At 28.5% G+C, this 115,343-nt stretch carries 115 protein-coding genes, 3 tRNA genes, 2 pseudogenes and 1 riboswitch (2 of these 121 cut by a window edge); of the genes and pseudogenes, 28 read left to right on the top strand and 92 right to left on the bottom strand.

Annotation, left to right across the window (positions count from 1 at the left end):
- From der to FMAG_RS02800, 6 genes are all read right to left on the bottom strand, one after another.
- Nucleotides 1-262, bottom strand: the 5' end (the start) of a protein-coding gene (gene der, locus FMAG_RS02825; protein WP_005883839.1) for a ribosome biogenesis GTPase Der. The gene continues 1,061 nt to the left of window position 1, outside the view; the window shows 262 of its 1,323 coding nt (coding positions 1-262); it begins with the start codon at nt 260-262; the stop codon falls past the left edge of the window.
- 11 nt (nt 263-273) lie between these two features.
- Nucleotides 274-2,067, bottom strand: coding sequence for a YgiQ family radical SAM protein (locus tag FMAG_RS02820; protein WP_005883838.1), 1,794 nt, complete (start codon nt 2,065-2,067; stop codon nt 274-276).
- Nucleotides 2,068-2,197: 130 nt separating this feature from the next.
- Entirely contained in the window at nt 2,198-3,217 is a 1,020-nt protein-coding gene (mglC, locus tag FMAG_RS02815) for a galactose/methyl galactoside ABC transporter permease MglC (RefSeq protein ID WP_005883836.1), read from the bottom strand.
- Between the two features lie 33 nt (nt 3,218-3,250).
- The gene (gene mglA / locus FMAG_RS02810; RefSeq protein WP_005883834.1) at nt 3,251-4,762 is read right to left on the bottom strand and encodes a galactose/methyl galactoside ABC transporter ATP-binding protein MglA; all 1,512 of its coding nucleotides are present in this window, start codon (nt 4,760-4,762) and stop codon (nt 3,251-3,253) included.
- A gap of 77 nt (nt 4,763-4,839) precedes the next feature.
- A complete protein-coding gene (gene mglB / locus FMAG_RS02805) occupies nt 4,840-5,859 on the bottom strand; it encodes a galactose/glucose ABC transporter substrate-binding protein MglB (RefSeq protein WP_040493563.1) in 1,020 nt (339 codons plus the stop codon).
- A 178-nt stretch (nt 5,860-6,037) separates the two neighbouring features.
- On the bottom strand, nt 6,038-6,985 hold the full coding sequence (locus tag FMAG_RS02800; protein WP_005883831.1) for an ROK family protein: 948 nt from the start codon (nt 6,983-6,985) through the stop codon (nt 6,038-6,040).
- A 387-nt stretch (nt 6,986-7,372) separates the two neighbouring features.
- On the opposite strand from FMAG_RS02800, the gene FMAG_RS02795 reads away from it, so the two are divergent.
- The gene (locus tag FMAG_RS02795; protein ID WP_005883829.1) at nt 7,373-8,509 is read left to right on the top strand and encodes an ABC transporter substrate-binding protein; all 1,137 of its coding nucleotides are present in this window, start codon (nt 7,373-7,375) and stop codon (nt 8,507-8,509) included.
- A gap of 52 nt (nt 8,510-8,561) precedes the next feature.
- Nucleotides 8,562-9,554 (top strand): tryptophan--tRNA ligase, encoded by a 993-nt coding sequence (gene trpS / locus FMAG_RS02790; RefSeq protein WP_005883827.1) that lies wholly within the window; start codon nt 8,562-8,564, stop codon nt 9,552-9,554.
- A 56-nt stretch (nt 9,555-9,610) separates the two neighbouring features.
- On the opposite strand, the gene adhE is transcribed toward trpS, so the two are convergent.
- On the bottom strand, nt 9,611-12,265 hold the full coding sequence (adhE, locus tag FMAG_RS02785; RefSeq protein WP_005883825.1) for a bifunctional acetaldehyde-CoA/alcohol dehydrogenase: 2,655 nt from the start codon (nt 12,263-12,265) through the stop codon (nt 9,611-9,613).
- 399 nt (nt 12,266-12,664) lie between these two features.
- Here adhE and thyA point away from each other — a divergent pair, with 399 nt between their 5' ends.
- Together thyA and FMAG_RS02775 are read left to right on the top strand one after the other, a co-directional pair.
- Complete coding sequence (gene thyA, locus FMAG_RS02780) at nt 12,665-13,489, top strand: thymidylate synthase (RefSeq protein ID WP_005883823.1); 825 nt, start codon at nt 12,665-12,667, stop codon at nt 13,487-13,489.
- Nucleotides 13,489-13,974, top strand: a complete 486-nt coding sequence (locus tag FMAG_RS02775; RefSeq protein ID WP_005883821.1) for a dihydrofolate reductase — start codon at nt 13,489-13,491, stop codon at nt 13,972-13,974. The genes thyA and FMAG_RS02775 overlap by 1 nt, the downstream gene beginning before the upstream one ends.
- Nucleotides 13,975-13,981: 7 nt before the next feature.
- Here the strand turns inward: FMAG_RS02775 and FMAG_RS02770 are convergent, their stop codons facing one another.
- The 18 genes and pseudogenes from FMAG_RS02770 to FMAG_RS02690 form a co-directional block, all read right to left on the bottom strand.
- Nucleotides 13,982-14,932, bottom strand: coding sequence for a toxin-antitoxin system YwqK family antitoxin (locus FMAG_RS02770; protein WP_050795418.1), 951 nt, complete (start codon nt 14,930-14,932; stop codon nt 13,982-13,984).
- 144 nt (nt 14,933-15,076) lie between these two features.
- Nucleotides 15,077-15,211, bottom strand: a pseudogene (locus tag FMAG_RS14245) (toxin-antitoxin system YwqK family antitoxin); the annotation flags it as partial.
- 152 nt (nt 15,212-15,363) lie between these two features.
- Nucleotides 15,364-15,600, bottom strand: coding sequence for an NUDIX hydrolase (locus FMAG_RS02765; protein WP_040493554.1), 237 nt, complete (start codon nt 15,598-15,600; stop codon nt 15,364-15,366).
- 117 nt (nt 15,601-15,717) lie between these two features.
- Complete coding sequence (locus FMAG_RS02760; protein WP_005883819.1) at nt 15,718-16,014, bottom strand: hypothetical protein; 297 nt, start codon at nt 16,012-16,014, stop codon at nt 15,718-15,720.
- Nucleotides 16,015-16,028: 14 nt separating this feature from the next.
- A complete protein-coding gene (locus tag FMAG_RS02755) occupies nt 16,029-16,784 on the bottom strand; it encodes a hypothetical protein (protein ID WP_005883817.1) in 756 nt (251 codons plus the stop codon).
- 10 nt (nt 16,785-16,794) lie between these two features.
- Nucleotides 16,795-18,990 carry a heavy metal translocating P-type ATPase gene (locus FMAG_RS02750; protein ID WP_005883815.1) on the bottom strand — a complete coding sequence of 732 codons (2,196 nt, stop codon included), beginning with the start codon at nt 18,988-18,990 and terminating at the stop codon, nt 16,795-16,797.
- Nucleotide 18,991: 1 nt separating this feature from the next.
- Nucleotides 18,992-19,375 (bottom strand): HMA2 domain-containing protein, encoded by a 384-nt coding sequence (locus tag FMAG_RS02745; protein WP_005883813.1) that lies wholly within the window; start codon nt 19,373-19,375, stop codon nt 18,992-18,994.
- A complete protein-coding gene (locus tag FMAG_RS02740) occupies nt 19,375-19,869 on the bottom strand; it encodes an HMA2 domain-containing protein (protein WP_005883810.1) in 495 nt (164 codons plus the stop codon). The genes FMAG_RS02745 and FMAG_RS02740 overlap by 1 nt, the downstream gene beginning before the upstream one ends.
- Nucleotides 19,870-20,058: 189 nt before the next feature.
- Nucleotides 20,059-20,403: a DUF2023 family protein gene (locus tag FMAG_RS02735; RefSeq protein ID WP_005883808.1), complete on the bottom strand. Its 345-nt coding sequence runs from the start codon at nt 20,401-20,403 to the stop codon at nt 20,059-20,061.
- Between the two features lies 1 nt (nt 20,404).
- Nucleotides 20,405-20,881 (bottom strand): flavodoxin, encoded by a 477-nt coding sequence (locus tag FMAG_RS02730; protein ID WP_005883807.1) that lies wholly within the window; start codon nt 20,879-20,881, stop codon nt 20,405-20,407.
- 124 nt (nt 20,882-21,005) lie between these two features.
- Nucleotides 21,006-21,410 (bottom strand): acyltransferase, encoded by a 405-nt coding sequence (locus tag FMAG_RS14295; RefSeq protein ID WP_005883805.1) that lies wholly within the window; start codon nt 21,408-21,410, stop codon nt 21,006-21,008.
- A 14-nt stretch (nt 21,411-21,424) separates the two neighbouring features.
- Nucleotides 21,425-21,778: a cyclophilin-like fold protein gene (locus FMAG_RS02720; protein ID WP_040493687.1), complete on the bottom strand. Its 354-nt coding sequence runs from the start codon at nt 21,776-21,778 to the stop codon at nt 21,425-21,427.
- A gap of 70 nt (nt 21,779-21,848) precedes the next feature.
- Nucleotides 21,849-22,391, bottom strand: coding sequence for a flavodoxin family protein (locus tag FMAG_RS02715; protein ID WP_005883801.1), 543 nt, complete (start codon nt 22,389-22,391; stop codon nt 21,849-21,851).
- A gap of 2 nt (nt 22,392-22,393) precedes the next feature.
- Nucleotides 22,394-23,476 carry a metallophosphoesterase gene (locus tag FMAG_RS02710; protein ID WP_005883800.1) on the bottom strand — a complete coding sequence of 361 codons (1,083 nt, stop codon included), beginning with the start codon at nt 23,474-23,476 and terminating at the stop codon, nt 22,394-22,396.
- Complete coding sequence (locus FMAG_RS02705) at nt 23,464-23,853, bottom strand: MerR family transcriptional regulator (RefSeq protein WP_005883799.1); 390 nt, start codon at nt 23,851-23,853, stop codon at nt 23,464-23,466. The genes FMAG_RS02710 and FMAG_RS02705 overlap by 13 nt, the downstream gene beginning before the upstream one ends.
- A 115-nt stretch (nt 23,854-23,968) precedes the next feature.
- Nucleotides 23,969-25,213 carry a dicarboxylate/amino acid:cation symporter gene (locus tag FMAG_RS02700; protein WP_005883797.1) on the bottom strand — a complete coding sequence of 415 codons (1,245 nt, stop codon included), beginning with the start codon at nt 25,211-25,213 and terminating at the stop codon, nt 23,969-23,971.
- A 128-nt stretch (nt 25,214-25,341) separates the two neighbouring features.
- The gene (locus FMAG_RS02695) at nt 25,342-26,736 is read right to left on the bottom strand and encodes a potassium/proton antiporter (protein ID WP_005883794.1); all 1,395 of its coding nucleotides are present in this window, start codon (nt 26,734-26,736) and stop codon (nt 25,342-25,344) included.
- Between the two features lie 49 nt (nt 26,737-26,785).
- The gene (locus FMAG_RS02690) at nt 26,786-27,676 is read right to left on the bottom strand and encodes a LysR family transcriptional regulator (protein WP_005883792.1); all 891 of its coding nucleotides are present in this window, start codon (nt 27,674-27,676) and stop codon (nt 26,786-26,788) included.
- 125 nt (nt 27,677-27,801) lie between these two features.
- Between FMAG_RS02690 and FMAG_RS02685 the strand changes: the two genes are divergently transcribed.
- Entirely contained in the window at nt 27,802-28,923 is a 1,122-nt protein-coding gene (locus tag FMAG_RS02685; protein ID WP_005883790.1) for an acyl-CoA dehydrogenase family protein, read from the top strand.
- Nucleotides 28,924-29,120: 197 nt separating this feature from the next.
- Here the strand turns inward: FMAG_RS02685 and FMAG_RS02680 are convergent, their stop codons facing one another.
- The 4 genes from FMAG_RS02680 to FMAG_RS02665 all read right to left on the bottom strand — a co-directional run bounded on the left by FMAG_RS02680 (nt 29,121) and on the right by FMAG_RS02665 (nt 34,921).
- Complete coding sequence (locus FMAG_RS02680; RefSeq protein ID WP_005883788.1) at nt 29,121-30,881, bottom strand: hypothetical protein; 1,761 nt, start codon at nt 30,879-30,881, stop codon at nt 29,121-29,123.
- A gap of 18 nt (nt 30,882-30,899) precedes the next feature.
- The gene (locus FMAG_RS02675; protein ID WP_005883786.1) at nt 30,900-33,641 is read right to left on the bottom strand and encodes a DEAD/DEAH box helicase; all 2,742 of its coding nucleotides are present in this window, start codon (nt 33,639-33,641) and stop codon (nt 30,900-30,902) included.
- A gap of 76 nt (nt 33,642-33,717) precedes the next feature.
- On the bottom strand, nt 33,718-34,212 hold the full coding sequence (locus FMAG_RS02670; protein ID WP_005883784.1) for a GNAT family N-acetyltransferase: 495 nt from the start codon (nt 34,210-34,212) through the stop codon (nt 33,718-33,720).
- 13 nt (nt 34,213-34,225) lie between these two features.
- Nucleotides 34,226-34,921: an MBL fold metallo-hydrolase gene (locus FMAG_RS02665; RefSeq protein WP_005883782.1), complete on the bottom strand. Its 696-nt coding sequence runs from the start codon at nt 34,919-34,921 to the stop codon at nt 34,226-34,228.
- A 112-nt stretch (nt 34,922-35,033) separates the two neighbouring features.
- Here FMAG_RS02665 and FMAG_RS02660 point away from each other — a divergent pair, with 112 nt between their 5' ends.
- From FMAG_RS02660 to FMAG_RS02650, 3 genes are all read left to right on the top strand, one after another.
- Nucleotides 35,034-35,402, top strand: coding sequence for a VOC family protein (locus FMAG_RS02660; protein WP_005883780.1), 369 nt, complete (start codon nt 35,034-35,036; stop codon nt 35,400-35,402).
- A gap of 169 nt (nt 35,403-35,571) precedes the next feature.
- Nucleotides 35,572-36,492, top strand: coding sequence for a glutaminase A (gene glsA, locus FMAG_RS02655; protein ID WP_005883778.1), 921 nt, complete (start codon nt 35,572-35,574; stop codon nt 36,490-36,492).
- Nucleotides 36,493-36,565: 73 nt separating this feature from the next.
- Nucleotides 36,566-37,927 carry an MATE family efflux transporter gene (locus tag FMAG_RS02650; protein WP_005883776.1) on the top strand — a complete coding sequence of 454 codons (1,362 nt, stop codon included), beginning with the start codon at nt 36,566-36,568 and terminating at the stop codon, nt 37,925-37,927.
- Nucleotides 37,928-37,973: 46 nt separating this feature from the next.
- On the opposite strand, the gene FMAG_RS02645 is transcribed toward FMAG_RS02650, so the two are convergent.
- Nucleotides 37,974-39,308, bottom strand: a complete 1,335-nt coding sequence (locus FMAG_RS02645) for an MATE family efflux transporter (protein ID WP_005883774.1) — start codon at nt 39,306-39,308, stop codon at nt 37,974-37,976.
- Nucleotides 39,309-39,361: 53 nt separating this feature from the next.
- Nucleotides 39,362-39,808, bottom strand: a complete 447-nt coding sequence (locus FMAG_RS02640; RefSeq protein WP_005883772.1) for a MarR family winged helix-turn-helix transcriptional regulator — start codon at nt 39,806-39,808, stop codon at nt 39,362-39,364.
- A gap of 140 nt (nt 39,809-39,948) precedes the next feature.
- On the opposite strand from FMAG_RS02640, the gene FMAG_RS02635 reads away from it, so the two are divergent.
- The 8 genes from FMAG_RS02635 (at nt 39,949) to yqeC (ending at nt 47,231) form a co-directional block, all read left to right on the top strand.
- Nucleotides 39,949-40,383 carry a MarR family winged helix-turn-helix transcriptional regulator gene (locus tag FMAG_RS02635; RefSeq protein WP_005883770.1) on the top strand — a complete coding sequence of 145 codons (435 nt, stop codon included), beginning with the start codon at nt 39,949-39,951 and terminating at the stop codon, nt 40,381-40,383.
- Between the two features lie 58 nt (nt 40,384-40,441).
- Entirely contained in the window at nt 40,442-41,326 is an 885-nt protein-coding gene (locus FMAG_RS02630; protein WP_005883768.1) for a hypothetical protein, read from the top strand.
- A 49-nt stretch (nt 41,327-41,375) separates the two neighbouring features.
- A complete protein-coding gene (locus FMAG_RS02625) occupies nt 41,376-42,308 on the top strand; it encodes a flavodoxin family protein (RefSeq protein WP_005883767.1) in 933 nt (310 codons plus the stop codon).
- A gap of 82 nt (nt 42,309-42,390) precedes the next feature.
- Nucleotides 42,391-42,478: riboswitch (SAM riboswitch) on the top strand.
- 83 nt (nt 42,479-42,561) lie between these two features.
- Nucleotides 42,562-43,572 (top strand): methionine ABC transporter ATP-binding protein, encoded by a 1,011-nt coding sequence (locus FMAG_RS02620; protein WP_005883765.1) that lies wholly within the window; start codon nt 42,562-42,564, stop codon nt 43,570-43,572.
- Nucleotides 43,562-44,209, top strand: coding sequence for a methionine ABC transporter permease (locus FMAG_RS02615; RefSeq protein WP_005883763.1), 648 nt, complete (start codon nt 43,562-43,564; stop codon nt 44,207-44,209). The genes FMAG_RS02620 and FMAG_RS02615 overlap by 11 nt, the downstream gene beginning before the upstream one ends.
- A 39-nt stretch (nt 44,210-44,248) precedes the next feature.
- Entirely contained in the window at nt 44,249-45,031 is a 783-nt protein-coding gene (locus FMAG_RS02610) for a MetQ/NlpA family ABC transporter substrate-binding protein (RefSeq protein WP_005883762.1), read from the top strand.
- 27 nt (nt 45,032-45,058) lie between these two features.
- Complete coding sequence (locus FMAG_RS02605; RefSeq protein WP_005883761.1) at nt 45,059-45,832, top strand: MetQ/NlpA family ABC transporter substrate-binding protein; 774 nt, start codon at nt 45,059-45,061, stop codon at nt 45,830-45,832.
- A gap of 118 nt (nt 45,833-45,950) precedes the next feature.
- Entirely contained in the window at nt 45,951-47,231 is a 1,281-nt protein-coding gene (gene yqeC, locus FMAG_RS02600; protein WP_005883760.1) for a selenium cofactor biosynthesis protein YqeC, read from the top strand.
- A gap of 354 nt (nt 47,232-47,585) precedes the next feature.
- Here the strand turns inward: yqeC and FMAG_RS02595 are convergent, their stop codons facing one another.
- The 6 genes from FMAG_RS02595 to FMAG_RS02570 are packed head-to-tail and all read right to left on the bottom strand — an operon-like array spanning nt 47,586 to nt 54,052.
- A complete protein-coding gene (locus FMAG_RS02595; protein WP_005883759.1) occupies nt 47,586-49,055 on the bottom strand; it encodes an ArnT family glycosyltransferase in 1,470 nt (489 codons plus the stop codon).
- Nucleotides 49,056-49,068: 13 nt separating this feature from the next.
- Nucleotides 49,069-50,391 (bottom strand): UDP-glucose dehydrogenase family protein, encoded by a 1,323-nt coding sequence (locus tag FMAG_RS02590; protein ID WP_005883758.1) that lies wholly within the window; start codon nt 50,389-50,391, stop codon nt 49,069-49,071.
- Between the two features lie 3 nt (nt 50,392-50,394).
- Nucleotides 50,395-51,444 (bottom strand): GDP-mannose 4,6-dehydratase, encoded by a 1,050-nt coding sequence (locus tag FMAG_RS02585; protein WP_005883757.1) that lies wholly within the window; start codon nt 51,442-51,444, stop codon nt 50,395-50,397.
- Between the two features lies 1 nt (nt 51,445).
- Nucleotides 51,446-53,044 (bottom strand): ArnT family glycosyltransferase, encoded by a 1,599-nt coding sequence (locus tag FMAG_RS02580; protein ID WP_005883756.1) that lies wholly within the window; start codon nt 53,042-53,044, stop codon nt 51,446-51,448.
- Nucleotides 53,045-53,054: 10 nt separating this feature from the next.
- On the bottom strand, nt 53,055-53,336 hold the full coding sequence (locus FMAG_RS02575) for a lipid-A-disaccharide synthase N-terminal domain-containing protein (RefSeq protein WP_005883755.1): 282 nt from the start codon (nt 53,334-53,336) through the stop codon (nt 53,055-53,057).
- A complete protein-coding gene (locus FMAG_RS02570) occupies nt 53,333-54,052 on the bottom strand; it encodes a glycosyltransferase family 2 protein (RefSeq protein WP_005883754.1) in 720 nt (239 codons plus the stop codon). Before FMAG_RS02570 ends, FMAG_RS02575 begins: the two co-directional genes overlap by 4 nt.
- A gap of 149 nt (nt 54,053-54,201) precedes the next feature.
- On the opposite strand from FMAG_RS02570, the gene FMAG_RS02565 reads away from it, so the two are divergent.
- Nucleotides 54,202-54,897, top strand: coding sequence for a response regulator transcription factor (locus FMAG_RS02565; protein WP_005883753.1), 696 nt, complete (start codon nt 54,202-54,204; stop codon nt 54,895-54,897).
- Nucleotides 54,894-56,246, top strand: coding sequence for a sensor histidine kinase (locus tag FMAG_RS02560; protein WP_005883752.1), 1,353 nt, complete (start codon nt 54,894-54,896; stop codon nt 56,244-56,246). Before FMAG_RS02565 ends, FMAG_RS02560 begins: the two co-directional genes overlap by 4 nt.
- An 85-nt stretch (nt 56,247-56,331) precedes the next feature.
- Here the strand turns inward: FMAG_RS02560 and FMAG_RS02555 are convergent, their stop codons facing one another.
- From FMAG_RS02555 to ptsP, 4 genes are read right to left on the bottom strand one after another with little or no spacing between them, the layout of a single operon-like run.
- Nucleotides 56,332-57,954 carry a 30S ribosomal protein S1 gene (locus FMAG_RS02555; protein WP_040493552.1) on the bottom strand — a complete coding sequence of 541 codons (1,623 nt, stop codon included), beginning with the start codon at nt 57,952-57,954 and terminating at the stop codon, nt 56,332-56,334.
- A complete protein-coding gene (gene ispH, locus FMAG_RS13715; RefSeq protein ID WP_040493550.1) occupies nt 57,954-58,823 on the bottom strand; it encodes a 4-hydroxy-3-methylbut-2-enyl diphosphate reductase in 870 nt (289 codons plus the stop codon). Before ispH ends, FMAG_RS02555 begins: the two co-directional genes overlap by 1 nt.
- A 2-nt stretch (nt 58,824-58,825) precedes the next feature.
- On the bottom strand, nt 58,826-59,095 hold the full coding sequence (locus FMAG_RS02545) for an HPr family phosphocarrier protein (RefSeq protein ID WP_005883750.1): 270 nt from the start codon (nt 59,093-59,095) through the stop codon (nt 58,826-58,828).
- Nucleotides 59,096-59,113: 18 nt separating this feature from the next.
- On the bottom strand, nt 59,114-60,847 hold the full coding sequence (gene ptsP / locus FMAG_RS02540) for a phosphoenolpyruvate--protein phosphotransferase (RefSeq protein ID WP_005883749.1): 1,734 nt from the start codon (nt 60,845-60,847) through the stop codon (nt 59,114-59,116).
- Between the two features lie 251 nt (nt 60,848-61,098).
- Here ptsP and FMAG_RS02535 point away from each other — a divergent pair, with 251 nt between their 5' ends.
- The 3 genes from FMAG_RS02535 (at nt 61,099) to glyA (ending at nt 65,045) form a co-directional block, all read left to right on the top strand.
- Nucleotides 61,099-63,213, top strand: coding sequence for a glutamine synthetase III family protein (locus tag FMAG_RS02535; protein WP_005883748.1), 2,115 nt, complete (start codon nt 61,099-61,101; stop codon nt 63,211-63,213).
- Between the two features lie 224 nt (nt 63,214-63,437).
- A complete protein-coding gene (locus tag FMAG_RS02530) occupies nt 63,438-63,794 on the top strand; it encodes an arsenate reductase family protein (protein ID WP_005883747.1) in 357 nt (118 codons plus the stop codon).
- Between the two features lie 12 nt (nt 63,795-63,806).
- Nucleotides 63,807-65,045, top strand: coding sequence for a serine hydroxymethyltransferase (gene glyA / locus FMAG_RS02525; RefSeq protein WP_005883746.1), 1,239 nt, complete (start codon nt 63,807-63,809; stop codon nt 65,043-65,045).
- 53 nt (nt 65,046-65,098) lie between these two features.
- On the opposite strand, the gene rplT is transcribed toward glyA, so the two are convergent.
- The 10 genes and pseudogenes from rplT to FMAG_RS02475 form a co-directional block, all read right to left on the bottom strand.
- Nucleotides 65,099-65,449: a 50S ribosomal protein L20 gene (rplT, locus tag FMAG_RS02520; protein ID WP_005883745.1), complete on the bottom strand. Its 351-nt coding sequence runs from the start codon at nt 65,447-65,449 to the stop codon at nt 65,099-65,101.
- 50 nt (nt 65,450-65,499) lie between these two features.
- Entirely contained in the window at nt 65,500-65,706 is a 207-nt protein-coding gene (rpmI, locus tag FMAG_RS02515; RefSeq protein ID WP_005883744.1) for a 50S ribosomal protein L35, read from the bottom strand.
- Between the two features lie 44 nt (nt 65,707-65,750).
- A pseudogene (gene infC / locus FMAG_RS02510) lies at nt 65,751-66,271 on the bottom strand (translation initiation factor IF-3); the annotation flags it as partial.
- Nucleotides 66,272-66,490: 219 nt separating this feature from the next.
- A complete protein-coding gene (locus tag FMAG_RS02505) occupies nt 66,491-67,126 on the bottom strand; it encodes a LysE family translocator (RefSeq protein ID WP_005883741.1) in 636 nt (211 codons plus the stop codon).
- 111 nt (nt 67,127-67,237) lie between these two features.
- Nucleotides 67,238-67,314: transfer RNA gene (locus FMAG_RS02500), tRNA-Arg, on the bottom strand.
- 45 nt (nt 67,315-67,359) lie between these two features.
- Nucleotides 67,360-67,450, bottom strand: a tRNA-Ser gene (locus FMAG_RS02495).
- Between the two features lie 5 nt (nt 67,451-67,455).
- Nucleotides 67,456-67,539 (bottom strand) — tRNA-Ser (locus FMAG_RS02490).
- A gap of 48 nt (nt 67,540-67,587) precedes the next feature.
- The gene (gene proC, locus FMAG_RS02485; protein ID WP_005883738.1) at nt 67,588-68,400 is read right to left on the bottom strand and encodes a pyrroline-5-carboxylate reductase; all 813 of its coding nucleotides are present in this window, start codon (nt 68,398-68,400) and stop codon (nt 67,588-67,590) included.
- Nucleotides 68,401-68,410: 10 nt separating this feature from the next.
- Nucleotides 68,411-69,262, bottom strand: coding sequence for a MurR/RpiR family transcriptional regulator (locus FMAG_RS02480; protein ID WP_005883737.1), 852 nt, complete (start codon nt 69,260-69,262; stop codon nt 68,411-68,413).
- Between the two features lie 95 nt (nt 69,263-69,357).
- Complete coding sequence (locus FMAG_RS02475) at nt 69,358-69,585, bottom strand: hypothetical protein (RefSeq protein ID WP_005883736.1); 228 nt, start codon at nt 69,583-69,585, stop codon at nt 69,358-69,360.
- A gap of 176 nt (nt 69,586-69,761) precedes the next feature.
- Between FMAG_RS02475 and FMAG_RS02470 the strand changes: the two genes are divergently transcribed.
- Entirely contained in the window at nt 69,762-70,451 is a 690-nt protein-coding gene (locus FMAG_RS02470; protein WP_005883735.1) for a LexA family transcriptional regulator, read from the top strand.
- Nucleotides 70,452-70,808: 357 nt separating this feature from the next.
- Here FMAG_RS02470 and FMAG_RS02465 read toward each other — a convergent pair whose 3' ends face one another.
- From FMAG_RS02465 to FMAG_RS02380, 19 genes are all read right to left on the bottom strand, one after another.
- Complete coding sequence (locus tag FMAG_RS02465; RefSeq protein ID WP_005883734.1) at nt 70,809-71,696, bottom strand: polyprenyl synthetase family protein; 888 nt, start codon at nt 71,694-71,696, stop codon at nt 70,809-70,811.
- Between the two features lies 1 nt (nt 71,697).
- The gene (gene xseB, locus FMAG_RS02460; RefSeq protein WP_005883733.1) at nt 71,698-71,901 is read right to left on the bottom strand and encodes an exodeoxyribonuclease VII small subunit; all 204 of its coding nucleotides are present in this window, start codon (nt 71,899-71,901) and stop codon (nt 71,698-71,700) included.
- Nucleotides 71,902-71,909: 8 nt separating this feature from the next.
- Nucleotides 71,910-72,491: a 16S rRNA (guanine(966)-N(2))-methyltransferase RsmD gene (gene rsmD / locus FMAG_RS02455; protein ID WP_372460068.1), complete on the bottom strand. Its 582-nt coding sequence runs from the start codon at nt 72,489-72,491 to the stop codon at nt 71,910-71,912.
- On the bottom strand, nt 72,472-73,503 hold the full coding sequence (gene queA / locus FMAG_RS02450) for a tRNA preQ1(34) S-adenosylmethionine ribosyltransferase-isomerase QueA (protein WP_005883731.1): 1,032 nt from the start codon (nt 73,501-73,503) through the stop codon (nt 72,472-72,474). The genes rsmD and queA overlap by 20 nt, the downstream gene beginning before the upstream one ends.
- On the bottom strand, nt 73,503-74,357 hold the full coding sequence (prmC, locus tag FMAG_RS02445) for a peptide chain release factor N(5)-glutamine methyltransferase (protein WP_261660690.1): 855 nt from the start codon (nt 74,355-74,357) through the stop codon (nt 73,503-73,505). Before prmC ends, queA begins: the two co-directional genes overlap by 1 nt.
- 38 nt (nt 74,358-74,395) lie before the next feature.
- The gene (locus FMAG_RS13975) at nt 74,396-74,638 is read right to left on the bottom strand and encodes a hypothetical protein (RefSeq protein ID WP_261660689.1); all 243 of its coding nucleotides are present in this window, start codon (nt 74,636-74,638) and stop codon (nt 74,396-74,398) included.
- Nucleotide 74,639: 1 nt separating this feature from the next.
- Nucleotides 74,640-75,716, bottom strand: a complete 1,077-nt coding sequence (gene prfA / locus FMAG_RS02440) for a peptide chain release factor 1 (RefSeq protein ID WP_005883730.1) — start codon at nt 75,714-75,716, stop codon at nt 74,640-74,642.
- A 171-nt stretch (nt 75,717-75,887) separates the two neighbouring features.
- A complete protein-coding gene (locus FMAG_RS02435; RefSeq protein ID WP_005883729.1) occupies nt 75,888-76,640 on the bottom strand; it encodes a creatininase family protein in 753 nt (250 codons plus the stop codon).
- Between the two features lie 9 nt (nt 76,641-76,649).
- Nucleotides 76,650-78,170 (bottom strand): glutathione ABC transporter substrate-binding protein, encoded by a 1,521-nt coding sequence (locus FMAG_RS02430; RefSeq protein ID WP_005883728.1) that lies wholly within the window; start codon nt 78,168-78,170, stop codon nt 76,650-76,652.
- A gap of 107 nt (nt 78,171-78,277) precedes the next feature.
- Nucleotides 78,278-78,826, bottom strand: coding sequence for a polysaccharide deacetylase family protein (locus FMAG_RS02425; protein ID WP_261660743.1), 549 nt, complete (start codon nt 78,824-78,826; stop codon nt 78,278-78,280).
- A gap of 159 nt (nt 78,827-78,985) precedes the next feature.
- Entirely contained in the window at nt 78,986-79,870 is an 885-nt protein-coding gene (locus FMAG_RS02420) for a VirK/YbjX family protein (protein ID WP_005883724.1), read from the bottom strand.
- Between the two features lie 128 nt (nt 79,871-79,998).
- Nucleotides 79,999-80,868 carry a glucose-1-phosphate thymidylyltransferase RfbA gene (gene rfbA / locus FMAG_RS02415; RefSeq protein WP_005883723.1) on the bottom strand — a complete coding sequence of 290 codons (870 nt, stop codon included), beginning with the start codon at nt 80,866-80,868 and terminating at the stop codon, nt 79,999-80,001.
- A 64-nt stretch (nt 80,869-80,932) separates the two neighbouring features.
- On the bottom strand, nt 80,933-81,940 hold the full coding sequence (locus tag FMAG_RS02410; protein WP_005883721.1) for a glycosyltransferase family 2 protein: 1,008 nt from the start codon (nt 81,938-81,940) through the stop codon (nt 80,933-80,935).
- On the bottom strand, nt 81,941-83,137 hold the full coding sequence (locus tag FMAG_RS02405; RefSeq protein WP_040493547.1) for an O-antigen ligase family protein: 1,197 nt from the start codon (nt 83,135-83,137) through the stop codon (nt 81,941-81,943).
- Nucleotides 83,130-84,197 (bottom strand): glycosyltransferase family 9 protein, encoded by a 1,068-nt coding sequence (locus FMAG_RS02400; RefSeq protein WP_005883718.1) that lies wholly within the window; start codon nt 84,195-84,197, stop codon nt 83,130-83,132. The genes FMAG_RS02405 and FMAG_RS02400 overlap by 8 nt, the downstream gene beginning before the upstream one ends.
- 11 nt (nt 84,198-84,208) lie before the next feature.
- The gene (locus tag FMAG_RS02395) at nt 84,209-84,961 is read right to left on the bottom strand and encodes a lipopolysaccharide core heptose(II) kinase RfaY (RefSeq protein ID WP_005883716.1); all 753 of its coding nucleotides are present in this window, start codon (nt 84,959-84,961) and stop codon (nt 84,209-84,211) included.
- A gap of 12 nt (nt 84,962-84,973) precedes the next feature.
- Nucleotides 84,974-86,164: a glycosyltransferase gene (locus FMAG_RS02390; RefSeq protein ID WP_005883714.1), complete on the bottom strand. Its 1,191-nt coding sequence runs from the start codon at nt 86,162-86,164 to the stop codon at nt 84,974-84,976.
- The gene (locus FMAG_RS02385) at nt 86,161-87,351 is read right to left on the bottom strand and encodes a glycosyltransferase (RefSeq protein WP_005883712.1); all 1,191 of its coding nucleotides are present in this window, start codon (nt 87,349-87,351) and stop codon (nt 86,161-86,163) included. The genes FMAG_RS02390 and FMAG_RS02385 overlap by 4 nt, the downstream gene beginning before the upstream one ends.
- An 11-nt stretch (nt 87,352-87,362) precedes the next feature.
- Nucleotides 87,363-88,463, bottom strand: a complete 1,101-nt coding sequence (locus FMAG_RS02380) for a glycosyltransferase family 9 protein (protein WP_005883710.1) — start codon at nt 88,461-88,463, stop codon at nt 87,363-87,365.
- Nucleotides 88,464-88,621: 158 nt separating this feature from the next.
- Between FMAG_RS02380 and FMAG_RS02375 the strand changes: the two genes are divergently transcribed.
- The 6 genes from FMAG_RS02375 to FMAG_RS02350 all read left to right on the top strand — a co-directional run bounded on the left by FMAG_RS02375 (nt 88,622) and on the right by FMAG_RS02350 (nt 94,522).
- Nucleotides 88,622-89,500 (top strand): YegS/Rv2252/BmrU family lipid kinase, encoded by an 879-nt coding sequence (locus FMAG_RS02375; RefSeq protein WP_005883708.1) that lies wholly within the window; start codon nt 88,622-88,624, stop codon nt 89,498-89,500.
- Between the two features lie 356 nt (nt 89,501-89,856).
- Nucleotides 89,857-91,050: a sodium/glutamate symporter gene (gltS, locus tag FMAG_RS02370; RefSeq protein ID WP_005883706.1), complete on the top strand. Its 1,194-nt coding sequence runs from the start codon at nt 89,857-89,859 to the stop codon at nt 91,048-91,050.
- Between the two features lie 27 nt (nt 91,051-91,077).
- Nucleotides 91,078-91,866, top strand: coding sequence for a glutamate racemase (murI, locus tag FMAG_RS02365; protein ID WP_005883704.1), 789 nt, complete (start codon nt 91,078-91,080; stop codon nt 91,864-91,866).
- Nucleotides 91,867-92,310: 444 nt separating this feature from the next.
- Entirely contained in the window at nt 92,311-93,105 is a 795-nt protein-coding gene (locus FMAG_RS02360; protein WP_005883703.1) for an enoyl-CoA hydratase/isomerase family protein, read from the top strand.
- Nucleotides 93,106-93,140: 35 nt separating this feature from the next.
- Complete coding sequence (locus FMAG_RS02355) at nt 93,141-93,860, top strand: CoA transferase subunit A (protein ID WP_005883700.1); 720 nt, start codon at nt 93,141-93,143, stop codon at nt 93,858-93,860.
- Nucleotides 93,861-93,862: 2 nt separating this feature from the next.
- Nucleotides 93,863-94,522: a 3-oxoacid CoA-transferase subunit B gene (locus FMAG_RS02350; protein ID WP_005883699.1), complete on the top strand. Its 660-nt coding sequence runs from the start codon at nt 93,863-93,865 to the stop codon at nt 94,520-94,522.
- A gap of 71 nt (nt 94,523-94,593) precedes the next feature.
- Here FMAG_RS02350 and FMAG_RS02345 read toward each other — a convergent pair whose 3' ends face one another.
- The 22 genes from FMAG_RS02345 to FMAG_RS02240 all read right to left on the bottom strand — a co-directional run.
- A complete protein-coding gene (locus FMAG_RS02345) occupies nt 94,594-95,625 on the bottom strand; it encodes a glycosyltransferase family 9 protein (protein WP_005883696.1) in 1,032 nt (343 codons plus the stop codon).
- A 13-nt stretch (nt 95,626-95,638) separates the two neighbouring features.
- Complete coding sequence (locus tag FMAG_RS02340; protein ID WP_005883694.1) at nt 95,639-96,223, bottom strand: hypothetical protein; 585 nt, start codon at nt 96,221-96,223, stop codon at nt 95,639-95,641.
- A complete protein-coding gene (locus FMAG_RS02335; RefSeq protein ID WP_005883692.1) occupies nt 96,223-97,599 on the bottom strand; it encodes an AAA family ATPase in 1,377 nt (458 codons plus the stop codon). Before FMAG_RS02335 ends, FMAG_RS02340 begins: the two co-directional genes overlap by 1 nt.
- 106 nt (nt 97,600-97,705) lie before the next feature.
- On the bottom strand, nt 97,706-99,208 hold the full coding sequence (locus FMAG_RS02330; RefSeq protein ID WP_005883690.1) for a DUF1846 domain-containing protein: 1,503 nt from the start codon (nt 99,206-99,208) through the stop codon (nt 97,706-97,708).
- A 139-nt stretch (nt 99,209-99,347) separates the two neighbouring features.
- The gene (gene yfcC, locus FMAG_RS02325; protein WP_005883688.1) at nt 99,348-100,850 is read right to left on the bottom strand and encodes a putative basic amino acid antiporter YfcC; all 1,503 of its coding nucleotides are present in this window, start codon (nt 100,848-100,850) and stop codon (nt 99,348-99,350) included.
- Between the two features lie 176 nt (nt 100,851-101,026).
- Nucleotides 101,027-101,584: a ferritin family protein gene (locus tag FMAG_RS02320; RefSeq protein WP_005883686.1), complete on the bottom strand. Its 558-nt coding sequence runs from the start codon at nt 101,582-101,584 to the stop codon at nt 101,027-101,029.
- A gap of 129 nt (nt 101,585-101,713) precedes the next feature.
- Nucleotides 101,714-102,400: an SDR family oxidoreductase gene (locus FMAG_RS02315; RefSeq protein ID WP_005883684.1), complete on the bottom strand. Its 687-nt coding sequence runs from the start codon at nt 102,398-102,400 to the stop codon at nt 101,714-101,716.
- Between the two features lie 10 nt (nt 102,401-102,410).
- Nucleotides 102,411-103,406 carry an SPL family radical SAM protein gene (locus FMAG_RS02310; protein WP_005883682.1) on the bottom strand — a complete coding sequence of 332 codons (996 nt, stop codon included), beginning with the start codon at nt 103,404-103,406 and terminating at the stop codon, nt 102,411-102,413.
- A gap of 18 nt (nt 103,407-103,424) precedes the next feature.
- Nucleotides 103,425-104,081: a suppressor of fused domain protein gene (locus FMAG_RS02305; protein ID WP_005883679.1), complete on the bottom strand. Its 657-nt coding sequence runs from the start codon at nt 104,079-104,081 to the stop codon at nt 103,425-103,427.
- The gene (locus FMAG_RS02300) at nt 104,078-104,893 is read right to left on the bottom strand and encodes a 5'-methylthioadenosine/S-adenosylhomocysteine nucleosidase family protein (protein ID WP_005883677.1); all 816 of its coding nucleotides are present in this window, start codon (nt 104,891-104,893) and stop codon (nt 104,078-104,080) included. The genes FMAG_RS02305 and FMAG_RS02300 overlap by 4 nt, the downstream gene beginning before the upstream one ends.
- A 123-nt stretch (nt 104,894-105,016) precedes the next feature.
- Nucleotides 105,017-105,364 (bottom strand): Hpt domain-containing protein, encoded by a 348-nt coding sequence (locus FMAG_RS02295; protein WP_005883675.1) that lies wholly within the window; start codon nt 105,362-105,364, stop codon nt 105,017-105,019.
- Nucleotides 105,365-105,499: 135 nt separating this feature from the next.
- Entirely contained in the window at nt 105,500-105,859 is a 360-nt protein-coding gene (locus FMAG_RS02290; protein ID WP_005883673.1) for a hypothetical protein, read from the bottom strand.
- Between the two features lie 41 nt (nt 105,860-105,900).
- Nucleotides 105,901-106,722 carry an NAD+ synthase gene (locus FMAG_RS02285; protein WP_005883671.1) on the bottom strand — a complete coding sequence of 274 codons (822 nt, stop codon included), beginning with the start codon at nt 106,720-106,722 and terminating at the stop codon, nt 105,901-105,903.
- A gap of 13 nt (nt 106,723-106,735) precedes the next feature.
- On the bottom strand, nt 106,736-107,599 hold the full coding sequence (gene ylqF, locus FMAG_RS02280; protein ID WP_005883670.1) for a ribosome biogenesis GTPase YlqF: 864 nt from the start codon (nt 107,597-107,599) through the stop codon (nt 106,736-106,738).
- A gap of 15 nt (nt 107,600-107,614) precedes the next feature.
- On the bottom strand, nt 107,615-108,280 hold the full coding sequence (rsmI, locus tag FMAG_RS02275) for a 16S rRNA (cytidine(1402)-2'-O)-methyltransferase (RefSeq protein WP_005883668.1): 666 nt from the start codon (nt 108,278-108,280) through the stop codon (nt 107,615-107,617).
- A 12-nt stretch (nt 108,281-108,292) separates the two neighbouring features.
- Nucleotides 108,293-109,603 (bottom strand): S41 family peptidase, encoded by a 1,311-nt coding sequence (locus tag FMAG_RS02270; protein WP_005883666.1) that lies wholly within the window; start codon nt 109,601-109,603, stop codon nt 108,293-108,295.
- Entirely contained in the window at nt 109,600-110,409 is an 810-nt protein-coding gene (locus tag FMAG_RS02265; protein ID WP_005883664.1) for a TlyA family RNA methyltransferase, read from the bottom strand. Before FMAG_RS02265 ends, FMAG_RS02270 begins: the two co-directional genes overlap by 4 nt.
- An 8-nt stretch (nt 110,410-110,417) precedes the next feature.
- Entirely contained in the window at nt 110,418-111,242 is an 825-nt protein-coding gene (locus FMAG_RS02260; protein WP_005883662.1) for an HD domain-containing protein, read from the bottom strand.
- Nucleotides 111,226-113,049 carry a 1-deoxy-D-xylulose-5-phosphate synthase gene (gene dxs / locus FMAG_RS02255; protein WP_005883660.1) on the bottom strand — a complete coding sequence of 608 codons (1,824 nt, stop codon included), beginning with the start codon at nt 113,047-113,049 and terminating at the stop codon, nt 111,226-111,228. The genes FMAG_RS02260 and dxs overlap by 17 nt, the downstream gene beginning before the upstream one ends.
- Before the next feature lie 5 nt (nt 113,050-113,054).
- Complete coding sequence (locus tag FMAG_RS02250; protein WP_005883658.1) at nt 113,055-113,540, bottom strand: divergent PAP2 family protein; 486 nt, start codon at nt 113,538-113,540, stop codon at nt 113,055-113,057.
- A 22-nt stretch (nt 113,541-113,562) separates the two neighbouring features.
- On the bottom strand, nt 113,563-113,868 hold the full coding sequence (gene yhbY, locus FMAG_RS02245) for a ribosome assembly RNA-binding protein YhbY (protein WP_005883656.1): 306 nt from the start codon (nt 113,866-113,868) through the stop codon (nt 113,563-113,565).
- A gap of 29 nt (nt 113,869-113,897) precedes the next feature.
- Nucleotides 113,898-115,343, bottom strand: the 3' portion of a protein-coding gene (locus tag FMAG_RS02240; protein WP_005883654.1) for a ribonuclease J. 453 nt of this gene lie beyond the right edge of the window; only the last 1,446 of its 1,899 coding nucleotides appear in the window; the start codon falls outside the window, past its right edge; the stop codon is at nt 113,898-113,900.

The raw sequence follows: 115,343 nt of genomic DNA, 5'->3' as shown, positions 1-115,343 counted from the left end.
ATAGGATTACATCTGCTTCATTCATAGCAACCTCTGCTTGTTGTTTTATTTTAGTCATCATAAAGTCATTGTTTCTTGGTTCTAGTCCTCCAGTATCTACTACTACAAACTCAGTTCCATTCCACTCAGTCTCTCTATAAAGTCTATCTCTTGTAACTCCTGGCATATCATCAACGATAGCCACTCTATCTCCTACTAGGTTATTAAATAGTGTTGATTTACCTACATTTGGTCTTCCAACTATTGCAACAATAGGCTTCATTTTTTACCTCCCTATCTTCTTTTCTCTTTATTATTAAAATTTTTCTTTACTTGTTTAAAATTTGATTGTTTTTCATTTCCTATATTTTTATTTCCAACTTTACTTTTTATACTTTTCTCCTGTGGAATAACAATATCTTTTTGTCTTTGCTTTCTTCTGTTATCTTTTTCTACAAACATCTTCTTTCTAGTGAAAGGATTTATCTCTGTATAATACATAAGTGTCGAGTATGTAGATGGTGTTGGTGTAAATATTTGTACCTGTTCTGGATTGACTTTTAACTCTGCTGAAGCAAATCTTTTCAAATCTAGCATATCTTTTTCATCACATCCAGGATGAGCAGCTATAAGATAATATGTTAAAAACTGTTTTAATCCATATTTTTCATTTATCTTGTAGAATCTATCTTTAAACTCCTTTAGTGGTGCTTTTCCTTGTTTACCCATAAGAGCTAAAACTTTATCTTCAGTATGCTCTGGTGCTATTTTCATCTGTCCAGATACATGGTCTTTTACTATCTCTTCTAAATAAAGTTGTCCACACTTACTATCATCTAAAATCATATCATATCTTATTCCAGATGCAATAAATATTTTTTTAATTTTATCTATTTTTTTCAATCTTTTTAAAAGTTCTATCTGTTTATTGTGATTTATCTTCAAAGCTGGACATTTTTGAGGATATAGACATCTTCTATCTTGACAAGCTCCTAATTTTAATTTTTTTGTACACTCCACTTGATACATATTAGCAGTAGGACCACCTACATCTGATATATATCCTTTAAATTTGGGAGCTGATGCTATCTCTTCTATCTCTTCTACTATTGAATCTTCACTTCTAGATATTACTGTACGTCCTTGATGTATAGCTATTGCACAGAAATTACACTCTCCATAACAACCTCTATGTGTAGTTACAGAGTTTCTAATTGTATCAAGTGCTCTTACCTCTCCCATCTTTTTATAATATGGGTGTACCTCTCTTTCAAAATCCATAGAGTATATCTCATCTAATTCCTCAGTTGTAAAATTTTCACTAGGTGGATTTTGTATCAAATATCTATCTCCACATTTTTGGCATAGACCTTTAGCAGTAATTGGGTCGCAATTTATATAAAAACTATTAAAAGCATCTATAAATTTAAATTTATCAGCTACACACTCTTCATAGGAAGGAAGCTCTACATAGTTTTCATTTTTATCCTTAGAAATATAACAAAGTCCTCTTATACCTCTCCACTCTCTTCCACCTTTTAAAGCTCTAGCTAGTGCTAACATAGATTTCTCACCCATACCATATGATAAAATATCCGCCTTAGCATCAAAAATTATAGGTCTTCTAAGAGAGTTACTCCAATAATCATAGTGAGTAATTCTTCTAAGACTTGATTCTATTCCACTGATTACTATTGGTATATTATAGTTTTTAAAATATCTCTTTATAAGGTTAGTATAAGCTATTATAGCTCTATCTGGTCTTTTTGTATTCTCCCCGCCTGGAGTAAAATCATCTTGCTTTCTCTTCTTTTTTGTAGCTGTATAGTTAGCTACCATAGAATCTACACATCCTCCAGATATTGCCCAGTAAAGTCTAGGTACTCCCAGTCTTTTTATATCAACATCACTATTTATATCTGGCTGAGCTATTATTCCTACTCTAAATCCATGCTTTAATAACCATTTTCCTATGACAGCACTACCGTTATATGAACTATCTATATATGTGTCTCCAGATACCAAAATTATATCTAAATCATCCCAACCTAATTTTCTTACCTCTTCCATTGTAGTAGGTAAAAACATAACATCACCTAATCCTTTATAATTTACCCTTTATTGTATCATATTTTATGAAATTTTACGAATTATTTTTTATAAAAAAAGAGAGTGTAAACTACACTCTCAGATTTAAATATAGATTTTTATTTAAATATTATTTTTTCTTAGCATATTTAATAGAGTCAAATGCAACTGCTACTATTATGATAAGTCCTTTGATAATATATTGCCAGTAAGGATTTACTCCAATATATGTAAGTCCATAGTTAATAACTGTAAGTAAAATAACTCCTGTTACAACTCCAGAAATTTTTCCAACTCCTCCATAGAATGAAACTCCTCCAATTACACATGCTGCAATTGCATCCATCTCATACATATTTCCTAAGTTGTTAGTAGCTGAACCAATACGTCCTGCCTCTAAGAAACCTCCAAAAGCATAGAAGATACCAGATAGTGCATAAAGTTTTATTAATGTCCAGTGAACGTTTACCCCTGATACTTTAGCTGCTTCTATATTTCCTCCAACAGCAAATACATTTTTACCAAATTTTGTTTTATTCCATAATATCCACATAATTACTGTAGCTATTAAAGCATAGAAGATTAAATAAGAGATTGTAAATCCACCAATATTAATATACCCTTGAGCAAAAGAAGTATATTTTTCAGCAAAACCAGCTATTGGAGATCCACCAGCAAAGTCATAATAAAGTGAGTTAATACCATAAACTATTGTCATACTACCCATTGTAACAATGAATGGGTGTAAATTTAGTTTTGCTACTGCAAGTCCATTTAGAGCACCAATTATCATACCAACTAACATTACAATAGCTATTGCACCAAAAAGTGGGAAGTCTTGCATATCTGGATATACTTTATGAGCAGTTGTTGCTGCTTGTAAAAGTGTAGCTGAAATTACTGCTGAAAATCCAACTTGTCTTCCTACTGAAAGGTCAGTACCTGTTGTAACAATAAGCCCTGCAACCCCTAAAGCTATAATAAGTCTTACTGATGATTGTGTTAAGATATTTTTAAAGTTTCTTATACTTAAGAATGAAGGCTCTTTTATAATAATAAGAACTAACATTATTAATAATACAAGATAAAGTCCACTTTGAATTAAAAGTTTTTTATAGTCAATATTTCCATCTTTTGTACGTATACTCATTTTCTTCTCCTCTTTCTCTTTAAATATTTCAAATTATAGATATTTAGCTGATAATGTCATTATTTCTTCTTGAGTTGTCTCAGAAGTTTTTACTATTCCAGCTACTCTTCCATTACTCATTACCAATATTCTATCTGTTACTCCTAGTAACTCTGGCATCTCTGAAGATATCATTATAATTCCCTTATCTTTTTTAGCAAGTTCTATCATAAGTTGATAAATCTCATATTTTGCTAATACATCTATACCTCTTGTAGGCTCATCAAGCATTAATACATCTGGCTCAGTTAATAGCCATCTTCCTAATATAACTTTTTGCTGATTTCCTCCAGATAAAGAACCTATTGAAGTATTTTGTGAAGGTGTTTTTACATGCATACTATCTATTACCCATTGAGTATCTTCCTTCATACCCTTATCATTTAATAATGCTAATAATGGATGTTTTCCTTTATATCTATCTAAATTTGAAATAGTAGAGTTAAAGTTTATATCTAACATTCCATATATTCCTGTTGCTCTACGTTCCTCTGTTACAAGAGCAAATCCATTAGCTATTGCTTCATTTGGATTATGATTTTTTACTTCTTTCCCTTTAATAGTTATTTTCCCACTTGCTTTTTCTCTCATTCCAAATATTGTTTCAACAATTTCTGTTCTTTTTGAACCAACTAGTCCGGCTATTCCAAGTATCTCTCCTTTATGTAACTCAAATGTTACATCTTGAATTGAAGGTTGGTGCAGTGCTGTTAGTCCCTCTACTTTTAATATTTCTTCTTTTACTATATTATCTTTTGGTGGGAAACGATTTGTTAGGTCTCTTCCTACCATCATATTGATAATTTGTTCAGTAGTCAAATCTTTTACTGACTCAGTTGCAATCCATTTTCCATCTCTCATTATTGTAATATCATCTGATATTGCCTTTATCTCTTCCATCTTATGTGAAATATATACTATTCCACAACCTCTTTCTCTCAATTTATTAATAATTTTAAATAGATGTTCTACTTCTTTTTCAGTTAATGATGATGTAGGCTCATCCATTACTATTATTTTTGAATTATATGAAACAGCTTTTGCTATTTCTACCATCTGTCTTTCAGATACTGCTAAATCTCCCATTTTAGCACGAGGATCTACACTGATATCTAAATCTTCAAATATCTTCTTAGTATCTTCATACATTTTTTTCTCATCAATAAAAAATCCTTTTTTAGGATATCTTCCTAACCAAATATTGTCTAAAATATTTCTTTGTAAAACTTGGTTTAACTCTTGGTGTACCATTGAAACTCCATTATCTAGAGCTTCTTTTGCAGATTTAAAATTTATCTCTTTTCCTTCAAATATGATACTCCCTGAATCTTTTTCATAAATTCCAAATAAGCATTTCATCAAAGTTGATTTTCCAGCCCCATTTTCTCCCATTAGAGCATGTACTGAATGAGGTCTTACTTTCAAGTTAGCACCATCTAGTGCTTTTACCCCAGGAAACTCTTTAGTTATATTGCTCATTTCCAATAAGTATTTAGTGTTTTCCATAATGTTCTCCTTCTCTTATAAAAAAGGGGAAATTGTAATACAATTCCCCTTGTTAACATTAACCTTACTAATTAATCCTATTTGAATTGTGCTGCATTTTCTTTATCTATTCCAATACTTGGAATTAATAATTCTTTTTCTACTAATTGATATGAAGTTCCTTCTGTTGCTGCTTTACCTTGAGATAAGTTTACAACCATATCCCAAGTTCCCTTTCCTTGTCCTTGAGCATCATTAAGAACTGTTCCTGCCATTTCTCCAGCTTCAATCTTAACTATTGCTTCTGGTAATGCGTCTACACCATATACTGGTAACATTTTTCCAGTTGCTTTTAATGATTCGATAGCTCCTAAAGCCATTCCATCATTATTACAAATTACAACTTCAATTTTATCTCCATTAGGTCCTGATAACCATGCATCCATTTTATCTTTTGCCATTGCAGTATCCCACATAGCTGTGTCTAAGTGTAACTCTTCTGTTTGAATTCCCATATCATTTAGAGTTTTAATAGAGTAAGTAGTTCTTGCCTCAGCATCTGGGTGTCCAGGTTCTCCTTTTATCATAACATATTGGATAACTCCATCTCCATTAAGATCTAATGCTGGATTAGCTTTCCAAGCTTTTGCTATTAATTCTCCTTGTGCAACTCCTTGCGCATTTGGGTCAATTCCTACATAGTAAGCTTTATCATATGCATCTATAACTGATTTAGCTGGTTTTTTATTATAGAATACTACTGGTACATTTTCAGCTTTAATTTTTTCCATTACTGTTTGTCCAGCTGCTGGGTCAACTAAGTTGATTGCTAGTGCATCTACACCTTTTGATAACATAACATCTATTTGGTCATTTTGTGTTTGTTGGCTATTTTGAGAGTCATTCATTGTTAACTCAACCTTATCTTGTACTTTTTCAGCTTCTGCTAATACAACTTTTCTATATAATGCTATAAAGTTGTCATCATATTTATAAGCAGTAAATCCAATTCTTAACTTTTCAGGTGCTTTTGCTGCCTCTTCTTTTTTCTCTCCACCACATCCTGTTAGTCCTGCTGCTAGTAATAATGCTCCTAAAATTATTCCTGTTTTCTTCATATCCCAATTCCCTCCTACAGTGTACACTGTTTGATTTATGTACCATTCAACTTTTTTCAGTCTTATAAGAATGGTTTTCATTCTATAAGTCAATGATAATCTTTTATTCATATTTTGTCAAGTGTCTAATTTAAAATTTCATAAACTTTTTTTATTTTTTGAAATAAGTTTTCGATTTTTAGTTAAAAAGTCCAACAGCTCCCTTTATTCCAGCTTCATTTCCAAGCATTCCTTGTACTATCTCTATTCCTTTTAATGTAACAGGTAATGCATATTTTTTTAATTTTTCTTTCATTGGATTCATAAGTATATCTCCAGCCATTGCTACTCCCCCACCTAGTACAACTTTTTCTGGATTGATTATATTTAGTATATTTCCTATTCCCATTGCTAAATATTCAGCTTCATAATCTACTAAATCCAATGAAAATTTATCTCCCTCTTTTGCTGCATCAAATATATCTTTTGCTTCTAAAGTATCTAACTTTCCTTCTATCATTGTATATAGTAAGTTTTGTTTATTAACTATCAATCTTGATGTAGCCTCTCTTATAAGCCCAGTAGCTGATGCATATGCTTCAAAACATCCCTTTTGTCCACATCCACAAAGCTTTCCATCTTTTACAAGCTTCATATGTCCTATCTCTCCACCTGCACCCATAAATCCAGATATAAGTTTACCATCTACATAGATTCCTCCACCTACACCTGTTCCTAATGCTACTGTTACACTTGTTTTACTTCCCTTAGCTGCACCATATTTAGCTTCTCCTAGAGCAATAATATTAACATCATTATCAAGTTTTGTTTCTACGCCGGAAATTTTTTCCATCATAGCTTTTATATCTACATTTTCTCCCCAAGGAAAATTAGCAAAGAAAGCAACAATACTTTGATTGATAACAGGACCAGGAATACCTATACCTATACCTTTTATAGAGCTTTCCTTTATTTTTAAATCTTCAGCTAATCCTTTAGCAGCTTCCCAAATTCTAGTTAAAGTTCTCTCAGCTCCCTCAGAAGAAAGAGTTTTAATGACAGTACTTTTAAAAATCTCACCCTCAATATTTAAAATTCCAATTTTAGTGTTAGTTCCACCTAAATCAATACCTACATAATAATTCATTCCTAATACCTCCATACTTATTGATAATTTTATTATACTATATGTTTTTTTATTTTACACATTATTTTTTTAAAATTACACTTGATTTTTTTTAAAAAAGTGTTATAATTAAGAAAATTAAAACTAGGAGGAAAACTATTATGTATAGTGCTAACATTTGTTGGACAACTGTATATGGACTCTCACTCAGCCTTAACAATCTGAGTCAATTTTCATATACTTTGTTAAAATGTTAGGATTTATATATTATTTAGTTTTTGAGCATCTATTATTTTTAGATTTAAAATAATTTTACTTATTTTTTATTTAACTAAATAATTTTATTTTGTTGACAACAGCCTAACAGGCTGTTTTTTTTATATTAAAATATCTAAGGAGGAAAATTTTATGAAAAAAATTATTGCAATGTTAGCTGGAGCTGCTATGATGGTAAGCTGTGGTGGAAATCAAACACAAGAGGAGAGTTCTACTATTAAAGTAGGAGGAATGGGACCTTTAACTGGTTCTGCTGCTATGTATGGAACTACTATTGAGAAAGGAGCTAAATTAGCCTTTGAAGAGATTAATAACAATGGAGGAGTTTTAGGTAAAAAATTAGAATACATATCTCTAGATGAAAAGGCTGACCCTATCGAAGCTGTAAATGCTTACAATAAATTAGTTGATGAAGGAGTTGTTGCTATCCTTGGAAGTGTTACTTCTAAACCAACTTTAGCAGTAGCTGAATTAGCTGCTAAAGATGGAATGCCTATGATTACTCCTACTGGAACACAAATAAATATAAATGATGCAGGACCAAATGTTTTCCGTGTATGTTTTACTGATCCATACCAAGGAAGTACATTAGCAAAATTTGCTAAAGATAAATTAAATGCAAAAACTGCTGCTGTTATGGTAAATACATCTAGTGACTACTCTGATGGTATTGCTAATGCATTTATAGAGCAAGCTAAAAAAGAGGGAATAGAGATAGTTGCTAAAGAGGGATACTCTGATGGAGATAAAGATTTCAAAGCTCAACTTACTAAAATAAATGGAGAAAACCCTGATATTTTAATGGTTCCTGAATATTATGAGCTTTCTGCACTTATTGCTACACAAGCTAGAGAGATTGGAATGAAATCTACCTTTGTAGGACCAGATGGTTGGGATGGAATTATTGGTGCACTTGATCCATCAGCTTACTCAGTTGTTGATAACTCTTACTTCACTAACCATTATTCAGCAGAAGATAGCAGTGAAAAAGTTCAATCTTTCTTAAAAAAATATAGAGAGAAATATAATGAAGAACCTACTGCTTTCTCAGCTTTAGCTTACGATAATGTATATATATTAAAAAATGCAATTGAAAAAGCTGGTACAACTGATAAAGAAGATTTAGTAAAAGCTATAAAAGCTAGTGATATGGATGGTATTACTGGACATTTAACTTTTGATGAAAAAAATAACCCTATCAAAGCTGTTACAATAATTAAAGTAAAAGATGGAAAATACATTTTTGATTCTGTTGTAGAAACAAAATAAGTATTGTGGTATAATATTATGGAATTTATAATATTATTTTAGGAGGAACATAATGAAAAGAAGTTTATCTGGTATTCAACCTAGTGGAATACTTCACCTTGGAAACTATTTTGGTGCTATGAAACAATTTATAGATGCTCAAAATAGTGGAGAGTATGATGGTTTTTATTTTATAGCTGACTATCACTCTCTTACATCACTTACTGATCCTAAATCTTTAAAGGATAATACTTATAATATAGTGTTAGATTATCTTGCACTTGGACTTGACCCTAATAAATCAACTATATTTTTACAATCAGATGTCCCTGAACATGTAGAGCTTTCTTGGTTACTATCAAATGTAACTCCTGTTGGATTATTAGAAAGAGGACATTCATATAAGGATAAAATAGCTAAAGGAATTTTCCCTAACACAGGGCTACTTACTTATCCAGTTCTTATGGCTGCTGATATACTTATGTATGATGCTGACGTAGTTCCTGTAGGAAAAGACCAAAAGCAACATTTAGAGATGACTAGAGATATTGCTATGAAATTTAACCAACAATATGGAGTTGAACTATTTAAACTTCCTGAACCTCTTACTTTAGATGACTCAGCTGTAGTTCCTGGAGTAGATGGACAAAAAATGAGTAAGTCTTATGGAAATACTATTAATATGTTTGCTAGTAAAAAAGATTTAAAGAAACAAATTATGAGTATTGTAACTGATTCTACTCCTTTAGAAGAACCAAAAAATCCTGATAACAATATAGCAAAACTTTATGCACTATTTGCTTCAATAGAAAAGCAAAATGAGATGAAGGAAAAATTTTTAGCTGGTAACTATGGTTATGGACATGCTAAAACAGAACTTTTAAATGCTGTATTAGAATACTTTGGAGAAGCTAGAGAAAGAAGAGAAAAATTAGCTCAAGATATGAATTATATCCACGATGTACTATTTGAAGGTGGAAAAAAGGCTAGAGCTATTGCTCAAAAAAAAGTTATGAAAGCTAAAGAAGCTGTTGGTATTATTGGTAATATGTATAAATACTACTAATATAAAAGGGAGTTACTATATAAAATAGTAACTCCTTTTTTCTAATACTTACTTAATTATTTTTCAAACTTACTTTTATAATCCCAAATAGTTCTCAATATCTCTTCCATATCGTTAACCATTGGCATTCTTGGATTAGCTGGTGTACATTGGTCTTCATAAGCGTTCATTGCCATTCTATGAATTGCCTCATCCCAAGCCTCTTTAGAGATTCCTTGAGATTTTATATTACTTACTACTCCCACTTTTTGACAAAGCTCTTCACAAGCATCAGCAAACATTTGTACCCCTTCAGCTGGAGTTTTTGGATTTAATCCTATTAATTGAGCTAATTCCATATATTTTACATCTGCCTTATAGTTTTCTATCTTAGGCCAAATATTTAATTTTGTAGGAATTGTTCCATTGTATCTAATTACGTGTGGTAATAAAATTCCATTTGTACGTCCGTGAGGGATATGGAACTCTCCACCTATTTTATGTGCTAAAGAGTGATTCATTCCTAAGAATGCATTAGCAAATGCCATTCCAGCTATTGTAGATGCATTATGCATTTTTTCTCTTGCACAAGGGTGTTTAGCTCCCTCTTTTACTGATAACTCTAAGTAATCAAATACTAATTTTACAGCTTGTTTAGCCCATCCATCTGTAAAGTCAGATGCAAGTATTGAAACATAAGCTTCTACAGCGTGAGTTAATACGTCTATTCCTGTATCTGCTGCTATACTAGCTGGTAAACTCATTACTAACTCTGGGTCAACTATTGCTACAGTTGGAGTTAAAGAGTAGTCAGTTAATGGATATTTTTTATTTTCTTTTTTATCAGTAATAACTGCGAATGGAGTTACCTCTGAACCTGTTCCTGAAGTTGTAGGAATACATACTAATTTAGCTTTTTTACCTAACTCTGGGAATCTGAAAGCACGCTTTCTAATATCCATAAATTTTTGTTTTATATCATCAAAGTTTACTTCTGGGTTTTCATATAGAAGCCACATTACTTTAGCAGCGTCCATTGGAGAACCTCCACCTAGAGCTATTATTGTATCTGGCTTGAAGTTATTCATTAACTCTAATCCTTTTTCTACTGTATCGAAGCTTGGGTCTGATTCTACATCAAAGAATAACTCCATATCTACTTTATCTCTTCTTCCAGCTAAAACATCTTCTATTTTCTTAACATATCCTAAGTTATACATACCTCTATCAGTAATTATCATAACTTTTTCTATCTCTTTCATATCTTGAAGATATTTGATTGAATTTTTTTCAAAGTAAATTTTTGGTGGAAGTTTAACCCATTGCATATTATTATTACGTCTCCCTATTCTTTTGATATTTAGTAAGTTAACTGCACTTACGTTATTTGAAACTGAGTTACGTCCATAAGAACCACATCCAAGTGTTAATGATGGGATAAATGCATTGTATACAGAACCAATTCCTCCAAATGTAGATGGAGCATTTTCTATTATTCTTATAGCTTTACAAGCAAATCCAAATCTCTTAGAAATCTCTGGGTCTTGAGTGTGTATTGCTGCTGAGTGTCCTAGCCCATTAAACTCTACCATTGCTGCTGACTTAGCTATTCCATCCGTTGTACTTTCAGCTTTTAATATAGCTAATACTGGAGATAATTTCTCTCTTGTTAATGGTTCATTTACTCCAACCTCTTTACACTCTGCACATATAATTTGCGTATCAGCAGGAACTTTAAATCCAGATTGTTCTGCTATCCAAGTAGCTGGTTTTCCTACTACTGCTGCATTTAATTTAGCATCTTTTGCCTCTTCTGAGTAAGCAGCAGCTCCAAACATAAATTTCTCTAATTTTGCTTTCTCTTCAGCATTTACAAAGTAAACTTTGAAACGCTTCATCCCTTTTATAAATTCATTATATATTTCATGGTCAACAATAGCAGCTTGCTCTGATGCACAAATCATACCATTGTCAAAAGATTTTGAAAGTATAATATCATTTACAGTTCTTGGTAATACACATGATTTTTCAACATATGCTGGAACGTTTCCTGCTCCAACTCCTAATGCTGGTTTCCCACAAGAGTATGCAGCTTTAACCATTGCATTTCCTCCTGTAGCTAATATTGTTGCTACTCCATCATGCTTCATTAATGCCTCAGTTGCATACATTGATTTCATCTCTAACCATTGGATACAATTTTCTGGTGCTCCAGCTTTTACAGCTGCATCTCTGATTATCTTTGCTGCCATTGCAGAACACTCATGTGCTGATGGATGAAATGAAAATATAATAGGATTTCTTGTTTTTAGTGCAATTAGTGATTTAAAAATTACTGTCGATGTTGGATTTGTAGTTGGTACTATTCCACATACTACTCCAACCGGTTCAGCTATTTCAGTAATTCCTGTTAATTTATCCTCATTTATTACTCCAACTGTTTTTAAATGACGTAAATTACTAGTTACATACTCACAAGCAAAAAGATTTTTTACTGCTTTGTCTTCAAAAACTCCTCTTCCTGTTTCTTTTACTGCTGCTTCCGCTAATATCCCATGAGCATCAAGCCCAGCTACTGAACATTTTGCTACTATGTGGTCTACTTGCTCCTGAGTAAAATTTTCAAATTCTTTTAATGCTTTTAATGCTTTTGTTACAAGTTCTTCTACATGAACATCTATTTGCTCATTTGTTAATTCAACTTGTGCTTCAACAACTTTTTTTTCTGCCATTTATATCCTCCATGCCTCTTCTTCTTGCTGTTTTTTACTTTATCATATTTTAATAACAAAATACAAGTTACTTTTTTCATTTTTTAAAAAAAGATAATTTTTTAATCATTTTAATGATGAAAAAATTATTTTGTATATTTTATAAGTATTTTATTCATACCAATATTAATATTTTTATTTTATAATTTATGTATTTTTATTTTTTTAACAAATAAGTCAATTTTTATAATTTTTATACTATATTTTTACAAGCATTTTTTGAATTTAAATATTACAAATATCAAACAATTACATAAAAATATATTGATCTACTCTAAGTTAAATAAATTCTTTAATTTTTTATTTAATTTTCTTTTTTTTATGATAAAATAATAGAGATAAATATTCAAGGAGGTAGTCATGGCAAAATTTGATAAAATATACAAAGATATAGTAGAAACTATAGATAAATATGGAATTTGGAGTGAAGGAAATGTAAGAACTAAATATGCTGATGGTACTCCTGCCCATTATAAAAGTTATATAGGTTACCAGTTCAGATTAGATAACTCCACTGATGAAGCTCATCTCATAACTACTAGATTTGCTCCTAATAAAGCTCCTATTAGAGAGTTATATTGGATATGGATAATGCAATCTAATAATGTAGAGGAATTAAATAAATTAAAATGTAAATTTTGGGATGAATGGAAAATGGAAGATGGAACTATTGGTAAAGCCTATGGATATCAGATAGCTAAACAAACTTTTGGATATAAAAGTCAGCTTGATTACATTATTAATGAAATTAAGAAAAATCCAAACAGTAGAAGAATTATGACAGAGATTTGGGTACCTGAAGATTTAGACAAAATGGCTCTTACTCCCTGTGTACATCTCACTCAATGGAGTGTAATAGGGAATAAGCTTTATCTTGAAGTAAGACAAAGAAGTTGTGATGTTGCATTAGGACTTGTTGCTAATGTTTTCCAATACTCTGTCCTCCATAAACTAGTAGCTATGGAATGTGGACTTGAGCCTGCTGATATTATTTGGAGCATCCACAATGTACATATCTATGATAGACATATGCCTGTACTTTTAGAGCAAATTAAAAGAGAAGAGTTTGAGGGTGCTATTTTAAAAATTGAAAACTTTACTTCTATTTATGATTTTAAACCTGATGATGTAGTAGTTGAAAATTACAAATATGGGGATAAAATATCTTATGAGGTGGCTATATAATGAGTAAACCTGAGATAAATATGATAGTTTGTGTGGCTGAAAATAATCTTATTGGAGATAAAAATCCAACTGGAAATGGTTTACTTTGGCATTCAAAAGAGGAGTTAGCTTACTATAAAGAAAGAACTATTGGGAATGTTGTTATCTTTGGAAAAAATACTGCTAAATATGTTCCTCTTGAACTTATGAAAAAAAATAGAGATGTTATTGTAATCTCTTCTAAAGATAGTTTTTATGAGATTGTAGAAAGATATAAAGATACAGATAAAAAAATCTTTATATGTGGAGGTGCCACTGTATATAAAGCTTATCTTGAAAAATATCCATTAGATAATATTTATATCTCTAAATTAAAATCCCACATAGAAGTAACCATTCCAAATAATCCTCTTTACTTTCCAAATGTAGAAGAGTTTGGATATTCTGTAGTTGAAGTAAAAGAGTATCAAGATTTTACAGCTTATACCTATAAGAAAAAAAGATAGCGTTTTGCTATCTTTTTCTTTCATATTTGAGATTTCCATTCTCATCATATCTTCTAACTTCTATCTCTTTTCCATAATTATACACATACTCTTCACTTACTTTCCCATTGGTATAGTAGTATCTCTGTACCCCATCTCTTCTACCATTTCTATAATTTTCTTCATAAATAATTTTTCCTTCTACATATTTTATCCACTGACCATCTTTCTCATTATTTCTATGAAAACCTTTTTCTGTAATTCTATCTTTTGTATCATATACAATATAACTTCCCTCTAAAATTCCATCTCTATATTCAGTTTCTTTTCTAAAATAACTTTTTTGGCTAAAATCTGTTGGAATATAATAGATTATTTTCCCATCTAGTCTTCCATTTTGATTATAAGTATATATTCCTATATTTTTACCATTTTCACTATAATCTTTCCATTCTCCAGAACGAACTCCATTAGTATGGTAGCCTATTGTATGTATTTTCCCATTTCTATAATAACTTTTGTACTCTCCATCTAAAATATCATTTTTATAATTTTCCTCTTCATATAATTTACCATCTATTGGATAATAACTTTCAGATTTTCCCTCTTTTTGTCCTTTTATATAATTTATTTTTCTTATCATTTCTCCTTTATTATTATATATAGTAACTATCCCTTCTAAATATCCATCTATATAATTTCCACTCTCTTTTATATCTCCATTATCATAATATGTAGTATATTTTCCATTTAATACTCCCAATTGATAAGTTTCTTCTGATATTATTTTTCTATCTCTATTATACTTTACCCATACTCCATCTTTTTTATCGTTTACAAAGTTTCCCTCTACTTCCAATCCACCATTGTAGTTATTAGTAAAGAAATATCCCTCTCTCATATCATTTTGATAGTTTACTTGCGAAAGAATCTGTCCCCCTATATACTCAGTTGCCTTCCCCTCTTTTTTCCCAAGCACATAATTTAACTCTATATCTTTTTGTCCATTACTATTATATCTAATAAATACTCCATCTAATTTACCTGAAAGATAATTTCCAGAAATCTTAATATTTCCATTCTCGAAATTTTCTAAATAGCGTCCCTCTTTTATTCCATTATTATAATTAATCTCTTTAGATATAGCTCCATTAGAGTAATAATATCTCTCACTACCATTTTTAAAACCATTTATATAGTCAACTTCATATTTTATCTTACCATTAGAATAATATTCTACTTCTTTTCCATTTTTTATTCCATCTACATAATTTTGCTCTCTTTTTATTGTTCCATCTACATAATAATCATATATAGTTCCATTTTTTAAATTTTTCTTAGAGATATTTATTTTAGGTTTCTCTAATTTTTTTTCTGAAGAATTTTTTACAATAACCTTTGTTACCTCTTCTAATTTTTCTTTTTTTCTGGTGGTATTACCTCTCCCTGATTTATCTTATCTAATTTTTCTTTTAACTCAGCTAATACACCTGATACCTCTTCCTTAGCTTTAACTATCTCTCCCTTATCTACATTTTTTTCAAAAGATTTAGTTGCTAAATAAATGATTCCAGAAATTAATCCTGTAATTAATAATATCACAACTAAAGCTATTAAAAAATTTTTCCCTTTGCTATTTTCTCTCATATATCTCTCCCTTCTTTATATCTCATATTATTATTATATAATATTTTCTATTTCTTTCAAAGAAAAAAGGGACTTACCTCATACTTAGAAGCAAATCCCTTTTCAATATTCAAACTACTATTTTGTTTCAGCTATTTCACAAGCTTCACAAGTAGCTCCATTTAATTCTCTTTCAGCTAAGATATCCTCAATATGCTCTTTTGTTTCTGTTAAAGCCTCTACTGACATATCTTCATAGTTTACAGAATCACAAGATTTTATATTGATACCTTGATTTCTTAAAAAAGCATCAACCTTTGTCTTATTTTTTTTGTATAGGTAATATCCTGCTACTGTTACTCCTATTCCCACTGCAGCTCCTACTACATGGGCTTTTGTTATTTTTCCATTTCCTCCGAATCCAAATCCGAACATGGTAATACCTCCTATTATTTATTTATTGTTACATACTTTTCTGTATTTCTAGACATATTTTTATTTTTTCTAAAGAACACATGGTATATTAAATCTCCAATATTATCTATACTGTTATCTTCAGAAACATTAGCTATATAATAATCTTTATTTTCTTGTTTATTTTTTATTCTAAAAAACTTTACTTCCTTAGCATCATTATTTGTAGAAATAAGGTGTCTACCAAATGTTGTCAGCCAAATCATTGCAACTATTGAAAGTTTTGGAGTATTTAGAAATGATTTTATCAAGTATACTGCTGGTAAAATTTCTAAATCAAATACCCCTTTTCTATTAGTTTCTATGCAAGCATGCTCTAATATAGCAGCTGTTGTCATAGATATAGAAAACCAATTCATTATATTTTGTAATTGATTATCGTTTCTATTAATTAACATATTTATCCCTGACATCATTATAGAAGCTCCTGAATATATAGCAAAACTCTCTATAGCTTTTTGCTCTACCCCTTCTAATAACTTCACTGGCATCATTCCATTTTCAATGGAAAAGGCTGTAAGTATTTTATATATTGCCTCCTGTAGATTAACTTTTTCAGGATTAAATGTAGCTACTACACTTTTAGTTACAGGACTATATTTTAACTCAATACTTTCACTATCCTTTGTAACATTTTCCCTAAAAGTTTCAAAAGATTTTATAGGCTCAGATAACTTTAGCCTAACTCTATTTGGTAACTTATGCATAATTATTACACTAAGTTTTTTCATTCCCCTCTCCTTAATTTTTTAATTTATATTTTAGAAGTTTTAAAGAGTTTCCTACAACTAAGATTGTACTCATATTATGTATAACTGAACTATATATTGCAGGTAATATTCCAGTTGCTCCTAGTACTAAAGCAAAAGAGTTTATTCCTATTGCCATAGCAAAATTTTCTTTTATTGTCTTAACAGTTTTCTTTGAAAGCCCTATTACTTCTGGAACTAATAGTGGGTCATCTTTTGTAATAGTTATATCTGCTGCCTCCATAGCCACATCAGTTCTAGTACTTCCCAACGCTACACCTATATTTGCATATGATAGAGCAGGAGCATCATTTATTCCATCTCCTATCATTATTACATTACTTCCTCTAGATTGTAGGGCTAATATATTTCTTGCCTTATCTTCTGGAAGTAACTCTGACTCATAACTATCTATGGACATTCTAGAAGCTATAGTTTGAGCTTGTTGTTCTAAATCTCCTGTAAGTAATACTATCTCATCTATCCCCTGTCCTCTCAATCTATTTATAGTTCTTTTTATATTTTCTCTAGGTGGGTCTGTAACTCCAATAAGTCCTATTAACTTATCATCTTTAGCAACATAGATAAGTATCTCTCCTCTACCAAGAATAACCTTCACTTCATCATGAGAATTATCTGTAGAGATTCCATTTTCCTCCATAAACTTTTTACTTCCCACTCTAATTATGCTATCCCCTACCTCTGTTTCAATTCCTCTTGCTACTATAACTTTATTTTCTGTATGATTAGGTATCTCTAATCCTCTCTCTTTTACCTCATTTAAAATCGCTACTGCTAGTGGATGAGTAGAAGTTTCTTCTGCTGCAGCTGCATAGGCAAGCATTTTATTTTCTCCAATATTTTTATCTAAAAGTTTTATTGTTTGTACACTAGGTTTTCCCTCTGTGATTGTTCCTGTCTTATCAAAGATAATTGTATCAGCTTTAGAAATTTCCTCTATATAGTTACTTCCTTTGATTAGGATTCCATTTTTAGCTGCTGTATTTATAGCTGCAGAAAAAGCTGCTGCTGTTGAAAGTCTTATTCCACAAGAGTAATCTATTACTAACATACTCATAGCTTTTTGAATATTTCTTGTAGTTCCATATACTATACCAGCTAATAAAAAGTTTAATGGTATGAGCTGTGCTGAGAAATTATCAGCATAGTTTTGAATTTGAGCTTTATTAAAATTAGCATCTTCTACTAATTTTATGATTCTTGAAACTGTTCTCTCATCTCCAACTTTTTCAGCCTCTATTGTAATATTTCCATTTTTTATAATTGTTCCTGCAAAGACATTTTCTCCTACTTTTTTAGTTACAGGCATATACTCTCCTGTAATAGAAGATTGGTCAATATAAGCTTCTCCTTTTGTAATCACTCCATCGACACTTATTTTTTCTCCAGTTTGAACAACTATTTTATCCCCTTTGCTAATCTCTTCAATAGCTACCTTTTGGATACTACCATTCTCCATTACTTTCCAGACATAGTTCTCTCCAACACTTAACATATCTTTTATAGCCCCTCTAGTTTTTTTCATTGTATAAACTGTAAGAAGCTCAGCAAACTCTTCCATTATCATAATAGTTAAGGCTGTCTTTTCTTTTCCTAAAAGTAAACTACTTATAATAGCACTAGAACTCAATGTATCAGCATTAGGTCTTTTATTTTTCACTAGACACCCCAAACCATTTGATATAACTGGAGCTGCTAATGAAAGTACTGCTAAAGTATTAGGATTAAATAATCTCTTTATTCCTACAACTGGTGCTGCTGGTGCTTTTTTAAATATATTATATATTAAAAGTATTCCAGCTGCTGTCATTTTTTTTATTATCTCCTCTGGAGATTCCTCTTGTAACTTCCTCTCTATTACTATGTTTTTACTATTTTCTGCTCTTTCATTTTTATAGATTTCTACTAGATATACATTTAATGTATTTTGAATAAGAGCTATTAAATTGTCATCAGTTACATTTATATCATCAAAATATATAACTACTGTTCCTGTAACACTACTTATCTTAGCACTTTCTATATACCTTACTTGTTCTAATTGTTTTTCAACCTCATTTTTTAATTTCCCCAAATATTTTAGAGCTTTAGATTTTATACGAACTCTACCTCTTATCTTATGAACTACTTCACAATATAAAAGATGACCATTAGTTCTTCCTTTCATCTTATCTTCCTCTTTTCAACTCTTTACATAAAATTTCATAAAATTTATCTAAATTTTTCTCTATCTCTTCTACTGACATCTTATTATAGACATCTTCATTTTCTACAATTTTTTTCCATACAAAGTTTAACCAATCTACAATTTTTTTCTCATTTGTAAGTTGTGGATTATATTTTACAAGTACCTTACTTGTTATATATGAGTAACTAATATCTTCTATTCCTTGCTCCATCTTAATTATACTTGTTGTATAGTGCTCATATTTTTTCATATCTTCAGGAATTTTATCTAGCCCAGGAATCTGCAGTCTTAATCTTCCTGGAATACTATGTACTACTTTTATTTTGTTAAAATATAAAAAAGCTGATTTTAATAAACTATTCACTAATTTCCTCCTTTAGATATGATATTAAATCCCCACCATAGTAAATTTACTCCATTTGGCATAATAGGATTTTGTCTAATTTTTCTTATTCCATTAATTATAAATAAAAGAGCTATTGTACTTTTCAAATCCAATATTCCCTTTGTTTTATTGTAGATAGCAAAGTCTATACTCTCTATTACTTCTCTCATTCCAGAAAAAAGTTTTCCATTTTTTTTATCAAAAACCTCTTCCTCTAATCCAAGAATACTCAGTACAGCACCTATTAAAGTTATAGGGTCAACTACTTCTTCTGAAAACTTGATAAGAACACTTCCTATTAGAGTATTTACAGAGATATCTTCTATTCCATTTAAGCTAGCTAATTTTCCTACTAACTCTTTAGCTTTTTCATCATCTTGTATAAGAGAGTTTACTTTTAATCTTATTCTCCCCTTTATATAATGTTGGACTTCTAATATTCCATAAAAATCTGGAAGCATTTTTTTATTCATCTAATCACCTTCTATCTACAATTTATACTCTTTTAGCTTATCTTTTTAGTATACACTTTTTTTTGAAATAATTCAATATTTTTTATATAAATCATTTTGAATAATATTTGATTTTTTAGTGTATAATATGTTAACTTATTATGTCTAAATATAAAAAGCAGTCCTTTATTATCAGGCTGCTTTTTATATCTAACTAACTTTTTTTCTATTTATATATCTTTTACATTGTTGTTGTACATTATACCCAAGTAATACTCCCAAAATAAAATCCTCTTCTGGTGAAAAATCTCTCAAAGAGTTTTTCTTAAATTTCTTTAATACCTCTATACATTCTTTTGTCCCAAAGAATATATTTACATATCCAGATTTAAGATTTTCTAAAATATATTCATAGCTACATCTATCTAATCTTTCTTTAATTATTTCAAAATTTTCAGTAGTAGTTGTTAAAAGAGCCAAACTTCTAAGACCTTTATTCAATTCATACATCATATGAAAAAATACACCAAGTTCATTTCTCTTTTGTTCACTCATATTATTTTACCTTTTCCACCCAAGCATTTATTCTTTCATCTGTAAGTTCACTTTGATTATTTTCATCTATTACTAATCCTACAAACTCATCATCTACTACTGCTTTTGACCCACTGAATGAATATCCATCAGTTGAAGTTTTTCCTACTAAATTTATTCCCATATCTTTTATCTCTTCATATATAGTTCCTATTCCATCTACAAAGGTATCTCCAAATCCAAATTGGTCTCCTATTCCTATAAGTCCAACTTTTTTCCCTGATAGATTTTTAGTTTTTAATTTATCTAATGCTTCATACCAATCGTCTTGTAAATCTCCCATTCCCCAAGTAGAAGTAGCAAATATTACAAAATCATACTCTTCAACTCTATCAATCTCAGTAGCTGATAATACCTCTGCACCTAATAACTCTCCTACTTTTCCTGCTACCATCTCAGTTGTTCCTGTTGTACTTCCATAAAAAATTGCTGTTTTCATAGTTAACCTCCTTCAAACTTCTAATCTGTTATAATTATACTACCTTTTATTTTGTTTGTCAAATTATTTATATAAAAAATAAAAAGAGAGATATAGTAATTTAAACTATACTCTCTATTATCTCTTAAAAAATATCTTTAATTTTTTTAGCAGGAACTCCTCCAACTATCATATTTTTTTCAACATCTTTTGTTACAACAGAACCTGCTCCTATAATAGCATTATCTCCTATTGTAACACCTGCAACTACTGTAACATTTGCTCCTACCCAAACATTTTTCCCTATCTCAATATTTTTACCACAATCAGTATAAAATGGTGGAAACATACAAAAACTTTCATCTATATTTTTTCTTGTCAATTTTCTCATCAATTCCCTTATCTCTTCTTGTGTATAAAATTTACTATTTAAATCCATTGTTATTTTTCTAGCTTCATCACTTAACTCTAACATATATCTATGGATTTCACTTCCTGCTTCAACTTTCTTTTGACTTTTCATATAATTTAAAAATTTTTCTAAATCCATCTCTCTCCTCTTATCTATTTTGTAAAAATTATTTCTAGATTATGGTCAGTTTCACTAATATTTTTTTGTAATCTATCTTTTTCAACTATCCTTCCTAGTTTTGTATAACTATATGAAGTATAAAAACTTTTATAAAATAGCACTATACAATCATCGCCATATAACATTAAATCTCCAACTTCTATATTTCCACTATAACTTCTATCACTGGGAATTTTTTTAGAGATTATTCCATATTTTTCATTTCCATTTAATTCCTTTACTTTAATTTTTAAAGGTAATCTTTCTAAAAATATATCAGCACTTTTATTATCTTCTAACTCTACTTTGTAATGTTCATTTTTTATAATAACTTCTATAATTCTCATATTACTTTCCTCTATATCAACAGCTTTACATATAAAATGAAAACTTAAAAATAAAATTATATAAATTTTTCTAAACATTTTTTCCAAGTTCATAAGCCTCTCTTAACTTTTCTTCATATCTCTTTATAGAGCCTACTACATCAGCTCCAACACCTCTTACTACTCCTTTTAATCTGCTATTTTCAAAACATTCAATCCAACCTTCCAATCCCATTATTGCTCTATCGATAGCTCTTTCATCTGTATCTGCTGCAGTTGCTAAAAGATAGATATCTTTAAATTGGTATTCACTTGGAAATAGAGGATTTGTTCTATCTAATAGAGTCTTCATCTGTCCTGCCATCTCATAAAAATATATTGGAGTGGAAAAAACTACTACATCAGAATTTTTTATTTTTTCTATAATCTCATTAGCATCATCTTTTATTATACATTTTCCTGTATTTTGACAACTTAAACAACCTTTACAAAATTCTATTTTTTTATTTACTAAAGATACTTTCTCCACAATACTTTGGCTTTCCTCTGCTCCCTTTAAAAAATAGTCAGCTAAAATATCCGAATTTCCTTCCTTTCTAAGAGTAGTTGATATTACTAAAACTTTTTTATTCATATTTATCCTTCCTTTCTCAAAATATTTATAATAACATACTCTGAATTTCCTGCTGTTCTAATAGGATAACCCCAACCACTCAATCCAGATGTTACTATTACATTAAAATTTTCAAACTCCTTTTGTCCATAAATTAACTCTGCTAAATTAAAAAATTTTATTAATAGATTAAAAGGGAAAATCTGTCCATTGTGAGTATGTCCAGATATTTGAAGATTATATCCTAATTTGCTATTTTTTTCTAAATCTGTAGGTTGATGACTTACTACTATTATATATTTATTTTTATCCACTTCTTTTATAAGCTCTTCACTATCTTTTTTATTTTTAAATATTCTATCCTTTCTTCCTACAAGATTAATATCTTCATTAATATCAATACCTTTATCTTCTAATATATAAATATTTTCCTTTCCTATTGCTTCTTTTAATTCTTTTAAAGTATAATTAGGTTTTTTAGTATATCTAGACATATTGTGATTTCCATATATAAAATACAGTCCATATCTATTTTTTATCTTCCCTAAAATTTTAAATACCTCTTTTACTCCTTGTAGTGTAGTTCCTTCATCTACTATATCTCCACCTAATATTAAAAAATCTAAATTCTCTTTATTTAATTTCTCTACAACTTTTTCTAATTTTTCCATATTTAAAGAGTTCCCATAGTGTATATCACTTATAAATCCTATTTTATATCCTTTTTCTGAAATATTTTTTTCTGTAAATATATTATACTCCACTCTCTTTATATTATTGATATTATAATATCCATAACAAAATAATAAGAAAGTTAATAAAATTGGTAAAGAAAAACTATTATAGAGAAAGCTCCAACCTTTTAAATCTATTTTTTTTAATATTAAATTTAAAATCTCTATTACTATTCCTATTTCAAAAAGATGAAGTAGTATCAGAAACCAGATTCCAAAAATATTTATTCCTGGAATCATTATTAACAATAAAATTATAATTACTACTAGTTTACTAAAATTAAATTCTCCCCAACTATTTATTCTCAATAACACTGTATAAAAATACATTGTCATTATTCCTAATAATATAATAGGGATTATTCTAAACAATCTTTTTCCTCCTTTATACTTTTTTCTATATCTATTGTATAAACTCTCTCTATTTTTTTATTTAAATATTCTAAAGTCTCTTTTAACTCCTCTATTTTACTTATCAACTCTTCTCTTTGCTCAATAAGTAAATTTTTTCTTGCCTCTTTAGTAGAATCTCCTAATTGATATAAAGTTACATATTCTATTAAAACCTCTATTGGAAGTCCAGCTTTCCTCATACATTTTATAAAATTTATCCATCCAATAGAGTTTTCATCATAATCTCTTATTCCGCTTTTATTTCTTGGTACTGGTGGAATAAGTCCTATTCTCTCATAATATCTTAAAGTATCTGCACTTAACTCAAGTTTTTTACTTACCTCTGCTATTGTCATATTAACATCTCCTTTTATTCTCTTTCTTCTACAATAACATTTAGAGTATACTCCAAGTCAAGTGTTTTTTATAAAAAAAATGCTGGTATATTCTACCAACATTTCTTTAAAGGTTTTATATAGCTTCTTTTAGTTGTTCCCCCTCTGTTTTAGCAATAACTAGAGTACAAACTGCATCTCCAGTAATATTTATCATTGTTCTAAACATATCAACAAATCTATCTATTCCCATTACTAATCCTATTCCTTCAAGTGGAAGTCCTATTTGAACCAATACCATTCCTAACATTATAACTCCAACTCCTGGAACACCTGCAGTTCCTATTGAAGCTAAAGTTGCTGTAAGTATTATTGTAATATAATTTCCCATTGTTAAATCTATTCCATATATCTGTGCTATAAATATTGTTGCAACTCCTTGCATTACCGCTGTACCATCCATATTTATTGTATTTCCTAATGGAATAGTAAATGATGAAATTGCTTTTGATACTCCAAATGTTTCTTGCATAGATTTTAAAGATGATGGAAGGCAAGCACTACTTGAAGCAGTAGAGAAACCAACCATCATAGTAGGAGCAAAACTTTTAAAGAATTTTATAGGATTATATTTTCCAAATAATACTAGAATTCCTTGATATGTAACTAGGCAATGAATAAACAATATAATTACAACACCTATAAAATATTTGAATAGAGGTAATAGTGCTACATATCCTAATGTTGTAAATGTCTTAGATATCAATCCATAAACTCCAAATGGTGCAAATATCATTATTATTTCTACTAATTTTAAACTTAAAGCATTTCCTTCTTCAAATACTTTCTTTATATTACTAGCTTTATCTCCTAAAAGAGAAAGAGCAACTCCAACTAAGATAGCAAAAACTATAATTTGTAACATATTTCCAGTTGCCATAGCTTCTGCTGGATTTATAGGTATCATATCAAGTAATATATCTACAAAAGGCTTAGTTTCAGAAACTGTCACTTGAGATACTGCTATATCTCCTATATTTACTCCTCTACCAGGATTTATTATATTTCCTCCAACTAGAGCTAATATTACAGCAAAAGCAGTTGTAGAAAGATAGAATATTAAAGTTTTTACTCCTATTCTTCCTAATTTAGTAACATCTTCTATACCAGCTGCACCTATAACTAAAGAGCATAAAACTAAAGGTACTACCACCATTCTTATAGCTCTTACAAATCCATTCCCTAAAAGATTGAAAACAAAATTAAGTAAATATTTACTTACAAATGGATTATCTTTCATTGGATGTAAAATCAATCCTGTAATCACTCCTAATATTAAAGCTATAAAAATTTTCGTAGTCAAATTTAGTTTTTTACTCATTTTTCTTCTCCCTTAAAAATTATTTTCTTTTTCTAAATTTTATAAAAATTTTATTACACGAATGATTATATCATATTTTTTGAAAAAATCAAATATTTTTTAAAGAATTTAAAAATTTATTTTCTTTTTTATATGATGCTAAATAAAATCTTATCTCCCACTCTTAATATTACATCTCCAGAAGGGATAATATCCTTATCTCCTCTTCTTATTGAGATGATGTGCATACTTCTTGGTAAAGATAGATCTCTTATTGCTTTATCCACATATTCAGAATCTTTCTCTATAAATAATCTCTTTATAGATAACTCCTCTAATTCTTCCAAATCAATCTCTGTTGCATCATTATTTTTTTCTTTTTCAAACAAATTGAAGAACTTAGCTAGAGGTTTTAATGTCATTCCTTGAATAATAACTGAAAATACAACGATATAAAATACCATATTAAACATAGCTTGAGATTTTTTTATCCCTTCTGTTATTGCCATTGTTGAGAATATAATAGGTACTGCCCCCTTCAATCCTGCCCAAGAAATAAAAAGTTTTTCTTTTAAATTATAATTAAATTTTTCTAAGAGCAAAAATACAACTGCTGTCCTTGAAACAATTGTAATCAAAATAGCCAAAATACTTCCACTTATCATCACTTTTGCCAATTGACTTGGAAATACCAGAAGTCCTAGTAAAACGAACATCATTATCTGCATTAGCCAAGATAGTACCCTCATATTTCTAAAACTATTCATCTTAAAATCAAATCTCTCATTTCCAACTAATATTCCCATAAGATAGATAGCTAAAAATCCATTCCCTCCCAATATTGAACTCAAAGAGAAACAGATAAAAAGAAAAGCAATTAAATGAATTGTCAAAAACTCTTCTCTCTCTATCTTTAAAAACTTTCCAATAGGTAGTGTTATTCTTCCAAAAATAACCCCTAATATCCCCCCTATTATTATCTGCTTTATTAAAAAGAAAATTCCTCCCAATACTGAAGGTCCTTCAGCTTTAAACATAGAGATTATAAACAGTATTAAAGCATATGCCATAGGATCGTTACTTCCTGACTCTATCTCTATCACTGTCTTAACTTTTTTCTTTAAGTTAGAATCTCCCAATACTGAAACAACTGCAGCAGCATCTGTTGAAGAAACTATTGCTCCAAAAAGTAAAGCTTCTTTTGGAGTAAAATCTGTAAGAAAAAATGCAAAAAGGGCTGCAAATAAAGTTGTTAAAAGCACTCCCAATGTAGCTAGTATTCCACTGGGATAGAGAGCTGAAAGGGCATCACTTTTCTTTGTCTCCAGAGCACTTGAAAACAAAATAAATAAAAGAGCAAAATTTCCCAAATGCTGTGTTAATTCAGCATCATCAAAATATATTCCACCAATTCCTTCAGAACCAGCTAATATCCCTATAAATAAAAACATAATAAGCAATGGAACTTGAACTTTTTTAGATAATCTAATTGAAAATAAACTTATAAAAAGTAAAACACCCATTGTTAAAATTTTATACTCCATTATCTTTTCCTCCATATATTTAAAAATTTTAATAAACCAAACCTATTTTCTATATACTATACCTTTTTTTCATAAATTCATACCATTTTTTATATTCTTCTTCATGAATACTATTCTTCAAGAATACAAAATTAAACTCTCTCTCCTCAAAAAAATTTTCTAGATTAATAATTGCTAATTTTCTCATTAAAATCTCTTTCTCTACTGCTCTTTCATAAATAAAAGATATTCCTTTATTTTCTTTTACCAACTCCTTTATTATATTTATATTTTCTATTTCATATTTCTTATTGAAATCATTTAATGACAAATTATTATCATATAGTATTTTTTCAAATATATCCCTTGTTCCTGAACCATTCTCTCTTAAAATAATTCTCTCTTTTACAATATCATCAAATTTAGTAATTTCAGTAGCAATAGGATTATTTGCTGCACATATTCCTACAAATCTTTCCTTAGAAAAAAGATAATTTTCATACTCAGTTTTTTCAAAAAATCCCTCTATAAATGCAAAATCTATATTTCCTTTTTTTAATTCCTCTAAGAGTTCACTAGTATCTCTTATAATAAAAGAAATATTGATCTCAGGGTATTTGCTAGAAATCTCTGATATAATTTTAGGGATAATAAATTCACCAATAGTAAAAGTAGCTCCAAAATGAAGATTTTTTTTACTAATATCTATATTTTTTATCTCCTCTCTTATCTTATTAGCATCTGAACTCATTGTTAAAAGATATTTATATAGCGCTTCTCCCTGCTCTGTTATAGTTAAAACTTTTTTATTGTAATTAAAAAGCTTACATCCATAAAATTCTTCTAAATATTTTATGTGCTGACTCACTGCAGGCTGTGTCATATGTAAATTCTCTGCAGTTTTAGTATAATTTCTAGTTCTACATAATTCTATAAAGGTATCTACTCTAAAGTCTAACATTTTTTCTCCTTGATTATAATTTTTTATTATATTTTAATAAAAATATATAATTTTATTTTATACTTTTTTTATGATAAAATCAAGACATAAATAAGAAATAAAATAAATATTTTTAGGAGGCTATTATGAATTTCAAATTTTCTAATGAACAAGAAGTATTTTTATCAAAAGTGAGAGATATAACTATGAAAGAGGTTGCTCCTATCGCAGCTAAAATAGATAAAGAAGCATCATTCCCTGTTAATACTATTAAATTATTAGGAGAAAATGGTATTATGGGAATACCTTTTGAGAAAAAATATGGTGGACTTGAAATGGATAACTTAACTTATGTAGCAGCTGTTGAAGAGTTATCAAAAGCTTGTGCCTCTACTGGTGTTATTATGTCAGCACACACTTCTTTATGCTCTTGGCCAATAGCTACTTATGGTACTGAGGAGCAAAAAATTAAATATCTAACTCCATTAGCTAGCGGTAAAAAATTAGGAGCTTTTGGTTGGACAGAAGCTGAAGCTGGAACTAAAACAACTGCAATAAAAAATGAAAATAAATATGTATTAAATGGTAAAAAAGTTTTAATTACTAACTCACATGAAGCTGATATCTTTGTTGTATTTGCTAAAACAGATTTAGAAAATGGAACTCTTTCAGCTTTTATTGTAGAGAGAGGAACAAAAGGATTTTCTGTAGGTGAAGCAGAGGATAAAATGGGAGTAAGAGGTTCTTCTACTGCTGAGCTTTTCTTCGATAACTGTACTATTCCAGAAGAAAATTTACTTGGAAACTTAGGTGAAGGATTAAAAATAGCTATGTCTACACTTAATGGTGGAAGAATAGGTGTAGCAGCTCAAGCTGTAGGACTTGCACAAGGAGCTTTAGATGCTGCAATAGATTATGTAAAAAATAGAATGCAACTTGGCAAACCTATATCACACCACCAAAATACTCAATTTGTCATAGCTGATTTACAAACAAAAATAGATGCTGCTAGACTTATGACTTATAGAGCTGCTAATATGAAAGATTTAGGAGAGGATTATGGATATATGGCATCTATGGCAAAATTATTTGCTTCAGAAATAGCTATGGAAGTTACAACTAAGGCAGTTCAATTATTTGGGGGAAATGGATATTCTAAAAAATTCCCAGTGGAAAGAATGATGAGAGATGCTAAAGTTACTGAAATCTATGAAGGAACTTCAGAAGTTCAAAAAGTAGTTATTGCTGCTCATATGGGAATTAAATAAAATAATTTAAGAATAACTCTCGTTCAAAAAATAAAGAGCAAGTATGGCTCAGCTCACTAAAAACACAAAACTCGCTTCACTCAAACAATTGTGTTTTTTAGCGTTCGCTTTTGCTGACTTGCTCTATTTATTCTTCTCAATCTTCTTTATTCTTGAATTTTATAATTTTTATAAAACTAAAATCTAAATATAAAATATTAGAAATTTACATAATAACCATGCTCTTTAAATAAACTAATTACTTCACTTACATTTTCACTTTTAATCAATAAGTGGAAATCTTCCCCTTTTAACATAAGAGGTTTAAATCTTTCATCTTTAGTAATAGTTTTTATAAGTTCTTTATCATTTTTTAGTTTTAAAACTACAAATTGACTTTCAGCTTTTATAACACTACTTTTTTCTAAAATATCTTCAAAAAACTCTCTCCAAAGTTGGTTAGGTTCAGAAGTTATTTTTGTATAAAATTCATTTATTCTTTCCTCTATCTCTTTAGAACTACTGATTCCTCTTAAGAAATTTTCTCTAGTAAACTTATATTTATTTGTAGCTATTCTTTGAGATACTCTCTCTAAAAACATTGTCTTAACTGGAGCATCTCCCATAAGAGTAGCTATAAGTCTATCTTCATCTAGGATTACCTCTCCATCTTCTTTTGCATTTTTAAAGTCATACTCATCTATTCTATCGAAGCAATATCTTCCTAATTCTGTAAATTTAATATATTTAATTCCATCATATTTACTTAGATATCCATTTTTTAGATATAGAGAGTTATTAATTGATGGGTAATCATAATAGATTTCAAATACTCCTAATACTCCTAATAGGAATAGTACAGATTTTATAAATGGTATCACAACATACATTTGATACTTTTCATAGTTTAAAATTTTTGTTCTCTCATAGTTAGCCTCATTTATATAAATATAATCGTAGGCATCTTTTACATCTATTATTTCAATAAACTCATCTCTATATAATATTGCTTTTATAATATTATCTACACTTACAGGCTTATCATCTGGTAACTCGTCTATTATCTTTTTAATAGTTGCAAATCCTCTTTTTATCTCCTCTTTAGATTTCCAAATATTCTTTACTCCCTTTAGATAGTTTAAGTAAAGAGAAGTATAGTGATAATTTTCCTCTTTGATAAGCTCTCCACTTATAAAATCTCCAACTATATTTTTTATATTTGAAACTTTAAAATAATTTTCATCAATATATCTATCTTTTACTAAGAAAAAGAAAAGTGCTATTGTTTCAGTTTTTAGATAATCTAAATCTTTAGAATCTTCATAATATTCAGTTATATTACAATATTTTTTCATATTAAGTTTTGATTCTTTCAATATCTTAGCACTACTTGATAATTTTACTCCCCCTTGAGAATAAAACTCAAAATACATCTTAAAGTTTTCTATTAACTCTTTCTCATTATTATTTACAAGGTTTGCTTTTATTTTTTTCTGTGGAATAATATTATATTCCTCTGGCTTTTTCATATATTTTCTTATTACTCTAAGAATATCATAATCTAGGTAAAGATACTCTCCCTTTTTTATATCCTTATCAGCTTTAAAGAATAAAAACTCCTCTTTTAAGTCCTTATTGATATCGTAATTATTTTCTAATTTTAAAAATCTTTCTCTATTAGTAATAAAAAATTTTCCGTTCCAAGCAACCTCTTCAAAAACCTCTCTTACATCTTTATCTAGTTTTTCAAAAATTGTACAGAATATCTCTTCTTTAGAATAAAATTGCTCTAACAAATCTAAAAAAGTCTGTTTATTACTATTTTCACTAATTAAAGAGATTTCAAAAAGTCCTAGGTTACTCCCTATATACCCTTCAGCTATCCAGTCTAAAAAATATTTAGTATAAAGTTTAAATAAAACTTCCTTAGAGTAAAACTCATTTACTGCCTCTCTAAATCTATCTTTACTTATTGCCATCTCTTCTCCTAAACTTTTTTATTCTCCTAAAATAAATTCAATATCCTTCTCAGTAAGTGTTTTTAAACTAGAACTATCTTCAGATATTAAACTATCTAGAAGTTTTATTTTTGATTCTTGTAATTGAAGTATCTTCTCTTCAATAGTATCTTTTAGTATCAGTTTATATGAAAATACTGTTCTATCTTGTCCCAATCTATAAGCTCTATCTATTGCTTGATTTTCAACTGTCTTATTCCACCAAGGGTCATAGATAAATATTGTATCAGCAGCAGTAAGGTTTAATCCTACTCCTCCTGTTTTAAGAGTCATTACAAAAACTTTATATTTATTATCTTTTTGGAATTTATCTACTAATAGCTGTCTATCCTTAGTGGCTCCACTCATAGAAAGATATTTTATTCCATATTTTTCTAAGTCATCACAGATATTTTTTATAGAGTTAATATAGTTTGTAAATACTAATACTTTGTGTCCATTCTCCACTGCATCTAATATGTTATTGATAAGTACCTCTCTCTTACTAGAAGTTACTCCAACACTTTTTGATTCTGGACAACTTGTTATCTGTCTTAACTCATTTAAAGCTTGTAATATAAAAAATTGTGTCTTTCCTAATCCATTCTCTTTTATTTGAGAGTGTACCATATTGTAATAGTAGTTTCTTCTCTCTTCATAAAGTTTTTTCTGCTCTGGATTCATCTCAATATACATAGTTTTCTCTATCTTATCAGGTAAATCTTTCAGAACCTCTTTTTTTATTCTTCTTAAGATAAATGGATATACCTTTTTCTTAAGCTCCTCTATTGCCTCTTGGTCATTTTCTCTTTGAATTGGAATAGCATAATAGTTATTGAACTCTTCCATTGTTCCAAACATTGATGGATTTAAAAATCTAAATAATGAATACAATTCACTTAGGTTATTCTCTATAGGTGTTCCACTTAGAGCTATTCTATGTTTAGCATTAAGTAACATAATAGCCTTTGTTGTTTGTGCATTTACATTTTTTATATTTTGAGATTCATCTAATATTACAGCATCAAAGTCATAATCCCTTATAATCTCAATATCATTTCTAATAGTTCCATAGGTTGTAAGTATTATACTATTTTTCTTTATAATATCTCTATTTCTAAAGTTTCCATAGTATATTCCAACCTTTAATTTAGGACTGAATCTTTTTATCTCACCATCCCAGTTGTAGATAAGAGATTTTGGCATAACTACTAAGCTTTTTCTCCCTTTTACTTGGTGTAATCTTGTCAATACAGAGATAGCTTGTAGAGTTTTTCCAAGTCCCATATCATCTGCTAGGCAACCTCCTAAATTATTATCCATTAGGTATGACAACCACTTATATCCATACTCTTGATACTCTCTAAGTTGGGCTTTTACCTTTGGAGGTTCTATATCATAATTTTTTATATTATTTATTCCCTTAAAGAAATCTCTTGTTCTATTCATCTCTTCAGAGAAAATCTTATCCTCTATCAATTCCTCTACAAGAGGTAAATCAAAGAAAGAAAGTTTTACTTTTTTCTTATCACTATCTTTGAAAAGTCTCTCTAATTTCTCAATATATTTCTTATTGATTAGAGCACTTGTTCCATCACTTAACATTATATAAGAATCTTTTTTATATGATGAAAGAACATCTAGTATAGAAAACTTTTCTCCCTCTATCTCTAACTCTATCTCTCCTTCTAAGAAATCTATAGAGTGGCTAAATTTTCCTATAACCTTTGGTTTTACTGCTTTTATATTATACTTTCTAAGTTTATCAGTTCCTACAACTCTATACTTAGAAGCTAACTGTAGTAAGTCCTGCATAATAAACTCTTTAGCTAATTTTTCCTGCATAATAATTAGATTACTTTCATCTAAATAATAACTTGCTCTTACCTTTAAATTTTTCTGATTTTTTGCTAAAATCTTTACAATATCCTCTACTGCCTCAGATATCCTACTTATATCCACTTCACAAATAGATATTTTTTTCTCCATATTATTAACAATAGCTACTTTTTCTATCTCATGTCCCTTTAAAAAATCATAATGCATACCTGATACCATTAAAGTAACTTGAAGATACAAACTATTATCATAGGATATTTTCTCTATTACTAATTGTGGATTAGGAGTGCACTTTTCTCCTATTACAACCTTATAATCCTTATACTCTATCTCAATATTTTTAAAATATTTTATAGTAAGAGTTAAAAAATTTTCTAATCCTGATTCATCAATAGTTCCAACTAATTCTTTTAAGGTATGGAAATCATTACTCTCCATATCTATAATATAAAAAGTATTATCAGCTAAAATTAAATCCTCATTTATAATTATAAAATCATTTATAGAACCATTTAATAAAAGCTCTGTATTTAAAGATGTAGCACTATTTTCCTTTTCTTTAATTATAAGAGCTAGTGTGTTCTCTCTTTTTACCCACTTAAGTGGCTCCATTTTTTCATTTACAAGTTTAGGATTATCTATCAGATATTCTATCAAATCTGGGTGTTCATTTAGATATGCTTCTTCATATTCATTTTCCCAATCTATAAAAAAACTATCCTCTTTTATTCCCTTTATATATGTTAAAATCTGACTAGTAGTATCTTCTGCCTCTTCATCTACCTCAATATTTTCCAACATCTCTTCATTAGAATCTACTGGAGTAACATAGGCTCCTCTCTCATCTATTTTTAACATAAAGTATATTTTTTCTAGTATATCATCTCTCTTTTCTAAGCTCATAATCTTCTCTACCCTTACTATCCTTAATTTTTATTCAGAGTATATTATATCAAAAAATACGAATTTTATCAATATTTTATTTATTCTTTAGCTCTAAATACATATCATTCCACTTTGCTCCTCCATGTGAAGATGCTGATATTCCTAGATGTTTAAACCCAAATTTAGAATAATAATGTACTAAATGGTCTTTACAAGTAAGAACTACTCCTTTCTTACCCCTTTCTATACTCAATCCTATTAATTTTTTCAACAATTCTTCAGCTATTCCCTGTTTTCTATATTCAGGTACTACATCTAGTCCAAAAACTGTCTGATAATCTCCATTAGGTTTATGTAGTTTTGTATTATGATACAGCTCGTCTGGAAGTTCTGGAGTATTAGTTGTACAACCATTTATAAATCCTACTACTTTTCCATCTTTTTCTGCTACTAAGAAATTTTCACTGAAAGCTTCAAATCTTATTTTTAATGTCTCTCTATCAGCTGCTTCTGCTACTGGAAAACATTCTAATTCTATATCAGCTATTCTCTCTACATCCTCTTTTTTTGCAAATCTTATTGTTAACATAAAAATTCTCCCCCTATATCTCAAATATTTTCTCACAATTTTTTACAATTCTTATAACATTTATATTAACTCTTTTTTCCAACTCTTCAGCTATTTTATACTTATCCCACATATGCATTGGAATTATATTTTTTACTTCAACTCTTTTTATAAAATCTTCCACACCTAAGAAGCTATTTTCCTCTAATCTTGGGTCAACTGGATAAAATAGATAATCTACTTTTTCTATATTCTCTACTATTTTTTTCATTTTACTCATATAAAGATCTCTCATATCCTCTTCTTCTTTTGGTGTATCATCTGGCCAAGCCCACCAATTTAAATCTCCTGAGTGAAAGAATCTCTTTCCATCACATTTTACAAAATAGGATACCCCTAAATCACTTGATCCAAAAACTTTTATCTCTAATCCATCTATGCTTAGAGTATCTCCCTCTTTTACAAAATATTTTTTTACTTCTGCTTTAATATCATCACTTAAAACATATTCTACCTTTGAATTTTTTTCTTTCCACTTTAATATCTCACTATTAAAGTGATCCCCATGTCCATGAGATGAAAATACTAATAATTTTTTATCATTTTTTATAAAATCATCTATTCTAAAATTTCCACTATTTCTTTTAGGTTCCATATAATAATCAAACACTAACTTATAATTTTCTGTTTCTACTGCAAATCCACTGTGATAAATATAAAAAATCTTCATCTCTACCTCCTAAATACAACTATTCTCTATATTATAGCTGTTAATATTATTTTTGACAACTTTTATTCTGCTTTGATATAATTTATCTATCAACTTTTTAAGGAGGATTAATATGTTTAAATTTAACCATTTCAACTTTAATGTATTAGATTTAGAAAAAAGCTTAAAATTTTATGAGGAAGCTTTAGGATTAAAAGAAGTAAGAAGAAAGGAAGCTGAAGATGGGAGCTATAAATTAATTTATCTTGGGGATGGAGAGGGACATTTTTCTCTTGAACTTACTTGGCTTAGAGATAGAGAGGAAAAATATGATCTAGGAGATGAAGAGTTCCACTTAGCCCTTACTACTGAAAATTATGAAGAAGCTTACAAAAAACATAAAGAGATGGGAGTTATTATATACGAAAATCCAGCTATGGGAATCTATTTTATAGGAGACCCAGATGGATATTGGATAGAGATAGTTCCTGCTAAAAAATAATTTTGATAAAAAGAGGAGTTTGCACCGAATATACAAACTCCTCTTTTTTCTTGGGGAAAGAATTTTATGAATTAATTACTATGTTTTTTTGACGTAGTTTTTCTTTAAAAAGTTTAAATAATTTTATTTTTTTGATATAATTATCTTATAAATATGAAGAGGTGAAAAAATGAAATTAAATGAAGTATTAGATGAATTAGTTATAAAAAATAGACCTATTAGTCAATATGGGAATGTTGCTAACTATATTCCAGAACTAGATAAAGCCCAAAAAGATGCTCTAGGAATTTTTATAACTGATATCACTGGAAATAAATTTCATGCTGGAGATTGGAATACAAAATTCACTATACAAAGTATATCTAAAATAGTAACTCTTATGCTAGCAATTCTAGACAATGGCGAGGAATATGTATTCTCTAAAGTAGGTATGGAACCTACTGGCGATCCATTTAACTCAATAGTAAAACTTGAAACTTCTCGTGGAAGAAAGCCCTATAATCCTATGATTAATGCTGGAGCGATTGCTGTTTCCTCTATGATAAAAGGAAAAGATGCTAGAGAGAAATTCGAACGTCTTTTGGACTTTTTTAAATTAATCTCTGAAGACAGTACTCTTGATGTAAATTATAAAATCTATTGTGGAGAAGCAGAAACAGGAAATAGAAATAGAGCTATGGGGTATTTTTTGAAAAGTGAGGGCATAATTGATGGAAATGTAGAAGATGCTCTTACAGTTTATTTCAAACAATGTTCTATTGAGGTGACTGCTGAAACTCTTTCAAAAATAGCACTGTTTCTAGTTAATAATGGAAAAATTTCTACTGGAGAAACAATTATCCCACCAAGAGTAGCCACTATTATAAAAACATTAATGGTTACTTGTGGAATGTATGATAGTTCTGGAGAGTTTGCTATAAGAGTTGGTATCCCATCTAAAAGTGGTGTAGGTGGTGGAATACTATCTGTTGTCCCTGGTAAGATGGCTATTGGTGTCTATGGTCCATCTCTAGATGAAAAAGGAAATCCTATTGCTGGTGTTGCTCTTTTAGAAGATTTATCTAAGAAATTAAATCTTACTATATTTTAATTTCTCCTTGACTATTTTAAGTTTATACCTTACTCTATTGTAATGAGATTTTAATTTTTTATTTGGAGGAATAATGTTTAAGGCTATTGATTTAAAAAGAGACTCTGTTTCAAAACTATTTTTTAATTTTTCAATACCTGCCGTTACTGGTATGATGGTTAATGCTCTCTACGCTATTGTAGATGGAATTTTTATTGGACAAGGGGTAGGAGCTGACGGACTTGCTGCTGTAAATATTGCTTATCCTGTTATCAATCTTGGTATTGCCATAAGTTTATTGATTGGAACTGGTGGAGCTACTTTAATGTCCTTACATCCTAAAAATATTAAGTTTAAAAATACTTGTTTTTCACATATAGTTACTTTGAATATTATTTCCTATATTATTATTTTGGGATTAGTTTTAATTAGTGGAGATAGTTTAATCTTTTTATTAGGTTCAAGTAAGCAGTTAGCTTTACAAGTTAAAACATACCTATATACTTGTGTTATTGCTATGATATTTTTGATGCTATCTAATAGTTTAAATGCAGTAGTTAGAAATGATAAATCTCCTGTATACGCTTTTATATCTATGGTTATTGGAGCTATTACTAATGTATTTCTAGATTGGTTATTTATCATAGTATTTAAATGGGGAGTTTTTGGTGGTGCTTTTGCCACAGCTATTGGACAATTATTTTCTTTTTTATTTTTAGTAAAATATTTTTATAGAATAGATTGTAAAATAAAATATAAATTCCAAAAGTTAAAATTAACTTTTCTTAAAAATATTATCTCTATTGGATTTCCATCATTTACAATCGAGTTTACAGCTGCACTTACCAATGCTCTTTTTAATATCTCCTTTATGAAATTTTTAGGAGAAATTGGAGTATCAGCTTACTGTATTGTCGCATATATCTGTTATATATTTAGATGCTTATTTACTGGATTATCTCAAGGAATTCAACCTGTTATAAGCTATAACTATGGAATAAAAGAGTATGAGAGAGTTAAAAAAACATATAGATTAGGGCATATAGTTACTTTCTTGATATCTTCATCTATACTATTAACTGTAATATTCTTTGGAAAACATCTAGTAAAATTATTTAATAATGATAAAGCTCTTGTTGATTTAGCAGCACATGGATTGATTTTATTTGCTAGTGCTATTATCTTTCAAGGAGCAAACTTTATCAATATATCATACTTACAATCTAAAGGAATGACAAAACTATCTAATATAATCTCCTCATTGAGAAGTATTGTATTTTTTATAATCTCAATAATTGTACTTCCATTATTTTTAAGAGAAACTGGGGTTTGGTTATCTCTTCCAGCTTCGGATCTTATGTGTTTTATTGTTAGTATAATTATTCTTAGAAAGGAACTTCCTTTTTCATTTAAGTTTTCTAAGAAAAAAGATAAGAAAAAATTTATAAATTTATAAAATGAAGGAGCTATTACAAATTTTAAATTGTACTAGCTCCTATTTTTTATTCTTTTACTTTTTTTAATGAATTTATAAATAAAAATACTCCTATTACAATAGAAATATAGTCTGCTACAGTTTGTGTGAAGTTAACTCCTGTCAATCCTAAAAAAGAGTTCATCACAAATAGCAAAGGTATAAACAATAAGCCCTGTCTTGCTAAAGATAATACAGTAGCAGGTAGAGGATTATTAATAGCCTGCATTCCATTTATTGATAAAAACATTACTCCTAATATAGGTCCTGCTAACGAAGTAGCCACTAACATCTTTGCCCCATATTCAATAACCTCTCTATCTTGAATAAATAATTCTATTATCTCTTTACTAAAAACTATATAAATTACTGTCAATATTAAGCCTATACTTATTGAAAATTTTAAACTAAACTTCATAATATCCATAAATCTCTTTTTTAATTTAGCTCCATAACAATATCCTAAAAGAGGTTGGATACCATTAGCAATTCCCATATGTATTAGAGCTATTAATAGATATATCTTTGTTACTATTCCCATAGCAGCAACTGCACTATTTCCGTAGATAAGTAAAATATTATTTAAAAATATGGTAGAGATACTCATAAGCCCTGAATTTATTCCTGCAGGTATTCCTAATTTTAACAAACTTCCTGCTACTTCTTGACTAAAAGTAAAATATCTAGGTGATATTGTTAATAACGGGCTTCTATAATTAAAATAATAAATATAATATAATGTGCCAGCTATATTTCCAATAACTGTAGCTATAGCAGCTCCTGCTGTTCCCATTCCTAAAGTTAAGATAAATATTGGATCTAAAACTATATTTACAATTGTTCCAATCATTCCACCTATCATTGATGCCTTAGCTCCTCCTTCTCCACGAACAGTATGACCAAAAGCATTAGAAAATAAAATAACAGGTCCACCTAGAGCTATATAAAACAGATACTCTCTTGTAAAAATATATGTATCTAGAGTAGCACCCAATAATTTTAATATATTATCCATAAAAATTATGATTATAGCTCCAAAAATTACTCCCAATCCTAATGATGAATAACAAGAAAAACTTGAACACTGCTTTGCATATTTTCTTTTTCTCTTTCCTAAAAATATTGAAATCAATGTACTTCCTCCAATACCAATAAGTTGAGATATAGCCATATACATTACAAAAATTGGATTTGTTAAAGATACAGCTGCCACTTGAAGTGGATTTTGAGTCTGTCCTACAAAAAATGTATCTGCCATATTGTATATTACTACAATTAATGACGAGATTATTGTAGGGATAGCCATCTCCATAACTGCTTTTTTTACTTCAACTTTTTCAAATAAATTTTTATTTTTCTCCATTTTTCCTCCGTTTTTTAGTATGCTAGCAAACTTTGCTTTTAAAATAGGAAAATCTACTTTTCCATATTCTTTATTAATAATCTACAAACTTTCTTAAATATATCTAGTTCTTCTTGAGTGATATCTTTTTTTAATTTATTTTCCAAATTATTTATTATCTCTTTTCCAACTATTTTTAAACTCTCTCCTTTTTCTAAAACAACTATTTTTTTTAACCTTCCATCATTTTCTAAAGGAACTCTTTCTATTAGACTTTTTTCCTCCATCAACGAAAGCATCTTTGATGCAGTTGCTTTATTGATATAAAACTCCTCCTCTATATTCTTTTGAAAGACTTCTTTATCTTTATCAACAGTTGCTAGAAAATTTATAATCATTATATTCATTAAGGTAATATCTTTTAAACTATAATTTTTATATTGATTATACATCTCTCTCTCTATATGGTTACTTATTTTTTTTACAAAAAAACCAATATCTTCATTTTTTTCTCTTTTCATAATTATACTCCTACTCAAAAAAGTTTGCTTACAAAGTATTCTAAACTTTTTTTATTTTTTTGTCAATAAACTCTTGAAAAAAACTTTTTTATGTGATATAAATAATATGTGTTTAAACACTTATTATAAAAGGAGATACTATGAGTGATTATAATTTAAAAAAATCTTTAGGTTTTAAACTAGATAAAGCTTCTAGATTAACTACTTTAAATTTTAATAAAAAATTAAAAGAAAATAATTTTATGATAACTCCTGAACAGTGGGGTGTTATTAACTTTTTATTAGAAAGCAATGGAATTACTCAAAATCAAATAGGAACTCTTATTGGAAAAGATCATACTTGTGTTTCTAGACTTGTAGATACTCTTATAAAAAAAGGTTTGATTATAAAGAAAAATTCTCTCAATGATAAAAGAATAAATTTAATATTTTTAACAGAGTTAGGTAAACAAATACAAAGTGATGTTGTAGAAACTGTAGAACATAGTTTAGATACTGTTTTTAAAAATGTATCTGAAGAGGAGAAAAAAATTTTTTCCGATGTATTAGATAAAATTATAAAAAATTTAGAGTGATCTTACTCTATTTTTTTAACAAAAATATGTGTTTAACCACATAAAAGGAGTGTTTTTTATGAAAGAAAGAAAAATTATTTTTATTTTAGGATTATTAATTTTTATCTTTTTTAATAATCCAATTCTAGCCTCTCAATTAAAAAGAAGCTATTTAATTTTAAATTTAACTGATCTTAATGATTTACCTAAAGCTAATAGGTGGCTTTTTAAATATCATGCTCAAGATACAATCAATATTAATGGTCCTATTTTAGCAGGATATTCAACTTACAGAGCTCTTCCTATTCCTGAAGGTGGAGAAAAATATGGAGCTTATAACTGGAGAATGACTGAACATTATTGGAGAGAAGATCCTTTTTCGATGGAAGATGAATTAAATCAAGGAACTGCAATGAGTGAAGTATGGGTAGAAGGATATAATGAAATGATAGGAAACCCTATTGCTTCTACTAAAAGAGCAGATTGGGGAGTTCAAGATAATAAAAATGCTCATCCTGCTGCCTTTGTTTTTGTCAATAGAAAAATTGATGACGATTTTAAAGGTTATGGACTTACAAGTGATGATGGACCATTTTATAGATTTGTAGTAGCTTTAAAATATCCAACAGGAGTTAAAGAAGATGAGGGAGAGAAATGGTTCTATAATAATTTTATTCCTGAAATAATAAAACAAAAAGATCTACTTAGATGTTTCTCTTATAAGTCTATTGAACCTAAAACTTCTCCCTTTGTTAGAATAGTCGAGTTTTGGTATAAAGATTCTAAAACTTGGAAAAAAAATTGGATAGAAGAAACTCCAAATGTAAAAAAACCTACTTGGGCTAAATCTAATGATATTTTCCCATATTTAACTCCATATAAAGATATTGTAAGTATATTTTTAGAAGAACATGCAGAAAGAGATTTTTTAAGAGATGGAACTGAATACCATTTTACAAATTAAAATGACCATAGTTTAAAACAAATATAAAATAATTAAGGAAGGTTAAAAAATGAAAATATTAGGAATTTCAGCAGGAACAAAAAATGGAAATAATGATGCTATGTGTAAAGAAGCTCTAATGGAAGCTAAAAAATTAGGAGCAGAAGTTGAATTTATCAGACTTTTAGACTTAGATTTAGAACATTGTACTGGTTGTATAGCTTGTGTTAAAGCCTTAATGAGCGGTAGAGGAAATATCTGCTCGTTAAAAGATGATTTTGAATGGCTAAAAGGAAAGATGTTAGATGCAGATGGAATTATATTTACAGTACCTATTTTTGAAAAAGGAGCAGCTGGAATATTTAGAACTGTAGTAGACCGTTTTGGTCCTAGAATGGATAGAGGAAATAATGTAGTAGCTAAAAAAATTGCCGAAGAAAATGGTGGAGTTGCACCAGATGAAAGAAACTTCAAAGATAAAGTTATCTCTTATATTGGAATAGGTGGTTCTGACTGGACAACTAGAATTCAGTGTGATTGTGAAATGTTATCTCTTACTCCAATGTGGAAAACCATAGATAATGAAGTTTTCCCTTGGTCTAAAGGAATTATTATGGAAGATGACAAGATAAAAAGAGTTCAAGAAATTGGAAGAAATCTTACTTTAGCAGCAAGAGATATTGAAAATGCTACTTTCAAAGGAGATAGTGGAGTATGCCCTCACTGTCATAGTAGAAATTTCTATGTACAAAATGATGGAAGTGCTACTTGTTGCCTATGTGGAATTGTTGGTAAGTTTGAAATAAATGAAACTGGACTTAAATTTATATTTCCTGAAGAACAATTAGAACATGCTCATAATACTCTTTCTGGAAAATTTATTCATATGAATGATATCAAAACTAATGAAAGTAAACTTATGGAAGCTAAAAAAACTGAAGAGTATAAAACTCGTTTACAAAAATATAAAGATTTTATTGTTGCTTCTACTCCTGAAAAATAAACTCTAATAAAAATTTTTTATATTTTAAAAAAAGTATTGACATTTTTATAAAAAAATTATATTATAGCTCTAACAAAGAAATTAACCATCAAGAGAAACTGAGGGACTGGCCCTAGGACGTTTCAGCAACCTGCTTAAAAAGTGTGGTGCTAATTCCAGAAAGATGGATAGAACTAAAAAAGCTCTATTAAATCTCTATTACTTGATGGTAATAGAGATTTTTTTTACTATAAAATATTTACAGGAGGAAAAAATGATAGAGATACAAAAGATAAATAAGATATATTCTAATGGTTATCATGCTGTAAAAGATATATCTTTAGAGATAAAAACAGGAGATATCTTTGGAGTAATAGGACTAAGTGGTGCTGGAAAATCTTCATTAATAAGACTTCTAAATAGATTAGAAGAACCAACAAGTGGAAAAATTATAATAGATGGAGTGGATATTACCTCTCTTTCTAAAAAAGATTTATTAGAAAGAAGAAAAAAAATAGGAATGATTTTCCAACACTTTAACTTACTCTCTTCAAGAACAGTGGGAGAAAATATCGCTTTTTCTTTAGAGATAGCTGGTTGGAATAAAGCTGATATAGATAAAAGAGTTAAAGAATTATTAGAAGTAGTAGAATTATCAGATAAAGAAAACTACTATCCATCACAACTATCTGGAGGACAAAAACAAAGAGTAGCTATTGCTAGAGCATTAGCAAATAATCCAGATATATTACTTTCAGATGAAGCTACTTCAGCTCTTGATCCTAAAACTACAAAATCGATACTAGAATTAATAAAAAATATACAAAAACAATTTGGACTTACAGTAGTAATGATAACTCACCAAATGGAAGTAATTAGAGATATTTGCAATAGAGTAGCAGTTATGGCTGATGGAAAAATTGTAGAATCTGGAAGTGTACACCATATATTTTCTAATCCACAATCTGAAGTAACTAAAGAGTTAATCTCTTATCTACCAGGAGTGGAAGAAAAAGGAATAGAGATAATGAAAACAAAAGGTAAATCAATAGTTAGACTTGATTTCTTAGGTACAATAGCTGAAGACCCTATTATCTCTCAAGCTGTAAGAACTTTCAATATAGATTTTAGTATAATTGGTGGTTCTATTGATAATCTTTCTACTATGAAAGTAGGACATCTATTTATAGAGCTATCTGGAGATATGGAGCAACAAAAAGAAGCTATATCTTGGTTTAAAAATGAAGCAGGAGTACTTACAGAGGTGATATACAATGGTATTTAGTATGATATGGACATCTACATTAGAAACATTATACATGGTTTTTTTCTCAACACTTTTTTCATTATTAATTGGTTTCCCAATAGGAATACTTCTTACTGTTACTAAAGAAGGAAATATTTTAGAAAGTCCAAAATTAAATAAAGTATTAGACTTTATAATCAATACTTTAAGGTCATTTCCTTTTATCATACTTATGATACTTCTTTTCCCGCTTTCAAGAATAATAGTAGGGACAACAATAGGAAGTACAGCAGCAATAGTTCCTCTTTCTATCTCAGCAGCTCCATTTGTAGCTAGAATGATAGAAGGAGCTTTAAACGAAGTAGATAAAGGACTTATTGAAGCTAGTTCTAGTATGGGAGCAAATAACTGGACAATAATATTTAAAGTTATGATCCCTGAAACTATGCCCCATATAATTCATGGAATAACAGTTACAGTGATTAGCCTTATAGGTTTCTCTGCTATGGCTGGTACAATAGGAGCTGGTGGACTAGGAGACTTAGCTATCAGATTTGGATATCAAAGATTTAAAACAGATATTATGGTTTATGCTGTAATAGTTATTATAATAGTGGTTCAAATTTTACAATCACTAGGAAATTATTTAGTTTACAGAGCCAAAAAAAATAGATAACATATAATAACATAATAATAACATAAGGGAGAGGATAATATGAAACTATCACTAAGAACACTTTTATTAGCAGGACTTTTAACATTAGGAGTAAACTCTCTAGCTGGAGAATTAAAAGTTGGAGCAACACCTGTTCCACATGCTGAACTTTTAAACTTAGTAAAAGATGATTTAAAAGCTCAAGGAGTAGATTTAAAAGTTATAGAATTTACTGACTATGTAACACCAAACCTTTCATTAGCTGATGGAGAGATAGATGCTAACTACTTCCAACACTATCCATATTTAGAAAAATTTGCAAGTGAAAGAAATTTAAAACTTGTTTCAGCTGCAAAAATCCACATAGAACCATTAGGAGTATTCTCTAAAAAATATACAAAACTTGAAGATATACCAGAAAAAGCTACAATAGCTATTCCTAATGATCCATCTAATGGAGGAAGAGCACTTATATTACTACATAACAAAGGGCTTATCAAATTAGCTGATCCTAACAATCTATATGCAACAGAGTTTGATATTGTTGAAAATCCTAAAAAATTAAAATTTAAACCTATTGAAGCTCCACAACTTCCTAGAGTTTTACCTGACGTAGCTGCTGCTGTAATCAATGGTAACTATGCTTTAGAAGCTGGATTCTCTCCAGTAAAAGATGCTCTAACTCTAGAAGGAGAAGAATCTCCATATGCTAATATCTTAGCAGTAAGAGAGGGAGATGAAAATAAAGAGGATATCGTTAAACTTATAAAAGCTTTACAAAGTGAAAAAGTAAAACAATATATTTTAGCTAACTACAATGGTGGAGTAGTTGCTACATTCTAAAATATTTAAAACATCTGGAGGAAATTTATGAAAAAATTGATAATACTACTTCTATTAGTTATATCTGGACTTACATTTGGAAAAACTTTAAAATTAGGAACTAGCTCTTACCCAGGAGTAGAAATGTTTAATATAATAAAAGATGATTTAGCTGCTCAAGGGATAGAGTTAGAATTGATAGAGATGAATGACTACGTAACTCCAAACTTAGCATTAGCCGATGGAGCTATTGATATAAACTCATTCCAACATATTCAATATCTAAATCAATTTTGTAAAGATAAGGGATTGGATTTAGTTTCTGCAGGAGAAACTTATGTAGTAGCTCTTGGACTATATTCAGAAAAATATAAATCTGTAGATGAAATCCCAGCAAAATCTATTATTGCTATTCCTAATGACCCTACTAATGCTGGAAGAGCACTTATTATGTTACATAATGCTGGAATTATAAAATTAGAAGACCCTAGTAATCTACTAGCAACAGAATTTGATATTGTTGAAAATCCTAAAAAATTAAAGTTTAAATTAATAGAAGCTCCACAACTTCCTAGAGTTATAAAAGATGTAGCTGCTTGTGTTATCAATGGTGGATATGCTGTAGAAGCTGGATACATTCCTACTGAAGATGCTATTTTAGTTGAGGACGTAAATAAATCTCCATATGTTAATATTTTCGCTGTAAGAAAAGGTGATGAAAATAGAGAGGATATCAAAGCCTTTGTAAAAGCTTACCAAAGCGATAAGATGAAAAAATATGTATTAGAAAAATTTAAAGGTGGATATATTCCTACTTGGTAATAAATTATCTTCTTAATATAAAACTCAAGAATAATTTTCGTTCTTGAGTTTTTTTATTATTTATCTTGCATTAACTACCTATTCTATCATAAAATATAAAAAAAGATGAGGTGAATAGATGCTAACAAAAGTATTTGATATAAAAAAAGGGGATATTATTACTATTACAGGAGCTGGTGGAAAGACTTCTCTTATGTTTTCACTTGCTAGAGAGCTTTCTACTTTAGGAAGAGTATTAGTTACAACTACTACTAAAATATTTACTCCTAAAATAGATGAATATGAAGAATTAATATTACCCAACCATAAAACTAAAGGATTAGCTAAAAATATATTTATTTATGGAGAGAAAATAGAAAATAATAAGTTACACTCTCTTTCCTATGATAAGATTTTTGATTTAAAAAAAGATTTTGATTATATATTAATAGAAGGAGATGGGGCTAAAGAAAAAAAAATAAAAGCTTGGAATAATACAGAGCCTTGTATTCCAAGTTTTTCTACAAAAGTTATTGGGATAATTAATTTAGATATTTTAGATTTAAAATTAGAAGAAAATAATATTCATAGGTTTGAACTTTTTAAAGAAAAATTTAATTGTTATATAAATAAAACTGTTGATGAAAATTTTTTAATAGATTATATCAAATTAGGTGATTTTTTTAAAAATTCTCCTTCTAGTAAAAAATATATTTTCTTGAATGGTATTGATGAAGAAAATTATCTTGAAAAATTTTCATTGACTTTAGAAGTTTGCAATCAATTAAAAAAAGATAATTCTTCTTATAATTTTGTATTAGGTTCTATACACAACAATTATATCTTTAAATATATCTCCACGGATGCTATAGTAATGGCTTCTGGTTATTCTAAAAGAATGGGAAAAAATAAGTTACAACTGCCATATAGAGATACAAACTTATTAGGTTACACCTTAGAAAAACTCTCTTTTCTCCCTTTCTCCAATATATACGTATGTGGTAGGGAAGATTGGGTAGAATCTTTAGCTAAAAAATTTAATTATATCTATCTTGAAAATAAAAATGCCCATCTTGGACAAAGTGAAAGTGTAAAATTAGGAGTTAGTAACTCTAGTGGAGATGGAATAGTTTTTTTCACTGGAGACCAACCACTTCTAACTAAAAATAGTATCTTAAAAATCTATTTTGAATTTTTAAAATATAATTATATCACTATTCCTAGAGCAGAGGGAGAAAGATTTTCCCCAGTATTTTTTCCAAAAGATAAAAGAAAGGAACTTTTAAATCTAGAAGGTGATACTGGTGGTAGAGAGGTTATCAAAAACTCGTCCCTCATCTCCTTTGTAGATTTCCCTAATAAGATAGAATTTTTAGATATAGATACTCCTGAAGAGTATCAAAATATTATCTCTCTTTAAAAAATTGCAAAAAATAAAAACAGCAGAGAACTTTAAAAACTCTGCTATTTTTATTAATCTATATTAAAATATCTTGGGGAAAGATTTATTATGTTTTAAGTATACACTTTTCATGTGTCATTTTTGTTACAAATAAATGTTTTTTTATTTTGTTTTCAAAAAAACTTAATATATATTTTTAGAAAAATTACTTTGAAATTTTATTATATAATATTTTTATTTTTTTACTTATTGTTTCACAGATTATGGTATAAAATATTAATAGTAATATTATTAATTTTTTCATATATTGTTGTATATAAAATATTTATATACATTCTCCTTTCATTTATTCTAATTTTATGATTAAATATTTCAATATTTATATAGTAAAAAATAACTTTTATTTTTATAAATTACTTTAAATTTCTTAAGATTTAAATCTTTGATGTATTTATTACGTACAACAATTAATTTTATATTTTTTTCTTGTTCTATTTCTTCTTTATTTTCAATTAATAATATTTCTTTTTTAATCTCATTCTTTAAGTTAATCATATCTGAAAATTTATATGCGATAATTGTTTTATCACTATATTTTGAGATATTTTTAACTACATATTTTAAAGAAAATTCTTTATTATATATTTCAACTCCTGAAATTAAAAAAATAAATATTACAAAAATTGAAAAAGGTATTAAAATAACTCTTTTATAAAAATTTTTCCTTTTATTGAAAAGATAATTAAAAGGAATAGCTAATAATGAAAATATTTCTGTAATTTTTAATATTACTTTTCCAAATTTTATATTTTTTGTTCTCATAAAAAAATTTATTAAAATAATTATATTTCCTGGGAAAATAGGTAAAAGATAGATAGCTAATTTTCCACTTGCACATGAAAAAAGTAAAAGAGGAATAATACTCCAAAGAAATCCTATTTTTTCTATTGGAAGCCATTTCTTATAACCTCTTATATTTTTTAGATAAAAAATTAATGATATTAAAATTGCTACTCCATATGGATACATTATAAGAGGGATATTTTCAATATAATAGAAAAAACTTCTTACATGAGTTTTTGAATTTACTATTCTACCAACCGTTTCTTGCCCTAATAGAAGTTTTAAGTATTCTTTTCCTTGAGGCTGTAGAAAAATTAAAATTCCCCATATTCCAATTAAGAAAATAATAAAAATAATTCCTTGAATAAATTTTATATTTTTAAGAAATTTTAAATTTCTTTCAAAAATAAGAAAAGTTAAAATTATAGCAATTGGAATTGCAAAACCTGCTATTCCTTTTGTAAATAGTGCAAGGAAAATAAAAATATAAATTTTAAAAATATTTTTTTCATTTAATTTTTTATAGTAAATTTGAAAGAAAAAATAGAGAGAAAAAAATATAAAAGTTGTCATTAACATATCCATTCTCATAAAAATTGAAAGCCCTATGTAAAAAGGAAGTGATAATAAAAACAATGTATTTATAAATGCTACTCTTCTATTTTTAAAACTCTTCATAAATTTATAAAAAAATGTTGTAATAAGAAATGAAGGAATAAGTGTTCCAAATACTATAGCTCCCTGAATAAAATATTTACCAAAATATTTTTTAATAATATAAAGAATAAAAAAATACAAAGGTGGCTTATCTGGATATAATTCATTTTTGTATTTCAATATAAAAAAATTTTTACTTTCTATAATAGTATCAGTTATAAGAAAATATTTTATTTCATTCCTAATATCAGGAAAACGTAAAATAATAATAGGAACAAATATTAAGATATAAATAAAAGTAAAGATAATATAATTTTTATCAATTTTTGACTTTTTATACATAGTATTTTCCTCTTTATTCTTGACCGATTGGATAATATTTAAAAATTTTTCTTACATTGCTATCTTTAACATAGACATTTCTTAAATCAAAATAAAAATTGTCCTTCATTCTTTCTCTTACATTTTTAAGATTCATTCCTCTAAATTGATTCCATTCAGTAATTAATACAATTCCATCTGCATCATTAGCTATAGAATATTCATCAGCACAATATATTATATTTTTTTCTATATCTGCGAGTCTCCATCTAGCTTCTTTTATTCCTTCAGGACAATATGCATGAATTTTAGCTCCAGATTTTACAAGTCCTCTTATAATATCTATACTTGGAGCTTCTCTCATATCATCAGTATCTGGTTTGAAAGAGAGTCCTAAGATTCCTATAATTTTTCCAGATACTCCATTCATTTTTGAAATTATTTTTTCTATAACTCTTTTTTTCTGTTTTTGATTAGCTTCAATAGCAGCTTTTATTACTAACATCTCCTCACCATATTTTTTCCCTACATCTACTATTGCTCTCGTATCTTTAGGAAAACATGAACCACCATATCCTGGTCCACAATGTAAAAATTTTGGAGAAATTCTTCCATCCATTCCCATTGCTCTTGCAATTTCTTGAGTATTTGCTCCTACTTTTTCAGCTAAAAGAGCAATCTCATTTATAAAAGAGATTTTTACAGCTAACATAGCATTAGAAGAGTATTTTATCATTTCAGCAGTTTCTATATTAGTAAAAATAAAAGGTGTCTCATTTATAAATAATACATCATAAACTTTTTTCATTATCTCTTTTGCTTTTTCACTTTCATATCCTATTACTACTCTATCTGGACGTTGACAATCTGTAATAGCCTTACCTTCTCTTAAAAATTCAGGATTAGAAACAATATCAAAACTTATTTTTTGTTTTCTTTGATTAAGTTTTTTCTCAATGGTTTCTCTAACAAGTTTTCCTGTTCCTACTGGAACAGTAGATTTATCTACAATTACTTTATAACCATTTATATATGTACCAATATTTTCAGCGACTTCTAAAATATAATGAAGATCAGCTGAGTCATCTTCATTAGCTGGAGTTCCCACAGCTATAAATAATACTTCTGATTCTTCAACCACTTTTTTTATATCAGTTGTGAAACTTATTCTTTTCTCTTTTATATTTTTTAATAAAAGCTCCTTTAATCCTGGTTCAAATATTGGACTTTCTCCAACTTGTAATTTTTTTATTCTGTCCTCATTTATATCCATACAGATTACATTAGAACCAAAATCCGCCATGATAACACCTTGAACAAGTCCTACATATCCAGTTCCTATAACACCTATTTTCAATTTTTACTCCTTTTCATTGTACCATTTTATAAATCTTTCTATACCTTTTTCAAAAGTTGTTTCTGGAGAGTATCCAATCATATTTTTTGCTTTTGTTATATCTGCAAAGGTTCTATCTACATCACCTAATTGCTTAGGAAGTTTTTTAATTTTTGCTTCTAATTCAAGTTTTTTTTCCAAAACTGAAATCATCTTTTTTAAAGCTATTGTATTACCATTACCTAAATTTAAAATCTCATAAACATTAGTATTAGAATTAATATAGTTTATAGATTTTTTTATTCCCTGTATAATATCAGCAACATATGTATAATCTCTATAGGTATCTCCCTCTCCATACATAGTAATTTCTTTTCCTTCTATTATATTTTTTACAAATTTAGAAATAGCTAAATCAGGTCTTTGCCTTTCACCATACACAGTAAAAAATCTAAGATGTATCATATCTATATTATAAAGAGAGTGAAAAACATGCCCCATTACTTCACAACTCTTTTTTGTAGCAGCATATGGAGAGATAGCAAAGTCAACTACGTCATTCTCTTTAAAAGGAACAATTTTATTATTTCCATATACAGAAGAGGAAGAAGCTTGAATAAATTTATTTATTCCACATCTTTTACAATTTTCTAAAAGATTTATAAATCCCTGTACATTTACAGATTCATACTCTAATGGATTTAAGAGAGAGGGTCTAACTCCTGCAAGTCCAGCTAAATTTATTACAATATCTGGTTTTTCTTCTCTAAAAATTTTCTCGATTTCTTTATCTCTTATATCCATAAAATAAAGCTTATAGTTATCATTTTTTATAAATTCTTTTATTGAATTAATAATTTCATTTTTAGATAGATTTTTAGATAATATTTCTTTTTCAAAAATTTTAAATTGTTTTTTATTTCCTGTGCTTTCAAAAAGATTTCTTATTTTTATATTTAATTGATAAAATTCATCAAAATTATCTATACAGATAACTTTATGCCCCTCTTTTAAAAGAGTTTCACATAGATGAGAGCCAATAAAACCAACTCCTCCAGTAACTACAATATTCATTTTATCCCTCCATTTTTTTCAAGTAATAAAATTTTGCTAAATCTCCATTTTCTTTTACATAAATTTCTTGCTTTTGAATATAAAATTTTGATTTCATCTTTTCTGAAACCTCTCCTAAGAAAATAAATTTATCTGGTAGATCATTATTGATATTAAAAGGTTTAATACTTTTTCCTACTCTCCATACATCTTCAATTTCAAAGTTATTTGAATATATATTAAGACTTGGTGGATTTGCTCTCATAACTTTTATTTTTGTATAATTTTCTATATTTTCTTTTTTATTTTTATTAATAAAATTTGTATCAAAAAACCAATTTGAAGTAAGATTTACAATAAGCATCAAAATTCCACTTCCAATTACTATAAATTTTGTGTTTATATCTTTTTTATATAAAATATATCTAATTCCATAGATAATAAATGGAATAAAACTAATTATAGTAATGATGAAGTATGTTAATCCTACTTGATTTAAAAGATAACCTTTAAAAAATATAATAATTGGAATAGTAATAGAAATAAAGGAGATAAATCCTAATTGAAAATAGAGAAGAATTTTATCAGATTTCTTTAATTTATCCCAACACTTATTATAATAATAGTAACAAATTGTTCCTACACCTATTATAGAAATCATATATATTGGAATCCCATATCTTTTTTTCTTCATTTTTATTATAGAGAGAGCAAGAATAATTAATATATTCCAAAGAAAAATAAACTTTGAAAAATTCTTGTTTTCACTTCTTCTTTTAATCCAATTAAAATAGAGTGTTAATACAGAGAAAAACATCCAAATACCCATATAAATAAAATAGTCCATATAATAAACAAAACTTTTTACATGACTATTACTCCAAGTATTTTTTTCTTTATTTAGAATACTTAAAAAATAATCTGGATATTTTAAATATATTATAAGTGGCCATATACTAGAAAATATTATAGTTATAATAAGAGTAACGAATATTTTTACTATATTTTTCTTATAACTTGAAAATCCATAAATATAGATGTGAGCAATTAGAAATGGAAGTATTAGTCCATATATACCAATAGGACCTTTACTCATTATAGAAGCAGATAGAAAAATTCCAGTTATAAAAAAATCTATTAATTTTTCTTTTTTTAAACCTCTTATAAAAAATAATATTGCTCCAAAAGCAAAAACATAGGTATATAAATCCCAAGTATTTTCATTCCCTATTTTTATAATCATAAAAGTTGTACTTCCAATAAAAGCTGTTATAAAACTTTGTAACTTATTTTCTGTTGTAATTTTTACAAAATAATATAAAAGATAGATGAATAGTATTCCACAAAGTGCAACTGGGATACGTAAAATATACTCATCTTTAACATTTTCAGTAATATTCATTACAAGAGCCGTAACCCATGTTGGAAGAGGTGGTTTTTCAAATCTTAAAAAATCATTGAGAGTAGGAATAATATAATTATCATTTTGTATCATCTCCCTTGCCGTTATAAAGTTTCTTGCTTCCATTAAATCAGCTGGTCTTACCCATAAATTTGAAAAGAAAGCAACCATAGAAATAAAAGCTAAAATTATTAAGTATTTTCTTTCTTGTTTATCCATACTAATTATTTCACTCCCTTTTCTTTTTATTCTTTTTAATTAGCCAGATATTTCTTGAATATATAAAAAGATTTGGAGCTTGTCCTAAAATAAATACTGGATCTTTTTTATATACTGCATATAAAAAGAGAAGAAGACTTCCCCCCAAGCTAAATATCCAGAATGAAAAGGGTATAATACTTTGTCCTGCTTTTTCACTAGCAATCCATTGTAAAATAAATCTCATAGAAAACATAATTTGTCCTAAAAATCCTATTATTACAAATATATTCCAATCAAAACTTTTTATCATATTTCTTCTTCTCCAATGTCAAATTGATAATGTAATTTTCTTTGTTTCATCCATCTTACAGCAAAAGCATCTTTAAGCCCTTTAAAAAGTCTATTAGAAATTCCATATTTAGATTTTCCAAACTCTCTATCATAATGCCTAACTGGAACTTCAATAACTTTAAATCCATTCATTTTAGCAAGAGTGGGTAAAAATCTATGCATTCCTTCATATAGATAAAAACTTTTTACTACTTCTTTTTTAAAAAGTTTTAAAGGACATCCCGTATCTTTTATATCATCATTTGTTATGAAATTTCTTACGCTATTTCCTATAAAAGAGGAAAGTTTCTTTTTAAATCCATCTTCTCTTGTTTCACGTTTTCCATTTACCATATCGTATTCTTCAATATATGGTAAAAGTGTATATATATCTTCTGGATTAGTTTGTAAGTCTGAATCCATAGTTACTATTAGATCTCCAGAACAAACTTTAAACCCAGCTGCAATAGCAGCAGTTTGACCATTATTTTGGGTAAAATGATAGACTTTTACATGCCCATTTTTCTCTGCTTCCTTGTCAAGTAATTCACGGCTTCCATCATTACTTCCATCATCAATTAAGATTATTTCATAAGAATCAAACTTTTTTTTCAATGAAGTTTCCACTTGGTTTATAAATAAAGATATATTTTCTTTTTCATTATAAACAGGTGCAATTACTGATATACGATTCATCTTCATCTCTCCTTTATATTTTTAATATAGTTATATATTAAAAGAACAAGGTAAAAAAAAGGTAAAAAAATAGATAATTTTTTACTTTTTTTTAATCTTTTTATGTTATTATTAATTAAAAGATGAAATAACTTATAAAGGTGAGAAAATTGAAAAAAGTACTAATAATAGAAGATGACAAGAATATAAGAAGATTTCTTCAATTAGAATTAGAGCATGAAGGATATAAAGTTATTATTGGAGAAAATGGAGAAATTGGTATTAATAAATTTAAAAATGAAACTCCTGATATTATTCTTCTTGATTTAATGATGCCAATTTTAAGTGGAGAAGAAGTTTGTAAAATTATAAGAAAAACTTCAGAAATTCCTATTATAATTTTAACTGCTAAAGATCAGACACTAAATAAGATAGAACTACTTGATATGGGAGCTGATGATTATATTACAAAACCTTTTGAAATAGAGGAACTTTTTGCTAGAATGAGGGTTGCTCTTAGAAATAAAAAAGAATTTAAAACACATAATACTATCACATATGAGAATTTAAAATTAGAGATAGATTCAAAAATACTATTTAAAGGAGAAGAAAAAATATTCCTCACTAAAAAAGAATATAATATTATGTATCTTTTTTTACTAAATAAAGAAATTGTTATATCACGTGAAAAAATAATTGAAGAAATTTGGGGGTATGATTTTGAGGGAAAAGATAAAATTGTAGATGTATATATTAATCTTCTTAGAAAAAAAATAGAAAATAAAAATGAAAAATATATTCATACAGTTAGAGGCTTTGGCTATATATTAAAAAAAATTATTAAAAATGAAGGAGAGTCCCTATGAAAAAATTATCCTATGAGCTGATGAAGAGTTATAGAAATTTAATAATTTTATTTTCAATATCTTATATGATAACAATGCTTTTCTTTTCTTCTTATATAAAAAATGCAGCCTATTTAGATATAGAGGTAATCAACGGATTTATAAATTATGAAATGAATGGAATAGAAGAAAAACTTAAAAAAGGAGAAAATTTTGAAGAAATATTTTTAGAAGCTTTAGAAGAGTGTCCTAAAATTCAAGGAATAACAGTTATTTTTAAAAATACGGGTAAATACTATTCATATGATTTAAAAGAAGAATTTATTAATCTTTTAAATGAAACAAATATATATGAAGAAATCCAGAGTTTAGGCTTCTATAAATATGAATTTTTAAATAAAAAAATAGAAATAGATGGGAAAAATACAATTGAGATTTTAATTATAAAAGATATGAAAGAAGATAGAAAAATAATTCTTAGTATACTTGAAGCTTCTTTTGTTTTAATATTTATAACTATTATTACAAGTATAGTTATAGCAAAAAGATTTTATAATAAAATTATACCACCTTTAGAAAATTTAAGAGATATTACAAATAAAGTGAATCTTGAAAATATGAATTATAAATTAGAAAGTAAAAATAACTTTGTTGAATTTAATTCAATAATAAATTCATATAATAATATGCTTAAAAGATTACAATCACAAACAGAAGCACAAATTAATTTTGTAAATAGTGCTTCCCACGAAATGAAAACACCTATTTTTATTATAAGTGGTTATATTAATCTTATAAAAAGATGGGGAATTGAAAATAAAGATATTGTAATAGAAGCTCTTAATTCAATAGAAGAAGAAACCAAAAATATGTCTTCTCTTATTTCAAAACTTTTATTTCTAGCAAAAGATGACTATGATGAGAAAGAAAACAAGAATTTTAATATTTCAAAAGCTATAACAGAAATTATAAATGATTTAAAAATTATTTATCCAAATCAAAAAATAAATTTTTCTTCTAAAAAAAGTTTCATTAATTCTGATTATCATCTTATAAGACAACTTTTTTTAAATCTTATTGAAAATGCTATTAAATATGGGAGAGATAAAGAGATTTATATAAATATAAGAGAAAATAAAAATATAATAGTAGATATTATTGATAATGGGGAAGGTATTAGTCAAGAAAATTTAAAACATATTTTTGATAGATTTTTTAGAGTAGATAAGGCAAGAAGTAGAGAAATGAAAAGTCATGGACTTGGTCTTTCAATAGTAAAAAAAATAGTAGAAACTTTAAATATCGACTTAGATATAAGAAGTGAATTAAATAAAGGAACTATTGTTACTCTTACTCTTCCGTTAAAATAAATTTATATAAAATAAAAAGGAGTTGTAATCTAATGAGTAGAATCATAAGTTAACAACTCCTTATTTGTCAATTAAAATTTATTAATTACTCTTCAGTAGAAGAAGTTCCATATTTAGATAATAGCTCTTGATTTTCTCTTCTCTCTTCTTCTAATTCTATTTTCTTAATAGATAATTTTATTCTTTGTTTCTCTTTATCTATTTCAACAATTTGAGCTTTTACAACATCTCCAACTTTAAATTTATCTTTTAAATTTTTAACAAAGTCTTTAGATGCCATTTGAGCAGGTACAAATCCATCTACACCTTTACTTAGATTTAAGAATAATCCAAAATCCATAATATTTTTAATCTCTTTCTCTACTGTTTGTCCTACTTTATAAGTTTCTAAAGCTACTTCCCATGGACTCTTAGTTAAAGCTTTTATACTTCCTTTTATTTTATTATCTTCCATATTTAACTCTATAACTTTAAAGTCTACAGTATCTCCTACAGAGAATTTTTTATTAGGTTCTCCTTGCCAATTATAATCAGATTGGTGGATGAATACATCTACTCCAGGCTCAACTTCTGCAAATAGTCCAAATGGTTTTACTTCTAAAACTTTTGCTGATAACTCTTTTCCAACAGCAAATCTCTCCTCAGCAGTATCCCAAGGATTTTCACAAAGTTGTTTTATTCCTAATTTTAATTTTCTTTCAGCTGGTACAAACTCAAGAACTCTAACTTTTACAGTATCTCCCACTTGTACAAACTCTCCAAGATTAACTCTTTTCTTATTCCAAGTGAAGTCAGACATATGGATAAGTCCCTCTACTCCATCAGCTATTTCTACAAATACTCCATAAGGAAGTAATTTAGTAACTTTTCCTTCTACAACTGAACCTACTCCTACAGTTTCAGCTACAACATCCCAAGGATTTCTTGTTAAAGCTTTTATAGAAAGTTTTATATTTTTCTTTTCAGCTTCTAAAGAGATTATCTCTCCTTTTATTATATCTCCCTTTTTATACTCATCAGTTAATTTTTCTAATTTTTTCCAAGAGATTTCAGAGATATGTACAAATCCTCTTAAGTGTCCTATTTTTACTGATAATCCAAAGTCTAAAACATCAGTTACTTCAGCTTCAACTACATCTCCTACTTTTAATTGAGAAAACTCTTGTTCCTCTTTTTGTAGAGTGATATCTTTTCTTGAGAAAGTTATTTTTTTAGTTTTCTTATCTTTTTCTGTTTGGATATCTTTTATCATAAGTTGAACTTCTTTACCTATGAAGTTATCTCCATCTTTCATATTAATTTCTGATAGAGAGTTAGGTAAGAATCCTTGATGGAACATAGCTTCTACCATATATCCACCTTTTATTCTCTTTACAATTTTTCCTGTAATTATCTCTTTTTTTTCAAAAGCTTCTTCTAATTTTTTTAGATTATCTTCCATATCAATTCTTCTTCTTGAACCGATTATGAATTCTCCATCTTCAGTTTCTCCAACTAAAAGTATCTCTACTTCATCACCTATGTTATAAGCTAAAAGCTCTTCGTTTCTAACTCTAACACTTGTTGGTTGTCCTTGTACATCAAGATAAGCAAAGTTTCTATCTCTTTGTGCTATTATTCCTGTTGCTCTTACCCTTGTTTTTTCCTCTGCTGGTAAGTACTCATTTAGCAGAGCTTCAAATTCATCATAATTTTCGTTGTTATACATTAATGAATCCCCCTTATTTGATTTTCTATTTTAATTACTATTTCTTCTGGTGTTGAGGCTCCTGCTGTTATACCTATTTTATTCTTCCCTTCAAACCACTCTTTTTTTAAGTCATTCTCATCTTGAATTAAATATGTATTAGGATTATAACTAATTGAAATATCATATAACTTCTTAGTATTTGAACTAGTTTTTCCTCCTACAACTATGAGCATATCTACTTGTTGAGCTAATTCTTCTACAGCTTCTTGTCTCACTTGAGTAGCACCACATACCTTATCTAATATTTTAACATTTTGATAGCTATTTTCCAAATAACTTTTTATTTTTTCCAACTTTTTTTTATTTAAAGTTGTTTGCGTCAATAGACAGTACTCTTTTTTAGGATCTATCTCTATACTTTGTAGCTCTTCTAAGTCATTACAAACAGTTACCCTTTTTCCAAAAGAGATTATCCCCTTTACTTCAGGATGGTTTTTATCTCCTATAAATAATATATCATACCCTTTTTTTTCCATTTCTACAAGAGTTTTTCTTATTTGAGTTACAAATACACAAGTAGCATCATATATCTCTACCTCTTTTTCTTTTAGAATATTAAAAATTCTTTCTGAGGTACCATGAGCTCTAATTATTACAATATCTCCCTTTTGTAACTCATCTTTTCCTTGTAAAATATCCATCTCCTCTACAATTTTAAATCCTTGTTTTGAAAGTTGGTTTACTACATGCTCATTGTGGACTAACATTCCCAGTATATATATTCTTTTATCTCTATTTTTCTCATCGCTAGAAACTTTATGACACATACTAATAGCTCCAGCAACTCCAAAACAAAATCCCATATGCTTTGCTCTTATTATCTCCATAACTATTCCTCATTAAATTTTTTTACTTCTATTAAATCTACTAATGCATCTAACATCTCATCTTCATCAGGACCATCAGCTATAAGCTCCAATTTTCTTCCTTGTTCAGCTGCTAATAGCATAAGACCCATTATACTCTTACCATTTATCTCTTCATCATCACATTTTACAGTTATATCTGAATCAAATCCTGTAACAAGTTGAACAAACAGTGATGATGGTCTAGCATGAAGCCCCGCTTTATTTTTTATCTCTACTATTCTACTTTTCATTTTTTAAAATCTCCTAATTTAATAATTTATATACTCTTTTAAAATATTTTTTACTTGCTCTTCTGTTTCACAACTTAAGATATTCTCTCTTATATTTTCTAAAGTTTTATACTCTAAACCTCTTACTAAAGATTTAGCAGATAGAATTGATGATTCTACCATACTTAAATCCTTTATCCCTAAGCTCAATAATGCAACTATCGCTTTTAAATCCCCTGCCATTTCTCCACATACAGAGATTTTTTTATTATATTTATCTGCTGCTTTTTTCACATGATATATAGCTCTTAACACTGCTGGATTAAATGAACTATATAATTCTCCAACTGTTTCAGATAATCTATCTGTAGCTAGTATATATTGAGTTAAATCATTGCTTCCAACGCTAAAAAAATCTATCTCTCTAGCAAAAGCCTCTGCCATCATTATTACTGATGGTACCTCTACCATTATACCTACTTCTATATTTTCATCAAAAGGAATATTTTCTTTTCTTAAATCTCCTTTTACTTTTTCTAATACTTTATTTGCTTCTCTTACTTCTAATAAAGTAGTTATCATAGGATACATTATTTTTATGTTTCTCTCATTTGAAATTCTAAGTATAGCTCTTAACTGCGTTTCAAAGATATCTTGATATTTTAAGGAAAATCTTATTCCTCTCAATCCTAAAAATGGATTTGCTTCATTTGGCATTTTAAAGTATGAAAGCTGTTTATCTGCTCCAATATCTAATGTTCTTATTATAATGGGTTGCTCCTTTGAAAGACTATTCAAGATTTGTCTATATTTTTCTAACTGCTGTTCTTCAGTTGGAAAGGTTTGACTCTTCATATATATTAATTCTGTTCTAAGAAGTCCGACTCCTTTTACTAATTCTCTATCAATTTCATTGATTTTATCATGTTCACTATCTCCCAAATTCAAATACAGATTTATGTTTACTCCATCTTGAGTTACACTTGGAAGATGAGCTCCCTGTTTTATCAAATTGAGTTTCCTTAAGAATTTTTTTCGTTTCTTTTCATACTCTTTTATCTCTTCATCTGTCGGGTCTGCTATTACACATGTACTTTCTTCAGTTGTATCCAGTATAATTTTTTCTTTCCATTTATGATTAAAGACATCATTTACTCCCATTAGTGTAGGAATCTTCAAAGCTTTTGCTAATATAGCTAAATGAGAGGTTGTCCCTCCATATTCCATTATAATCCCTTTCAATTCGACTCCCTCTTTGTGGAGCTTTAAAAGTTCTGTTGGATAAATTTCTTTTGTTATTAATATTTTATTATTAAACTCTTTATAATCTTCATTTTCACTCTTTAGAGCTTCAATAAGTCTATTACTTACATCTTTAATATCCAACATTCTCTGTCTATATACAGGGCTATCTATATTTTCAAATAATCTTACAAACTTTTCAGTTGTTTCTTTTACTGCATACTCAGCTTTTTTTTGTTCCTTTTCTATTAACTTTTTTATATCAGAAATATACATTGGGTCTTTCAATAATAAAATATGTGCCTCTATTATTTCTAATTCTTTTTCATTTACTTTTCCCTTCAAATCAATTTTTAAATTTTTTAAATCAGAAATTGATTTTTTTATTCCTGCTTCCAGTCTTAAATTCTCTTTTCCTATCTCTTCAAAGGGGATATTTTCCTTTTCATTTTGCAAATTTGTGTCTATATCTAAATAAATCTCTCCTATTACAATTCCTTCATATACACAATTTCCTGACAATCGTTCCATAAAAAAATTCCACCCCTTTCTATCAGCTCCTATACTACATAAAATTATATCTTATTTTGGAATTTTTTTCAATTTTTTAATTGTATAAAAAAGTTTTTTAAAAAATTATTGATTATATTACGAACATGTGTTAAAATCTCTAATAAATAATTAATTTCATAAATAAATTTTGTATTAAAACTAAAAAATATATATAATGTTTGTTTAGAAATTTTATTATTTAGTCTATATTTATAAGGAGGATTTATTAAATGAACACAATGTTAGATGTCTTTGGAGTAAATTATTTTTCAGAGCTTGAATTAAAAAGCAGGGTTCCTAGTTCTGTTTTTAAAAAATTTAAAGCAGTTCAAGCCGGTGAGGCCGAAATGTCTTTTGAAGTAGCCGATGTTATAGCTAACGCTGTAAAAAGCTGGGCAACTGAAAAAGGTGCCACTCACTTTACACACTGGTTCCAACCTCTTACTGAACTTACTGCTGAAAAGCACGAATCTTTCATTTCTGTTACTTCTGAAGGGACTATTATGTCTCAATTCTCTGGAAAAGATTTAATAAAAGGTGAAGCTGATACTTCTTCTTTCCCAAATGGTGGATTAAGGTCTACTTTTGAAGCTCGTGGATATACAGCTTGGGATACTAGTTCTCCTATGTTTATAAAAGGAGAAGGAATGACTAAATCTCTTTATATTCCTACTGCTTTTGTTGGATATAATGGAGAAGCATTAGATAAAAAAGTTCCACTTTTAAGATCTATAAAATCAGTTGAAGCACAAGCACTAAGAATTCAAAGACTTCTAGGTGATTTTAACACAAAACATATCAATGTAACTCTTGGAGTAGAGCAAGAGTATTTCCTAGTAGAAAAAGAGTTCTGGGATAGAAGACAAGACTTAGCTCTTGCTGGAAGAACTCTATTTGGAAATCTTCCTCCTAAAGGACAGGAGATGAATGATCACTACTATGGTACTATTAAAGAAAGAGTAGAGATTTTCATGTCAGAGTTAGATGCTGAGCTTTGGAAACTTGGAGTTATGGCAAAAACAAAGCATAACGAAGTTGCTCCTAACCAATTTGAAATAGCTTTAATGTTTACTTCAGCTAACGTTTCAGTTGACCAAAATCATCTAGCTATGGATACTATTAAAAAGGTAGCAAATAGACATGGTTTAGCTGCACTTTTACATGAAAAACCTTTTGCTGGGGTAAATGGTTCTGGAAAACACTGTAACTGGTCATTAGCTACTGATATTGGAGTTAATCTTTACGATCCTGATAATTTAAAACCTGATAATTTACAATTCCTACTTTATACTATGGCAGTTATTGAAGGAATTGATAGATATGCTGATGTTTTAAGAGCTTGTACAGCTACTCCTGGAAATGACCATAGACTTGGAGGACATGAAGCTCCACCAGCTGTAATATCTATATTCTTAGGAGAGCAATTACAAGAGTTATTTGAAAATATTGGAAATGCTTCTTTCTTAGAGACTGCTGATATCAATGAAACTATTGATATTGGAGTACGTATCCCTAAAATTGCAAAGGATTTATCTGATAGAAATAGAACTTCTCCATTTGCTTTTACAGGAAATAAATTTGAATTTAGAATGCCAGGTTCAAGTGCTTCAGCTTCTACACCTGTATTCATGATAAATACTATTGTTGCAGATATTTTGAAAGAATATGCTGATATTTTAGAAAAAACTGATCCTACTAAAAATATTAATAAATATATAATTAAACTTATAAAAGAAAGATACAATCTTCATAAGAGGATAATCTTCAATGGAAATGGATATGAAAGCTCTTGGATAGACAAAGCAAAAGAGCTTGGACTTTCAAATCTAAAAAATACAATAGAGGGTATTCCTGTATATATTAGAGAGGAGACTATTGAATTATTTGAGAGAAATGGAGTCCTTACAAGAAATGAACTTTACTCAAGATTTAAAGTATATAGTGATAGATATAATAAACAAACTAATATTGAAATCTCAACCGCTATAAGAATGGCTAGAAATGAGATTTATCCTTGTGTTATTAAATATGTAACTAATATTTCTCAAATGATAAATAGTGTAAGAGAAGCTTTAAAAGAGGAAGAGTTTATCCAATTTGATAAAGAGCATCTAATAAAAGTTATTAATTTTAAAAATCAACTAAAAAATTGTATAACAGATTTAAATGAAGGATTAAAAGTGGCTACTGCAATAGCTGACGAATATGAAAGAGCTTGTTACTATAATAATGAGCTAGTTCCTATGCTTAACCAAATGAGATATGTAGTTGACTCATTAGAGTTATTAGTTGATAAGACAGTATGGCCTATCCCTACTTATTACGATTTATTATTTAGATTATAATCTGCAACAAAAGAGACTGTTGCAAATTCTTAAATTGAAATCAAAAAATAAAAACATTTAACAATATAAAAGGAAAAAAGTTTACTTCAAATTGCTAGTGCTTATGCACTGCTCATTATAGTAAATTTTTTTCCTTTTTTATAAATATTATTTTTAACTTGCATTTATTATGACTAATTTAGTATAATTAAGATAAGAAAAAATATATTTCTAGGAGGAAATCTATGTCAGTATTATTTATTAATTATCCTAAATGTAGTACATGTGTTAACGCAAGAAAATGGTTAGAAGAGAATAAAATAGAGTTTGAAAGTAGACATATTGTTGAAAATAACCCTACAAAAGAAGAGTTAAAAAAGTTTATAGCTCTAAGCGGATTACCTGCAAAAAAATTCTTTAATACAAGTGGTATTTTATACAGAGAGATGAACCTAAAAGAAAAACTTGCTACAGCTACTGAAGAGGAGATGGTAGAAATTTTATCTTCTAATGGTATGCTAGTTAAAAGACCTCTAGTAGTTACAGATAAAGGAGTTTTAATTGGCTTTAAAAAAGATAAGTGGGAAGAGTTTTTCAAATAATAGGAGGTATTTATGAATAAGCTTTATAAAATTGATAGAGAAATTTTTGAAGCAATTGAGGCAGAAAAGAAAAGGCAAAATGAAGGGATTGAATTAATAGCATCTGAAAACTTTGTATCTGAAGCTGTACTTGAAGCAGCTGGAAGTATAATGACAAACAAATATGCTGAAGGTTATCCTGATAAAAGATACTATGGTGGTTGCCATATTGTAGATATAGCTGAAAAATTAGCTATTGAAAGAGCTAAAAAACTTTTTAATGTAAATTATGTAAATGTTCAACCTCACTCTGGTTCACAAGCAAATATGGGAGTCTATAAGGCACTTCTTAATATTGGAGATACAGTTTTAGGAATGAAATTAGATCATGGGGGACATCTTACTCATGGAAAAAATGTAAATTTCTCTGGAAAAGATTATAATATTGTTTCGTATAGTGTTTCTAAAGAAGACGAAAGAATAGATTATGATGAAGTAGAAAGAATAGCTCTTGAAACTAAACCAAAAATGATAATAGCTGGAGCTAGTGCATATTCAAGAGTAATAGATTTTAAAAGATTTAGAGAGATTGCTGATAAAGTTGGAGCTTATTTAATGGTAGATATGGCACACATAGCTGGACTTATTGCTGCTGGGGTGCATCCTTCACCTGTTCCATATGCTCATGTAGTAACTACCACTACTCATAAAACACTAAGAGGTCCTCGTGGTGGAGTAATTATGACTAATGATGAAGAGATAGCTAAAAAAATTGATAAAACTATATTCCCTGGAATACAAGGTGGACCACTTATGCATATAATAGCTGCTAAAGCTGTGGCTTTTAAAGAGGCTTTAACTCCAGAATTTATAGAGTATCAAAAGCAAATTGTAAAAAATGCTCAAACTTTAGCAAAAGTATTAGAAAATGGTGGACTTAGAATAGTAAGTGGTGGAACTGATAATCATATGATGCTTATAGATGTAAAATCTAAAGGGCTTACTGGAGCTCAAGTTGAAAAAGCATTAGATATGGCTGGTATAACTGTAAATAAAAATGGTATTCCTTATGATACTGAAAAACCTATGGTTACAAGTGGAATAAGAGTAGGAACTCCTGCTATGACAACTAGAGGAATGAAAGAAAAAGAGATGGAAGAGATTGGAAGCTTTATTCTTAGAGTTATGGAAAATATTGATAATGAAACTGAACTTTTAAAAATAAAAGAAAAAGTTAAAGCTCTTTGTTTAAAATTTCCACTATATCAATAATATAAAAAGAGAGTTTCATATGAAACTCTCTTACTTTTATATTCTCTCTAAAATTATAGAGCTGCTTTTGCAGTTTCTGCTAATTTTGTGAACTCAGCTGCATTATTTAAAGCGATATCAGCTAAAACTTTTCTATCTAATACGATTCCAGCTTTCTTAAGTCCGTTCATTAAAGTTGAATATGTTAATCCATTTAATCTAGCAGCTGTATTTATTCTGATGATCCATAATTGTCTCATTCTTCTCTTAGTTACTTTTCTATCTCTTGTAGAGTAAGCTGCTGCTCTCATTGTAGCTTGTTTAGCTTGTTTTATAACGTCACCAGAAGCACCTCTAAATCCTTTAGCTGCTCTTAAAACTTTTTTATGTTTTCTTCTTCTAACTATACCAGTTTTAACTCTCATTACATTTCCTCCTGACTATTTCACACAAAAATTTGATTATGATAAATTAATTATCTTCCTACTCCATATGGTAATAAAGCTTGCATATGTCTTGTTAAAGTCTCAGTTACTACGAAGTCTTTCTTTAAGTTATTTTTTCTCTTTCTATCTTTTTTAGTTAAGATATGGCTTTTTCCTGAGTGTTTAATTACAAATTTACCTGTTCCTGTAACTTTAATTCTTTTTCTAGCTCCTCTATGAGTCTTCATTTTTGGCATAATAATGTCCTCCTCTCAAATATCTAAATCTGTTTTATTATTAATTATTTTTTTGGTGATAAGATTATATGTTTTTGCTTATCATTGTATTTTTTATCAGCTTCAGCTATCTCAGCAAATTTTTCAGCTATCTCATCAAGTGTATCTACACCTAATGTAGCATGCATCTTTTCTCTTCCAAATAACACTAATGTTACTTTTACTTTATTTTCTTTTTCTAAGAATTTCTTAATTTGAGACATCTTAGTTTCTAAATCATGGCTATCTATTCTAGCTGTTACTTTTACTTCTTTTACAACTGTTTGTTTTTGATTTTTCTTAGCTTCTTTAGCTTTTCTAGTTTGCTCATATCTGTATTTTCCAAAATCCATGATTTTACATACAGGTGGCTTTGCAGTAGCCGCTATTTCCACTAAATCTAATCCCTCTTGTCTAGCTAATTCAAGTGCTGCATTTGCACTCATTACTCCTAATTGTTCCCCAGAAGATGAGATTATTCTAAACTCTTTTCCTTTAATTTTTTCATTAATTCTAATTTTATCAGTAATAGTAAGCACCTCCATTTTTAATTATAAATAAAAAACAGGACAAACTATGCCCCGTATCTCAACTTTTATAATAAACAAATGTTAATTCTCATTTTTAAAAGTTTTTACCTTGTGTAAGCTCTTAGTAGCCCATAAGGTGAGAAACAGGTAGTTTCTTCTTTAATCTCTATTTAATTACCTATATAATTATATTCGATTTACTACAAAAAGTCAAGTATTTTCTTTATTTTTTCTAACTAGCTATTTATCTTAGCTCTAAGTAAATTTACTCCTAAAACTATAAAAATTGTTCCAGAAACTCTATTAATTATTTTTCCAAAACTTTCATTTTTCTTTAAAAACATTGCTATAAATGATGCAAAAATAGAAAGAGATACACACCATACTCCTGAAATAGCAAATGAAGTTAATCCTAAAATTGCAAAGGGAATTGCTCCATAGTTATTTGCTGTATCTACAAATTGTGGTAAGAAAGCTAAGAAAAACAGTGCAACCTTTGGATTTAAAATATTAGTTATCATTCCTTGAAAAAATGATTTTTTTAGATTTTCTTTAGGGCCCTCTCCTTCTGCTACTAATAAACTATCTTTAGCTTTGATACTTTTTATTCCCATATAAACAAGATACATCGCACCTAAAAATTTTACTATATTAAATGCTGTAATCGAATTTCTTAAAATAAGAGATAATCCAAAAGCAGCTAAAAAAGTATGCACTAATATTCCTGAACATATTCCTAATGCTGAATAAACTCCAGACTTTCTACTATTGATTATAGATTGTCCCAATATAAACATAGTGTCACTTCCAGGTATCAAAGCTAAAATTATACATGATGTTATATACATTTCATAGTTTATAATCCCTAACATACTTTCTCCTTTTTCATTACTTTTTTATAGTATAGATTATATTTTTACTATTTTTATTATTTACATAAAAAAAGAGAGCATAAACTCTCTATATCTTATTAAAATTTAAAGTGGCGCGCCCGAGAGGAATCGAACCCCTAACCTTCTGATCCGTAGTCAGACGCTCTATCCAATTGAGCTACGAACGCAGTTTTATAAAAAAAGGGTAGTTTTACTACCCGTTTAATTTCAAATGGCGGTGAAGGAGAGATTTGAACTCTCGGTACCGTTTATAGGTACTCTCCCTTAGCAGGGGAGTGCATTAGGCCACTCTGCCACTTCACCGTTTATGGCGGAAGATCAGAGATTCGAACTCTGAAGCCTTGCGGCGCCGGTTTTCAAGACCGGTTCCTTACCAATTAGGATAACCTTCCAAGCACATAAGATAATATCATATATTTTTATTTTTGTCAAATATTTTTTTAATTATTATTATTTTTTAAACTCATCTCTTTAGATTTTTTGATAGTTTCAGTTACAGCCTTAATAACAGCTCCTCTAAATCCTGCCTCTTCTAAATATCTTACTCCTACTATTGTAGTTCCTCCAGGTGAACAAACATTATCTTTTAATTCTCCTGGATGTTTTCCACTTTCTAAGAATAACTTTCCACATCCTACTAAAGTTTGCCCTACTAATTTATAGGCATCACTTCTTGGTAATCCCTCATATACAGCTGCATCAGCAAGAGCCTCTATAAACATAAACATAAAAGCAGGAGATGAACCAGAAGCTCCAATTACAGCATCAAATAACTCCTCTTTTGTTTCAATAGCTACTCCAATTTTTTCAAAAAGCTCTTTAAAAAACTTTTTCTCTTCTTCTTCTATATTTTCATTAAAAGCATATGCTATACATCCCTCTTGAACCATAAGTGGAAGATTTGGCATAGTTCTTACTATCTTACTATTTCTATTATCTATTTCATCTAAAATATTTTCCATAGTTATTCCAGGTGCCATAGCTACAATTATCTTACTACTATTAACATTATCTTTTATCTTATCTATTACATCAAAATATACATTAGGTTTTATTGCTAAAAATATAATATTACACTCATCAACTACTGCTACTTCATTCTCTAAAATATTAATATTATATTTTTCTGATATTTCTTTACCTTTTATTTTATCATATACATATATATTATTTAATTCTACCATTTCTGAGTTTATAATACCTTTTAAAAAGGCTTCTCCCATATTTCCACAACCTATAAATCCTAACTTCATAACATTCTCCTTATTTATCAAGATAGATATTAAATCTATCTGTAATCTCTTTTAATTTATCTAATTTTTCAACTGTATTTTCTTTATCTACCATTCCTAATTTTACTAATAATGCATTTATTATTACAGTTCCTGGAACAAATGTATAAGCTTTCTCTCCATTTTTAGTAGTTAAAACTAAATCTGAAATATTTCCTAAAGTTGAATCTTTTTTATCTGTAATAGTTATTACTTTATTTCCATGCTCTTTAAAGAATTCTGTAACTTGATAAGTAAAATTAGTATAAGGGTGGAATGATATTGTAAGTAGTAAGTCATCTGGTTGAGTATATAGAAGTTTATCTGTAAAGTCTGATGCTCCAGATATCATCAGTTCAACACCTTCTCTAAACTCTTTTAGCATAAAGTATAGATAGTAAGCTAAGGCATAGGATCCTCTTGCTCCTAGAATATATAATTTTCTACTACTATTTATCCAATCGACTGCTTGGTCTAAACTTTTTTCAATTTCAAAGACATCCATCTCTTGTAATAACTCTATATTAGTATTAATCATTTCTTGTAATACAGAGCTGCTGTCATCTCTTTCAGTAATACTATTTTTTAACCCTTTCATATATGAAGTTTGTTGTTCTACTTCTTTTTGGAAGATTTTTTGAAAATCTGGATAACCTTTAAATCCTAAATTTTTAGAAAATCTTGTTATTGTAGCTGGACTTGTTTCTGTCTCCTTAGCTAACTCATTTATTGAAATAAAAGATATTATACTTTGGTTATACTTTATGTATTCAGCTATTTTTTTGAAGCTTTTACTAAAAGAATTATAGTTATCATCTAAATACCTCAATATTTTCTTCTTCATAAATTTCCCTCTTTCTTATTAAAATTATAATTATATATAATTTATTATATTCCATTATAAAGAGAAATGCAAAATAATTTTTACTTTTTTGATAATTATATTACCATTTTATTTTCAATAGGTAGCTCCTCTACTATGCTATTATTAAAAATATTTTCAAGATATCTAAAGGTATTATCTAAATTACTTGTTCTTATAGTCACATCGTTTCCTTTATATGAAAATTTTATGTTAAATATTTTATTTCTACCAGTTACTTCACAAATTAATTTCGCTCTTTCAAAAGAAGTTTCCCATTTTTTATTTTTTATTAATATTTTCATATGAACCCTCCAAATTTATATTTAGAAATAGATAACTATATTTATAGATATATATTATAACTTTTTTAAAAGAATGTCAATATTTTTTTAATAATCCTTTATTTTATAAAGTTTTTATTGCTATTTTCCAAAAAATATATTATAATTATTTATATATATAAATAGGAGGTAATGTTATGGATTTTAAAACTTATTTAAAAGTTAGAAGAGAAGCTCTTGGAATTAGCCAAAATAAATTTGCAAAAATGGCTGGTATTACTCAATCATATTATAATGGAATTGAAAGAGGAGAGGTTAAAAATCCACCAAGTGAAGAGATTTTAGATAAGTTTGTTAGTCTATTACTTCTTACTCCTTCTGAGGGTGAAAAATTAAAATATCTTGCAGCTATTGAAAGAACTCCTGCAATTATTTTAAATGAAATAAAAAGATTATCTGATGAAAAAGAACTTTCTAAAAGACAAGTGATAAAAGATATTTCCAATAATAATACTCTTGTTCCTCTATTTTCTAGAATTAGTGCTGGTATAGGTGTTATTACTGATGAAGAACCTATTGATTATATCTCTCTTCCAGGAATAAAAAATACTGAAAATGTCTTTGCTATAAATGTAAAAGGGGATTCTATGGAACCTACTATAAAAAATCAATCTATTATCATTTGTAGACAGGGTTCTGAATTAAGAGATGGAGAGGTTGGAGCTTTCTTAGTAAATGGAGAATCTTTTGTTAAAAGAATAAAAGTTACTAAAAACTTCTTTGCTCTTTTAAGTGATAATCCTAACTATCAACCAATATATGTTTACCCACAAGATGAGTTTAAGGTAATAGGAAAAGTTTTAAAAGTTATCAATGATGTTAGATAAATATTAGAATTTAAGAGATTAGAATAACTCAAGAATGACTTTTGTTCAAAAAATAAAAAAAGGAAAAAATTTACTGTAATGACTATTGTATAATCGCTAGCGATTGGAAGTAAATTTTTTCCTTTTGTATTATTAATAACTATTCAGCTAATAAATTAATTTTAGAAAACTCAAAGAATTGTGTAATTTATGAAGAGAAGTTAGATTAACTCAGCGAAATTGAACGCTAAAAAATGCAATAAGTTGAAGACTCACCCCTTGCATTTTTAGTGAGGTAAGCTCATAGTTAATCAACTTCTTGGAATATGGAACACTTCTTAGTTTTCTTTTGAAGTCATAAATAACTAAGCTAGTTACCTATTTATCTCTATTTCCTATATAATCAGCTAAATCTAAAAGAGTTTTACTTCTCTCTTCTCCAAATCTAGCTCTTATAATACTCTTAGCTTCTTCTATTGTTTCAGATAATAATTTCTTACTTTCTGCCATTCCTAGAATAGATGGATAAGTAGATTTATCATGCTCTAAGTCACTTCCTACTGGTTTACCAATAGTTTCAAAATCTCCCTCAATATCTAATATATCATCTTTTATTTGAAAAGCAAGTCCAATTAATTCAGAATATTTTGTAAGTACTTCTCTATCCTCAATAGAAGCATCAGCTATTACGCAAGCTACTTCCACAGGTAATTTTATAAGCTTTCCTGTCTTATGTGCATGCATATATCTCAAAGTTTCTAAATCTATTTTTTTACCTTCACTAGCAATATCTACCATCTGTCCACCAATCATTCCATTGATACCAGCATAACTAGATGTAAGTTTTACTATTTCAACTATCTTCTCAGCTGAAAGATGAGAGTTTTTCTCAGTAAGTACATAGAAAGCATGTGTTAAAAGAGCATCTCCTATAAGTATCCCCTCTGCCTCTCCAAACTTTTTATGAGTAGTAAGTTTTCCTCTTCTATAATCATCATTATCTAAAGCTGGTAAGTCATCGTGTACTAAAGAGTAAGAGTGTATCATCTCAATAGCTGAAGCTGTAGCTAGCCCTTTTTCTCTTTCACACCCTAAAATATCCAAAGTCATAAATAGAAGTATAGGTCTTAATCTTTTTCCACCATTTAATACAGCATATTTCATTCCTTCTGCTATAACCTCTGGATAAGTTAGCTCTCCTAGATACTTATCAATTCCATCTTCTACTAATTTTTTTCCCATTCCAAGATACTCTTTAAATAACATCTTATACCTCCTCAAGTAGTATTTCATCATCTTTCTCTACTACTTTTAAAACTTTTCCCTCTGCTTTATTTAATAAGTCAGAAGATTTTTTTAATAATTTCATAGCTGTTTCATACTCTTTTATAGAATCAGCAAGGGATAAATCTCCACTTTCTAATCTCTCTATTATCTCATCTATCTCTGCAAGATTTTCTTCAAACTTCATATTTTCTCCTATCTAGTATAGAAAGTTATACATTTTTTTCCATATTTTCTTTCATCAGCTTTTTTGTACTCTCCTACAGTATCAGCCATCTCTTCAAAAACATGGTGTTCACATATTATTAGTCCATCCTCAGCTAAGATTTTATGTTTTTCAATAGCTTTCATAACCCTTGTACACACCTCATCTTTATATGGTGGGTCCATAAAGATTATATTAAATTTTTCTCCTTTTCTTCCTAAGATTTCAATAGCTCTTAATACATCATTTTTATAAGCTCTACATCTATCTTCATAACCTAAGTTATTTACATTTTCTATTATATATTTTAGAGCTTCAGCATCTTTCTCTATCATCACAGCTCTCTTGGCTCCTCTACTTAAAGCCTCTAAAGATATGCTTCCACTTCCACTAAATAGATCTAAAAATACAGAGTCTGGTACATATGGAGCTATTATAGAAAATAATGACTCCTTCATACTTCCTAATGTAGGTCTTGTATCTGTTCCCTTTCTACTCTTTATTCTCTTATTCTTTGCATCTCCTGCAATTATTCTCATCACATCAACTCCATTAATAGATAAACATTGCATCTCCAAAACTGAAGAAATGATACTTTTCTTTTACAGCAGTTTCATATACACTCAACATAAACTCTCTGCTTGAAAAAGCTGATACTAACATAAGTAAAGTAGATTTTGGTAGGTGAAAATTTGTAATAAGAGCATCTATAACTTTAAACTCATATCCTGGATAGATAAATATATCTGTACTTGCCTTTTGAGCAATTACTTTTCCATTCTCATCTACTGATGATTCCAATGCTCTTGTACTTGTAGTTCCTACTGAGATTATTCTTCTTCCTTCAGCCTTTCCTTTGTTAATTATATCTGCTGCTTCTTGAGGTATCTCAAATATTTCCTCATGCATCTTATGGTCTAGCACATCTTCAGTCTGTACTGGTCTAAATGTTCCTAGTCCTACCTCAAGAAATATATCTACAATCTTTATTCCCTTTTTTTCTATCTTTTCTAAAAGTTCTTTAGTGAAATGTAGACCAGCTGTTGGTGCTGCTACTGACTCTCCTCTTTGAGCATACACAGTTTGATATCTCTCTTTTTCCTTTAAAGTTTCCACTATATATGGTGGTAATGGCATATTTCCTAGTTTATCTAATACCTCTTCAAAAGCTCCTTCATAGGTAAATTTTAAAACTCTATTTCCATCATCTTTTATCTCTATTAGTTCAGCTACAAGTTCACTATTTTGTCCCATATATAGTTTTTGTCCAAGTTTTAATTTTTTAGCTGGTTTAAGTAGACACTCCCAAGTATCTAGATTTATTCTTTTTATAAGTAAAATTTCCAACACTCCACCAGTCTCTTTATGTCCAAAAAGTCTAGCTGGAATTACCTTAGTAGAGTTTCTTACTAAGATATCTCCCTCTTGTAGATAATCTATTATATCATAAAAATGCTTGTGCTCTATCTTTTTATTAGTTTTATCTACCAACATAAGTCTAGCATGGTCTCTAGGCTCTCTTGGCTCCTGTCCTATTAACTCCTCTGGTAGATGGTAATCATAATCATGTAGTTTTGTAGACATTAATTTTCCTCTCTTCTCTTTCCAATTACTACTCTATCTATTCCACCATAATCTTTTACTATTGATAGCACATCAAATCCATTTTCTCTCATAAAATCAGCTACTTTTTCAGCCTGATTATATCCCACTTCAAAAACTAAATATCCATCTTTTGTCAAAAACTCCTTAGCCTCTTTGGATATTTTTTCATAGAAATAGTACCCATCTCCATTGTCAGTCAAAGCATTTTTAGGCTCGTACTTCAATACCTCTGGCATGAGTTCCACATACTCCTCTGTTGGAATATATGGTGGATTTGAAACTATCAGATTAAATTTTACATTTTTGTATTTCTCATCTCTTAAGATGGAAAAAACATCTGACTTAAGAAATTTTACATTAGTAGCCTCATTTATATCTCTATTTTGTGTAGCTACCTCTAAAGCTCCCTCACTTATATCTAGTCCTAACACATGAGTATTAGGTAACTCTTTAGCAAGTGATATGGCAATAGCTCCACTTCCTGTCCCTATATCCATTATCTTAGGACTAGGTAGCTCATTTACAAGATATTTGCATTGCTCTACCAATATCTCCGTATCAGCTCTAGGAATAAGAACTCTCTCATCTACTTTAAATGGATATCCATAAAATTCCCATTCTCCAAGTAAATATTGTAAAGGTTTTCTCTCTTTTCCTCTAGCTACTAACATCTCTCTTATTCTATTTTTATCTTCCTCTTCTATCTTTTTATTTAAATTCAAAGTAAGTGTCACTCTACTTACCTTTAAGATATGTGCAAAAATATATTCAGCATCAAGTCTTGCATTAGGTACTTGATGTTTCTCTAAATATTCAATAGATTTTTTGAGCAAATCATAATTTTCTTCTTTATAGTTTTTAGTATCTAACTCTAAATCTCCCTTTTTTCTATAAGTTCATCAAAACCTATTCTACCTCTTGCCATCTCCCTTAGGTATTTTTTTATTGTATCTTTTTGTTCTGTTGTAAGCTCCATATCAAAATATGCATAGAGAGTTATTCTATCTAATTTTAAAACTGCTGCTATAAGTTTTTCACTTTCAAGACGGGGTTTTGAAAAAGAGTATTTTTGCAAATACTCTTTTGAAAAATTTAATATTTCTAACAGATTCATATTACTCTTCTGATGCACTAGCTAACATCTCAGCTTGGTTGAATGTGATAAGAGCATCTATCATCTCATCTATGTCTCCATCTAAGAATGCATCTAATTGATATACAGTGAATTTAATTCTGTGGTCTGTAATTCTTCCTTGTGGGAAGTTGTATGTTCTGATCTTTTCAGATCTATCCCCTGTTCCTACTTGAAGTTTTCTTTCACTCTCTACTTGACTTCTTTGTTTTTCGCACTCCATCTCATATAGCTTTGATACTAAGTGCTTCATAGCTTTCTCTCTATTTTTTAACTGAGATCTCTCATCTTGACATTGTACTACTATTCCTGTTGGTAAGTGAGTAATTCTAACAGCTGAGTCAGTCATATTTACGTGCTGTCCTCCAGCTCCTCCAGATCTATATGTATCAATCTTAAGGTCTTTAGGATCAATTTTTACCTCTTTTACATCTTCTACCTCTGGTAATACAGCTACTGTAGCTGTTGATGTATGTACTCTTCCTGCTGATTCTGTTTCAGGTACTCTTTGTACTCTGTGTACCCCAGATTCAAATTTTAATCTTGAATAAGCTCCAAGCCCATTGATACTGAATACTGCCTCTTTTATTCCTCCAATACCAATCTCTTGTTTTTCGATTATCTCTACTTTCCACTTTCTTCTTTCTGCATATCTATTATACATTCTGAATAGGTCTCCAGCAAATAGAGCAGCCTCATCTCCACCTGCTCCTCCTCTGATCTCTACGATAACGTTTTTGTCATCGTTTTCATCTTTTGGAAGTAAAAGAATTTTTAACTCTTTTTCATACTCAGGTAATTTTTCCTCAAGCTCTTTTTGCTCTTCGTTCATCATCTCTCTCATATCATGATCTTTTTCATTTCTGATATTCTCTTTTATAAATTGTAAATCCTCACTAAGAGTTTTATACTCTTTATATTTTTCTACAAGTGGTGTTATATCAGCTAATGCTTTATTACATTCCATCATTTTCTTTGGATCAGATAAAATCTCTGGGGATCCTAACATCTCATTAAGCTCATCAAATCTTCTTACAACTTCTTCTAACTTAGCGAACACTTTCTTCTCATCTCCTTTTCTACACTATAACTTAATAATTATATCATATTTATCTAAAAAAATCAATGTAAGGTAATATTCCTTGTCATTTTTAAAAGGTATTTTTTATAAAATTTAAACAAAATAGGGATATTGTAAAATTTTAAGTTACAATATCCCATTAATATAAAATTATTTAACTAATTTAAAATCATCTATAAATTCATTAATATATTGAATTACATCTTTTAAGATTCTTTCTCCTAATTCTTTAGTAGAGTTTTTAGGATCATACGGTCCTATCCATCCATTAGAAACAACATCTTTAAAGCTTCTCACAATTTTTACATTTCCGTTTTTATAATTTAAAAGTGAAATATATTTATTTGTTATCTTATCTGATAAATCATTTATTTGTAGTGGTTCACAATAAGCTAGATTTACAGATTTCTCATCTACTGCCATAGCTACACTTGTTTCTTGAATATCTCCATGTCCACCATCATAATCTGGATTTAATAATTTTGCTAAATTCCACCAATCAATAGTAGCAATAAGTCCACCTTTTTCATAAGTATCCAATCCCACTTGATCAAGGGCAGCAATATTTCCACCATGTCCATTTACAAAAATAAATTTCTTTATTCCATGTTTTAATAAGGAATCTACTATTGAATTCATAACTCTTATCAAATTTTCTGTTCCTATATTAATAGTTCCTGGAAAATCTTTAATAGACTGGCAATTTCCATATGGTATAGGAGGTAATGCTAAGATATCCTCTCTCATACTTAACTCATTAACAATATAATCTGGAATTATATAATCAGTCCCTAATGGTGCTTGTGCTCCATGATACTCAACACTCCCTATTGCTATCATAGCAATTGGTTCTTTTTTAATAAGTTCCATTGCATCTTTTGCTGGTACATTACTTATTTTCATTTTCCCCTCCTATTTATTCTCAGAAAAATTTACATTATATAACTCATAAAAACCTGTTGGATTTATTGTAAAGTTTTCAATATCTTTTTGTGTTGCCACATTTTGACTTTGATTTACTAAAGTTATAATAGGTAAATCCTCTTGAACTATCTCTTGAACCTTTTTGTATGCTTCCATTCTTTCAGCTTGATTTGTTGATGTTCTAGCAAAATCTAAAAGTTTATCTACTTCTGGATTAGAATAAAATGATCTATTACCAGGTCTACCATGAGCAGATGTATGGAAAAGTGGATATAATCCATAATCAGCATCTCCTGTAACTGTTACCCATCCTAATAAAAACATCTCATGTTCTCCTCTAGCTGTTCTATCTATATATGCTCCCCATTCTAATGTTTCTATTGTTAAATCTATTCCTATAGCTCTAAATTGATCTTGTAAAATTGTAGCTATATCTTTTCTAATATTATTATCATTAACCCAAATAGTTGTTTTAAATCCATTAGGATATCCTGCTTCTTTCATTAATTCTTTAGCTTTTTCAATATTATATTCATAATTTCTAGCTTTTTCATTATATCCTGGAACTAATGGTCCTATTGGTGCATTTGCTTTACTAGCTGTCTTTTTATATACAACATCTATTAAATCTTGAGTATTAATAGCATAAGCCATAGCTTGTCTCACTTTAGGATTTGTAAATGGTTCTTTTAATGTATTTATTCCTATATAAGCATTACCTAAAGATTGCTGCATCAAGAAGTTAAATTCTCCATTCTCTTTTATCCTATCTATATCAATAGGATCTATTTCATAAACTATATCAACCTCTTTTGTCTCTAAGGCAATAGATCTATTTGTTCCTTCTGGTATTACTCTAAATATTACATTCTCAACTGGTGTTTTTCCCATAAAATAATCTGGATTAGCCTTTAAAGTAACTCTATCTCCTGATTGCCAATTTTCAAAAACATATGGTCCTGTTCCTATTGGATGTTGACCATATGAATCACCTTTTTCAAGTACAGCTTTTTTATTTAAAATAGCTGCTCCTGGATGAGATAAATGGCTAAGTAATGGCCCAAATCCACTTTTTGTTATTACTTTTACTGTATATTCATCTACTACTTCAATTTTTTCTATTTCTGTTACTAAAAATGCTACTGTTGGTTGTTCTTTCATTCTTTCAATTGAAAATTTTACATCTTCAGCTGTTAATTTTTCTCCATTATGAAACTTAACATCTTTTCTTAAATGAAAAATTGTAGTTTTCTCATCTATATTTTCCCAGCTCTCTGCAAGACCAGGAATAATATTTAAATTATCATCTTTTTCTACTAATTCATCATATACTTGTTGATATACTCTTACACTTGGGGTATCAATAGCCTTTTGAGGATCCAAACTTCTTGTGTCTGCCCCTTGAGCTACTATTAAAGTATCTTTTTTTTCTATTTTTTTCTCTTCTTGTCCACAAGCTAAAAATAACATTGATAACACCAATGATGATACTAACAATTTTTTATTCATAATTTCTTCCTCCAATATGTAATAAATAATTTTTACAATTATATCACATTTTGGAATTCATGTAAATTTTTTTTATTTTTATTTAAAAATGAAAATAATTTCATTTTTTAAAATTTATCTTTATACTTTCTAGCCTTATATTGTAAATATCTTGGAGATATTCTTCTTAAAAAATTGATAAGGGAAGTTTTGTCAATGGCTGTTCTTCTAATATCAAATAAATCCTTAGTAAATATTCCACTTCCAGTGTCAGTAGATACAGCAAAAGAGTATCCACACTCTTTGACCATCTCCACTACCTCTTTTCTTTTATGTCCATATGGATAAGCAAAAACTTTTAATTTTTTTCCAAGTCTTTTCTCTGTAATCTCCTTATCCTTTACTATCTCCTCTCTAGCTCTCTCATCATCTACATCAAAAAAACTCACATGAGTAAGAGTATGTCCCCCAAACTCTATGTGACCACTATTTTGTAACTCCATAACCTCTTCATCACTCATAAGGTCAAATCTCTTTTCATTGTCACTCTCTACTGTCCATCTATTATAATCTAGTCCTGACACTAAAAATATAACTGCTTTCATATTATATTTCTTCAACAAAGGATATAGAATAGTATAGTTATCTTTATATCCATCATCTACAGTAAGTATGATATATTTTTTGTAAAATCTATTTTGTAATCCCCTCTTGCCCTTGAACCAAATATAATTATCTCATCTATATTAGGGTAGAGAAAATAGAGAGTTTTTAATTCTTCATAATATTTAGCTACACTTCATATTCTTTATCCTCTCTTTTTGTTATATATTTTATTAATCTATTTTCTCTAATATTCCCTTAAATATTTCATCTAACAAATTAAACCTATTTTGATATAAAGACCTTTTTCTAGATGGAATCTCTTCTATATTTTTTCTCTCTAATTTTTTAGGAAGTAACCACATTCCGTCTTTTTCCTCTCCATCTAAACTTGCCCAAAACTCATCATAGTTAGCATGGACTTTTCCCTCTTTTCTCTTTCTATAATGGTCAGAAAAGTATATATGTTTCTCTCTGCTCACTCCTAATACTCTATACTCTGGAAAAAGTAGATAAAGAATCTCTAATACCAATCTTTTAGGAAAAACTCCATACATATTTTTAGTAGCCTCTTTTATAAGATTAATGTCTTCTCCCTTTTCTAATCCTTGTAATCCCCCTATAATTATACTATCTTCTAAAAAACCAAAGGTAAGTTTAGCTAGTGGTTTATCTTCAAAATTATAACAAACTAAGGTAAACTCTCCCTCTTTTTCATAAGATGTATACAAATTTAAAGAAAGCTTGTACTCACTATCATTTTTCCCTTGAAAAGTACAAAGTTCTAATTTTCCCTCTCTATATAGTCTATCTAATAATCTCTCTGGAAATCTTTTATCTAAAATTCTATAAGATGTAGTTATGGCTTTTACTTTATCTCTATTTATTAATGAATTAGTCAGATATGGTCTATGTAATTTACTACATAAACTAGGATATCTATATACCTCATCTCTTAAGTATTTATGTGAAAGGATGAAATCAGCTATCTCTTTTGAATAACTATACATTAGGATATTTCTTCCAATATATTTTATGCCTTTTTTAAAATTATTAATTTCTCCCTTTCCCTTACCATTTTTCATAACTGAATAATATAATTTTACTCCTTGTAACATGTGCTCTCTCCTAGTAATTATTTACTAAATTCTCCCACATATATTATACCTGTAATTAATGACAACTTTTGTCATTTTAGGTGTAAATTATATTACTTTTTTGTTACTAAATTCACTTATTTTTAATCCTAAACCTCTTGACTTACTTCTATTAAATATTTGCCATAATCAGTTTTTAATAGTGACTCTGCTAACCTTAATAAATCCTCATTACTTATCCAACCATTTCTATATGCTATCTCCTCTATACATGCCACATAGTTTCCTTGTCTTTCCTGTATAGTTTCTATAAAGTTAGATGCTTGTAAAAGATTTTTATGTGTTCCTGTATCTAACCAAGCAAATCCCCTTCCCAATAGATTTACTTTTAGAGTTTTCTCCTCTAAGTACAATCTATTTAAGTCTGTTATCTCTAACTCTCCTCTTTTACTTGGTTTAATACTCTTAGCTTTTTCTACTACACTATTATCATAAAAATATAATCCAGGTACTGCATACTTAGATTTTGGATTTTCAGGCTTTTCTTCTATTGAGATTACGTTTCTATTCTTATCAAATTCTACTACTCCATATGCTCTTGGGTCTTTTACTAGATAGCCAAAAATTTCTGCTCCCTTTTCTAATTTAGCTGCATTTTTTAAAATGGGAGAGAAAGCCTGTCCAAAGAAAATATTATCTCCTAAAACTAAGGCTACATTGTCATTACCTATAAAGTCTTCTCCTATTATAAAGGCTTCTGCTAAACCATTAGGTTTTTTCTGTACCTTATACTCTATCTTCATTCCAAGTTCACTACCATCTTGAAACAACTCTTCAAAACATCTTAAATCTCTGGGAGTAGAGATTATCAGTACCTCTCTTATCCCTGCTAACATAAGTACAGAAAGAGGATAATATATCATTGGTTTATCATAGATAGGAAGTATCTGCTTTGATATACTCTTTGTCATTGGATATAGTCTTGTCCCTGTTCCACCAGCTAATATTATCCCTTTCATTTTTGTACTCCTTTTTTATTCAAAACTAATATTAATCATAATACTCAAATCTCTTTTTTCTTATCTATTTAAAAATTTTTCTTCTAATCATTTTTAATGTAATTAAATTATTTTTTATATAAATATATCTAAAAATATCTATTTTATTTATATTATTTTCTATTATTTTTTTTATTTTACTTTTAAAATATTTTTTAACTATGGTATTTTTCTCATTCTCTATTATTGTTAAACTCTTTTTAAAAAACTCTGTAAATTCTTCTTTAAAAAAATTTTTACTAATTTCCTCTAATTCAATTTCTATTCTCAATATTAAAATTTCTAATTTTATTTTTACTAACTCTGAAATATTTTCATCTTTTAATTTTAACAATAATTCTTTTATCATTAATTGATATTTTTTATTTTTCTCACTAGATAAGTCTGTTATCAAGCTTCCATCTCTTCCTACTCTATACCAATATCCAACATAATCTAAAAATCTTACCTTTTTAGTATTAATTAAAGTGATTATATCCCAGTATGTATCTTCATACAACTTTAACCCCTCATTAAACCTAAAATTATTTTTTTCTATAAAGGATCTTTTATAAATTTTTATTGTTGCTCCATTTGGAACTTCATCTAAAAAAATATATCCTTCATTAATTTTCAACAATTCTTTATTTATATTTTTTATTCTTCTATTTGTTATTATTTTACCTTCTTTATTACTATACTCTCCTAAATTAAATATTAAAATATCTTCATCACTTAAATTTTCTACTAAATTTTTAAATAAATCTTTTTCTATCCAATCATCACTATCAATAAATAAAATATAATCTCCATTTGCTTTTTCTAAACCAAAATTTCTAGCTGAAGCTATTCCTCCATTTGCTTTTTGGTATATTTTTATATTTTTATTTTCTGCAACTATATCTTCTATCTCTTTAAAAAAATTATCAACACTTCCATCATCAACTATTAAAACTTCGAAATTTTGGTAACTTTGTTCAACTATTGATAAAAGACATTTTCTTACATATTTTTCGACATTATAAACTGGAAGTATTACACTTATTTTTTTCATTTATTCTCCTTTATTTTTCAAGCAACTGCATCCTGTTATCGCTAAAATAACCCATAAAAATACTGGGTCTGCTCCTCCTCTCCAAAGAGGCCATACCACTCCATAGATACAATAACTTATTAATGCACCAAAAGTAGCTAATCTATATTTAAATTCAAGATTTTTTATTAAAACTATTAAAAAATATGGTAAAAAAATTAAAAATTGAAATATTGAAAATACCCCATGATATACTAAGTTATTAAGATACATACTATGAGCATCATCAAATCCTTTTTCAAATATAGATTTATAATATCTTTGAACTTTAGTATCTTCTGGCATCATATCTACATATTTATCAAACAACTTCTTATCTTGTTTAGTTCCTGTTCCAGTTATTGGATGCTGTGAATAACGCCAAATTGCATTTTTCCACATTTCTACTCTTAATCCATTAGAAGTATTTTGTACTGTTCTTTCAATATTAAAAGTATTTTTCTTAAATCTATTTGAATATGGAGTTTGGAAAAATATTAATAGCAATACCATTCCACTTATACATGATAATAATAATTTAATATTTTTATTAATAACTACTAATATAAAACACGATAAAATAACAGCTAATAATGCTGCTCTAGTTTGTGAAATAACAAGTAAAAATAATGAACTTGCACATAGAAAAATACTAAAAATTTTGATTTTTTTACTTTTACTCTCTAATATCCCTCCAAAAGAAAATACTGTTATAATTGAACTGATTAAAGCTGTAGACATAATCCCTAAATACCCTTCAAATCTTGAAATATCTTTTTTTAAAAAATATGTATTTATTCCATTAAAAAATAACAACAGATATCCTATCCCTATACTTATTATAAACTTTCTTAAAATCTCTTTTTTTTCTTTTACTAAAGAATATAAATAGAAAGTAATTATAAAATATTGGTTTATTTTAAGAAATGCTCTAACTGCTCTATAATTAAAATCAGCTAAAAAATTCCATAAAATCCCTACTCCAATAAAGAATAATACTAATTTTCTTAATTTTTTATTTCCGAATTCCATTTTTTCTTTAAAATAAAATATATCTATTAAAATAAATACAAAAATAAAACCTAAACTAATTTTAGTAATATTAAAATTTATAAAAAGACTTACCCCTAAAATATATAGAACTATCTCTTTTAGTTTTAAAAATTTTTCTTTATTCATCATTTTCCCCTACTAAAAATTTTTTTAAATCTTCATAATCTATTTCTATAGAATTTAATAATTTTGTTCCAAAGTAATTCTCTTCTCTATTTTCACTATTACCATATATTATCCTTACATTTTCAAATTTATCATGTGAAAAACTATTTTTTTGTCCAAAAAAAGCAAGAATCTTCTTCCTAAATCCAAATGCAAAATTATATAATCCTGAATCTACTCCTAAATAAATTTTTGCCGAGTTTATAATTTCTAATGTTTCTGTTAAACTTAATTTATTAACTAAATTTATAACATTATATTTTTCTAACTTAATCTTAGTTTTTATTTCATTAACTAATTTTTCTTCTAATTCCCCTTTTCCTAATAAAATTATTTTATTTTTTGAAGTTTTATTTAAAGTTATTATTATTTCAACTACCTTATCTGAACATAACATTTTTTTTCTATCAGCAGATCCTATCCCGAAAGATATTACGTTTTTATATTTTTCTGATTTACCATACATATTGCTTATATCTGGAAGAATTCCATTCAAAGTTAAATTTTTATTAAAATACTCATTGTAGAAATTTTTAACTTGTTCAAGAATATAATTTTCTCTTTCAAAATTTATAATTTTATTATAATATTTATTATATTTAGTGTTAAATTTATTAAAATATCCTATTTTTTCTACATTTTTTATGTATTTCACATAAATATCATGTTGATCAAATTCTAATGAAACTATTTTTTCAATTCCTAAACTCGCTATCTTATTTATTAATTCAATTTTCCCTTTTATCCTTTTTCTATGAGAAGAACTATATATAATTATATTATTAAATCCTAATTTTTCTAAAAAGGATTTAGTTTTTTCTACACACATTACTATAACTCTATCATTTCCATATTCCTCTAAAAATTTTCTTAGCAATTTTTCACGAACAATATTATCTCCTAAACCGTCTGTTACAGTTAAAAGTATTTTATTCCCTTTTTTATATTCAAAAGGTTTCAATTTAAAATATACATCCAAATATATCTCTTTCAATTTTTTTCTAATATTTGATAATTTCACTTTTCCTCTCCCTATATTCTCCAGCCTTTTTTTCTCAAATCTTTTTTCAAATTTCTGAATTTTTCTATAAAATTAGAACGTTTTATCTTTTTTAAAATAAAGACTAATATATATGAAAATCCTTTTTTATTTATTGAATATTTCATATCCACATTATATCTCAACTCTTTTACTAACAAATCCTCTTTTAGTGTAAAAATATCATATATTCTTTTAAAATATAGATACTTTTCTTTTTTCATTTGTGTATCTATCATTTTAATTTTATTTTCGATTTTTACAAAATTAGAAGTATTAAGATCTCCATGATATCTTCCTAACTTATGTACTTTCTTTATTATTTCAATTACCTTATCTATATCTTCATTTGTTCTAAGAATATTTCCATCAATATATTCCATTAAAAGAAAGCTTTTTTGAATAAAAATTCCTTTTTTTATAATAGCAACTAATGGTTCTACTAACTCTGTTACTCCTTCTTTTATAGCTTCTTGACCATTTTTTAATGTAGTAAGGGCTTCTCCTTTTTTAAAGAAGGTTTGTATTTTCCTTTGAGGAATAACTACTTCTGAACGAAATTCTTTTAAAATATATTTTTTATTATTAATTTCTACTATAGCTACATAGTTTCTCTTTGTATCTTTCAGTACTTTATTAAGTTTAAAAGTATTATCTATAATAATTTTCCACAATTCTTCCATTTTTTCTTTTGGTGGAAAATAGATTTTATATTCTTTATATTCACTAGATTTTATATCTTTCAAATTATCACCTTATTAATTTTCATCAAATAGTTTTTCATACTCTTTTAAAACTACACTTTTATCAAATCTTAATAGATTTTTTTCCATATTTTTTATAATTTTACTTATTTCTCCATCTTTTTTTAATATTATTTTTTCTAATATTTCAGCTAATTGTTCAAAATTCCCAACATTAAATAAATATCCACTTTTTCCATATTCCAAAATTTCACTTGGTCCTACTTTACAGTCACTTGATATAACCAATTTATTAAAAAAAGCTGCTTCTACTAAAACCAACCCAAACCCTTCATATTTTGAACTATGTATAAAAAAATCACAATTTTTTAACCATACATATGGATTTTTAAATCTACCTAATAACTTTATTTGGTCTTCAAGTTTATAATTTTCTATATATATTCTTATTTCTTCTTTTGAAGGTCCATCTCCTATTATATATAATTTTTTATTTATATTTTTTTCTTTTAACTTTGAAAAAGCTTTTATTAAAGTTAAGTAGTCTTTTTGAAGTGTATCTAATCTTGAAATAGCGATACAATAGTCATCTTTTAGCATATTTTTTTGTTCATTATTTAACTCACTTAAATCTTCACTTAATTTTTCTATTCTTTCAAAATTAAATGGATTGTATATCCTTCTGATTTTTCCTCTTAGTTTAGGATAAATATTTTCTAGTTCTTCCTTCATCTCATCACAAATTGCTACTATTGTATCATAATGTTCTAATCTTTTTCCAAACCTTTCTATCTTATCTTTCTTCTTTTTTAAATTTGGAATTGAATTATGAATCCAAACAATTTTTCTTTTTATATTTAATTTATCTATATATTTAGTTGCACCAGCATCAAAATCAACTAATATATCTATACTTCCCATTTCTTTTACTAATTTTTCCATATTTTTAAACATTATTTTTGTTGAATAGTTTAAATAAAAATTATATAAGATTTTATATATATAATTCTTTTTTTTCAATCTATACTTATCTATTTTCTGAATTAGCTCTTGTGATTTTAAAAAATAATATTTTACCTCTTTCGGAATATCCTTCTCAAAAATATTATTTTCTCCACAATCATCATCTATTACCAAGATAATCTCGTACTTATCTTTGTTTATTGTTTGAAGAACCTCTATTAATACTCTTTCAAGTCCTCCCATTCTAAGACTTCCACTTCTAAAAACTATTTTTTTCTTCATTCTTCATCTCCAAAATTAATAAGTTTTTTAAATTGCTCTACTATATATTTTACATCAAATTCTTTTATTTTTTCCTTCATAAACTTATCTAACATATATTTTTTTCTATTCTCATCATCTAATAAATTTATTATCTCTTCTTCAAAACTTTTTTTATCTCCATTTTTTACTAAGATTCCATATTCATTCTTACCTAAAATATCTTTTGGTCCTGTTGGGCAATCATAGGCAATTACAGCTGTCCCACAAATCATACTTTCTAAAAATACTGTAGGTAAACCTTCTCCATATGAAGTATGTAAGAAGAGTTTTGCATTCTTCATCCATGGAAATGGATTTTTTTTCTGTCCCAATAGCAATACATCTTTTTCAAGGTTTAACTCTTTTATTTTTTCTTCTAACTCTGATTTTTGTGGTCCATCTCCTATTATATATAACTTATCTTTTATTCCTTTATTTTTTAAATTATAATATATATCTATTAAATCTTCTCTTCCCTTTCCTTTTGCTAGTCTAGATACTGCTACCATATATTCATTTTTTAAAAATTTTTCATCCTCTGATTCAACTTCAGCTTCCATATTCTTTTTTACTATATCTATATCAAAAGGATTATATAATCTATATAGTCTATCTTTTGGTACATCAAATATTTGAATCATCTCTTGCAACATCTCATCACAAATATTAACAATCTTATCATATTTTTTTAATCTCTCACTTAATCTTACTTTTTTCTTACCTTTTTTACTTGAAAGATTATAATGAACCCATCCTATTTTAGGTAATGGTATTACATCTAGATATTTTCCTAAACTCATATCAAAATCTATTACTATATCAAACTTCTCTTTATTTTCTTGCATAAATTTTTTTAACCATTTTTTCATATATATTCTTTCATAGCTTAAAAGTAATGGATATAGTAATCTACAAAAAATATTTTTCTTATTATTCTTTACCTTATTTCTAAATTTAACCATTTCCTCTGTTTTTATAAATATAACTGGTAAATTTTTAGGGATATCTTTAAAAAATATATTTTTTTCTGGATCATTTTCTTTTATTAAAACTGTTATTTCTAAATCTTTTTCTTTTGCTAAACCTTGTAAATATGAAATTAATACTCTCTCTATTCCTCCCATAAATAGCTGTCCATTATAAAACAATATTCTTTTCTTTTCCATAAAAATCTCCCTTAACTTATTGCTCTCTCTATTTCTCTCATATCAAAATTATTTATATCATCATCTTTATTCTCTTTTGAAAAAATTTGAATAGCCTTATCTGAATTTGGTCCCCACAATACACCATTGTTTCCTATAACATCTTCTCTATATATAGCTATCACTTTTTTATCTAACCCTACTCCTATATGTACAATAGAAGTATCTGGAGATATTATCATTTCACAATTTTTTATCAAAGCTATTACTTCTTGTATTCCAGCTAATTCTATATAGTGTACTCTTTTATCTTTTATCTTTTCTTTTATCTCTAATATCTCTTTTTTATTTTCTCCATGTCCCAACAAATATAATTCATTTTCTCTATATTTCAAAAGAATTTCTATAATCTTTTCTATATTTTTTCTATTAAAATTTCTATGTTTACTTGCAGTATATGGATTTAATATAACTCTTTCTTTTCCACTTACCTCAAGTATATTTTCCTCTTCTTTTATTTTTTTCTCTACCTTTACCAGAGCTTCATCTGATATCTGTATATCATAATTACTTTGTATCTCTTTTATTCCTAATACTTCTAAAATATTTATAAATCTTTTAGTTATATGAGAATTTTTTTCCTCTGGTACACTTATATCAAATAATTGCCACCCCTCTTTATCTACTCCCAAATTTATTTTACAGTCACACTTGCTAATAAACATTATCTGTTTTTCTCTTAAGATAGTAGAAGTATCTATTAATAAATCATATTTTTCTTTAGCTATCTCATTAGCTAGATTTTTTAAATAACTACTATCTTTTTTATATTCATAAATTTTATCAACATAATGGTTATCTTTTATAATGTCAGTAGCACCTTTTCTTGTTACTACTCCTATTTTAATATTAGGATATTGTTTTTTTATCTCTCGATAAATAAAGCTGCTTACAACCATATCCCCTATTTTTCCATCATCTCTCATTATTATAATAGAGTCTATTCCATTTTTTTCTATTAGATCCTCTTTAATTATCTTCACTTTTTCTTTTTTATCCCATAATAACCTAGCTATTTTTACTTTTTGATTTCTTAAAAAATTTTGAAATACTCTATTTATTTTCCTAATCATAGATTTCCTTTCTAAACTTCCAACATTTTCAAGATTTTTAATACATATTTACTCATTCTAAATTATACCAAATTTTTATTAAATTTTATACACCATTTTTCAAATTATATGATATTATATACATTAGGAAGTAATAAGTTACAATAATGAGGTGTGATATGAAAAAAATTAAATTTATATACAATCCTTTTTCTGGAGATGGAGTAGTTACAAAGAATTTAGATACAATCATCAGTAAGTATCAAGCAAAAGGATATACTATCATTCCTTTTAGAATATCCACTGAGCAAAATTTAGAAGAAACTTTTTCTGACATAGATAGCTCTTACCATCATATCTTAGGAGCTGGTGGAGATGGAACTATCAATCAGATTATAAATTTAATGAAAGAGAAAAATTTAGATATTCCTCTTGCTATACTTCCTGTGGGAACTGCCAATGATTTTGCAAAATATATAGGTATGCCAGCAGATATAGGAGAAGCTTGTAATAAAATTCTTTCTGGAGAGATTAGAGAGATAGATTTAGGTAAAGCTAATGACAAATACTTTATAAATGTATTTAGCTTTGGACTTTTTACTGATATCTCACAAAAAACACCTACACATCAAAAAAATACTCTAGGAAAATTAGCTTATTACATCAACGGAATAAAAGAATTACCATCACTAAAAAAATTAGATATCAAAGTTACATCAGATGAGTTTTCTTATGAAGGAAATGCACTTATCTTCTTTACCTTCAATGGACGTACAGCAGGAAATATAAATATATCTTACAAAAGTGAAATAAATGATGGATTACTAGATGTTATCATAGTAAAGGGAGAGAATATTCTATCTACCTTCCTTTCACTTTTTGAGTTTTTAAAATTAGAACATCTAGAAGAACCAAAGGATATTATACATTTTAAAAGTTCAGACTTTGTTGTTAAATATCTTGATTCCTCGTTAAATAGTGATATAGATGGAGAGGTTGGTCCTAAATCTCCTGTTCATATTTCTTGTATTAAAAATGGATTGAAAATCATATACTAAGAGTAAAAAAAGCTCATTTTTAAAAACTGAGTATTTTTTTACAACATACTTTATTTTTTTGCACTTTTATTGTAAAATATTATATATATTATAAATTTTTATTATTTTTTTATTTTATAAAAAAGATGCTGATAAGATTATATTAGCACAGTTTTTTTATTAAATGTTTATTAAAAGGAAAATAAATTATTTTTTTTACTTTATGTTTAAATTAAATTTTATTTTAAAAAACTTCTATATCATATTTTGATAATATAAATATCAATTATATATATTGTCAATTATTGACTTTTAACTATGGTATAAGGTATATTCATAATATAAACCATAATTACAATAATATGAGGAGGTTTTTTATGTTTGAGTACACATTTAATATGGCAGAAACTCTTGCTATTGCAGTAATCTTATTATTATTAGGAAAAGGAATTAAGAAAAGAGTTCCTATCTTAGAGAGATTTTTTATTCCAGCTCCTGTTATAGGTGGAACTCTATTTTCTATTTTTATGTTAATAGGTCATAATACTGGAACTTTTACTTTTAACTTTGACAGTATTTTAAAAGATTTTTTAATGGTTATATTCTTTACTACTATAGGATTCTCAGCTAGTTTTGAACTCCTGAAAAAAGGTGGAGTAGGAGTTGCTCTATTCTTAGCTGCTGCTACTATTTTAGTTATTATTCAAGATGTAGTTGGTGTTTTCTTAGCTAAAGCTTTTAATTTACATCCATATATTGGACTTGCTGCTGGTTCTATTCCATTGACTGGAGGACATGGAACTTCTGGAGCTTTTGGTCCTGTACTTGAAGAGGCTGGAGCAGCTGGTGCTTTTTCAGTAGCTATTGCTTCTGCTACATTTGGACTAGTTGCTGGATGTTTAATAGGTGGACCTGTAGCTAAAAGACTTCTACAAAAGTACAATTTAAAAGCTAAGACAACTGATGAAGAAACTGGAAACTCTACTATTAAGCTAGAATCTGACAATCCTATTTCTGAAGGAACTCTCTTTGATTCTGTAGTAGTTATATCTTTAGCAATGGGTATTGGTGCTTGTATTCCAGTATTTAGTAAGAAACTTGGATTAGTTTTACCTGGATATCTTGGACCTATGGTTATCGCTGCTATAATTAGAAATATAGCAGATGCTCAAAAGAAAACTCTACCAATGAAAGAGATCTCTATAATTGGAAGTATATCTCTATCATTGTTCTTATCTATGGCTTTGATGTCAATGAAATTATGGGAATTAGCTGCACTAGCTTTACCATTAATAGTTATCTTACTTATCCAAACTGTTATCATGGCACTTTTTGCTTACCATATAACATTTAGAATAATGGGAAAAGATTATGATGCTGCTGTTCTTGCTACTGGACACTGTGGATTTGGATTAGGAGCTACTCCTAATGCTATGGCAAATATGGAAACTTTCACATCTGTCAATGGATTTTCAGCTAAGGCTTTCTTTGTATTGCCATTAGTTGGTTCTCTATTTATAGACTTTGTGAATGCTTCTATAATTACATTCTTTATGAATATTTTTAAATAATATTATTTTTATTAAGGGAGGAAGCATTTGAAATTAGAAAAACAGAGTATAGGAGTTTTTGATTCTGGGGTAGGAGGTACTACCGTTCTAAAAGAGATATTGAGTATTCTTCCCAATGAAAATATATTTTATTATGGTGATAGTAAAAATTCTCCTTACGGACAAAAAAGTGCAGAAGAGATTAGAGAATTATGTTATAAGATATTAGATTTTTTTATAGCTAATGAATGTAAAGCAGTAGTGGTGGCTTGTAATACAGCTACCGCTGCTGCTTTAGACAGTTTAAAAAATAGATACTCAATTCCTATTATTGGAGTTATTGATGCTGGAGTAAAGAGAGCTTTAAAAGTTTCAAGCAATAATAAGATAAATATTTTAGCTACACCTTTTACAGTTTCATCTAAAGCCTATATTACAAAATTTAATAAAATTTCTAAAAATATCTCTGTAACTCAAGAGGGATGCCCAGAATTTTGTACTATGATAGAAACAGGTTGGGAAACACACAAAGATAGATATGAGCTTCTTAAAAATCATATTGATAATCTTTCAAAGAAGGCTGATACTCTTATTTTAGGATGTACTCACTACCCTATTATTAGAGAAGATATTGAAAAATATTTTTCTGGTAAGATTGTAGATCCAGCTAGAGAAACAGCTTTAGAGCTATATTCTTTACTAAAGTTAAGTGATAGTCTAAATACCTCTGATAAAAAAGGAAGAGTTGATTTCTTTGTAAGTGGTAATAAAGAAAGATTTAAAAAGATAGCAGAAAAGTTTTTAGGATTTGAGATAAAAAATATATATTCAGTATAAAATAAAAAGAGGTTATTTCAATTTAAGAAATTTACTAGGAGAGAGAATAACATTCAAGAATGACGAAGATTGAGGAGAATAAATAGAGCAAGTCAGCGAAATCGAACGCTAAAAAACACAACTGTTTGAGTGAAACGAGTTTTGTGTTTTTAGTGAGATGAACCTACTTGCTCTTTATTCTTTGAACGAAAGTCATTCTTGAATTTAGTTACAATAACTTTAATTTTTTAAATTACAACATCCCCTTGTTTTTTTTTAAATTTACGAGGTATACTCCTATTAAGAAGAACATTGACTTTAATAATAAATTAAAAATAATTTTCTTATTTTATAAAATTATTTTTAGAGGTTTTAGGTGGTTCCAATGGAATAAAAAATTTTTTTGAAATTGTTTTACACTAATAAATTATTTACTACTGTTTTTTAATAAGGTGGAGGTTTATTATGGAATTACAAAAACTAATTTATACTGTTGAAGATGGTATTGGAATAGTTACAATGAATTTTTTAAAAAATCTTAATGCTATTGATGAACAGATGGCAGATGAATTGATGTATGTAGTAGATAAAGCTGAAAAAGATCCTAATGTTAAAGTTCTTGTAATCAAAAGTGCTGGTAAAGCTTTTTCTGCTGGTGGAGATATTGGATATTTTTATAAATTAATACAAGCTGGTGGGGAAGTAAATATGGACGGTCTAATTGCAAAGGTTGGTGTTGTTGCAGACGGACTTAAAAAAATGAGTAAAATGGTTATCACTTCTGTATCAGGAGCAGCTGCAGGAGCTGGAGTTAGTTTAGCTCTTGGTGGAGATTTTATGATTTGTGCTGAAGATGCAAAATTTTTATTAGCCTTTGTAAATTTAGGACTTGTACCTGATACTGGTGTAACATATCTACTTTCTAAAGCTATTGGAACTTCTCGTACAATGGAATTAGCTGCTACTGGTAGACCTATGGGAGCAGAAGAAGCAAAAGAACTTGGATTAGCATATAAAGTTGTTCCTGTTGAAGAATTAGAAGAAGTCACTATGAAATTTGCTAAAAAACTAGCTGCTGGTCCACTTATCTCTTATAAAAATATTAAAAAACAAATTTATGATGCTAACTACTCTGATTATAAGAAATGGCTTGCTGAAACTGAGATTCCTACACAGAGAGAGTGTGCAGCTTCTATGGATTTCCAAGAAGGATGTAAAGCATTTATGGAAAAAAGAAAAGCTATTTTTGAAGGAAAATAATCTAATTTATGTATAGATGAAGGGTGGGATGAAAAGTGTTATCGAAAATATTTTCTATGGAAGAGATACTTAAAAAATTTCACGATGGTCAAACTATAATGTTTGGAGATTGGCATGGAGAATTTGCTGCTGACGATATTATTGAAGGAATATTAGATAAAGGTGTTAAAGATATTCATGCAATTGCTGTTTCTGCTGGTATGCCAGATCTTGGGCTTGGAAAATTAATCAGTGCTAAAAGAGTTAAATCTCTTATCACAACACATATTGGTCTAAATCCTGTAGCAAAAGACCAGATGTTTGCTGGAGAATTAGATATTGAGTTCAGTCCTCAAGGAACATTTTCTGAAAGAATTCGTTGTGGTGGTTATGGATTAGGAGGATGTTTAACTCCTACTGGACTTGGAACAGATGTTGAAAAAGGAAAACAAAAATTAGAAATCAATGGAAAAGAATATCTATTAGAGTTACCTCTAAGAACAGATATAACTTTAATAAAAGCTACTAAAGCTGATAAAGCTGGAAACATATCTTTTAGAATGAATTCTAGAGCTATCAGTACTGAGATGGCTTTTGCTGGAGATATTGTTATAGTAGAAGCTGAAGAATTAGTTGAAGTAGGAGAATTAGGTCCTAGTGAAATTGATGTCCCAGCTCCATTAGTTGATATGATTTATGTAAGAGAGGGTAATACTAGACATGTATGTCCTTATTGGCAAAGGTTAAAACAAAAAGCTCAAGAAGGAGGTAAATAATCATGGCTGAATTAAAAGGACGTTCACTAATTGCTTCTCGTTGTGCAAAATTTTTTAAAGATGGAGACTTTGTAAATTTAGGAATTGGAGTTCCTCTAATGTGTGTTAACTACCTTCCTAAAGGAGTAGATATATGGCTTGAAGCTGAAATAGGTACTGTTGGTAGTGGTCCTACTCCTAGCTGGGATGATGCTGATATAGATATTATTGATGCTGGTGGTATGCCCGCCTCTATAATTTCTGGTGGTAGTATTCATGACCATACTGCTAGCTTTGGATTTATTCGTGGTGGACATATTGATATTGCTGTTCTTGGTACTCTTCAAGTAGATCAAGAGGGAAATATCGCCAACTGGACTATACCTGGAAAATTAGTTCCTGGTATGGGAGGAGCTATGGATTTATGTTCTGGTGTAAAACGTATAATTGTTGCTACTGACCATTGTGAAAAAAATGGTGCTCCTAAAATTTTAAAAAAATGTACACTTCCATTAACTGGAAAAAATTGTGTAACTGATATTGTAACTGAAAGATGTTATCTTCAAGTTACTCCAGAAGGATTGGTTCTTAAAGAGCTTGCTCCTGGTTACACAGTTGAAGATATTATTGCAGCTACTGATGCAGAAATTATTGTTCCAGATGAAATAGGAGTTATGGAATAACATAAAAAAACTACACCCTCTATCTTAGATATTAAAGATAGAGGGTGTAGTACACTCATATCCTTTTTTCATTATCTTTTTATACATTTATTATAGAACTCTTCAAATCTCTCTACTACTAAATCTGGCATTACTAAATCCTCTTGCTCTTTAGCAGAGTATTTACTATATGCATCAGGGTCTACATCTAATGGTCCTACTCCTTGATGTCTTTCATCTTCTACTATCCATTCCTTTATATCAAGATTAGGTCTTTGTACTATAAAGCTAGGTGTTCCTACTGCTTGAGCTAGGTGTCTAGGTCCTCCTTCATTTCCAAAGAACATATCACAATTTTTAAGTAGCATTGCTAACTCTCTTATATCTTTAGTCTCTATATTAGTAAATATATGAGGATCATGCCCTAATCTTTCATGAGCCTTTAAAGCAAACTCTTTTTCTGCTGGAGAGTAGTAAAAAATTATTTGTGGGTCAATATCAGCTATTATTCTTCTAGTTATCTCTAACATCTTATCTATATTAAACACCTTAGCAGGAACTCTAGCATTGATAGCAAAAGCAAATACTGGCTTAGAAAAATCCACACCAGCTTTTATCATCTTATCTCTCATATACATTTTTTCATCTTCCGATATATGTATAGAAAAATCCTCTGTATATTTTACATCATACTCTTGCTCTAAAGGTTTTAACATTCTTAAAAATTTATCTACTTTATTTTTTGTTCCTGTTGGCTCCTCAATCTTATGAGTATATGTATAACCTCTTTTTTTCTTAGCTCTTCCTATTCTATATTTAGCTCCCCTAGAAAATAGTGTAAATAATTCACTTTTAGGAGTAGACATTATATCTATCACTATATCATAATGATTTCTAGTAACCTGCCAAACCTTTTTTATATATTTAAAAGGATTTTTCTGCTCCTCTTTAGTTATTTTTATTACATTATCTATGCCTTGATGTTTCTCAAATATAGGAGCTATATGCTCATACACTACATAGTCTACCTGTGCATCTGGAAAAGTCTGCTTAAGTGTAGTACATATTGGAGCTGCTAAGATAGAATCCCCTATCTGTCTAAATCTAACTACTAATATTTTCACTCTTCTCTCCTTTTTAGTCTCTATAATATTTTTTTAAATAAAACTCTTCAAAGTCTGTCTTACTCATAAATAGTATTTTATCTACTAGTGTTTTTTCATACTCTGATAAAATCTCTTTTAAAATTTGGATATTAGCTCTTCCTTCTAAAATATTTCCAAAAGAAGCTGACATATAATTCTTCTCTTCATTATATACTAATATATATTTTTTCTGTAACTTTAGAAGATTTTCAAAATCACATTTAAACTTAATATCTTCAAAACCTCTAACTATCCCTAATAATGACTCTGTTAATTTTAATCTAATTCCTATCTTATCCTCTTTCTTGTTCAACTTTCCATTTTTAAATTCAATTAGATAGACAGTATCATTTTGAAAATCTAATCCATCTACTGCCATTATCTCATATCTCTTTCCCAAATTATTCCAGATTTTTTTTAGAACACCCTTATCAAAATTAAATATCTTTACATCATCATTTTCTATCATTGAAATAGGTGTTTCTCCAGAGTCATCCTTTGAAACCAAAGAGATAGTTTGTAAATAATCACTATAATTTTCCTTGAAAAAATTTTCTATATCTTTTTCATTTTTCATTACACATCACTGAATTCTACTTGTTTTAATATCTCATATGCTTCAGTTAATTTTTTATATATAAAGCTTAACTCATTTGTTTTATCCAATAATATTTTTGAAGTTCTTTCATTTGAATCCACCATAGAATAAAACCTAGTATTACATCTATATTTTTCAGAATAAATCTTTATAGCATCTATAAAATAAGGACTATGAGAATTTAATAAAATTTTAACTTTTAAATTCATAGCCAAGATTACCAATATCTCTGCATACTTAACCTGCCAATTTGGATGTAGATGTACCTCTGGTTCATCTATAATCAAAATTGTCTTTTCATTCAATCTTCTATTGTTAAGTAACATCTCTATTAATCCAAAAGTTTTTATTCCATTAGCTGTATTTTTTACATTGATATTGTATCCATTTTTCTTATAATTATATTTTCTAGTTTGTTTATCAAAAGTAAATTCTCCAGATATTATCTCTACTATCTGTTTATTTATTTTTTCTATCTCTTTCTCTTTTCCTAAAAGATTATCAACTATATTAAACTCAAGTTTATTCATCAAATTTTCTTTTAAAATATAGTTTTTATCATCTATTTTTCTCTCTTTTTCACTACAAATTTTATCTAAATAATCTATTATAAGAGGAGACTCTATATATATTATATTATAGTTATTTCTCAACTCTCTTATTGGAAGCTTTGTTTCTACTACTTCATCATTAAGTAATTTTATCTCTATTGAGCTATTTTCATCTTCTAATATTAATGATGACTCCTCTTTATCTTCAAATATATTTCTAATTCCTGTTTCAAATTCCTCTTTAAGTGCTTTTTGAAAAGATTCTTTTTCAATTAAATTATAATCTAAAGTTTCGTTAAAAACTTTAAATAATGCTTCTAAAAACTCTTTTAAGGATTTTTCTAAACTCAAGAGTTTTTTTATATCATTATCTTTATCAACATATTTATTTAATTCTTTTATATTTACTTCAATTTTTTGTAAAATTTTATCATCTATAAAAATTTTTTTCTTATATTTTATTGTTTCATTTAATATGTCTTCTAAGTATTTTTTTAAATTATTTATTTCTGTCTTTGTTATAAATATAAAATTATTTTCTAATAGATTTTTTATAATTTTTTTAGAATAAATCTCTTCTTCTTGCTCAATTAATTTAACTAATCCATAATGTGTAACTTCAAGCATTTTATTTACAGTTGAAATATATTCATCTTCAAAATAATTCATTGTATTTATTAAAGTAAATAGTGCTTTCCCTATTGTACTCTTTCCACTGTCATTTTCAGCTGCTATCAAAGTTATATTATCTAATAACATATCTGCTTCAGAGATAACTCCAACATTTTTTAATTGAAATCTCATCTTTCACCTCCACTTATTTTCTCCTCAATTATACCACTTTTTTCTAAATTCCCCTAGAAAAAAAGGAAATACAAGAAAGTCTTCCTCTCTTATATTTCCTAATTTATTAATCATTGTAATATAAATTTTCTGTTGGGAATACTTGGTCACAAGTTAAATCAATTCCTAACTTTCTTAAAGTTTGTTCATTTGTTTTTCCAAGTATATTTGTGCAGTGAGCTTGAGTTCCTTTTAACATTGATAATTTTTGTACAGCCACTTGTGCCATTGGGTTAGTTGCTGCACAGATACTTAATGCCATAAGTATCTCTTCACAGTTTAAAGCAATATTTTTACTTTGAAGAGTCTTATCTTTTAAATTTAAAATTGGCTCTAATACAACTGGAGAGATTAATAATATCTCATCATTAATTCCAGCAAAATATTTTACAGCATTTAAAATAGCTGCTGAAGCTGCATCCATAAGTGGAGATGCCTTACCAGTTATCATTGTTCCATCTGGTAACTCAAATGCTATTGCAGAAGCTGGCTCAGTTTGCTTAGATTTTATATCCTCTAATTTTTTTCTAGCTACTCCTACAACTTTTCTATCCTCTTCTTTTAATTCTAGTGCATCCATTATTGTACGAGTTCTTTTAAAAGTTTCATAATCTACATAACCTTTTTTATATTCACAACCAGTTTTGAAATATCTTCTGATTATCTCTTGCTTAGAAGCCTCTCTTACTACTTCATCATCTACTATTCCAAATCCTACTCTATTAACTCCCATATCTGTTGGAGATTGATAAATTGACTCTTTACCAGTTATCTTTTCTATTATTCTCTTTAATAATGGAAAAGCTTCTACATCACGATTATAATTTACAGCTGTTTCACCATATTTTTCTAAATGGAATGGATCTATCATATTAACATCTTGTAAATCTACAGTTGCTGCCTCATAAGCTATATTTAAAGGATGTTTTAAAGGTACATTCCATACTGGGAAAGTTTCGAACTTAGAATATCCAGCTGCATTTCCTCTCTTATATTCATGGTATAATTGACTTAAACAAGTAGCTAATTTTCCACTTCCTGGTCCAGGTGCAGTAACTACAACTATTGGCTTAGTTGTTTCTACATATGGATTTTGTCCATATCCTTCATCACTAACTATTACATCTACATCAGTAGGATATCCCTTTGTAGCTCTATGTTTATATACTTTTATTCCTCTACGCTCTAATTTATTAATAAATAAAGTTGTTGCAGGTTGATCATTGTATCTTGTGATTACAACACTGTTTACTTGAAGTTCATGCTCTCTTAAATCATCAATCAATCTGAAAACTTCCATATCATATGTAATTCCAAAGTCTCCTCTAATTTTATTTCTCTCTATATCTCCAGCATAAACACAGATTATTACTTCAAGCTTATCTTTTAATTTATGTAATACTTTTATCTTAGCATTCTCATCAAATCCAGGTAAAACTCTCTTAGCATGTAAATCAAACATAAGTTTTCCACCAAACTCAAGATAAAGTTTATCATAATTATTAACTCTCTCTAAAATATATTTAGATTGTTCTTCAAGGTACTTATTGTGATCAAATCCTATCTTCATTATTCGCTTCTCCTTATAATTAAAATTTATTCGACTTTATATTTTACCATAGAATTTAAATAATTGCTATACTATTTTTACTTTTATTTCTATATAATTAATAATTTAAAAAAAGAGGGTGCATATACACCCTCAATTTTTATTGTAAATTCATTAATACTCCAACTATAACGAATATTGAACCAAAGAAAAATAAAATTCCTTGGAATTTTATTTGGAATTTAGCCCATACTAGCCAATCTAATTTTGCTATTCCTAATATAGCAATTAATATTCCTGATGTAGGTACTATTAAGTTAGTAAATCCATCTCCTAATTGGAAAGCTAATACAGCTACTTGTCTTGGTACTCCTACTAAATCTGATAGTGGTGCCATTATAGGCATAGTAAGTGCTGCTTGTCCTGATCCTGATACAACAAAGAAATTAAATACAGATTGGAAAATATACATTACCCAAGCACAAATTGCTGATGGTAATCCACTTAATCCATTAGCTACCCAGTTAAGTACAGTATTTAAAACACTAGGTGTTCCTGCATCAGCACCACCAAGAACTAATACAATTCCTTTAGCCATTCCTACTACTATAGCTGCTCCTATTAAATCCTCTGCTCCTTTTCTAAAAGATGAAGCAATATCATTAATTCTCATATCTCCAAGTTTAAATATTACTCCTACAATACCTGAAGCAACTCCCATTATTACAAATTGAGTAGCTATTTCTGGTAAGAAATATCCAAACTTTACAACCCCATAAATTACCCAAGCCATTCCTAAAGCTACTATTAATAAAACTAATTTATGTCCTAATTTAAATTCTATATCTTGTTGCTCTTCCATATTAAATTCATTTCTATAGAAAGCATCTGTTTCATAAGATATAGAAGATTGAGGATTTTCTTTTACTTTTTTTGCATATCTCAATGTAAATACTATTCCTAATGCAGTAAAGAATACCCACATAAATATTCTAAAGCTAGCTCCTGATAACACTGGTACCCCTGCAACCCCTTGAGCTATAGCAACACTAAATGGATTCATCCACGAAGTAGCAAATCCTATCTGTGTAGAAACATAAGTTATTAAGATTCCTGTAACAGCATCATACCCCATTCCAATTACTATAGGTATTAAAACCATCGCAAAAGGAATAGCCTCTTCTCCCATTCCGAATACAGCTCCTCCTAATGAGAAGAAGAAGAATACTATTGGTAATAATAGATACTCCGAACCCTTAGTTTTTCTAATAAGAGTAAATAGTCCAGCTTCCACTGCTTTAGTTCTTAAAATTATACCAAAAGCTCCTCCAGTTATTATAATAAAAGCAATTACTCCTACAGCAGTTCCCCATTTATCTCCACTTGTTATACCTTCAAAAACATAGTTAGATACTCCAACTTCTCCTCCTGGCTCAAAGAATTTAACTCCTTTTACTAGTGGTTCCCCTTGTTCATCCAATTCATAAGTAAAACTTCCAGCTACTGGAACCTCTCTAGATTTTTCAGCTCCAGTTTCAGTAACATAAGTTACCTTTTCCATTTGGAATTTCCCCACAGGTACAGTATGTGTAAGTATTGCTGCAAATATTACAACAAAAAATATTATGACATATGTATCTGGCATATTAAATTTTTTCTTCATCTCTACCTCCATTTATTTTTATCCCATATAATTATACTTTATATCATTAATTTTATCAATAAAAAAATATTTTTTATAGAAATTAATTTAAAATAAAAAACTACATCTGTTACCTTAATATCTAAGATTTCAGATGTAGTTTAATACTAATTATTTTTTATTTTTCTAAAGATTGATTAGAATTTTTTTCCAAAATATCTCTCTAATAATCCTGCGAAAGCTCTTCCGTGTCTAGCTTCGTCTTTAGCCATTTCATGAACTGTATCGTGGATAGCGTCAAATCCTAATTGTTTTGCTCTCTTAGCGATATCAAATTTTCCTGAAGTTGCTCCGTACTCAGCTTCAACTCTTCTTGATAAGTTCTCTTCAGTAGAAGCAGTTACACACTCTCCTAATAATTCAGCAAATTTAGCTGCGTGCTCAGCTTCTTCAAAAGCTATTCTTTTATAAGCTTCTGCTACTTCTGGATATCCTTCTCTGTCAGCTACTCTTGACATTGCTAGGTACATTCCTACTTCTGTACACTCTCCTTCAAAGTTAGCTCTTAATCCAGCGATTATTTCTTCATCTCCACAAGCTAGTCCTTCTCCAACTTTGTGTTCAGTTGCCCAAACTCTTCCTGCTCCTTCTACTACTTCTTCCCATTTATCTTTTCCAGCCTTACATACAGGACATTGAGTCATTGCCTCATCAGTTATAATTTCTCCACAAACTTTACATCTCCATTTTGCCATTTTAATTCCTCCTTAAATTTCATTTAATTTATTTTATTCTTATTTTTCTTTTTTGTAATCGTTTCATATTTACTACAATAATAATATACTATATATTACTCTTTTTGTCAAGTATTTTTTGAAAAAATTTTATTTTTTTCTTATTATATGTTTTTGAGGCTGTAATATTATCTCTGTAATCACTGTTCCCTCTCTTTGAGATAGTATATTCTCCACTGCATCTGCTACACATTCTGGAAGAATATAACTTTCTTCTTCCTCTCCCTCTCTAAAATTTAATTCATCATAAAAAGGAGTCTTTGTTATATCTGGTAAGATAGAAATTACCTTTACTCCTGTTTTTCTTACTTCATCAAATAATCCCTTAGAAAAATGCACAAGCCCAGCCTTAGTAGCAGAATATGCACAACCATATGTACTAGCTTTAGTAGCTGTAATAGATGATATATTTATAACTGTTCCCTTTCTCTTTTTCAAATCTCTAAGAAGAAGCTGAGTTAAAATAAGAGGAGCTTCTAAATTAAGAGCTATCATTTTATGAAGCTTTGTAGGGTTTATCTCTTCATGAGGTCCAAAATATCCTATCCCTGCACAATTAATAAGTATATCTATTTCTTTTTTTAATTTTTTTACCATATCCTCTATATTTTGATATTTTATAAGATCACAAACAATTGGGTAAAAATTTGAAGAAGCTATATCAATCTTACTAAAATCTCTTCCCACTCCATAGACGCTATATCCCATATCTAACATTTTTTTTGATATAGCTAGTCCTATTCCAGATGTAGCCCCTGTTATCAATACTTTTTTCATCTTCTCTCCTCTATATAAATATTTTGCTTTCTTCCACATATTCCAATATTAAGTTTTTCATATACTCTAACATCTTACTATTTTCATCTAACGGATAACTGTATACCCCATCTTGACATTGAAAAGGATAATTCAATATCAATGAGTTTTTCCTATTATTTTTCATTCTCTTCATATACTCTTTAGATATTCTAAATGTTCCAATACTTACATCTAAAATTTTTTTACTATCTATCTCTTTAAAAGTTTCCCTTACCATCTCACCATAGATTTCATAAAAATTTTCTACCTTTATCATAGGATCAAAACAGATTCTTACAGTCCAACCACTATCTATTAAAATTTTAGCTGATTTTACTCTTAACTCAAAAGGAGCAGCACCTCTCTCATGCTCTTGAGCAAATCTCTTAGGAGATATTGTCCACGCTATTATAAAATTAGGATTAGGTTTTAGATCTTTAAATATCTTTATACTTGCACTTTTAGTACGTAACTCTATTTTGAGATTTTTATACTTAGCTACAAAGTCATACCATCTCTTTACAAAGCCTGTTACCTCTTCAAGAGCTATCAAGTCCGTATCATAAGAAATACAGATATACATAGATTTCTCTTTTAATATTCTCTCTATCTCTTGAAACATATCTTCTAGATTTACAAAAATAACTATATTTCCAGAAGAGTATACCCCTTGAAGATAGCAGTATTCGCAATCATATATACAGTTTAAAATAGATGATGAGTAATAAAAATTCTCATTTCCAAAACTTTCACACACCTTTGCTCCCTCATAGAGATAATTTTCCTTTTTCACTGCTAATATTAGTTTAGGTGTCCTTTTTTGTAGTGAAAAATTTTGATTATTTTTAGAAAAAATCTCCTTATAATCATCTATCTCTACTATTTGAGAGTTTGGAAATCGTTCAATGATTTTCTTACTTTCTTCATATTGCTTTGCTTCCTTTTCAATATATATGTGAGAAAAACTTCTATTTAATAAATTCATCTATTAAAATTATCCTTTCTATATAATACTCTTTCTATTATAATCTGTAATATCAGTTTTCAATTTTTTTAATAACTCTTCTATTTTTAATTTATTACTATCTATATTTTTTAATTCATTATCAGTAGCACCTACTAACTCTACAAATTGTACTTTACCATTAGGTGTAGATATCTCCCCTGCCATATCAAGAGTTGTTACAAAACCTGTTATCTTAGATTTTTTATTAGAATCTATTCCCTCTTTTTGCCCTGTCCAAATATACTCATTAGGCTGGAATATCTCTCCTGTTTCAAATACATATCTAGCTAACTCTTGTAATATGGAACAGATATTTTTTAGCTCTCTGTCCTTTATATCAAAGTCTCTTTTCTTTCTCTTTTTCTGTTCCTCTGTCATCTTCAATTTAAATGTAAGCTCAAAACCATATCCACTATACTCCATATCATCACTCTCTTTTTCATAGAGTTCACTAAAACCAAAAGTTACAAAGTGATAATATCCATCTCCTCTAAATATACTTATTCCATCAAGAGGGTCATCTCCACCTAATCTTGATGAAACTTGAGCGTGGAAATGTATCTCCTCCTGTTTAGGATAAAGTTTTTTAAATCTTTTTTCTATTGCATCAAAACCAGCTGTATCAATTATCTCAAATTCATTATTCTCTTTCATCTTATCTCCTTAATCTCCTCTAAGATTTTTTTACTATCTCTCTTATCTTTTATCTCTACATCTCTATATTTTTCTAAAATTCTATTTGTATTTTTTCCTTGTAATTTATAATAAAGTAACAAATTTTTTAATTCATTTTCCATAGTTGCTGTAAATCTAGCTTTTTTTATAAGTTCCTCTATCAAATATTTTTCTTCTAAAGAGAAATCTATCTCCTTTTCTACTTTAAATTTTTCTCTTTCTATCAACCAACTATCTATTTGAGGAAGAGATTTTAAAATTAACTCTTCCACCTGGTTTTGCTCTACCTCTCTGTCTAAATAATCAGATACTATCTTTATAAAATTTAGTTGGTAACTTTGAAAAAAATATGTAGTAGCTTCAAAGAGTCCTGCCCCTTCCATATCTACTAAATCTCCTACAACCTCATCTCCACAATATACAGGGGTATTAAAGCTCTCTAGGCTTCCTTCCTTAAAGGAATGATTAAACACCATATCTGGATAATAACTTTTCTCCAACTCTGAATTTATTATTTTATTACATAGGACTATATCCCCTATACTATATTTTTCACTCTTAGCTCCACAAATTCCAATATTTAAAAATATATCATCTTCATCTATCTCACTTTGGGAGAGAATATATGTCAATGCTATTGCACTTTTTAAAATTCCTACTCCTGTTATTATCAAGGTAACTCTCTCATTTTTAAAAACTTGTAATTTTTTTATACTATTATCTCTCTTCAAATTAAAATACTTTATAATAGGTTTTGCTTCTATTCCTAAAGCTACTGAAATATATATCATCTTCTCTCCTTTTTTATTCAATAAGAGTATAGCTCATTGATTAATATTCGTCAAATAAACTTAAAGAAAATAAAAAGAGAGGATTTTTAGTTGTTACTACTATTCTCTCTTTTATTTGAAATTCTATAAATTTTTTAGAGCTGATATTACTTTTTCTATCTCCTCTTCTAATTTTTCTACTATTTCTTTTATCTCTGCAAGATTGTTTTCCTTTGCTAATCTCATTAACTCCACTGAATATTGATATACCTTATTGAGTCCTAAATTTCCAGCTACACCTTTTAGAGTATGAGCTTCCTCTCCTATTTTATCTATATTATTATTTTCTAAAGCCTCTTTTAAATTTATAAAACTTTTATCATCTATAAATTTTTTTAAAAATTTGATATAAAAACTTTCCATATTTCCAAATCTAGCTAAACTTCCATCAATATCTATATCTATTACATTTTTTAAATCTTTTAATTCCATCTCTCTCCCTCCTATTCTCTATCTATAGTATATATTATTTATATTTTTTTATCAATCTCTAATTCTACTAAATATACAGAATAATAAAAGAGGAGTTCTCATAATTTTTAATTATAATAGACTCCTCTTTATTTTTTATTCCTCTTTTAACATTTTTTCAATTTTTTTAACTCTTCTGTCTATCTCATTTAATCTAAACTCTAACGAATTAAGTATCCAAAATTGAAAGTGACTTGCTCTTTGTGTTTCATAAGCCATCCAAATAAGTTTGAATACTCCTAAAAGAGCTACTATCTCCAATGTAAGAAATAAAGTAATTTTTTGTAAAACAACACCTAAGATTAAAAGTACTCCTATTAATAAAACAAATATTAAGCTCACTATCTTATGTTGTTTATTATTTTTTCCTCCTATCTCTCCTACAATATTTCTTATTCTCTCTTTTTCCTTTTTAAACTCATCTAACTCCTGTCTTAAGTGCTCATCTCTTTCCATATAAATTTCAACCCCTTATCTTAATCTATTTTCAACTCTTTTTATACTCCCCAATCTCTTGGATATCTAAATCCTGTTCCTATTCCTCTTGAGAAAACCTTCGCAATTACAGGCATAACTCTTTTATATTGCATAATTTTAGTTCTTTTAATAATTTTTTCAACTACTTCTTGGGGATATCCCTCTTTCACTATCTCATCTATTGTCTTTCTCTCTTCTACATATCTATATAAGATTTCATCTGCCATTCTATATGAATAACCTAACTCTTGCTCATCAGTTTGTCCTTCCCAAAGATCTGCACTTGGTTTTTTATCTATAAGCTCATTTGGTACTCCCATATGTCTTGATAAATCCCATACATGAGTTTTATATAAATCTCCTATGGCATTAATAGCTGATGCAGAATCTCCAAACTGTGTTCCATATCCTAGTAATAACTCTGTTTTATTGGAAGTTCCTAGCACAAGAGCATTCTCTGCTGCTGAATGGTCAAACAGTATTGACATTCTCTCTCTTGCCATCTTATTCCCTTTTCTTAAGCTACTCATATCTGGATTCATAGCAAAGTAAGCATCTACCATTGGAGTGATTTCTACTAACTTACTTCTTATTCCAGTTTTTTCTATCACAAGTTTAGCATGTTCTACACTCTCTTTACTAGATGTCTTATATGGCATCATTATTCCTAGTACATTTTCTGGTCCAAAAGCTTTTGCTGCTAAAAAAGCTACTAGAGCTGAGTCTATTCCTCCAGAAAGACCAAGTACTACTTTTTTAAATCCTACTTTTCCAGCTTCCTCTCTTAAAAAATTTACAAGTATCTCCTCTAAAACACTTAAATCTACATTCAGCTTTTCCATAACTCCTCCACAACTATCTATCTAGTCCAAATTTTCCAATTCTACAACCTCTATAATCTCTAAGTACTGTATAAGCTGCTTGTTGTACATTTAGACTCTCACCTTTATTAAACATTTTACATCTAAGAGCTATTTTTTCTAAGATTTCTCCCATTATTTCACTCTTATCCTCATCTAAAAGTTTATATCTCTCTTTCAGTACATCCCACATCTCATATCTTATCATTTTAGAAATTAATATTCCAGCTATCTCCTCTATTGGTAGTATCTCATCTCTTATAGCTCCTGTAATAGCTAAATTTTGTCCTACCTCTTCACTTTCAAACTTTGGCCAAAGTATTCCAGGCATATCTAAAAGCTCTAATCCTTCTTTTATTCTTACCCATTGTTTTCCCTTAGTAAATCCAGGTTTATTTCCTACCCCAGCACTATTTTTTCCAACAATTCTATTGATAAGTCTAGATTTTCCAACATTTGGTATTCCTACAACCATAAGTCTTGTATTTACTTTTCTAAGACCTTTAGCCATCATCTTCTCTTTTTTCTCTGCTGATACCTTATCTATTATTGAATATAGTCCTTTTATATTAAATCCTGTTTCAGCACTTATCTCCAATACTTCATCAGCAAAATTATTCTCTTTAAAATATTTTTTCCAATAAGCTAGCTCCTTTTTATCTACAAGGTCTGACTTATTTAAAACAATTACTCTTTTCTTATTTTTTGCAAAAACTGTAATATCTGGATTTTTACTTGATAAAGGTATTCTTGCATCTACTACTTCAAGAACTATATCTATCAGTTGCATATTATCCTTTATTAAGTCCTTTGTTTTTTTCATATGTCCAGGATACCAGTTGATTTTTGTCATTGACATAACTTAACTCTCCTCTTAATCCTCTAAACCTTTAATCAGAAGAACAATCTCTCCTTTGATAGGATTTTTAGCCAATCTCTCTATAAGTTCGGTAGTAGTTCCTCTCATTATCTCTTCATATATCTTAGTAATCTCTCTGATAATTACTACCTCTCTTACTCCTATAAATTGCTCTATATCCCTTAAAGTTTTCTCTATTCTAAATGGAGATTCATATATAACTATTGTCCTCTCCTCCTCAGCTAAAGATTTTAATAGAGTTTGTCTTCCTTTTTTCTTAGGTAAAAATCCCTCAAAACAAAATCTTCTCATACTAAGTCCAGCTACAGAAGCTGAAGCTGTAAGAGCACTTGCTCCAGGAATTGGCACTACTTTTATCCCCTCTTTATGAGCCTCATCTACCAACTCATATCCAGGATCAGATATACAAGGTGTTCCTGCATCAGTAACTAATGCTATATCCTTTCCCTCTTTTAAAAGATTGATTATATTAGCTATCTGGTGCATCTTTGTAAACTCATCATATCTATATACAGTATTCTCTATCTCAAAATGATTTAATAATTTTTTTGTAACTCTTGTATCCTCAGCAAATATGTAGTTTACCTCTTTTAAAATACGAATTCCTCTCAAAGTCATATCCTCAAGATTTCCAATAGGTGTTGCCACTATGTATAACATATCTCTTCTCTCCTATTTATTTTCTAGTAGTATTCCTTTTAAAATTCCAATAGCAGTATCTAGTTGAATATCTTGATGATTTTCAAACTCTTTTGCCTCTTTCTCTCCTACTACCTCTTTGATTAGCTCTTTTTTATTTTCCTTTGTTCCCTCTTCATCTATATTAGTAACCACACTATCAAATAGCATATATCCATTTTTTTCCTCTACCTTAACATCTGGCTCTATTCCTACTCCATGGATACATACTCCACTAGGTGTATAATACTTAGCTATTGTTAGCTTTATTCCATCTCCATCAGGTAGAGTAACTAGAGTTTGTACACTTCCTTTTCCAAAACTCTTCTCTCCTACAAGTATTCCTCTTTTATTATCCTTAATAGCTCCAGAAACAATTTCAGAGGCTGAAGCACTTCCTCCATTAATAAGTATTACTAATGGAAAATCTCCATAATATTTTCCCTCTCTATTAGAAATTTGTTCCTCTCCATCTTTAGATTTTACACTTACAACTTTTCCCTCTTTTAAGAACATAGAAGAAATTTTTATAGCTTGATCTAAAGCTCCACCAGGATTACTTCTTAAGTCAAATATAAGAGCTTTCATTCCTTGCTTTTGTAATCCTTCCAATGCTTTTGCTACATCTGGATATACATTTTCACCAAATTGAGTAAGTCTTAAGTATCCTATTTTATTTTTATCATCTACCATCTTACTCTTTACATATTTTAATTCTACAACTGCTCTTGTTATCTCTACCTCTTTAGGGTCTTTTATTCCATCTCTTACAACAGTAACTTTTACCTTTGTATTCTCTTTTCCTTTTAATTTCTCTACTGCCTCTTCACTAGTAAGATTATATGTAGATACTCCATCTATTGCTATAATTTTATCCTTAGGTTTCATTCCAGCCTTATATCCTGGTCCATCTTCAATAGGAGAAACTACTACTAATGGTTCATTTACTCTTTTTTGAACTACCATTCCTACTCCTACATATTTTCCCTTAATATCCTCTTGAAAATTTTCTAACTGTTCCTTTGTAAAATAGTTAGAGTGTGGGTCTCCTAAAGATTCTATCATTCCTTTTAAAGCTCCTTGCATAAGAGATTTTCTATCTACCTCTTTATCTCCCACATAATTTTGATTGATGACATCCATTATATCTGACAACTCTTTAAGCTGTCTAATATTAGATAAAAATCCTGTTGACTCTTCGCTAGCTTTATTAGTTGCTTTAACCTCTTCTTTTCCAAAACAATTAGTAAATATTAAAGCTGATAGAATTACTATTACTAATTTATTTTTAAGTAGCCCTCTCATATTGTACCTCCTAAACTTCTACCCTTCTCTACTATCTCTTCTATACTTATATATATTTCCTTAGAAGAATCTTTTCCGAAAAGAGAGATATATTCTACATTTCCTTTTGTTCCTGTAATAGGAGAAAAATCTAAACCTTCTAAATAAAGTCCCTCTTTTTTTCCATACTCTATTATATCTTTTATTACCTCTATATGTCTAGTATCATCTTTTACAATTCCACCTTTTGCTATATGTTCTTTCTCCACTTCAAATTGTGGTTTTATAAGAGCCATAAGCTTTGTTTCTGGTTTAAAAAATTTAACTAAATCTCCAATTATCTTTTTTATAGAGATAAATGAAACATCCATAACTATATAATCAACTTTATTATTATCAATATCCTCTAAAGTCAAATCCTTTATATGCATATTTTCTAAAGATTTTACTTGAGGATTATTTCTTAATTTCCAATCTAACTGATTTGTTCCTACATCTACTGAATATACAAATTCAGCTCCATTTTGTAAGGCACAATCTGTAAATCCTCCAGTTGATGCTCCTACATCTAATACTTTTTTCCCACTAAAATCTATATTAAAAACTGATACAGCCTTTTCTAATTTCAATCCTCCACGACTTACATACTTTAAAGAATCTCCCTTTATCCTTATATTAGGCTCTTTATCTAGTTTTATCATAGTTCCACTCTTGTCTATTTTTTTCTCATCTACTATTACAAGTCCAGCCATAATAGCTCTTTGAGCCTTTTCTTTATCTGGAAAAAAACCTCTTTTTACTAGTAGAACATCTAACCTTTCTTTCATTGTACACCTCAGATTTTAAATATCTCCTCATCTATCATATATGGTAGTAGCGGACTTTCTAACATAATATTTTTAAATCCCTTTTTATCTACTACTCTCTTTAACTTTTCAGTTTCTCTCACTCTTTGAATAAAGAAATTATCCCCTATTGGGATTTTTTTATTTTTCTTATAGTAATTTAAAAGCTGTTTAGTAGTTTTTACTTTCAACTCCTGTTTTGCTCTTTTTAATCTATCCTTTATTACTCCTTGAGTACAATTTAACTTATCTGGAATATCGTCTAATTGGACTCCTTTAGCCATAAGATCCAATATCTTATCTGCACCAATAGGGTTAATTCTATGATACTTAGCTGAATACATATCAGCCCTATGAACAATATGAGCCTCTTTACTATTAGGTTGAATTTTTCCCCATTTCCCATGATGAGATAGAACTATATGAATGATATTTTTCTTAATATTCTCCTTTAGTTCTGCTCCTACTTTTTCCTCTATCTCTTTTAAAACTTTTTCAGTTTCTTTTGTTATATATTCTGGTTTTTTTAACATCATTTGAGAATGAGAATACTTCTCTTCCATCTTTCTTATACTTCCCTTACTCAAATCATGTATTATAATTCCTACTGTCAAAGCAAAAAAATCCACTCTCTCCTTTGCTTCTAAAAATGTTCTATAATCTCTTTTTAGCTCATCTATTGAGATTTTTAAAACATCATATGTATGAGTAGAAACCTTTACTCCTTGGTCATCAAAAAGTTCTAAATCCTGTACCATCTCTAACTCTAATAGAGAGGTTATAAAACCAAGTGCTCTCCTATTTTTTTCCTGCATCTATTTTTTCCTCAATTCTTTTTATTAAATTTTCGCCTCTCAAACCAAACTCTTCTAAAAGCTCACTTCTTTTTCCATGAGGAATAGCTCCCTCTTTTAGAGCTATTTTTCTAATTCTAACATCTATATCTCTTTCATTGTAAAATTCCATTATACTGCTTCCAAAAGAATTTTTCTCATAGGCTTCTTCCAAAACAAATATATTTTCATACTCTTTTACACAATCTAAAAGATATTTTTCATCTAATGGTTTTAGAGTAGAAGCATTGACTATTGTTCCCTCTATTCCTCTAGCTTTCAATCTATCCTCTATATCTAATATCTCTTTTAGCATACTTCCTGTTGCTATAAAAAGATTCTTCTTTCCTTTTTTTATCTCATGCCATTTTCCAAACTCAAATTTTTTAGCTTTATCTATATTATATTCCACTTCTCTTGGTATTCTTATCATAAGTGGTCCTTCTTGGAAATCTTTAGAAAATTCCAACATCTCTACTAACTCTTTTGATGTTGCTGGTGCTAGTACTGTATAATTAGGAATAGTTAAAAATATTGATAAATCATAAAGTCCATTATGAGTCTTCCCATCTTCTCCTACAATTCCTGCTCTATCCACTATAAATCTTACAGATAAGTTTTGTAAAGAGATATCATGTATAAGTTGGCTATATGCTCTTTGTAAAAATGTAGAATATATGGCTACATATGGCTTTTTCCCTTGAGTAGCAAGTCCCCCAGCAAAAGTTACAGCATGCCCTTCAGCTATACCTGTATCTATTGCTCTTGTTGGAAACTTTTTGAAAAACTCTCCAAGTCCTGTCCCTTTTACCATACCAGAACATATTACATAGATATCATTATCCTCTTCTCCTAATTTTACTATCTCACTTCCAAATATACTCGAATAAGTTTTTACAGTTGAATTAGTATTTCCTGTTTTCATATCAAAAGGAGAGATTCCATGAAATTTTTCCTTATCCTGTTCTGCATAACTATAACCTTTTCCTTTTTGAGTCTTAACATGTATAAATATAGGTCCTTCCATATTTTTTATTTTATTTAAAGTTGACAATAACTCTTCAGGATTATGTCCATCTAATACTCCAAAAAATTTAAACCCTAAACTTTCTAACATGCTTAGAGGTAAGAAAAAATTTTTTAATGAGAACTCCATTCTTTCTAAAGTATTAGAAACTTTATTAGCCTTTATTTTTTTTATTATTCCCTTTATATCATCTCTTAAACTCATGTATTTTTCACTTACCATAAATTTTCCAAAAAATCTTGAAAGTGAACCTACATTTTTTCCAATAGACATCTCATTATCATTTAAGATTACTATCATATTTTTTAATTTATTTCCACCTATATTATTAAGAGCTTCTAAAGAGTGACCATTAGATATAGATGCATCTCCTATCACTACTACCACTTTTTTCTCTGGAGAAGCCATAGCTATCCCTGCTCCTGCCGAAAGTGCAGTTCCAGCATGTCCTGAGATAAATGGATCTGCACTACTCTCTTTAGGATCTGTAAAAGGACCTATTCCTCCTCTTTGCCTAAGAGTAGAAAACTTCTTATCTCTTCCAGTAAGTAACTTGTGAACATAAGATTGGTGACCAACATCAAATAGTAATCTATCTTTGGAAAAGTCAAATACATTATGTAGGCACAGTGTCAGTTCTACTATTCCAAGATTAGAAGATAGATGCCCACCATTTTTACTTACTGTTTCTATTAAAGTTTCTCTTACCTCTTTTGCTTTTTTATTTATCTCTTCAATACTCATACTATGTATATTTTTCATCTACTCTACCCCTGTAAATAATCAGTAAAAATTAAACCTACACCTATTCCTAATATACACCCTACTAATACTTCAAAAGGTGTATGACCTAAAAGTTCCTTTAGCTTTTCACTTTTCTCTTTTCCAAAATATTTTTCATATCTCTTCTCTCCTAACATAAGAGGTATTTTTTCTACAAATTGATTAATTACTCCAGCCTGCTTTCCAGCTGCTCTCCTTATTCCAGTAGCATCATACATCACTATTCCAGAAAGAATTATTGCTATAGCAAATATATCACTGCTTATCCCATGGCGAATCCCTATACATGTAGTCAAGCAAGATACAGTAGAACTATGAGAACTAGGCATACCACCTGTTTCCCACATCCTTCTTATATTCAGCTTACCATCTGAAAAAATAGTTGTTAAAACTTTATAAAATTGAGCTATAAACCAAGCTATAAAAACTATATCTAGTATTCTATTACCAAAAATTATTCCACGACTCATAGCTCTCTCCCCTTTCTATTACTTAAATACTTTTTAATTCTAAAGAGATTACAGGCTTATCCTTATTCTCTTTGAAAAGTATAATAGTTCTTCCTATTATTCCTACTACTTCAAACTCTTTGCATTGAGAAAGTTGCTCCATTATTTCCATTTTTTCCTCTTCACAATTTTGAAGTATTTTTACTTTTATTAATTCTCTTGACTCAATAGCATCTAATATACTTTGAATTAAGTTGTCAGTTACTCCTTCTTTTCCTATTCTTACTAGTGCATCTAAATCATGTGCCTTCTTTCTTAGATATGCTCTTCTTTTACTTGTTAATTCCATTTTTGTCTCCTTCTATATTTCTTTATTTATTATACTTCCATTATTATTGGTAAAATCATTGGATTTCTTTTTGTCTTATTATAGAAAAACTTAGCAGCAATATCCCTTGTAGTATTCTTTAATAATCCCCAATCTTTCGAATAATAGTTAGATGTATCATCTATTTTTTCTTTAATATTCTCTATTGCTTCTTTGATTATATCATCTGACTCTTTAGAATATACAAATCCTCTTGTTACAATATCTGGTCCTGCTACTATTTTTCCTGTTTCTTTATCTAAAGTAAATACTATTACTACAACTCCATCTTGTGATAGTTGTTGTCTATCTTTTAGTACTATATTTCCTATATCTCCTACTCCAAGTCCATCCACTAATGTACACCCAGCATTTACTTTTCCTTTTATCTTAGCTCCCGATTTTGTAACTTCTATCTTACTACCATTTTGAGCTATAATTATATTATTCTTAGGAATACCTGTTTCCATTGCTGTATCTTGATGAGCCTTTAACATCTTATGCTCTCCATGTACTGGCATAAAATATTTTGGCTTAATAAGATTTAGCATAAGCTTCTGCTCCTCTTTACTTCCATGCCCTGATACATGTATTCCAGCTATTTTTTTAAATACAACCTCAGCATCATATTTTAACAGATTATTTATATTATTAGATACTGCTCTCTCATTTCCTGGAATAGGTGTAGCTGAGATAATTACTGTATCCCCCTCTTTTATTTTTATATGTTTATGCATATTTTTAGCTATTCTTGATAAAGCAGCCATAGGTTCTCCTTGTGTCCCTGTACAAAGAATTACAACTTTATTATCCTTTAAAGTATCTACTTCCGATAGTGGTACCATCATATCATTAGGTACCTTTAGATATCCTAAACTTCCAGCAATCTCAAATACCTTAACTAAACTTCTTCCATCTATTGCAATCTTTCTTCCATACTCTTGTGCAACATTTACTATCTGCTGAAGTCTATGCACATGTGAAGCAAAGGCAGCAACTATTATTCTTCCCTTAGCTTTAGAAAACTCTACCTTAAAAGCTTCTCCTACACTTCTCTCAGATGGAGTAAACCCTTCTACTTCTGAGTTAGTAGAATCAGATAACATTAAATCTACTCCCTGCTCTCCTATCTGTGATAATCTTGCAAAATCTACTCCCTCTCCATCTACTGGAGTTAAATCTATCTTAAAATCTCCTGTATGAAATACTGTTCCAGCTGGAGTAGTTACTAAAAGAGAATATGCATCTGTTATTGAGTGAGTTATTTTAATAAACTCAACAGTAAAATATTTTCCTACTTTTATTTTAGTTCTACCCTTTACCTCTTTCATCTTAGGTATATCTTTTGTAAAACCATTTTCAAATTTTGATTTAGCTAATGCTAATGTAAGTTTTCCTCCAAACATTGGAACTGATTTATCAATTTTTTGATAAAGATAAGGAATAGATCCTATATG

The organism is Fusobacterium mortiferum ATCC 9817 (assembly GCF_000158195.2).
Classification (GTDB): Bacteria; Fusobacteriota; Fusobacteriia; order Fusobacteriales; family Fusobacteriaceae; genus Fusobacterium_A; species Fusobacterium_A mortiferum.
Note: the sequence above shows the minus strand (reverse complement) of the source record. Positions and strands in the feature narration are given on the sequence as shown.

What these genes read in the sequence shown, in the direction of transcription:
- FMAG_RS02820 (WP_005883838.1), bottom strand. Translation starts at nt 2,067, where the DNA reads ATGTTTTTACCTACTACAATGGAAGAGGTAAGAAAATTAGGTTGGGAT.
- mglC (WP_005883836.1), bottom strand. Translation starts at nt 3,217, where the DNA reads ATGAGTATACGTACAAAAGATGGAAATATTGACTATAAAAAACTTTTA.
- mglA (WP_005883834.1), bottom strand. Translation starts at nt 4,762, where the DNA reads ATGGAAAACACTAAATACTTATTGGAAATGAGCAATATAACTAAAGAG.
- mglB (WP_040493563.1), bottom strand. Translation starts at nt 5,859, where the DNA reads ATGAAGAAAACAGGAATAATTTTAGGAGCATTATTACTAGCAGCAGGA.
- FMAG_RS02800 (WP_005883831.1), bottom strand. Translation starts at nt 6,985, where the DNA reads ATGAATTATTATGTAGGTATTGATTTAGGTGGAACTAACACTAAAATT.
- FMAG_RS02795 (WP_005883829.1), top strand. Translation starts at nt 7,373, where the DNA reads ATGAAAAAAATTATTGCAATGTTAGCTGGAGCTGCTATGATGGTAAGC.
- trpS (WP_005883827.1), top strand. Translation starts at nt 8,562, where the DNA reads ATGAAAAGAAGTTTATCTGGTATTCAACCTAGTGGAATACTTCACCTT.
- adhE (WP_005883825.1), bottom strand. Translation starts at nt 12,265, where the DNA reads ATGGCAGAAAAAAAAGTTGTTGAAGCACAAGTTGAATTAACAAATGAG.
- thyA (WP_005883823.1), top strand. Translation starts at nt 12,665, where the DNA reads ATGGCAAAATTTGATAAAATATACAAAGATATAGTAGAAACTATAGAT.
- FMAG_RS02775 (WP_005883821.1), top strand. Translation starts at nt 13,489, where the DNA reads ATGAGTAAACCTGAGATAAATATGATAGTTTGTGTGGCTGAAAATAAT.
- FMAG_RS02765 (WP_040493554.1), bottom strand. Translation starts at nt 15,600, where the DNA reads ATGAGAGAAAATAGCAAAGGGAAAAATTTTTTAATAGCTTTAGTTGTG.
- FMAG_RS02760 (WP_005883819.1), bottom strand. Translation starts at nt 16,014, where the DNA reads ATGTTCGGATTTGGATTCGGAGGAAATGGAAAAATAACAAAAGCCCAT.
- FMAG_RS02755 (WP_005883817.1), bottom strand. Translation starts at nt 16,784, where the DNA reads ATGAAAAAACTTAGTGTAATAATTATGCATAAGTTACCAAATAGAGTT.
- FMAG_RS02750 (WP_005883815.1), bottom strand. Translation starts at nt 18,990, where the DNA reads ATGAAAGGAAGAACTAATGGTCATCTTTTATATTGTGAAGTAGTTCAT.
- FMAG_RS02740 (WP_005883810.1), bottom strand. Translation starts at nt 19,869, where the DNA reads ATGAATAAAAAAATGCTTCCAGATTTTTATGGAATATTAGAAGTCCAA.
- FMAG_RS02735 (WP_005883808.1), bottom strand. Translation starts at nt 20,403, where the DNA reads ATGAGTGAACAAAAGAGAAATGAACTTGGTGTATTTTTTCATATGATG.
- FMAG_RS02730 (WP_005883807.1), bottom strand. Translation starts at nt 20,881, where the DNA reads ATGAAAACAGCAATTTTTTATGGAAGTACAACAGGAACAACTGAGATG.
- FMAG_RS14295 (WP_005883805.1), bottom strand. Translation starts at nt 21,410, where the DNA reads ATGGATTTAGAAAAATTTTTAAATTATATGAAAAGTCAAAAGAAAGTT.
- FMAG_RS02720 (WP_040493687.1), bottom strand. Translation starts at nt 21,778, where the DNA reads ATGAGAATTATAGAAGTTATTATAAAAAATGAACATTACAAAGTAGAG.
- FMAG_RS02715 (WP_005883801.1), bottom strand. Translation starts at nt 22,391, where the DNA reads ATGAATAAAAAAGTTTTAGTAATATCAACTACTCTTAGAAAGGAAGGA.
- FMAG_RS02705 (WP_005883799.1), bottom strand. Translation starts at nt 23,853, where the DNA reads ATGACAATAGCAGAGGTAAGTAAAAAACTTGAGTTAAGTGCAGATACT.
- FMAG_RS02700 (WP_005883797.1), bottom strand. Translation starts at nt 25,213, where the DNA reads ATGAGTAAAAAACTAAATTTGACTACGAAAATTTTTATAGCTTTAATA.
- FMAG_RS02695 (WP_005883794.1), bottom strand. Translation starts at nt 26,736, where the DNA reads ATGGAGTATAAAATTTTAACAATGGGTGTTTTACTTTTTATAAGTTTA.
- FMAG_RS02690 (WP_005883792.1), bottom strand. Translation starts at nt 27,676, where the DNA reads ATGTTAGACTTTAGAGTAGATACCTTTATAGAATTATGTAGAACTAGA.
- FMAG_RS02685 (WP_005883790.1), top strand. Translation starts at nt 27,802, where the DNA reads ATGAATTTCAAATTTTCTAATGAACAAGAAGTATTTTTATCAAAAGTG.
- FMAG_RS02680 (WP_005883788.1), bottom strand. Translation starts at nt 30,881, where the DNA reads ATGGCAATAAGTAAAGATAGATTTAGAGAGGCAGTAAATGAGTTTTAC.
- FMAG_RS02675 (WP_005883786.1), bottom strand. Translation starts at nt 33,641, where the DNA reads ATGAGCTTAGAAAAGAGAGATGATATACTAGAAAAAATATACTTTATG.
- FMAG_RS02670 (WP_005883784.1), bottom strand. Translation starts at nt 34,212, where the DNA reads ATGTTAACAATAAGATTTGCAAAAAAAGAGGATGTAGAGAGAATAGCT.
- FMAG_RS02665 (WP_005883782.1), bottom strand. Translation starts at nt 34,921, where the DNA reads ATGAAGATTTTTTATATTTATCACAGTGGATTTGCAGTAGAAACAGAA.
- FMAG_RS02660 (WP_005883780.1), top strand. Translation starts at nt 35,034, where the DNA reads ATGTTTAAATTTAACCATTTCAACTTTAATGTATTAGATTTAGAAAAA.
- glsA (WP_005883778.1), top strand. Translation starts at nt 35,572, where the DNA reads ATGAAATTAAATGAAGTATTAGATGAATTAGTTATAAAAAATAGACCT.
- FMAG_RS02650 (WP_005883776.1), top strand. Translation starts at nt 36,566, where the DNA reads ATGTTTAAGGCTATTGATTTAAAAAGAGACTCTGTTTCAAAACTATTT.
- FMAG_RS02645 (WP_005883774.1), bottom strand. Translation starts at nt 39,308, where the DNA reads ATGGAGAAAAATAAAAATTTATTTGAAAAAGTTGAAGTAAAAAAAGCA.
- FMAG_RS02640 (WP_005883772.1), bottom strand. Translation starts at nt 39,808, where the DNA reads ATGAAAAGAGAAAAAAATGAAGATATTGGTTTTTTTGTAAAAAAAATA.
- FMAG_RS02635 (WP_005883770.1), top strand. Translation starts at nt 39,949, where the DNA reads ATGAGTGATTATAATTTAAAAAAATCTTTAGGTTTTAAACTAGATAAA.
- FMAG_RS02630 (WP_005883768.1), top strand. Translation starts at nt 40,442, where the DNA reads ATGAAAGAAAGAAAAATTATTTTTATTTTAGGATTATTAATTTTTATC.
- FMAG_RS02625 (WP_005883767.1), top strand. Translation starts at nt 41,376, where the DNA reads ATGAAAATATTAGGAATTTCAGCAGGAACAAAAAATGGAAATAATGAT.
- FMAG_RS02620 (WP_005883765.1), top strand. Translation starts at nt 42,562, where the DNA reads ATGATAGAGATACAAAAGATAAATAAGATATATTCTAATGGTTATCAT.
- FMAG_RS02615 (WP_005883763.1), top strand. Translation starts at nt 43,562, where the DNA reads ATGGTATTTAGTATGATATGGACATCTACATTAGAAACATTATACATG.
- FMAG_RS02610 (WP_005883762.1), top strand. Translation starts at nt 44,249, where the DNA reads ATGAAACTATCACTAAGAACACTTTTATTAGCAGGACTTTTAACATTA.
- FMAG_RS02605 (WP_005883761.1), top strand. Translation starts at nt 45,059, where the DNA reads ATGAAAAAATTGATAATACTACTTCTATTAGTTATATCTGGACTTACA.
- yqeC (WP_005883760.1), top strand. Translation starts at nt 45,951, where the DNA reads ATGCTAACAAAAGTATTTGATATAAAAAAAGGGGATATTATTACTATT.
- FMAG_RS02595 (WP_005883759.1), bottom strand. Translation starts at nt 49,055, where the DNA reads ATGTATAAAAAGTCAAAAATTGATAAAAATTATATTATCTTTACTTTT.
- FMAG_RS02585 (WP_005883757.1), bottom strand. Translation starts at nt 51,444, where the DNA reads ATGAATATTGTAGTTACTGGAGGAGTTGGTTTTATTGGCTCTCATCTA.
- FMAG_RS02580 (WP_005883756.1), bottom strand. Translation starts at nt 53,044, where the DNA reads ATGGATAAACAAGAAAGAAAATACTTAATAATTTTAGCTTTTATTTCT.
- FMAG_RS02575 (WP_005883755.1), bottom strand. Translation starts at nt 53,336, where the DNA reads ATGATAAAAAGTTTTGATTGGAATATATTTGTAATAATAGGATTTTTA.
- FMAG_RS02570 (WP_005883754.1), bottom strand. Translation starts at nt 54,052, where the DNA reads ATGAATCGTATATCAGTAATTGCACCTGTTTATAATGAAAAAGAAAAT.
- FMAG_RS02560 (WP_005883752.1), top strand. Translation starts at nt 54,894, where the DNA reads ATGAAAAAATTATCCTATGAGCTGATGAAGAGTTATAGAAATTTAATA.
- FMAG_RS02555 (WP_040493552.1), bottom strand. Translation starts at nt 57,954, where the DNA reads ATGTATAACAACGAAAATTATGATGAATTTGAAGCTCTGCTAAATGAG.
- ispH (WP_040493550.1), bottom strand. Translation starts at nt 58,823, where the DNA reads ATGGAGATAATAAGAGCAAAGCATATGGGATTTTGTTTTGGAGTTGCT.
- FMAG_RS02545 (WP_005883750.1), bottom strand. Translation starts at nt 59,095, where the DNA reads ATGAAAAGTAGAATAGTAGAGATAAAAAATAAAGCGGGGCTTCATGCT.
- ptsP (WP_005883749.1), bottom strand. Translation starts at nt 60,847, where the DNA reads ATGGAACGATTGTCAGGAAATTGTGTATATGAAGGAATTGTAATAGGA.
- FMAG_RS02535 (WP_005883748.1), top strand. Translation starts at nt 61,099, where the DNA reads ATGAACACAATGTTAGATGTCTTTGGAGTAAATTATTTTTCAGAGCTT.
- FMAG_RS02530 (WP_005883747.1), top strand. Translation starts at nt 63,438, where the DNA reads ATGTCAGTATTATTTATTAATTATCCTAAATGTAGTACATGTGTTAAC.
- glyA (WP_005883746.1), top strand. Translation starts at nt 63,807, where the DNA reads ATGAATAAGCTTTATAAAATTGATAGAGAAATTTTTGAAGCAATTGAG.
- rplT (WP_005883745.1), bottom strand. Translation starts at nt 65,449, where the DNA reads ATGAGAGTTAAAACTGGTATAGTTAGAAGAAGAAAACATAAAAAAGTT.
- rpmI (WP_005883744.1), bottom strand. Translation starts at nt 65,706, where the DNA reads ATGCCAAAAATGAAGACTCATAGAGGAGCTAGAAAAAGAATTAAAGTT.
- FMAG_RS02505 (WP_005883741.1), bottom strand. Translation starts at nt 67,126, where the DNA reads ATGTTAGGGATTATAAACTATGAAATGTATATAACATCATGTATAATT.
- proC (WP_005883738.1), bottom strand. Translation starts at nt 68,400, where the DNA reads ATGAAGTTAGGATTTATAGGTTGTGGAAATATGGGAGAAGCCTTTTTA.
- FMAG_RS02480 (WP_005883737.1), bottom strand. Translation starts at nt 69,262, where the DNA reads ATGAAGAAGAAAATATTGAGGTATTTAGATGATAACTATAATTCTTTT.
- FMAG_RS02475 (WP_005883736.1), bottom strand. Translation starts at nt 69,585, where the DNA reads ATGAAAATATTAATAAAAAATAAAAAATGGGAAACTTCTTTTGAAAGA.
- FMAG_RS02470 (WP_005883735.1), top strand. Translation starts at nt 69,762, where the DNA reads ATGGATTTTAAAACTTATTTAAAAGTTAGAAGAGAAGCTCTTGGAATT.
- FMAG_RS02465 (WP_005883734.1), bottom strand. Translation starts at nt 71,696, where the DNA reads ATGTTATTTAAAGAGTATCTTGGAATGGGAAAAAAATTAGTAGAAGAT.
- xseB (WP_005883733.1), bottom strand. Translation starts at nt 71,901, where the DNA reads ATGAAGTTTGAAGAAAATCTTGCAGAGATAGATGAGATAATAGAGAGA.
- rsmD (WP_372460068.1), bottom strand. Translation starts at nt 72,491, where the DNA reads ATGCAATGTTTATCTATTAATGGAGTTGATGTGATGAGAATAATTGCA.
- queA (WP_005883731.1), bottom strand. Translation starts at nt 73,503, where the DNA reads ATGTCTACAAAACTACATGATTATGATTACCATCTACCAGAGGAGTTA.
- FMAG_RS13975 (WP_261660689.1), bottom strand. Translation starts at nt 74,638, where the DNA reads ATGAATCTGTTAGAAATATTAAATTTTTCAAAAGAGTATTTGCAAAAA.
- FMAG_RS02435 (WP_005883729.1), bottom strand. Translation starts at nt 76,640, where the DNA reads ATGAAAATAAGTAATGTACCAGCAAAAGATGCAATGGAACTTATTAAA.
- FMAG_RS02430 (WP_005883728.1), bottom strand. Translation starts at nt 78,170, where the DNA reads ATGAATAAAAAATTGTTAGTATCATCATTGGTGTTATCAATGTTATTT.
- FMAG_RS02420 (WP_005883724.1), bottom strand. Translation starts at nt 79,870, where the DNA reads ATGTTACAAGGAGTAAAATTATATTATTCAGTTATGAAAAATGGTAAG.
- rfbA (WP_005883723.1), bottom strand. Translation starts at nt 80,868, where the DNA reads ATGAAAGGGATAATATTAGCTGGTGGAACAGGGACAAGACTATATCCA.
- FMAG_RS02410 (WP_005883721.1), bottom strand. Translation starts at nt 81,940, where the DNA reads ATGAAAAAAATAAGTGTAATACTTCCAGTTTATAATGTCGAAAAATAT.
- FMAG_RS02405 (WP_040493547.1), bottom strand. Translation starts at nt 83,137, where the DNA reads ATGAATAAAGAAAAATTTTTAAAACTAAAAGAGATAGTTCTATATATT.
- FMAG_RS02390 (WP_005883714.1), bottom strand. Translation starts at nt 86,164, where the DNA reads ATGAAGAAAAAAATAGTTTTTAGAAGTGGAAGTCTTAGAATGGGAGGA.
- FMAG_RS02385 (WP_005883712.1), bottom strand. Translation starts at nt 87,351, where the DNA reads ATGGAAAAGAAAAGAATATTGTTTTATAATGGACAGCTATTTATGGGA.
- FMAG_RS02380 (WP_005883710.1), bottom strand. Translation starts at nt 88,463, where the DNA reads ATGATTAGGAAAATAAATAGAGTATTTCAAAATTTTTTAAGAAATCAA.
- FMAG_RS02375 (WP_005883708.1), top strand. Translation starts at nt 88,622, where the DNA reads ATGAAAAAAATTAAATTTATATACAATCCTTTTTCTGGAGATGGAGTA.
- gltS (WP_005883706.1), top strand. Translation starts at nt 89,857, where the DNA reads ATGTTTGAGTACACATTTAATATGGCAGAAACTCTTGCTATTGCAGTA.
- FMAG_RS02360 (WP_005883703.1), top strand. Translation starts at nt 92,311, where the DNA reads ATGGAATTACAAAAACTAATTTATACTGTTGAAGATGGTATTGGAATA.
- FMAG_RS02350 (WP_005883699.1), top strand. Translation starts at nt 93,863, where the DNA reads ATGGCTGAATTAAAAGGACGTTCACTAATTGCTTCTCGTTGTGCAAAA.
- FMAG_RS02340 (WP_005883694.1), bottom strand. Translation starts at nt 96,223, where the DNA reads ATGAAAAATGAAAAAGATATAGAAAATTTTTTCAAGGAAAATTATAGT.
- FMAG_RS02335 (WP_005883692.1), bottom strand. Translation starts at nt 97,599, where the DNA reads ATGAGATTTCAATTAAAAAATGTTGGAGTTATCTCTGAAGCAGATATG.
- FMAG_RS02330 (WP_005883690.1), bottom strand. Translation starts at nt 99,208, where the DNA reads ATGAAGATAGGATTTGATCACAATAAGTACCTTGAAGAACAATCTAAA.
- yfcC (WP_005883688.1), bottom strand. Translation starts at nt 100,850, where the DNA reads ATGAAGAAAAAATTTAATATGCCAGATACATATGTCATAATATTTTTT.
- FMAG_RS02320 (WP_005883686.1), bottom strand. Translation starts at nt 101,584, where the DNA reads ATGGCAAAATGGAGATGTAAAGTTTGTGGAGAAATTATAACTGATGAG.
- FMAG_RS02315 (WP_005883684.1), bottom strand. Translation starts at nt 102,400, where the DNA reads ATGAAAAAAGTATTGATAACAGGGGCTACATCTGGAATAGGACTAGCT.
- FMAG_RS02310 (WP_005883682.1), bottom strand. Translation starts at nt 103,406, where the DNA reads ATGAATTTATTAAATAGAAGTTTTTCTCACATATATATTGAAAAGGAA.
- FMAG_RS02305 (WP_005883679.1), bottom strand. Translation starts at nt 104,081, where the DNA reads ATGAAAGAGAATAATGAATTTGAGATAATTGATACAGCTGGTTTTGAT.
- FMAG_RS02300 (WP_005883677.1), bottom strand. Translation starts at nt 104,893, where the DNA reads ATGATATATATTTCAGTAGCTTTAGGAATAGAAGCAAAACCTATTATA.
- FMAG_RS02295 (WP_005883675.1), bottom strand. Translation starts at nt 105,364, where the DNA reads ATGGAATTAAAAGATTTAAAAAATGTAATAGATATAGATATTGATGGA.
- FMAG_RS02290 (WP_005883673.1), bottom strand. Translation starts at nt 105,859, where the DNA reads ATGGAAAGAGATGAGCACTTAAGACAGGAGTTAGATGAGTTTAAAAAG.
- FMAG_RS02285 (WP_005883671.1), bottom strand. Translation starts at nt 106,722, where the DNA reads ATGGAAAAGCTGAATGTAGATTTAAGTGTTTTAGAGGAGATACTTGTA.
- ylqF (WP_005883670.1), bottom strand. Translation starts at nt 107,599, where the DNA reads ATGTCAATGACAAAAATCAACTGGTATCCTGGACATATGAAAAAAACA.
- rsmI (WP_005883668.1), bottom strand. Translation starts at nt 108,280, where the DNA reads ATGTTATACATAGTGGCAACACCTATTGGAAATCTTGAGGATATGACT.
- FMAG_RS02270 (WP_005883666.1), bottom strand. Translation starts at nt 109,603, where the DNA reads ATGAGAGGGCTACTTAAAAATAAATTAGTAATAGTAATTCTATCAGCT.
- FMAG_RS02265 (WP_005883664.1), bottom strand. Translation starts at nt 110,409, where the DNA reads ATGAAAGAAAGGTTAGATGTTCTACTAGTAAAAAGAGGTTTTTTTCCA.
- FMAG_RS02260 (WP_005883662.1), bottom strand. Translation starts at nt 111,242, where the DNA reads ATGCAGGAAAAAAATAGGAGAGCACTTGGTTTTATAACCTCTCTATTA.
- dxs (WP_005883660.1), bottom strand. Translation starts at nt 113,049, where the DNA reads ATGAAAAATATACATAGTATGAGTATTGAAGAGATAAATAAAAAAGCA.
- FMAG_RS02250 (WP_005883658.1), bottom strand. Translation starts at nt 113,540, where the DNA reads ATGAGTCGTGGAATAATTTTTGGTAATAGAATACTAGATATAGTTTTT.
- yhbY (WP_005883656.1), bottom strand. Translation starts at nt 113,868, where the DNA reads ATGGAATTAACAAGTAAAAGAAGAGCATATCTAAGAAAGAAGGCACAT.